Source organism: Acinetobacter sp. SAAs474, assembly GCF_032823475.1.
GTDB lineage: Bacteria > Pseudomonadota > Gammaproteobacteria > Pseudomonadales > Moraxellaceae > Acinetobacter.
Genome location: NZ_CP127915.1, coordinates 2,998,915 through 3,114,257 on the forward strand (window position 1 = coordinate 2,998,915; position 115,343 = coordinate 3,114,257).

Consider the following 115,343-nt stretch of genomic DNA (forward strand, 5'->3'; position numbering starts at 1 on the left):
TTTAAAAACCTATGTCAATGGATGGTTACGTCAACATCGTGATGTTTTAGCATTCGTCAGTGCGCCTGAAAAACAAGGGGGTACAGGTGCTGTACTGGTCTTGCTTAAGCGAGCAGAAAAAAATCCCAAGTTTAAACAGTAATCGTATTATTTTCTAAAAGACGCCATTCTGGTAGTTTTCTGCTACAATGCCGTCCTTGTTCAATCTCAGTGTACAGTGAACACGCCTTATGTCTATGCAGCAATCCTATGCAAATATCCTCACTTCCGTTGGCGAAGATCTGAATCGTCCTGGTCTTAAAGATACGCCTATGCGTGCTGCGAAAGCTTTTTCATATTTAACCTCTGGCTATACGCAATCCCTGACAGAAGTGACCAATAATGCGGTTTTCCCTTCCGATAATCGTGAAATGGTTTTAGTTAAAAATATTGAGTTTTACTCTCTTTGTGAACATCATTTATTGCCTTTCCATGGCCGTGTACACATTGCTTATTTACCTGAAGGACAAGTACTTGGACTGTCTAAATTCGCACGTATTACAGAAATGTTTGCACGTCGCTTACAAATTCAGGAAAACTTAACCCAACAGATTGCCGAAGCCGTTGCAGAAGTCACTGGCGCACGTGGTGTTGCAGTCATGATTGATTCCGCACATATGTGTATGATGATGCGTGGTGTGAGTAAACAAGAGTCTACCACCCGTACCGTATCTTTTATTGGTGATTTTAAGACCCATAAAGAAGAACGTCGTGAATTTTTAGCAGCCGTACCAGAACATTACTAAACCACTGCTCACTGGTGTTTACACATCTGATGTGAGCAGATTTCAATATGCTTAACACGCTCTGTGTTAAGCATCATTGAGTTTCCAAAATCCATTTGGCTTACGCTGTCCCAATATTGCCAATACCAAAACCAAACTCAGTAACAACAATAAATACCATGATCCTAACTTACCCCATCCCACCATATGCCATGCATCCACCTGACTCGGATACAACCAAATCTTGTTAAAAGTACTAATATTTTCTGCAATCCAAATAATAAATGCCAAAATAAACAGTACTGGCAACATGGGTAGTTTCAGTTGAGTATGCTTTAACTTAAATGTGATCTTGGTGTTCCAAAAAATGACAATACTCCAAATAAATAAAAAATTACGTATATCTGGAATAAAAAATTTTGACATAAAGTTAATATAAGAACAGCATGCCAATGCCATCATATTGGCAAAACTAGGTAGATATTGAATCGATACATGATAAAGACGTAATGTCCGTGCTAAAAAACTTCCCACCGCAGAATACATAAATCCGGCAAATAAAGGCACAGTATAAATTTTAAAAATGGCAGGCTGTGGATAATGCCAAGAACCAATAGCAGGACTGGTTAGAAAAATTTCCATAACCATTGCCATCACATGAAATAGGGCAATGACTTTGGCTTCAGCCCAAGATTCTAACTTGCTATACAATAAACATGCTTGAATAATCAGTGCATAAAACAATAAATAATCATAGCGGAAGAAACCATAATACAGATGATCTCCCATAGGAGATGTCAATATAAATGCCGCCAAGAGCAATATTCCAAATAAGGCAGCCGAAACTGCCTTATATGAAAACTCAAATAAAGATGAGAAAAATACCGACATATAGCAACCTTAAAGATATTTGGCACTATATTCATGAACAGTATCAATAAAGATTTTTGGCTTCTCTGGATCGACCCACTGTGTAATTCCATGTCCTAGATTAGCAATATAACCTGTTTTTTCGCCTTGAGCATATGCATCATCCAACATGGCGGTGGTCGCTGTAATAATACGCTCAGACGAACCATATAAAGTTGCAGGATCTAAATTACCTTGCAAAGCTGTACGCCCATCAACAGTTTGACGAGCAATATTTAATGGTGTCGTCCAATCCAATCCTAAAGCATCCGCACCAGTTGCCACCATCGCATCCAACCATTGGCCCCCACCTTTAGTAAACAAAATAACAGGGATTTTGCGACCTTCTTTTTCACGCTGCAAACCAGCAACAATTTTTTGCATGTAGTGTAAAGAAAACTCAAGATATTCGCGATGTGCCAACGCACCGCCCCAACTATCAAAAATCTGTACGGCTTGTGCACCTGCGTCAATCTGTGCATTTAAATAATCAATCACGGCATCTGCTAAACGTGCCAATAAAGCATGTAAAACTTCTGGCTGTGCATACATCATTTGCTTGGTAAAACGAAAATCTTTACTGGAGCCCCCTTCAATCATATAGGTTGCCAAGGTCCAAGGACTACCAGAAAAACCAATCAGAGGGACTTGCCCTGCCAGTGCTGAACGAATGGTACTCACGGCATTCATCACATAAGCCAAATCAGATTTGGCATTAAACTGAGGCAAATTGGCAACATCCGCCTCGCTACGAATGGTTTTATGAAATTTAGGACCTTCGCCTGCTTCAAAATATAATCCCAACCCCAAAGCATCAGGAACAGTTAAAATATCTGAAAATAAAATTGCGGCATCTAAATCATAACGGCGTAAAGGCTGTAGCGTCACTTCACAAGCAAAATCAGTATTTTTACATAATGATAAAAAATCACCTGCTTGAGCACGTGTCTCTCGATATTCTGGTAAATAACGGCCTGCTTGTCGCATCATCCATACTGGCGTAGTGTCTACAGGTTCGCGCAACAAAGCACGTAGAAAACGATCATTTTTTAAGGTCGTCATTTACCTATCCTAATGTTAATTTTAATCTTAAAAGCATCATAACAAAAAGCAACGACTTTGAATAATCACATCAGAGGCTATTGATATTTCATCAATCGTTGACATGATCAGATCAAATAGAATCATCATCACTCAAAGCGATTATTTTATCAGCCATCATATAACATGGCTTCATCATGATTGCTGATCAATATACCCATTTATTGGTATCAAAATACTCGGCATACCCACTAATAATACAACCTTTTTATAATTTATTTAGATGATATCAAATGAAAAATAACCGATATATTCAGGTTAATATGCTCTAAATCATGATCATGTGTTATTTCTTAATCGAAGAAAATTACTGTAACAACAATATGATTTAATAGTAATTTTATCTATTTTTAACCACCAATATTATTCATCTGTATGCACAGATTTTTTGTAGTGAAATCATAAAACTGATTTTTATACAAACATTTACTGCAACTGTGATTTTTTTCTGTAATAATTATATGGTTTTTAAAATTTTAATGCATAATTCTTAAGGCTGAATTACATGTTCGTTCGCACATTACTCGCAATGAGTTTAAGCTGCATTTTTGCAGGTACAGTATTTGCTGCACCTAATGCTGAACAACCTTTAAATCCTAAAAAAATGACTGATATTGCTGTAGAAGATCCAATCGATCCTTTAGCAGTTGAAGCCTCAGCCACACAAAGTGCTTCAGAGGCAAAAATTACCTTACAAGAACAAAAGGATTTAGATCAGGCTTCCCGAACACTCGATCAATTACAAAGAAGTGAAGATAGCACTGCAGATAGCGGCATCGCTCCAGCAAGTGAAGCAAAAACAGAGAAAACTTCGACATCAACAAGCAACAGCAGCAACCCTGCCAGTACCAAAGCAACTTGGACTTTAGAAGGTCTCAATAATGCCCAGTGGTACGACAATATTGGTAAAGGTCAACTGCCTGTTTATGCTCGTGCACACGTCATGCTCAATAATGCTCATGCATCACCTGGTGCAATTGATGGTTCTAGTGGTCAAAATACCCTCAAGGCAATTTCAGCATTTCAACAAATGAATGGTCTTGCACCGACAGGTATCTTAACTAAAGAAACATGGGATAAACTGATTGAAAAACAGGCAGCAAAGCCTGCATTTGTGGAATACATCATTACTGATGCTGATTTAAAAGGGCCTTATGCCAAATCTATTCCACGTGACTATGCCTTACAAGCAAAAATGCCTGGACTATATTATACCCGCGTGTCAGAAATGCTGGGGGAAAAATTCCATATGGATGAAGATTTTCTTAAAAAATTAAATCCAAATGCTAATTTTAATAAAGTGGGCGAAAAAATTATTGTTACCAATGTCCGTAATAACTTGCCTGAAGACATTCATTTGATTGTGGCACATAAAGGTGCAAGACAACTGTATCTGTTTAACAGCAAAAATCAAATGATTGCATCATTCCCTGCAACGATTGGTAGTTCGGATACACCATCACCAACGGGTACCTATAAAGTTACAGGTGTTGCACCAAATCCTTGGTATAGTTATTCACCAAGCAACTTCGTACAAGGTAAAAACCTTAAACCACTGTCATTACCACCAGGTCCAAATGGTCCTGTAGGTAATATCTGGATTGGCTTAAGTAAAAGATCATTTGGTATCCATGGTACACCAAATCCATCTGCGATTTCAAAAACAGCTTCACACGGCTGTATTCGTTTAACCAACTGGGATGCCAATGATTTAGGCCGCAAAGTTAAATCGGGCGTGACTGTCAAATTTTTAGAATAAAGCATAGATTTTGAATCAATATCTGGATCACTTAATTATCAGTGCTGTTAGAAATGATTGATCAAAATCGACCTTATTTACCAAACCGATCAGCATGCACTCATCAGGCATGCTGATTTTTAATCCACATCCTCCAAATCAAATTGTTGCAAAAAAAGAACACAGCCTTGCCAAGCTGGCATGTATTGCACAACAATAAAACAATAAAATAGCAATCATGTTAAAACAACGATAGATATTCCATCATGAACGCATATTTACATCGTAATGAAGAACGTGGTCATGTCCAAATAGATTGGTTAGACTCAAAACACAGCTTTTCATTTGGTCAATGGTATAACCCTAAATACATGGGAGTAAGTGTATTACGTGTCATTAATGATGACACCATTGCTGCACATCGTGGCTTTGGCACTCATCCTCATGACAATATGGAGATTTTAACCTGTGTGCTTGAAGGTAGCCTGACCCACAAAGACAGTATGGGTAATGAAGGACAAATCAAAGCTGGTGAATGGCAATTAATGAGTGCAGGGACTGGTATTCAGCATAGTGAAATAAATCATGGTGATATACCTGTTCATCTGTTACAGATTTGGATTCATCCTGATGTTAAAAATGCTGAGCCTAGTTATCAACAAATCCAACTTGATCCTCATCATCAACCCAATCAATGGCATGTGATTGCAGGTCCGAATGACAATGCAGCTATGCATATTCGCCAGCAAACGGAAGTCAAAACAGCTGTATTACAGGATCATCAACACTTGGATGTAGCATCACAATTTGGTTTAAATTATATTCATGTAATCCGTGGTGTGATTGAAATAGGGGATTACATTATCCGTGCTGGCGATGCGCTGGTATTGAGTGACGTAACATCGATCTATGCATTAGAAGAAAGCCAATTGATCTGGTTTGATCTACCTGCACGATAACATGAATAAATCCTCTCTAAATTCATTGCTCTATCAAGCATAAAATTTTAATGCAACATCAGTAATTCATTCTGATGTTGCAGTATTCCAATTATTGTTTAATCAATATGGCAGTTTCCGTTTGTTGGGCATAAATAGCTTTCCATTGCTGCCATCCTATTATTGCTAAAATGACAAACGCAGCATATAGCCCAGCAGTTAAATATAATTCCTGATAGATAAACATCATCACATAGATCACATCGACAATAATCCACAATGACCATGTCTTAATATATTTTTGTGTACTCCAATAGGTTGCCAGCAAGCTAAATGCAGCAAGTTGTGCATCCAACCAAGGTACTGCTGCATCAGTCCAATATGCCAATATCGCACCAAACAGACCGCCTAAAATTATGGTGATCAAGATCTGATAACTACTATTTAGGATAGTTAAGTTACTCACCAGCACCTGATGTTGTTGCTGTAAGCCTTTTTTCCAAGTGATATAGCCATAGATCGCCATCAACATGAAAAATAATTGTAAGATGGTTTCAGCGTATAATTTAAACTCAAAAAATAAAATGGCATATAACACATAAGACAGAAAGTTAAAAAACCAACAGTAAAGATGTCTTTTTATGGTCAAAAAAACCGCAATAACACTAATAATAACTGCAATAATTTCAAATAATGACATTGATTAAGTTCAAAAAAGAAAACTGAATTATGGAAATTTATCAAAAAAAGACAAGCACAAATGATAAAAATGTTGTCATTACGATTATCTTGATCTATCCATGACGATAATAGTCTCCTGCTCTTGATTGACCATATAATCTGCTATTATATGGTCAATGCTGAATCGCACTAATCTCGTGTTTTTACATCAAACAGCTCAATTTCAAATATAAGATTAGAATTGGCTGGGATAACATTGCCCATTTTACGATTACCGTAAGCCAAATGTGCTGGAACAATTAATTTACGTTTACCACCAACTTTCATCCCCATAATGCCTTGATCCCAGCCTTTAATTACACGACCAGTCCCAATAACACATTCAAAATAATTACCGCGATCAATTGAAGAGTCAAACTTTGTACCATCTTCTAACCAACCGGTATAATGGGTGGTAATTAAAGCTCCTTTAACAGCCGCCTTACCCTCACCTACTTTTAAATCAATAATCTCTAATTCATTACTCATCATTTACTCTCTTACTTACTGTAACTGAATCCACTCCACTGCAGCTTGACCATGATCACTCAGCAAAGTCCATTCACCATCCATCACATTAAGCTGTAGTTGCATGGTGCGTTGACACAATACTTGTATCGCTGCTGTTGTCTCTGGCGTTAATTGCCAAACCTCAACATTACGCAATGTTTTAAGCTTACTATTACGTTTATACCATTCGTCTACACTACTGCCATAAGTCACAATACTCACTTGCTGACAACGTGCAGCAGCTTTTTTGACTTTATCCTCATCTGGCATACCGACTTCAATCCATTTTACCAATTGACCGGTGAGGTCTTTTTCCCACAAGGCAGGTTCATTGGTTTCAAATAAATCTTTCGTAAACTCTAATCCATCATCAACATATTTAGCATATGCCAAGATGCGTACCATTAAACGTTCAATCGTTTCAGATGGGTGAAGTGCCATAGTAAATTGGTAATCACCATATTGATGACTGTCCATATTTGCAATATTTAAATCTACTTTATAAATCGTGGCTTTTAGTGCCATACATAAATCCTCAAATTAGGCACTTAGCATACTCGATTTCATGCGTAAAATGCGGATTGAGTACCATATCTCGAACAAACCGATCATTATGATCAGTAAAGTATGATCATTTTTTAATAGCAAACGTGATTCATCCATACAGGATTAACCCCACATCATCATACTATTTACCATTATCATGATATATCGATATGTTATGAGATATCCGATCTCTACTCTACTTTTCACAACATGGGGTGATCTGCTCGACAGCAAGATAATAGCTGTGTTTCAAAATCATTCCAGTGACGCTCTGATTGATAGATAATTTCTAGTCGATTATCAATATTTTCTATCGTATCTTGATAATTAAATTGCTCTGCATTGAAGTTAAACGCCTTCCACCCCTGATCTGTATACAATATTGCTTTAATACGAAGCCAGTCTTTTTGTTCACATAATAGATCCAAAACATCATGAAAATTAAACATCCATCGTTTAGGAAATTTCCACCCTGCCACACTATAATGTTGTGCTGTTTCAACGTAATGATAAGGTAGTTTTTTAATTTCGACTGGCTGCTGTGTGATCGATGCTGCTTTTTGTAGCTGCAATAGTGGCTGTATTTGACGCTGTGCTGCGACGTAATCAAGATCAAGCTGTGATAACAAAATTTGATCATACTGCTGTGCTAACCATGTCTTTGCATAAGCCTTGAACTCTTGCTTAAGTTGATTTAATGCAACGAAGTCACTCGGTTGCATTCGATCTAAATGGGAAACGACGATCATCTGTGCTGCTTTTAATTGCTCAGTATATAAGGGATGTTTCATCCATTCATCATGCTGTATTTTTGAACCATCAATCACGGTTATTGGGCTTTTTAAACACAGATATTGCTGCCAATGTGGTTCTGTCAATTGCTCAATCAGCTGTGCTGGATGACCCAAACCCGTGGGTTCAATAAACAAACGATCAGGTTGAACCTCACTTAATAGTCGAGAGAGTGCAATTTGCATAGGCAATTGACTACTACAACATAAACACCCGCCTAATAATTCTTTAATGGCATAACCAGACTGATCCGGTAATAAACATTGATCAATACCAATCTGGCCAAACTCATTGATGAGTATAGCCCACGTTTCTGTTGCTGGTTTCTGACGCAATAATGTATTTAAAAAAGTGGTTTTTCCAGCACCTAAAAAACCAGCGATAATATGTGTCGGGGTATGTTTAATTACAGATAATTTCACAGAAATTCTTATAAAAACTAAATATTTTCTATGCTAACAAGTTTTTATCATTATTTAATAGTCATCTTTTTTGAAATATTTTATTACATTTTTCATGATGATAAAAAACTGTCTGATGATTTAAATCAGCATCTTAATGTAACAATAAGTATCTAAATATGTAGAAAAAACATTCGTTTATCATATTTTCATACAAAAAAAATTTTTCAACATCGTTATATATTACAAAAATAAAACACAAATAAATACTATGTGTATTATATGTAAATGAAACTGTTTTGCTTTGTGAGTTTTATTGCTCTAAATACATTTGGCTCTTAGGATGACTCAGTCCATGTTTAGTGATGATAAATATGGATACTTGTTTTGTTATTTAAGGATGCTCATATGAAATTAACTCAAATTTTACTTGCAACACTCGTGACTGCCACTGCTGCCACTACATTTGCTGCTACAAATGAAAAAATGGCATCATCAGCACCAACAACTGAAAGCATGGTTGTTGTTGAAGAAGACGCTTCTGCCCCAACAACTGCAGGCTCTGAAGCAACACCTAATGCAACATCTACTGAGACTCCAGCTCAGTAACTTTTGAGATAATGTCTATATCTCAAAATTGGTTCCGTTGAGAACATTGCTGAATTACTTTGGTAATTCAGCTTTTTTTATTTTACTTTACTATAGAAATTAATGATCATTATATCTAATTTTAAAATAGTTAATTTTTTAATTTTATCTATAAAAATTAAATATTTACATATTTGAAATTACTTTTATGTGCTCACTTGAATCATCTGTTTCCACTATCGAATAGCTTGATGAATTAGGTTACTTAACCGTTAATAGTCATCACTTGTGAATTGATAAATGGACATTCGCTATGACTAACACAACAGATTATTCAACTGAAGTTGCTATTTTAGGTGCAGGACCAGTTGGCTTAACAATTGCGAACTATTTAAGCAAACAAGGAATTCAAGTCACAGTGATTGAACAATTGGATCAACTGATTGATTATCCTCGTGCAATTGGTATTGATGATGAATCATTAAGAACTATTCAATCAGTTGGCCTTGTTGAACAGGTTCTTCCTCATACGACACCGAACCATGCGATGCGATTCCTCACTCCCAAAGGACGCTGCTTTGCAGATATTCAACCCATGACACGTGAATTTGGTTTTCCACGTCGTAATGCATTTATTCAACCACAAGTAGACAATGTATTACTCAATGGGCTTAAACAATATAAAGATACTCGCGTACTTTTTTCACGCCAACTGACTGAGTTTAGTCAAGATGCGCAAGGCGTTACACTTAAGCTGGAAGATAAGGCACAAAAACAAGAAATTATTCATGCACAGTATCTGATTGCTTGTGATGGCGGTAACTCTATTGTCAGACGTAGCCTAAATATTGGCTTTGATGGTAAAACAGCACCAAATCAATGGATCGTGATTGATATTGAAAATGATCCACTCGCAACACCACATATTTATTTATGCTGTGACCCAATTCGTCCTTATGTATCTGCTGCATTACCACATGGTATTCGTCGTTTTGAATTTATGGTGATGCCTGGGGAAACACAGGAAGAACTCAGTAAACCAGAAAATATTGCTCAATTACTGTCGAAAGTTTTACCAACAACCGATGGTATTGAAGTAATTCGTCAACGTGTCTATACCCATAATGCACGTATTGCAGATAAATTTCGGGTAGATCGTATTTTATTGGCTGGTGATGCTGCACATATTATGCCCGTATGGCAAGGTCAAGGCTATAACAGTGGTATGCGTGATGCCTTTAACTTGGCTTGGAAAGTTGCTTTAGTCGTACAACATAAAGCAACACCTGAACTATTAGATAGTTATCAAATTGAACGTAAAGATCATGCCAAAGCCATGATTGATCTTTCAGTAATGGCAGGTCACGTCCTTGCACCACCAAAAAAATGGCAAGGTTTTGTCCGTGATGGTATTGCTTATGCTTTAAATTACATTAAACCGATTAAACAATACTTGCTTGAAATGCGCTTTAAACCCATGCCTAAATATCATGATGGGGCTTTGGTTGCGACAACCCAAAAAGATTCTCCTGTAGGTAAAATGTTTATTCAGCCTGAAGTAAAATTACCATCAGGACAAACAATTTTACTGGATGAAGTCATTGGCAATAACTTTGCTATTATTGCGTGGGGGGTTAATCCAAAGTGGGGCTTAACTGCTGAAAATTTGGCAAAATGGCAAAAATTAGGCATTAAGTTTATTAACGTCATTCCAGCAGTCCAATTACAAAATCCACAGCGTCAAGAGATAGAAAATGTCATTACCGTTGGTGATTTAGGTACGGATATTCGTAGCTGGTTTGGTAAAACCAATGAGTCAATTGTAATTCTACGTCCAGACCGCTTTGTTGCCGCAATAGCAATCCCGCAGACCTTAAACAGTATAAGCAATCAACTATTTGCTAAACTGCATGTAAAATAACAGAAAGAATCTCCAGCCTAGACCACACAATCGGTGTGGTCTTTTTTGCTCAAAATTTTATGATGCGCTATCGATCTTACGCTGTATTTAAGCCAATCATCACGACATAGATCCTCAGTCAACCTTAGCCTATAGCTGCATCCAAGCTTTTAATAAATACTGTATAATATTCAGACTTAACAATGACATTTCATGATATCTACTCCAGAAACGCATCATCAGCGTTGATTATAAGCCAATTGATTGAGGATAGGGACCGTATCATGATGGTGACTTTTTATTGAAATATAGGCTAAAATTTTATCTATAATTTGGCTGAGCTAAAATTGATCATAACGCCCTATAACACCTGCAGTTGAACCAAAAAAAAATCATTATTCATATACAATATCAATAATGATTTAAAAAATTAAAAGCTTAACAATATTTATTCCATTAAAAAAAGCCCATATAAAATTGCTCTTTTAACAGCTTTAAAATCAAGTCAATTGTTTCTGTTTTTTGATCTTTACGATAACTGGCATATAATCCAATCATAGGTAAAGGCTCAATCGTATTTTTGACAATAATTTTATCTCCCAGTAGTGGAATAACATAAGCAGGTACAATACTCCAGCCGACACCCATTCCAACCCAATTTACATTGGATAAAATATTGGTTGAGTACTGAACTACATTTAAATTCAACTTATATTGTTTGAAAAAATCTTGAATCAGTTTATACAATTGTGGTGAAGCCAATTCATCACTAATCACAAATTTATGCTGAGAAAATGATTTAATGCTGATATGACTTAAATGTGCTTCAGATGAGTCTTTGGGTACAATTAAAGTTAATGGTTCATCAAATACCTGAACATATTCAAGCTCAGGATCTTGATCAATATAACGGGTAAAGGCAATATCAATTTCACCTTTTTTTAAGCGTTTAAATTGTTCTGCATCCGTTAAACTATGAAAACTAATTTTAATATCTGCAAAATATGCCCGTATTTTCGGCATAATATATGGAAAAACTTTCATTTCTGCGACAGGCACAAAACCAATATTTAAATGACTACTATTGGTTTGAGCCACCAATCTGGCATCATTAATGGCTTTTTCTGCATATTCAAGACATAAACGTGCTTGTTTTAAAAATGCTTGCCCTTCCATCGTCAGTTCCACTTTACGATTAGAGCGTATCAACAATTGCACACCAATTTCTTGCTCTAGATCTTTAATCTGTTGACTTAAAGAAGGCTGAACAGTACACATACGTTGAGCAGCTTTGGTAAAATTCAATTCTTCTGCAACAGCAATAAAATAACGTAAATGACGTAATTCCATAAGTTTCACCTCAACTGCTGTACTTTTTTGTCAATGTCGGTACAACCATAATTTTATAAATAAATAATGTCATTAATGCAATTACCGCACATAGAATATAGGTATTTTGGAATCCAACCCAAGCAATACAAATGCCCATAATCACAGAGCCTACAGCTAAACCTAAATCAAATAAGGTAAAAAATGTAGAAATTGCATGCCCCATTCTTTCTTTATCGACAGATTGAATCGCGATCGTCTGCAAACATGGAAATAATGTGCCATACCCCATACCAATAAATACTGCTGAAATCCAAAGTACCCATTGATTGGTTAAAAAACTAACGATGATTAATCCGATTGCAAATAAAATAAAAGAAGGATAAATCACCGAACTTGGACCTTTTTGATCATACATTCGTCCGACTAAAGGCCTAACAATGATCATTGAACAGGCAAAAACAATAAAGAAAATACTGGTATAGGCAAGTAGATGCTTGACTTCACTATATGCTGTAATAAAGCTCATAACACTCGAATACGCCAATGCCGTGAGTAGTGCAACCAAACCTACAGGAACGACTTTTGTTTCGATAATATCATGTAAATTTAATTGATGATTGGGTTTAGATCTGGCCAAAATCGTACCATGTTCTTTGATACGTACACATAAACAGAAAATGAAACCCAATGCCATGAGCACAGCCAAAATCATAAATAAAGTACGAAAACTGGTGAATTGTATCGTGGTCAAGGCCAGTAAAGGACCAAACACGACACCTAAATTGGTCGACATCACATAATAACCCATTCCCTCGCCCTTACGATTTTCAGGAATAAAATCGTTCACAACAGGAACAGCGACTGTGGTTAATATACTAAACCAAATTCCATGTAAAAATCTTACAATTAATAATGACCACATGCTATCAATCCAAAGATAGCTTAAGGCAAATAACATAAAAAAGAATTCAGAACCGCGAAAACTAATTTTTTTTCCAATCTTTTCAATAATTAGACCTGAAAATGGACGAACGGCAATTGAGGAGACTAAAAATAAAGTTAAAGCTAACCCTGCCTGCTCAACTGTTCCTGCTAAATCCTTCATAATATAAATAGGCAGCACGGCCAATAATGCGAAGTAATATGTGAATAAAAATAAATTATTAAATAAACATAAAATAAATGTTCTATTCCATAATCTTTCTGATGTGTTGATTAACATAGTGATTTACTTTACTCAAAATTTTAGGCAGGAATCACAATAGGATCTAAGACCAGATCAACCAATTGCTCAATATATGCTGTATCTGGAATACGATTAAAAAAGATAATTTGATAATGAATCGGTGCATATAAGGTATCTAGCATCAGTTCAAAACAATAACGCGCTTTAATCTCTTTTTTTTCAATCGCAATATCAATTAACTTCCGCATCTGTTCACGGCGAGGCAATAAATATTGTTGAAAAAAAGCACCCGCTGCTTCGCGACATTCTACAATCGCAGCCAATAGTGCTCGGCCCACACCTTGTTGTAAGGCTTGACTTAATTTCGACAATTGTTGCACTAAATTAACTTTTAAACTTTGCGTAAAATCTAATTCAAAAACACATGCTGTTGATTGCTTAAACGCATCAAAAACCAATTGAGCTTTATGCGTCCACCATCGATAAATTGTTGATTTTCCAACACCAGCACGATGAGCAATTTCCTCAATGGTCAGCTTACTATATTCAGTGCTTTCTAAAACCTCGATAACCGTCGCTAAAATAATTGCTTTACGGCGTGAACATTTTTCTGTCATAAGTTAAAAAATAAAACGATACGTATCGTTTCATTTTAAATTAATTTCAAATTCTTGCAGCATTTAATAAGATTAGACATAAGTCTTATATAGGCTAAATAACGACACAATGACTATGGTATACAAGCAGAGTTTGCTTTAATCACAAAAAATGCCAATCTATTGATTGGCATAATTAGACACAAAATACGATGAAAATTTAACGTGCTTTCTTATAAATACTACAAGATGGGTGATGATTTTCTTGTAATCGCGCAACCTTACGTTGCTCCGCTGCTTCAAAACGGCAACGTTTCCAATCATTATCTAACGCCAAAGGAGGGATTTGTTTTGGCTTACTGTTTTCATCCACAGCAACCATTGTAAAATAACAACTATTGGTGTGTCGAACAGTACGTTTTTGAATATTTTGTGCTTCTACACGGATACCAATTTCCATAGAAGTACGTCCAACATGATTAACACTGGCTAAGAATGTCACCAATTCACCGACATAGATCGGCTCTTTAAATGTCACCTTATCCACAGATAGTGTAACCACATAGCTACCAGAATATCTGCTTGCACATGCATACGCAACCTGATCTAATAATTTCAAAATGGTACCACCATGAACATTACCTGAAAAATTTGCCATGTCTGGGGTCATTAAAACGCTCATGGTTAATTCAGATTGATCTTCTAAAATAGGGGTAATTTGATCTAATGGAGACATTACGCTGACTAGACTCTATAAAGAAAATGATATATAGCATTATTATAACTATTTTTCAGGGCGTTGAGTTCCAGAATTAATAAAAAACACATCATTATTTTTTATAATGATTTAACCATCATCAATAGAAATATATAGTCACCCATATCCATTAGACAGTAACGCTTTATTTCGATATTAATAAATAAAATATCTTTAACAATATCAATTTTTTATTTGTACCTAATTGATTTAATCTTAAATATCTCAATCATCAAATCTATTTGATTTTTCAATTTAATGTGCATCATTGATCGGTACGCATTCAATTTTAAATAGAGTATCATGCATGTTTAATGAATCAGTTGTAACATTTCCTTAGAAATATTACCGTATCTTAATACTTGTATATCGCTTAATTTAACTTCTATTTCAAAACTACCATCTGGATTTTCCCCAACCACCTCAAAAATCATATTTTCAACGCTAGCCAAAAGTACTTTGTTGCCTAATTCAATTTTTTTCATATGTAATCCAAATGCTAAATCAGTTTATCTATAAATATGCAGTCTATTGAGTATTGATGAATGTATATACACACTAGAGATATTTATCATGTCAATCATAAATATGGTAAAAGAGCCAATCGCATCATTTTATATCCATCTTATCGTTATATAATATTCAAATATGACTGTAATCAATATAGGACCTAAGATAGGTTTAAACTCAATCATGACATAAAAACTCACTTCACCGTCTATGCCATTTTTTATTTCTCACATCAATTCCTATCATCAAAACAACCAATATCATCATATTCAGTTGAGCGATAAGCCAATTGAGTATAAATACAATTTCAGCAATGATAAATATGGAAAGTTCAGTTTAGTAAGAGTTTATATCTATACTGTTATTCATAAAACTAGGGCGATTAAAATATAATTTATTATTGATCTATAGCGATGACAAAATCTCTATTGTTGAATATATTCAACAAAGAAAACTCATCCTATTATTAGAAATGCGATTATAGGAAGTACAACTATAAAGTCTATAATCAATCTATAACAACAAAAAAATCATTTATTAACGTAATATTTTAAATTATCTTGTTCTTGATTTTTTTCGATTTTTTTACAATTAGATGCATAAATCTGCCCAATCAAAGGTAATTGAGCTAAGGCAGCTTCAGCACCCGCATCAATAATTTTTTCACGATCTTTAACATCAAAAATATGATTTTTTTCTCGTAAATCTGGGCGAATAATAATATCAGCATATTGTAATTCATTATCAGCAATATTTTTTTGCATAATATTAATATTCTGGTTAAATAATCCCCAAATATTTGTTGTAGAGGTATATTCTGGCTGCGCTAAAATATCCACTGCAATAATAATATCCGCACCTAAACGACGTGCCACATCTACAGGAACTGGACTAACCAAGCCCCCATCCACATATTCCTCATGACCAATCTGAGTAGGAATAAACATGCTCGGAATAGAAATAGAAGCACGTACAGCCTGTCCTGTATTGCCATAATTAAATACTGTTTTACGCCCTTCTTTTAATTCAGTTGCCACAACATACATCGGGATTTTTAGCTCTTGTAACTGTTGATGGTTCACTTTTTGATTAATATAGTTTTCAACTTTACGTCCCTCAAAGAAGCCTTTTAAATTAAATGTTAAATCTCGAACATCGTTTACTTTCATCGCTAAAGCAATGTCTTTAAGTTGTTGGGCCGATTTGCCACTGGCATACAGTGACCCCACAATACTACCTGCGCTAGTTCCCACAATAAAATCAGGTTGAATACCACTTTTTTCTAAAATATCAATCACGCCAATATGCGCATAACCTCGTGCTCCACCACTGCCTAACACCAATGCCACGATGGGACGTTGAGTCTGTTGTTTCAGCTGATAGAATTTTTTTAAATCTAAACGCTCTTGTGCCTCATGATTGCGTTTGGCATGTTGTAAAGGCAATTGCGCTGCAGTAGACACAGAAGGAACACTTTGACAGCCACCTAAACTTAATAATATCCAAGTCAATAGAAGAAAAGTATGAGGAAACTTTGCCATATTGTTGAATAACCTATTTAATAATATTGCAAAATGAAGAAGAGTCTTCAAAAATCAAAGCGAAAATCGCACACCTTATGTCGCTATAAATCATACTGCGTCTAAACAAAAATTTATATGTATTCTTCTTTAAAATCCTGAGTAAATAAAATACTAACGCATTATTTTGAATAAAAAATAATAAAAATCAAAAGTTAATATAAATCAAATCAGAAAAAATTATGTTTAAATTTTGTTGCAAATGTTCATCATAAAAGAAAGACCGTAATATCCTGCCAACATGACTTATATTACGGCCATTTTAATCAATATCTGTACCATCAAGATTTTTTCAATATCTTTTACCAAATATCAGATTTTATTTTCTTTTGATAGTGAGGATATTGATCTAATTTAAATATGGGATCTTTCGTCCCCTGCCGTAATTGCATGCTATAGTCCTTTAATAACATCAATAAAAATGGCATCAATAATACAATCGCAAATAAGTTAATACTGGCCATAATTCCCATCAATAAGTCAGCAATTGACCATACCAACGGAATACTGCCAATAGCACCTAAATACACCACGATTAAAACAAGAAAACGAAAAAACAGCATAACTTTTGGATTATTATTAATAAATTGTACATTACCTTCAGCATATGCATAATTGCCAATAATGGTAGAATAAGCAAATAAAAATAAAATAATAGCTAAAAAATCGCTCCCTAAAGGACCAATCTGACTGACCAAAGCTTTTTGTGTTAGCGCCACACCTTCAAAACCTGCACCTTGATATAAACCAGAAACTAAAATAATCATCGCTGTACATGTACATACCACAAAGGTATCAACAAATACTCCTAACATTTGTACTAAGCCTTGATTCACAGGATGCTTTACATCTGAAGCTGCTGCTGCATTCGGTGCCGATCCCATTCCTGCTTCATTGGAAAACAAGCCTCTTTTAATACCCTGCATCATGGCAATAGAAATCATACCACCGAAAAAACCGCCTGCTGCTGCATTCATTTCAAAGGCATGATCAAAAATTAAATTAAAAATCGACGGGAGTAGAGGCCAGTTAAGAATCATAATATAAACGGCAACGGCTAAATATAATAATGCCATCAATGGTACGATCCCTTCTGCAATATAGGCAATCCGTCTAATACCACCAAAAATCACCAATCCCGTGATCAGTACCAAAAAAAGACCAACCCATGAAACTTCCAAGTTAAGTCTTCCTAAATGCAAGATAGGATTATAATCATTCCACCCCCAAGCCTCTGATGTCGCAACCGTGACTGCATTGGCCTGAACGGCATTAAAGGCAAAACCGTAGGTTAAAATCAGTGTAATTGCAAAAACAATCCCTAACCACTTTTGTTTAAGACCTTGGGTAATATAGTATGCAGGACCTCCACGAAAACGTTGATTATGATGATCTTTTATTTTAAATAGTTGCGCTAATGATGATTCTACAAAAGCTGAACTCATCCCCAAAAATGCCGTTAGCCACATCCAAAATATGGCACCCGGACCACCAATTGCAATCGCAATTGCGACCCCAGCAATATTACCGACCCCGACTCGACTTGCCAGCCCCGTTACAAATGCTTGAAATGGCGTAATACCATGAGGATCTTGTCCTTTTTTACGGCTAATTGTCATCACTTTAATACTTTGCAGAAAAAGTCTTAACTGCACTGCCCCAGTGATTAAGGTATAAAAAATACCAACTGCCAATAAAAATACAATGAGAAAATTCCAAAGCAAGCCATTTAATACTTGCACCCAATTCATTAATATTTCATTTAATTGTTCATTCATTTTAGTACTCACTACTATGATGATGATAAAAACAAGAAAAAGCCTTACGATAAGGCTTTTTCTCTGGTTTCTATCACGATTTCTAGCTATTTATGCATATATTTTTTTTAAGATTTCACATCAATAGCCAGATCAAAATACTGTAGATAGCCCGTTATTAATCATTAGACTATCTACATAATAATCGCATTTTTTAAACTTAATTTTACTTATAGCATCAATATACCATCACAATTGTTTTATTTTACTTAAATTACGTTATGGTCACGATGCTATATCAATGTACGCTACTCTTGACTTTAAATAAAGAATTTTAAAATCACCTGAATAATAGTGGCATTAATCAAATCTACAAAAAATGCACCACACAAAGGAACGATTAAGAATGCTTTATGTGAAGGTCCATACATATTGGTAATGGCTTGCATATTTGCAACTGCTGTTGGTGTTGCCCCCATCCCAAAACCACAATGACCAGCAGCAAGTACCGAGGCATCATAATCTTTACCCATAACTCTAAAGGTAATAAATCCAGCATAAAGTGCCATGGTAATCGTTTGTGCACCCAAGATAACCACTAAAGGACCAGCAAGATCTGCCAATTGCCATAATTTTAATGACAATAAAGCCATGGCAAGATACATCGATAATGAAGCATTACCAAAAACATCAATGGCGCGGTCAAAAATTTGGATTTTGAGTACACTTTCAAGAATATTACGAATAATCACACCACCAGCAAGTGCCCAAACAAATGTCGGTAGTTCAAACATGGTTCCTTTGGAGTAACCGCTCATAATTTCAGCAAAAGCCAAACAGCCAGCAAAAAGACCAATCGTCGTGATGGCATTATCAGGCGTAATTAAACGGACACGATGTGGATATTCAAATGGTACATATTCGGTATTATTAATATCTTCAGGTGTACTGTCTTCTTTTTCAATTTGTTCATTGGTCCGTGGCGTAGACAATGAATAGCGATTAATCAGTAGTTTTGCCAATGGCCCACCAATAATACCACCAATAATCAAACCAAAAGTGGCACTTGCCATTCCCAGTGCCAGTGCACCTTGAATACCGTGTTTTACTTCTAGAATTTCACCCCAAGCACCCGCAGTACCATGTCCACCCGTCAGTGTAATTGAACCTGCGATCAAACCAATTAAAGGATCTAGTCCTAATAAGGTCGCCAAACTGATACCGACAAAGTTTTGTACCACAATAAACGCGGAGATCACAATCAAGAAAATTACCAATGCCATGCCACCTTCTTTAAGCTTGGCAAAATTGGCACTTAAACCAATCGAAGCAAAGAAAATTAGCATAAAGCTGGTTTGTAATTCACTACTGGTTGAAATACTATAACCCCAAAAATTGTGAACAATTAATGAGATCACTGCTGCAACAAGACCACCAGCAACCGGTTCCGGAATATTATAACGCTTTAAAAACTCAATATGATTTACTAAAAATCGACCAAGCAACAAAACAATTACTGCTGCAATCAATGTATAGTAAGCATTAAAAGTAAATTCCATAGAAACTTTCCCTATTAAAGCTAAAACGATATCTGTGCTATCGCCATTACGCTAGGATATTGGCAATAAAACAAGTGTAATTTAACAATAATTTAGTAAAACATACTCTTTCACACAAATATGAAGATCGCACCATCTTAAAAATTAATAATATAAAACATAATGTTAAATATATAATTTATATTATCATCACTTAATGATGCCGATTAAAAGGGGCACATTATGCGGATTTTTAAAAAAATTTGCGTTATTTTTTACAAAAAAGTTTAATTTAATACGATTTTTATGAGAAATATTTATTTGCTGTGATGACATCGGGTATATCATCATGAGCGCTATTTATCATTGATCTAGATCTGTCACTGTATATATTTCAATCAGGTACAATCATAAAATATAAAGTCCAACGACAAAAGCGCATCTATTAAGCTGCCCCGAATATTTAAATATTTTCATCAAAATCTCCTTGTTAAAGGTTATTCGATTTTCTATTTTTAAACCTATTTAATTTTTGGGAGCATTCACGATAGATAGCGATTGACGAAATAGTCATTAAAAAATGGATCATCTTTTTAAAAGCCTCATTGTTCTCGTCCTCGCATCAACAGGATGGATTCAAGATCCTACTCCATCTGAAAAAATATCGATGAAAAAATAATCTGTTTTTTATTGCAGTTTTAGATAAAATTTTAGCTTAAAAAATATATAAGCAACACAGAGACCAATGCTTATTTATGCTGTATCAATCCATTAACCATGTGGCAAAATACTACATGATCAGTCATGATAGAGAGTGTGCTATAAATCTCATTATCAATGAGCAGCATATTTATATAACATAAAATCAAAATGGCTTTAAGTCAGATCCGAAATCTCACTTAAAGCCAACATAACAATGCGAATTGTTAAAGATTAAAAGCTATATTTCGCCATTAAACCAACACGATCATCATCATATTTTTTGCCATTAAAACTTTTACGTTGGCCATTGATATATTCAATACCCAATTCAAGTGGCTTAACTGGTGAATACACCATGTTAATCCATGCTTGCTGTACTTCTTTGTTAAAATCAGAAGCATTCGATAAAGTATTGGCAAATTTCGCATAATCACTGTTTTTATCTGCAAACAGTGCACCATAACCAATGGTCGTGGTTAAATTATCCAAAATGGCATAAGTCGCGCCAGTTTGTACTGCCCAAATTTCATTTTGTGCAATTTTATCATCTACGATTGCATAAGTCGCAGTAGCGTCTGTACCGTAAAGATATTTATTATCCCCTTTAACATAAGATACATCTGCAGTTAGTTTTAAAGGTTCAAGTACCTGATAAGTTACACCACCTGCAAGCCCCCAACCAGCTTTACTTTTATCAACTTTATCAGATTTATAATATTCAACCAAAGCACGTGCAGATGCACTACCTTTATTATCAGCAAAAGAATGTGCCAGTTTTGCAGTCAGGACTGGTACACGATATTTAATTTCTGAACCAGTACTATCACCTTCTTCTGCTGCCAAGAATAACTTGGTTGTTGGTGCTAAATTAATACCATAACGGACCAATGGTATACGTGCAACACCACCTCCCACGTTGGTATTAAAGTCAATCATAAATGGTGCATGATTAGATAAAAAGTTAGAGGTGGTTTGACCAATCAACCAGTTATCATAGGTTAAATAAGCATGACGGATACGGAAATTATCGGTATTACCTGAACCGCCAGCAAAATCGGCTTCAATTTTACCACCAACATCTGAACCATTGACTTTGGTTTTAAAGTCTACACCAATACGTGTTGTTTTCGCTGTTGCACGTAATTTGTCTTTAACTTGTTTATTATCACCAACACCAGTTTTTGCTACACTGTTAAAATCATTATCAGCACCATTGATAATATAATTGGCATCACCACGAACAAAACCATACAGTTTAACTTCAGCACCGCCTTTGGTTAATGCTGCCAAACCAGAATCTGATTTTGCTACTGCGACAGGTTGTGCTTTCACTTGCTGAATTTGAATAGCCTGATTATTCTGTACCTGCTGTTGCTGCTGTACTAACGTTTTTAACGCTTCAATCTCTTTACGTAACTCTTGAATTTGTTGCTGTTCAGCTGTTGCTGCATGAACAGTATTCAACATCAGTGCTGAAATTGTCACTGCCAAGCCTTGTGCTAAAAATTTCCCATTAAGCAATTGATGCATTAAATTCTCCAAAAATTATTAATATACATTGGTATATGTTAGTCCCTTAAGCTAATTTTTTTAAATACAAAATAGCCTATCCTTACCCATTTATGCTAAATAGCAAAATTTAAAACAGGTTCAACATACGAAATAAGATCGCCATGATAAGACAATTAAACTTATACATGCAATCTCATTCGCATAATCTACCAAGTTATGCATAATATTAAAATCACTTTTACTAAATATTTTATAATAATTTATTAATTTTATTTATTCTGATTTATTTATCTCTATTTTTCATAAATTTAATCTTGTTAAAATATCTAACTATTTATCATCATGATGGTTAGTTGTTAATTCATATTATTTTTAATCAAAATACATGACAATAAATAAACCATCAATTCAAAAATCGCGATCCACGAATTAGCAAAATATTTATCAAACAAGAATGTATTAATTTATAATATTCATAATCTTACAATAGGTTGTTTGACTCTCTGGCGATATTCATCTAAGTCTATAAATATCATTCTTAATGCGCTATATACGTATTATTGTTGCTAAAGCTAATAGTGTAGGCTTTAGCTTAATAGTTATTTATAAAATTAAAATATATTATTAAATATAAATATTTTGCTTAAAATAAGTACCAAAATTGAATATTTATTCTACAGCAACAGTAGCATTGCTTAAATTACATGCATTAAGTTAGTCAATATCATTCATATTGATTTAAATCATTATTGCAATATCGCTTTAGATATCAACTAAAGTAATATTGCAATACGCTATATTTTAAGATGATCTGATCACATTATATTAATAATGATATTTGTCATGGCAGAATGACTCATTTATTCATTTAGAATGCAACCATATTATGGTGCATTCAATTGATATTATGAGCAAATACGATTTAGTATGGAAAATAGCAAAGCATCCATTCATCAGACCATTTCATTACAGCTCAACAGGCACCCTAATCCAGCCTTCCATAAGGACACGTGCACTACGACTCATCACGACACGTTTGACTTGCCATTGTCCATGTTCTTGTTCGGCTTGAGCACCGACTTTTAATGTCCCCGATGGGTGGCCAAAAGTAACAATTTTTTGACCTGATGCCCCTGCAGCGTTATACACTAAAGTACCAGGTATTACAGCAGCTGTGGCAATGGCAACCGCGGCTGTTCCCATCATGGCATGATGTAATTTACCCATCGATAAAGCACGCACCAATAAATCAATTTGCTGCGCTGAAACCTCTTTACCACTCGATGCCATATACGTTTTAGGTTGTGCAACAAAAGCGATTTTAGGTGTATGTTGGCGATCTTTTGCTTCAGCAATATCTTGAATGAGTCCCATTTGTTTTGCACCATAGGCACGAATGGTTTCAAACTTGGCTAAGACTTGCTCATTATTATTAATATCATCCTGTAACTCTGTGCCAGAGTAACCTAAATCCTCAGCATTTAAAAAAATAGTTGGAATCCCAGCATTAATAAAAGTAACTTGAAATGATCCCACACCTGGCACATCTAGAGTATCTATCACATTACCCGTCGGTAGCATTGCTCCACCATCTTCACCATCATCTGCTGGATCAAGAAACTCAATTTGAATTTCTGCTGCTGGAAAAGTCACGCCATCTAATTCAAAATCACCTGTTTCTTGAACTTGTCCATGACGTACAGGAATATGTGCTAAAATCGTTTTGGCAATATTTTTTTGCCAAATATGCACAGTACAAATACCATTTTCAGGGATTTTACTGGCATCAACCAGACCCTGCTGAATAGCAAATGCGCCCACAGCAGCCGTTAAATTGCCACAATTACCACTCCAGTCGACAAATGGTTTATCCAGTGAAACTTGTCCAAATAAATAATCTACATCATGATTAGGCTGGGTACTTTTTGCCACAATCACAGTTTTACTGGTACTGGATGTTGCTCCACCCATTCCATCAATTTGTTTTAAATAAGGGTCTGGACTTCCCATGGCACGTAATAAAATTTGATCGCGAATTGGACCGGGTTGTTGTGCAGCAAGTGGCAAATCATCTAATTTAAAAAATAATCCCTTACTTGTACCACCACGCATATAAGTTGCTGGAATTCTTATTTGTGCTGGAAAACTCATTGATTTAAATCCTTGTCTTGATTTTGTAGTTAAAATTTTCAGTGATTTAGCATACTGCTTTTTTAAGCCGATAGCGAAGATACTGGACTTAAGTATAAAAAAGAAACGAACGATGCGATGATCATTTTTTTATTTCTGAATAAAATTTCATCAGATAAAATTAATACTTTGATAAATTTATAATTAATACAACTTTAAGCATAATCTAATAGCATATATCATATAAATTTATTTTATGATTGATGCGCTACTAGGCGAATTGTATTCAATCTATTACAATCTTGTTACTTATTCATTGTCGGGCTGAAAACTTGAATAACAATTCTACTGAACTTCAGCGTGGCTTAAAGAACCGTCATATCCAATTAATTGCCATGGGTGGTGCAATTGGTACAGGCTTATTCTTAGGTTCCGCTCATGTTATCCAATCTGCTGGGCCATCGATTATCTTAGGATATGCGATTGGTGGCTTTATTGTATTTTTAATTATGCGTCAATTAGGCGAAATGATTGTGCATGAACCTGTTGCTGGTTCATTTAGTTATTTTGCGTATAAATATTGGGGTAAATTTTCAGGCTTCCTCACAGGTTGGAATTATTGGATTCTTTATATTTTAGTGGCCATGACAGAACTAACGGCCGTCGCAAAATATATTAATTATTGGTGGCCACATATTCCCGCTTGGGCATCGGTACTGTGCTTTTTCATCATTATTACGCTTGTGAACTTGGGTAATGTGAAATTCTATGGTGAATCTGAATTTTGGTTATCGATTATTAAAGTATCTGCCGTCATTGCCATGATTGTGTTTGGACTTTATTTAATTTTTACAGCCAATGCTGAATCTAGTGTTTCTTTTAGTAACCTCTGGATTCATGGTGGATTTTTTCCTAACGGTTTTGATGGACTATTTTTTATGCTGGCCTTTTTAATGTTTGCCTTTGGCGGCATTGAACTGATTGGCATGGCTGCAGCTGAAGCTGACAATCCACAAAAGACTATTCCTAAAGCCATTAATCAGGTGGTATTTCGGGTATTGTTATTCTATGTGGGATCAATGGCGGTGTTATTGTCTTTAGTGCCATGGAATCAACTGCAGTTAGGTGACTTAGATAAAAGTCCATTTGTGATGATTTTTAGTCAATTAGGGATTAACTGGGCCGCACATTTACTCAATTTTATTATTCTGACAGCAGCTTTATCAGTCTATAACAGTGGCATGTATGCCAATAGCCGCATGCTCTATAGTTTGGCAAAACAAGGGAATGCCCCTAAAATATTTGCCAAGACCAATCAACAAGGCGTACCTGTCCCTGCTGTACTACTCTCAGCCTTGCTTATTTTTGGTTGTGTATTACTCAACTACTTTGTACCAGAAGAAGCGTTAAGTCATTTAATTTATATTGTTGTGGGTGCTTTAGTCCTTAACTGGGCCATGATTACCTTAACGCATTTACAATTTAAACGTGCACAGCGGAAACTAAAATTTAAAACCTCTTATCCTGCTTTATGGGCACCACTGGGTAATTACTTAGTTTTAGTATTTATTGCTGTTGTACTGTTTATTATGTGGAGTCAAGGCTTTATGGAATCAGTGATCATGATTCCGATTTGGATTGTTGCCATGTATTTGTTATATCAGGCACTCAATCTTAAAGATAAATAAAGTCAAGAAAACCCATGTTAACCTCAAGCCGTAAAAAAGTTATTATTTCGATAATAACTTTTTTATGCTAAGTTATATCCGCCGCGCCCTTAGCTTAACTGGATAGAGCAGTTGCCTCCTAAGCGACCGATGTGGGTTCAATTCCCGCAGGGCGCACCAATATAAAGTTCAGCATAGTATAAGATAGTCTACGAATAGCACTGAATACATTGAAAAACCGTTAAATTTATAATCTAATAGTATAAGATAGTCTAAGATAATCTAGTGTTTATAACGGTATTCATAACGGTATCGTATAAATACCGCTAAATGTGATACCGCTAAAATGGCCAGAACTGTTGTACCGCTTAACGATACGAAGATAAAAAAAGCTAAATCAGAAGGTAGTAATGTAAAGCTGTCGGATGGTGGTGGCCTGTATCTTTTGATTGATAAGAAGAATAATAAGTTTTGGAGATTTGACTACTATCGCCCTTATTCCAAAAAAAGAAATACCATCAGCTTTGGATCTTATCCCGAAGTATCGCTTGCAGATGCTAGATCACGACGAGACGAAGCAAGATCGTTGCTTGCACAAAATATAGATCCACGAGAAGAAAAATTACGTATTAATAACGAGATTACGAATTCGCTTGAAAACACATTTAAGAAAATTGCTGAAGAATGGAAAACTAAACAGAATTTCGCTGAATCAACAATTCAAAAGTCAAATAGTCTTCTTGAAGTGATTTATGAAAACATTGGCAATAAACCGATTGATAAAATTACACCTGTTGATGTTTTAAATGTGTGTCGCATATATGAGCGACAAGGAAAGCTTGAAACAGCAAAAAAAGTAAAAGTCAGGTGTGGTCAGGTTTTTAGATATGGTGTTGCCACTGGTCGTTGTGAACGCGATGTTACGCAAGATTTGCGCGGAGCAATCAAGACCCCAGTTGTTAGACATATGCCAGCAATTACAGACATAAAAGAGTTTGCTAGGCTTTTAGATGCTATTGACCAATACGATGGTACGATTATCACCAAAATTGCTTTTAAAATTGCACCACTGGTTTTTGTTAGACCAGGAGAGCTACGCAAGGCAAAATGGGCTGATATTGATTTAGATGGGGCGATCTGGGCATATACACCACCAAAAACACGTATCAAGACTGGTGTTGAGCTTATTGTGCCGCTTGCAACTCAAGTTGTTACTTTGCTAAAAGAGATACATCCAATTACATCAAATTGTAGTGAATATGTATTCCCTGCTGTGACTAGTAGTAAACGCCCAATGTCTGATAACACTATAAATCAGGCATTTAGAAGGCTTGGTTATGAACGAGAGGCTGTTAGTGCACATGGATTTAGAGCATCAGCCAGAACAATTCTCGAAGAACAGCTTGAATTTCCTGTTGAGATCATTGAGATGCAGTTAGGTCATCAAGTTCGGGATATGCATGGTCGAGCATACAATAGAACCAAGCATTTAGAAAAACGAAAAATAATGATGCAAGCTTGGGCTGATTACTGCGACAAAATTAAAAGCGAGTATATTGAGAGTTTAAGTTGATGCTTGATATTGAGTTAAGAATTCAATTTGAAAATGATATGCAAGATTGGATCATGGCTTTTGGTCGCCCAACTTGGGATGAAGATCAAGAGTTATATGAAGAGAAAGAATGGCAATTCGCCTGGATTGCATATTGCAGAGCGAAAACCCTTATTTGAGGGCTTTCCCGACTTCAATCCAAGCATCAACCTGCATTGCACACTGATTATATTTATCAACCGTATCCACTCCCCACTTTATCAATTCTTTACCGGCGGTACCTGATAATTCCTGAAGCTGTGGACATGACTGCATTAAATTAGCTGGAATCTCGACTTTTGATAAGCGAATTGAGCTGCTGCATGCCGTCGTCATCAATACACTGATTATAATAAATGGGACGCTCAACGATTTTATCGATGTATTTCGTGACTGTTTCGACTTTAATTCGCTGTTCTGATTTTGCTGTTTCATAGTCTGCGCTCAGTTTGTTGATTGTAGATCGCTGCTTTTGAATTGCTTGTTGATGTTGCTGCTCTAGTTTTAATATTTGTGCATTGCACTTTTCTTGAGCTTTACGAAGTTGGCCAGATAAGTGATTTGTATAAGCCAGTTGCCCAAAGCAGATAAAACAAAGGATCGCAATTGCGATCCATGTTTTGTATTTCCAGATTGTTGTCATGCTTCAGTCACCTTCGTTGCTGTAACACCAGTGATAGTCGGTAAATCATAACGATGATCGGCAGGTTTGCTTGTTTTGCCGTACCACATGAATGTGAAGTCTGATTCGTTATAAAGTGCATAACACACTGAATCTGATTGATTTCCACCAAGGCAAACTAATTTCCCTGTCTTTTTATCACGACCAACAACAAAGCAAACATGGCCACCGCCTGCACGTGTTTTTACAGCAATACAGCCATAAGCTGGCTTTGTTAGTCTTGTTCCACTGTTTAGATAATCGAGCGCTCTATACCAATGCTTCGGATATTTAACACCGGCAGATTGTAAGCAATGTGCAGTAAATACACCACACCACGCAGTTTCATCATCTCGCCACCATGCCTTCAGGTCTTCAAGCCACTTAATGATAGTCTTATTGTGTTGAATGCCTTTGATTTCTCGAAGACCAACATGCTTTCGAGCTTCTGCAATCCAGTCTAATTCAGGTTTTACGGACATTCATTTTCTCCAGACGTAAAAAACCGCCAATATGGCGGTGCGATATTTGATTCGGGTATTAACTACCCCACTTTTTAGCGTTTTTCTTTAAATATTCTTCAATGAATGTTGACCCCAAGATGCCGAGAGCACTAGCAATTCCAATCAATGCAAGTGGTGAGATAGTCGGCAATTGAAGCAACACTAAACCCGCAATTAATGATGATGCTGAACCCAAAATGGTTCGTCCAATCAGTAATCTAAATGTGATTTTTTCATTTGAAACTAAGAGCTTACTCATACCGATTAATCCCCCGATAAAAATAAGTGTTAAAAATGTTTTTTCATGATCGTGCATATGTTTTCCTAAATTTGGGTAATAAAAAACCCCACTTCAATTGTGAAGTGAGGTTAGTAGCGGTTTGTTGGGTGATTAACTTACTTATTTTTAATCACAAATCTCTAAGAAATGCCGACATTTTCTTTGCGATACGCTCCATTGCAACGGCACTAGGATGCAAACCATCTGGTGCGGTACTTGCAATATTACTTGTCATAATATTGACGTTTTTCTCGTTGATTCCTGACTGCTTGTAAAGATCAAGATACGGAATTGAATAGTACTCACAAACATCGCGTACAGCTTGACAGTATTGTTCAAGCCTAAATCCTTTCTTATTTGCTGAGCGCATACCCATTGCATTAGAGACTGGCGGGGTAATAATAAAAGCTATTTTTGCAAGTGGATATTTTGTGATAAGACCTTCAATTATTGTTGCCAATGCACCATAAACTGTATCAATTGATGTATCACCAATTGCCCCAAGTATGGTTCCGCCATTCGATCCATAAGAATAACCAAAGTCGTTTACACCACCCCAAACCGTTATTAAATCTGCTGTAGCGTCCATATCTACATATCTCACAGACATCGCTGTTGTATCTGATGTTGTTTTTCTAGCAAGACATGTCCCACCAACACCGAAATTAACGAATGAATCTAAACCAAGCTCAGATACAACGTGTGGCTGATACCAACCACGTGCTGTAATACTATCCCCTAAAGATAGCCATTTTTTGCCAAACCATTGGGTTACTACGCCCTCGCCACCTTGCCCAATCAACTCAAGCGTTTCAGCAGACAAATGATTTGGTTTAATAATTTTATCACCAACATCAACTGAACTTTTTACAAAAGCACCTTCTGTTCTTGTTAATTTTATCCAATTTATATTGGGTAAATCATTTATCTCAGCACCATTGTTCGCTTGTTTCGTTGTAAATTTAACGTATCCAGCTTGTGTCACAGTAATAGATGCAGAAGTCCATGTTCCTGTTGATGATATAAAGTTTTTATTTTCGTCGTACAAAAATGGGCAATATACGTATGCTGAATTTGTGATACTAAAAATATCACCAGCTTCAACTTTAATAAAATCTGTTCGATGTACATTTGTTGAAGTTGCAGTACCATTTGCACCCGTTGTTGAATCAATATTACCGACAAACTTCTCAAACTCATTTAATTCTATGTTTCGATTAATCAATCGATCTGATATATCTTCAGATAAGTGATTTAAAGATATTAACTGATTAGCAATATGTTTATTTTGCTTCACAAAAGTTACATCATCAAACTGCACAACAGCAAAATCACAAACTGTTTGATTAATTAAACCTCCATCGACACGTTTAAATGCAAATCTTACAAAACCATTTTGCGACGCTGTGAATTTCGATGATGATGTTAGCCAAGAATCAGGCGATGATATAAATTTTTTGTTTTCATTATAAAAAGCATGATTATAAAGATATTCATTGCTTCTTAGCTCAATCGTATGTCCTGCGTTAACAACAATATAGTCAGTTCGTTTATGTGTATCTGTGTTAGTAGATGTGCTTGCATCAACACCATTACTTGCGATATACCCTCTTGTTAGAGGGAAATTGCTCAATTCACCAGTCAACTGATCATATTTAATTTTTGCATCATGAACATATTTTTTAGACTGCTCGACAGCATCATAAGCACTCTTAGTTAAGCTTGTCGCATTAGCAGTTGCCTTGTAATACGTGCCACCAATTTCAGCTTCACCAACATCAACTTTGTCCTTCATTGTAATATTTGCAATATCTGCGTTCGCAAGAGCTAAAGTTGCATAAAACTTGGATGCACCGTTTGTAAAATTGGTTAAAGCATCATCAACGTAAGTTTGATCTGCTTTTGGAGTAATAAGCTGCTTTGTTTCATTTTCAGATAAAATACTAAGTCGTTGACGTGCCAAAAGTGCTGTTAAATTATTACCATCCCCCAAAAAATTATAAACTTCAGCAATATTCTGTTGTGTTGCATCAAACGCATTTCGCAGTTTATCACCAGTACCGTCATTTGCAATAATTCCGGTATTTAATATCTTTCTAGCCATAATATTCACGCATAAAAAAAGCACCCAATTGGGTGCTGTGTGGATTTAATTAATTAGAGTTGAATTTGATTTATTTGCTCATGTGTTTCAGCATCATAAATTAACTGTCGAGCAATACGACCACGCTCATGCACACTTGCAACATGCGCTTGTAATGTTTGATACAATTTTCTAAGTTGAGCAGTTGTGAGATATTTTATTGAATTGTTAGCAAGAGTCCATGCCTGATCAATAGCTGCATTTGCAGCACCCGAAATACGTACTTGCGACACTTGATCTGAATCATAAATATCCCCTTCGAACTCAAAACCACCGAACTCTAATGCATCACGCTGATGACGTAATTCAAGCCATTTTTGTTCTTTGATCTGATCAATAGAACGAGGATCAAACCATTGCTTTAATTCATAGTTAAATTCGTGATAAATGCTTGGCTTTTCAGATAAAAAAACCAGCTTATCATCTTGAAAATAATCACCAATATTTACTTGCTGCCCTTCTTTTAAATCATAAAATTTTAAATCTGCTATTGTATTAACATCAATATCAACATCACTGCCACAAATAATACTGATAACTTTACCAAACTCGTTAACAAAAACTCGCTTAATCACTTTTTTACCTCCATTATGCGCATTGTTATATTCTCTGGTTTAACCCATGTATTGATATTTGGTGTTAAAAATTCAGTAGATGTGGGATTATTTGCAACTTCAATTGTGTACATGTTTACACCTGCCGATGGGTAATCAGTGACCGGACTAAGTGATCCAGAGTAATTAAATACTACATATTCAGTAGTTACCGATGTTGCATAAATCTCAAATGACTTAATTAGAACCCCGTTTCTCTTTAAGTGTACTCTCCCAAACGTTGATATATCTTGAAGCTGTGTCTCATACAAATAGTTAAGCGTTAGCCCAATATCAATCATAACGCGACCACCATTTGTGATAATTGATAGTGCCGCAACACCAGTTCCTGACACACCAGTTGTAATTGAGTTGTTAACGATCTGATTTTCAGCAATTTGATTATCTAGAAGATTCAGAACACTACTTGAATCTGATGATGTTACCCCTTCCACCCATTCAGACCATGTGCCAACATTGCCAATACGGTCAATTAAACGTCCTCTATATTTCTGCGTTAAATTGCCCTGCAAGCCTTGAATGGTATGTGTTGTAGTTGGATAAGCAAATAGACCTAGACGAGCGATATTTGATATACCATCTGGCGAAACTTCAATTTCGGTATAAGCGGTATCAAGAGCACCAGTGGTTGGAAAACCCCAATTAATTTGCATACCAAATAACACACCTGTTGCTCGAATAAATGCTAATTCAGGTGGAAATCCTTGCTTGTTTGTTAACTGTGTTAATTCTGAATAAGTTGACAGTGATACAGCATCAAATGCATTAATTGCTGTAACACGCGCTTGATATTTACCAGCATAAATTCCGGATACTTCAATTGAGTTATTCCCAGTTTGCGGTAATTTTAACCAAGAACCATCATCTTTGCGCCATTCAACCTGGTACTTTGTGGCACCATTAGCCTGTGGCCATGCAATAATCATTGTTTCAACAGACAAGCCCTGCTGTACCATTGTTTCAGATCTAATCGTTACAAATTCAACAGGATTTTGAAAATTAGGATTAATAATTGTGATTGATCGATCTTTGATAAATGCAGATTTATCAATCAAATCATGTTTAGATTCTTCATATTGAAGCGCAGTAACAGTGAATTGATGCTGTTCATTCTGCACAATACTCATTACACGAAATTTCATCGTCTTTAAGTCTTGAGCATCAACAATCCATACGTTTTGTGCTGCAACACTGTCAAATGCTGTCGTCACAGTAATAGCACGACCGTTAACAGATGACACAATGCGTGCCTGAGCTTTACCATCCTCACCATTCACAACTAAACGATCACCAGCACGGCAAACCACATTGTCACGATCGATCGTAATAGTTCTTAGATTTGCTGAAACAGCAGAAATACGACCACCATTGGCACGACCAGCAAATAACTCATCTGCGATTTCAATCACTTTACCTGGCTGTGGGATATGACCATCTAAGCCGACGTTAAAGCTCACAGTACGAGTTTCAAGTTGCTCTGATTTTAATGCCCAATTTCCTGCACGTTGTGCTTGTCCTTCAGAGGTACAGCCCCATGCCTCTATCTCAATAATACGAATACCGAGTTGAGCAATTGCATCCTCATCACGTACAAAAACATATTCGGTTTTATAGTGGTTTTTTGGGTTATCCCAAGCCACTTTCGCAACAGTATGTCGATCCCGTGCACGGGTACCAGTGTATTCAAATTGTCCTTCAAGCACATTAGCGCGTGTATAAGTAAAATAGGTATCTTGCGGAATATCAGCATCACAAATGATTGAATTGCCATCCCAATAGCTAATCGCACGAAATACACCAGCAAGCTTGGTTAAAATGGCATAAGCATCTTCCGTGCTTTGCAAGTACACATTACAAGTAAAGCGAGGCTCTTTACCGCCTTTACCATCATCAACTTCTTGATCACAATATTGTGCAAGGCGATACAAGGACCATTTATCAATCATCGCCTGCGTTAATCGATCACCCAGTGCGTAACGTTTTGATGTGCAAATATCATAATAAATCCATGCCGGATTATTTGTATAAGCACGTTTCCAAGTACCATCCCAAAGCCCAACATATTTTCGTGAAACAGGATCATAGTTGCTCGGTACTTTGATCTTAACCCCTTTCAGATCAACCGCTATTTTTGCAACATTAGAAAATGTCTCAGCGTCATAATGCAGACCGAGTAATGCTGTGTTCGGGTAATTCAGCTTAAGATCAATAATTTCCGTGAATGCTTCGACATACATTTTATCGCTAATGTATTCTGATTCTGAATTCTGTGTTAAACGACGTACTCGAATAGTCCAACCGACATTAGCTTTCGGCAATTCAATACGATGTGAGCGCTCATAGTTTGCAGATGTTTTATCTGAAAGCTGTGTATTTAAGACTTCTTTCCAAGCCCCACCATCGGTTTGCAAATCGATTGCGTACTTAATTGTGTAGCCATTTACATCCCCATTATCGGGGTTAGTTTGTCTAATTGGTCCCCACTTTAAACGTATAGATACAGCGTCCAAGTCAGTATTTGAGACAGCTTTAACCCATGGATTTTCAGACTTTAGCTCAACACTAATAGCAGTCTCAGATGAAATATCGGGAAAGCCTTCGATGTGTTCTTGATCATTTGTGCCATGACGAAAAAATGAAGTGATATTCTCAAAATTTTTACCACCGTTTGGATTCTCTAGCGGTGTTTCTTCTAAATAAACAGACTTTAAACCATTTGCTAAGCCTTCAATTTCACCCTCTGACAATCCGTATAAAATTTTAATATAAGTTTTAGATTGTGCTGAGTCGGTTGCGACTACTGGTTTACGAGTATCCCCACTACCACCTTTTGCGCCTTTAATTACTGCATTCATGCTTTTTTCCAGACAATAAAAAAGACGCACTTGGCGTCTATATATTCAATTTAGATTTAGTTAAATTTGATCTTCGGGATACTGGGCAGCACTGACAATAAAACCACCAACTTCACGTTGTCCATAAAGAATGGGGACAGGGTTGCCTTGTGCGATTGTTGTGACTGCTCCACCAAAGCCTTTGTTAGCTCTGTTCCCATCTTCATTCGCATTATCTGTATCAACTTTAGGCATTAGCATTTGAGCAATACCCCCCACAGCCATTCCAATACCAGCACCAATCAATGCTGCACCATAAGCCGTTGTTGCTCCAAAAGTGAAATAACCAACAACAACCAAAACAACACCAAGCACAATATTAAAAATACCATTATCACCACCAGCACCAATCACCTTCGGCACAATCTTGATCACACTAGCTTCAGTATGCATATCAAGCTGCTGTTCTGTAATATTTTCATCATCTTGCCAAATTGCAAAAGCTAGACCACGTTCGTGAGCATTTAGCATGAATTGTTCAAAACCCGGTATTTGTACCGACAATGCTTTTACAGCTTCACGCGTATTTGCGACATCAAGCTTGAATTCTTTACCAAATTTTTTAGCTAAAATGCCGTATAACTTAATTGTTTTTAACATGACGCACGACCTTTATTGTTCGCTCTTGCCACTGTGGACCATAAATTTCACGTACTGATTTACGACAATAAGGATGATGTAAAATGAATGGACCACCCACTAAAGCTGTAGATTCTTCTGATCTCAGTTCAGGATTGTTTCCAAGATAAATCACAGCATGATTTACGTGCTCAGTACGACCTACTTTGCAAAGCAATACGTCACCATATTGCAAGCTGTTAACTTCGACAAAGCCTGCTTGTTCAAAACCATCAAGATATAAAGATTTACTCTCTTTAGATTCCCACCACCGATCCTGACGTTCAAAATCAATTAGTTTTAAACCAAACTCACGCTCATAAAAATCACGTACGATTGAATAACAGTCTTGCCATCCGTGATGGTAATCACGACCCACAAGTGGTGCTCTATAACCAAATGGCTTGTGGATCTGAAATTCAACATCAGGATAAGCGCAAATTACCCAAGGCTTTTGATGCAATTCAATCTGATGTAAATCTAACTCAGAGGCTCTTGCCGTGGCATTCGGATGTGAATGAACATAAGCTTCAATTTCTCCCCATTCTTCAGCATCCGCTAAATCTTTAGGATCAATTTCAAACTGATCATCATGTGTTGAGATATTTCGACAAGCAATATATTGCCCAGAAACAATCACACCACAGCACTCATTCGGGTAACATTGTTCTGCATGCTTTAAAATTGCAGCTTTTAGTTTTTTATTTAGTTTCATAACAATGAGCTCGCAGGAAATGCGCCAAAGCGCAACACATTGCCTTTTCCGAATCGGCATTCACAACCTGATAAGCGTCTAGAGCATTGATCAAAAGCAGGGTTATCGATTGGCTCATCTTTATTGGTAAATAAATTTGCACCAGTCCAACCACATTCTTCAGACCGATATTCCCATTGGCAGTAATTTGATATTTGCCGTACTGGAATTTTTAAGCCTTCGAAATCAATCGGGTTTGATAGTTCAAACGTAACTTGCTGAGCATTTTCAGAAGTCTTTTGCTCGATGTACCAGAGTTGTTCTTTTGCTTCATTCTGTGCAGATGGATTGCCAGCACTAAAATTTTCAGCATCAAGATATTTTGCAAGTGTTGTAATAACTTTAAGCTTTACACCAGCAAAGTCTTTAAATTGCAAACAATAAGCAGAAATAGCACCCTGAATGCCACGAAAGTTATTAGCGAGCGATAATGTTGGTGCTGATGCTTTGCCGTCAGATCGCATTTCAAGACCATTACACTGTAGTGCAATCGGCTCAAATACTTCACCTTGCCAAATTACATCTCGATACCATTTTTTTTCACCAGTAACAATATTTGACTGATCAATCAAATATTCGGTTTGATCAATTCTATATTTGGTTGTATCAATTGCAATTTTTTCATTATCAATAGTTAAAGGTCCATAAGCACGGTTCATTAACTCAGTTTGGTCAATTGTAAACTTTTCGCTATCAATTGAAATATTTGCATTGTCAATTGTAAGATAAATCTTTTCCCAATCTTGATAAGAAATATGTCCATGAAAACGTAAAATTCCAGCTCCAAGTGAACTGGCATCCAATTCAAATAATTGAATTAATCCATCAGCATAGAGTTTTTGAAAGTCGCTATTTAAAGACATTTAAAAACCTCACGGATAAAAAACTTGAGTGAATGTTGTTGAAATTCGCCAAACGTCACCACCCAAACAAACCGGGTTATAGCTACCTGTTTTAACCCGAACTTCACCATCTAGAGGTGAATCCCAAAGAAATGAATCTGAACCTTTGTGAGCATCAAAAAAGGCCTTGATCTGTAAAATCTCGGCCTTATATGCTGTTCGTTGGTATGCCCATTCACCTTTTCTATTGTTGATTCCTACCGAAATATTTTGCTCGTAACCATCACCGAATTTGGAGTTTAAGACTGTAAAGTTCTGGGTGTTTGAGTTGCCGTCTAAGTCGGATGGGAATGTGAATTTTTGGTTGCTCATCCTAATAGTCCGCGGTGCCGTTTTTCATTTTTAATTACTTCTCGAAGTGCATTGGTTAATTCATCATGATTACCTGTAAAGTCCCCTGTTTTTTTAAATTGAATTGCTTTCATTTTTTCTCCAAATAATAAAAACCCACTACAATGAGTGGGTTGGGTGTTAGTATTGACTTGCTTAGAACAAACTAACAAAGGAATTATAGCATGACAATAAATCCACCATTAGAGCCAAATTACCAAAAATGGCCTTATCGCAAAGATACTGAAAATGGTCGTACCAACATAGGGGCTATTGATCTCACTCTTCAACCAGATCGAATAAGTGAAATCCATGAGCTTAATTCAACACCAAAATTGAAAGAGGCTATTTATAACCTAAACAAAGAAAAAACAGCGGTTATGACGCTTGGGTGCCTAATTGAAGAAAGTAAAACAGATAAAGGGGCATGGTATTCCTATGTAGATTTCTGCTTTAGGCCACATATAGATACAAGCGAAGTTAATATGGAGTCTCTAGATGATCAATTCCTAAAATATATAGAAAACAAATACTCTATAGACTTTGTAAATGCTTTAAAACCTCATGTGATATGGGAGTCTTTCCATGCATCACTTTACGACAATAAGCCAAGTCGCGTGTATTCTGTATTTCTGTTAGCTGATTCTGCTGAATCAACTGAGCAGCTTTACCTTTTGCTTGTTGATTGGTTTCATCATGAATTTCTACATTTAGCATAATTTCTCCTAAAAGGATTGTTGACTACTTCGCCAACAATCCCCCTTGTCTCTGTTCCTGTCGAATCACAGCGCGTACGGCATTACCGATCATATCGCCAAGAACTTTTTTATCACCGTTTGATGATTGAGTTGAAACACCTGAATCGGTGACTGTGACTTGGATTGAGATTTTATCCTCAGTGTTGCTCGTGGTTTTACTTGTAAAGCTAGCCACTTTTGGCAACCCAACTACACCACCATCGGAATACCCTTTCTGCCCCTTACGCATCGACTCAACCACACCAACACCACCTAGTCGTGCAATATCAGCCTGAGAAAAGACAACTTCACCTTTATGGACAATGCCTGCTGGGTCATATTTACCACCGTGACCAGTGTAGCCGCCTTCGGAGAAGCCGGCGATTGTTTGAGCTGCAATCAATCCGGCATTTGCATACCCCATCCCAAGAATCATTTGTGAATACATGGTTTTTTGAGCTAGTGTTAATGCAGATGGATCAGCCATTACTTGAGCTGCCGCCAAATGTGTTGAAACCAATGTTGATGCTATCGAAAATGCTTGTTGAGCAGCCAGTGCAACCTTGTATGCTGATGACTGTTCTCCACTTGCATCTTTAATCGACTGTGTTAACTGAGACCATGTGGTTTGTCCTTGGGATAATAAATTACCCCAGATTTGTAGCTGACCTTGATATTGATTTCGCTGTAACTCTTGATACTTTTCAGAATATTCAGCCTGAATAGCAGCCTTGTTTTCCTCATGGGCACGAACAGCATTTTCCAACAAAAGATTGTATTGTTGCTGTGTTATCAATCTCTGCCTAAGCTCATCTTCATAAGCTCTATTTTTATTTAAAAGATTTTGAGTATTAGCGTCATAGGCAGATCTCTCATCAATACTTAATGAGTAACCCTGTCTTTGGGATGAGTCTAATGAATAAAGCATTGCTTTTTGCTTAGCTTGATTCATTTCGCTTGCATTAGTTAGATCAAACTCTCGCAATTTTAAAGCTTGAGTCCTTTTAAACTGATCAATCTCATACCGAGTTTGTGTATCTAATGCTTTTTTTCTCAAAGCAATTTCAGCTTCAGAATATTGACCCTCTGCAGTTAAACGCTGAATATTAATATCACGCGTGTTTTGAAGCTTTTGCTCTTCAGTCCACTTGTATGCATTTAATTCAGCATCTAATTGCAGTTTAGCAATCTGATCTTGAGCATCATAACGAGCATTGATTTGGGGAATTAAAGCTTGTTGGCCAAGAATAGTCGCTCTATTGATTTCTTCATCACGAAGCTTAGAACGCTTAACGGCATCAGTGTCATATTGAATTTGAAGCTGTTTGACTTCTTCCTCAGTTTTGGCACGGGCCTTATAAGCCTCATCCTGAAACTTAGACAAGTCTTTAATTGCACTCATTATATTTTCAGGATCTTTACCCAAGATTTCACTAATCTTATTGTAGTAGCTATCTTGCTTTGAGAGATGACTGGCAGCCTTAGTTTTACCTAATTTCCCCTTACCATCATAATCCCAGCCAATACCATTTTTACCAACAATCTTTTCGATGGTACGGTAATCAAGATTATCATTAGTTAATGCCTTTCTTGATGATGCATAACTCTTTCCTGACATGACCTCCTGTACAAAAAACTTTGCCATTGCATCTAGTGAATCTTGGGTTTGCTGAATCTTCCCCTTGCTATCCAAAAGGCCTTGACCTTGGAGAGATTGCATTAACTGAGTTGATCTTACTTTTTGCCACGAAAGAAAGCCTGTATTGGTGTAACCATTATTACTATCCTTGTGACTCCCAAACATAGCATCTGCTCTATAATCATTTTCACGGCCAACCTGTGCAGTCATCACACGAGCTTGTTTATCACCTAAACCAGCATTTCTAAATGCCTGATAAACTCGAAGCATATTCCGTACTTTTTCATCATTACCAGCTAAAAGAGCAGCTTGTTTTTCGGATAGCTTTAAATGCTTTTCTTTCTCCTTGGTTGCTTCACGCTCTGCATTATTTCTATCGTCAATAATTTTTTTATTGGCTTGCTCAATCGCATTAACACGTAATGCCTCTTGGGCCAACTCTGTAGTGAACTTAACATTGTTCTTTCTAGCCCACTGTGATGCCTCGAGTATTGCCTTGATTTGATCTTCAGATAAACCTTTTGCGAGTAATTGCTGAGTAAAAACAGCTTCAAACTCTTTATTGTACAGAGATGATTTATAGTCTTTTTGTGCTTTTGCTGCCTTTTGTGCTGCAATTTCATTAGCACTTAAGCTCTTTGTATTTTCATCAACACCGACGGCACTTGTTTGTGCATCACGCCCTGCCAATACAACTTCTCGGCCAAAAAGATGTAGCTTTTCCTTAGAATTTTTGGACTCCTCAGTGTGTTTAACAAATTGAAAGATATTTTCTTTTAATGCGGTGTAAATATCTTTACTGATCCGCAGTTCATTAAACTTTTTCAAAGCGGTAGTCATGCTGATAGTGCCATTCTGAGCATCGTCAACAACCTTAACTATATCTTTGTTACCAGAGTATAGTCGCTTAATTGCAGTCAACTGAATGTTAACCTGACTACTAGATTCAGCTAATGCTTTATTTTGGCGCTCGAAAGCCTCTGCCATATCATTAATGGCATCATCTTTCTCAAGCCCCTTAAGTGCAAGTAGCTCATTCTTAGCTTTTTTGGCAACACTGGCTTGTTCTTCTAGTTTTTTATTAGCCTCTGATGCTTTACCTTGCATATAAATATAACCAGCAGCCAAGGCGGTTACACTCCATGTCAATGCGCCCACTGGACCACCAACCAGGGCTAGCATACGAGATCCAGCCAATTGGCTAGCATTCAGTGCATTTTGTGCGGCAGTTTGAGCAGTAGTTGCAATGGTTGATTGCTTTGAAGCTAAATTATAGGCAATCTCCGCTTGTGTTAATCGCATGGTTGCGGCTGCTCTAGCTGTTCGTGAAGCTGCCGAATTGTATTCAACACGAGCTAAATTTACCTCTGTTGCGGCTAATGCTGTTACTTGACGAGTTCTTTGTACCTCAGCTGCAGCTAAAGTGACTTGGCTCTGCAACTCAGCAGTCAAAGCAGCTCTTTTTGCTAGAGAGGTTGCAACTGATGTTTTGACAGCTATTGTTTGTGTCACAATCGCTTTTGTTAAAAATGCCACACCGCCAAGCATGGCTATATTGGCAATATTGCTAAGATTCTCACCTAGAAATTGAATTGATGATGCTAGTGTTTTTGATGCGCCAGATGCCTGACCAGCACCGCCAACAAATTTAGATACTTCGTTATTTAGAAGTGTGAGCGACTGGCCAATCGTTATATCTGTTTTAGCAAATAATTCATCAACAGAACCCTTGGCTTTGGTTAATGCTTTTACAAGTACATCACCAGTGATTTTTCCTTCTGCAGCAACTGATCTTAATTGACCTTTGGTAATACCCATACCTTCAGCAATCGCATCAGCTAAACCTGGTGTTTGCTCCATTACTGAGTTTAACTCTTCACCACGAAGCACACCGGATGCTAAGGCTTGCCCGAATTGGGTTAGCGCTGCCTCTGCTGCCTGAGTGCTGGCACCTGAAATTGCTACAGCTTTTGATACTGTTTCAGTCAATGCGGCAGTCTGTGTCATATCAATTTTTAGGCGTTTCGCATTATCACTAAAACGCTGATAAACCTGGACAACTGAATCCCACGAAGCATAAGACTTTTGAGCAATCAAAAACGTATCATTCATTGCCCGGTTTAATTCTGTTTGCGAAGTTGTAACTAGCTTTAAACGGTTCTGTAAATTGGTGTATGCATCCATTTTGTTGATTGCAGTACCAACGGTCACAATCCTTGCCATATTTGCAGCTAGGCTACGTGCAGCGACCGACATACTATCCATTGATTTGGTGGCATATGTGCCATTCTTTTCAATACTTTTTAGCTCTCGGTTTATTACTTCCGCATTTCTTCTTGCGTGCTCTGTGCTAATTTCAATTACCAGACGGCTTCTTTGCTCTGTCATTTTACTTTCCTCTAGGCGTAAAAAAACGCCTTTAAGGCGCTACTGATTCATTTTAGGCTTTAATTGCTGTGATAATTTCAGGTAGTTTCCATATTAAAATTAGTATGAAAAACAATATTAAAAAGGCGAGTATAGTCACCATAACCCATATTTTTCCATTTTATTTTATACCTATGTAGAATTTTGCACATTGAATCAAGAATGTAACTAGCATGATGAATGCTGCAATTAGTGCTAAATGCCAAAATATCTTTATAAAACTATCAGGGCTTAGATTCACTTCTTATCTCCTTTTCTATATTCAAGATACGCTTTTAGAAGATGTGGTGATTGCCAAGCAAGTATGCAAACAATGATGGCTAGTAACAAAAATACTAATCGCCAAATAGAAATATCTGCTGTCATTTTTAGTATTCCATTTAAACCTATGATAAAATCATTCATGCAATATATTTTCCTCTTGTTCTTGCTGTTCGACTGGAAACAAAAAAGCCCATGACTGCGAATCACGGGCTTTTTGCCATTTATGGGTATTAAAAAACCTCCCGAAGGAGGTTTTAGTTATTTATTTCTCTAGGTACCAATGAATTGTGTGCACTGGCTGATTTCCAACATGGTTTAAATTGGTCATGCCACCCTCAATAGCTCGTCTATTTAATAGATTTGCATAACCAACAATTTCATGAGTTAAACCGATAAGTTGACCAGCATAAGCACTTTGTATTGTTTGAAGTGCTGGATATATTTCATTCTTTACATATTTAGCAAGTATTGGAACATACCACATTAGGAATTGCACATTCTTATCTTCATAAGGCTGCATGGCAATTAACTTAACTTCTTGTTTAGCTTTAACTTCCATTTCTAATAGATATTTAACAGCATCTTCAAAATGAATAGCCAATAATTCATGATAAGAGTTAATTTTAAAATGTCGGTTATGACGAGTCCAAACTTGTGCACGTAACCCATTATTACCATCAACCTTATGATCCACAATTTTTTGAAGCGTATCTTTTTGTTCAGGTGAAATGGTTTGGCGATCGTTTATTTTCCATTGCATCACCATGGCATCATAAGCACGAATAACTGTTAAATGAAATTTTGCAGAAATCCACATTGCGTATGAATATATCAACTCTTTAACCGCATATGTACCTTGCTCTCGACCTTTACCACGAATGATATTTATAGCCTTTTTGCATGATGTCGGATTTCCGACATCATAATATTCATCCTCAATAACACCAATTAACTCTTGAGTTTTTTCATTCTCAATGAAGTAGCTTGGTCTATCTTTTCTCTGGTCACCGCTCGCCTTATGCAAATCATTCAGACAATAACGCCCTTCATCATCTTGGCGAATAGAAAACTCACCAATAACTAAGGGTTGATTGTTTGGGTTTACGAAATTTTGTGTTAAATTAGTCATGTGTTTTACATCCTTTGTGATGGCAACTAAACCTTGCGTTTGATTGGTAGTCTGGCAAGGTTTTTTTGTGCCTATTGATTTCATGCTTTCGCACTCTCTACTTCATTTTTCATTTGCTTAACTGCATGGTTAATCAAATAATTCACAGGTCTTTCATATTCCTGACCTAGTTTTTTAAGCCACTCTAGCAATTCAGGCTCAATTCGCAGATTGTATTGAACCTTTGTGCGTGTGCTCTTTGGCTTAGTTGGTAGCTCCATTATTCAACTCCTATTTAATATACCCATCGGCTACTTTTTTATAATCGTATATGCATCGGCTACCATTGTCAATATACACTGGCTACTTTTATTATATAAAGTAAGTACAATCCAACTAAAGTGATTTTCTTATGAGTAGCGGTCATCTTCACCCTCAGTACAACCTTCGTTGGCCTAAAGAATTAAAAGAAAAAATTGCACAATCAGCTAAAAAGCATAATCGCTCAATGAATGCAGATATTGTCGCTCGCCTAGAGCAATCTTTAGCGAACGAAGAACTACCAACTATCACTCAAGCAGATAAAGACTATTTGACTAAAATTCAATCAATTGAAGAAAAGCTGGATATGATTATTAATAGCACTGACGGTTTGCTGGGTAATAAAAAAGCACCTTAGGGTGCTTTTATCTACCAGTTATCATTTAAACTGCTTGATGTGATAGCAGTCCTATACTGATCAATGACATTTTTTAATTTAACCTCAATTTTTTGTTGATGCTCAATCAAATTAATAGGAGCTTCCTTACCCATATTTGCATTATATCCACCTTGTACATAAGTTAGATTTGTGCGAGTAATATCGGAAATAGCTACTCTAGCCTTATTATCCTTACTATCTATTTTGATAGTGAAATTAACTTTATCGTTACCAAATGCACCACAATCAATAAAGCCGTCGCACGGATACTGAATATTACCCTTTCCAATTATTGATCCACTATCTTTATCTGCATACTGGATAACATTGTTAGCAGACTTAAAAGATTGTGCTATCCAAATTTTTGAACCTTCAAAAATCTGATCTTTTGTTTTATTTGGAACCTCAATAACCTCAACTAAATCATTCATTTTTTTATCTGTTGGTGTTGGCATTGTCACACACCCACCTAACCCCAACCCCACAACCAAACACAACCCTAATATTTTTTTCATGAAATCATCCTCTTGAATGGTATCACGATACTAAATATTAGGTGGAAAGGGAATAAAAAACCACCGTGAGGTGGTTAATTAATCATGTAATGATTAGCCTGTAGACTCGGTATTTGCAGCAGGTAGTTTTTATATTTTAGTTTTTTCCTTCGGGCTTTTCTGTATTTATAAAAAATAAACTGTTCTGATTATTTGACTTACTGTCATCTTGTTTAGGCCTAATATCTTGATCCTTGTGGGTATAAGCAATACAAATTGCACTAGCAATTACAGTTACTAAAAAACAACTAATACTTTTAGTATAAAAATCTATTTTTTTCTTACTAGGCTCTTTTCCATCATCAGAATCCTCATCTCTAGATCTTATGGAGGTAATCCATGATATTAATAATTTAAGCAATGTTAGTAAACAAATCATTAGAAAGGAAATAACAAAGACCAAGTAGACTAATTTATTGTTACCTTCTAATAGCTTTACTGTTGAACTAACAATATTAATGCCACCAAAAACAGTAATAATAATTGTAGCAAAAACACCTAGAATAGTAACAAAGTTAGTTACCATATTATTGGACATGTCTTTTGCTTTTTTTGCTTGTTTTTTTGCAAATTCAGCTTGTTTTTGAGCAAGGTTAGCTACCCTATGCGCCTCTTTAGCGGCATCTAGCATAAATTTTTTTTGAATTAGCGCAAGCTCAATATGAGAGGCAAATTTTTCATAACAAGCAATTACATGATCCCTACTTACGCTTACCTCATATATGTCAAACGTATCACTAATTTCCTCTATTACCGTAGTAATAAAACCATCAAAGGAATCTGATTTTACCTCTATGGATTTATCATTAAATACTAAATTAGAAATATCTTTATACGGTAAATTGTAAAATGTTTCCCTATCAGCTTTTATAATATAATTTTCATACTCTACCAAAACAAAAAACATTGAGGCTGTTTCTACAACAACCTCTCTATTGTTAAAATTTTCCGGATTTAAATGATTCTTTATAAAAGCATCCTGAGCAACATTCATACGCATTAAACATTAACCGATTTAGCAGATAATAGCTCATTATCAGAATATGTTAATTCAATACCTTTCATAATATCGGACTCAAAGTCTTTCCATGCTTCTTCTGTATGTGTGAGCTCAACAAGATCAAAAGCTTTCCATGGCGCATAGGTGCTTATAATCTTATTAGCAATATTGGTAAATTCATTGTCACCACTCAGCTCAAGTGGATCATACTCTTTTCGAGAAATACTGAATGTACCACTATCACATATTGTTAAAGATGCTTTAGGTTTAGAAATATGATGGAACCCAAATCCTTTGAATTCGTGATAGACCTCTTTAACAACGGGACCATACTGCCACTTTTGAATATGTTCACTGAACAATCGAGTACCGGTTTTCTTAAAGTAAGTACTAGCGATATAGTAAAGAATTTTTTGAAGCTTTAAAGGAGTTAATTCGCACAATGGATTTTCGGCATTTCTATTAACATACCAAACTATATAGTTAGCAATATCCATAGCTGTATATTTTTTATTATCCATATTGCACCTCACTTAAAACACTTAAATCAACAGAACTTAGAATTACAAAACTAAGACTCAACATTGTCGAAAAATAGTGACTGTGTGCATTTCACATTTCCTTAATTTAGATACAACAAAAGACAAGATCTATTCTTGTCCATCTCCAAATTATAGCATTTGCGATAAATATGCAATACGTGGAACATAAAAATGTTTCACAAAAGTTTACACTAAAAAGAAACCAATTACTTATTGGCTTCTTTTAAAAACTCACCATCCAAAGCGTAAATACATTCAATAAATAGCCCTTTATCAAAGTCGCAGCCAAACAACTCAAAGTAAGCTTGAATATCATGAAGTGAAATTTCTTGATAAATCGCGCTTACTTGAGTTGCTATGACTCGTCTGCACTTAGAAATATACGAGAATGCTTTAATCATATAGTTAGCAGTAAAACTATATTCAAGCTTTGACGGTGGTTCTATTCCAAGTTTTTTGTAAACTTCTTCGGTTTTTTCTGGTGCCCATCGGATACTTCGCTGTTTGTAGTGTTCGACGACTTTCCCACCTCATCAGCAACCGTTTTATTTTTTTCATCATGCAGTAGATAGGCTTTACTCAAACAGAAGTTTATAAGGTCTAAAGACTGCTCTGTACTTGTGCACAGCAATTCAGCATTTTGATGATTGTATTCAAAAGGCTGGCCATCCTTTTCAATACCTTCCCAGTCGAGAATTAAATAAGCTACTGCCCGATTAAATGCTAAATTTGACGCAAGTGCAGACTCATCGGTAATCGGTTGAAATCCGCGTAATTCACGCTCGGCTTGCATGCCATTTAATTCTAAAGCTCGGTTAAAAGCTGGTCTACCTTTGTCTGCGATTAATAGCTTTGCGCCATCTTCAAAGTCAAACCAGCGTTGAGCATATTCGGCAACTTCACGTTTTTTAATTTCAATTTTCATTATAACTCCAAGCCACAAGGGCCATTAATTAAGGCCCAGCAACGACAGGGACACGGGTTAAAGTTGGCGCTTGATCAGCAACAGTGAATGTGAACTGGGTGTTTAGAATGTCGCCCATGCTGCCACTAGGTAATGGTGCTGTTATTTTTAGGTTTGGTAGTTTTAGTGTGTACTTATTACCATCACTATCTTTAATTGAATACTGAAGACTGATCGACTCATTCAAGAACTGTTTTTCATAAAATTCAGCAGTATTTTTAGACCATGCAACTGTAAAGGTACCCGTGCCCTTCATGATAGTTTCGAGAATTGCGCTGATATTATTTTCGTAATTTAGGCATTTTTGCATTTGCATTGAGTTATCAATGGTTAGATCCAGTTGTGTGATACACATGCCAGCTTTAACTTCACCATCAATTAAAATATCGCCAGTAGATAATGATGTAAATTGAGTTGCATCTTCTGCGGGTGTAACCGTTGTTGCCGGTGAGACCATATAAGCAGTGCGCTTCATTCCCATAATTGAGAATTTAGAAGTGACGATACCACCATCAGGAATAGATAAAGTCCACTGATTGATGTGGCAACCAGTAAACACTTGATAGTTTTCAATGTCTTTGAAGCCGCGAATGATTGAGAATGTTTTACGTGTATCACCGCCAAAAGTTAATACATTATTCACCCACTGATTGAATGCAACACCTTCAAGTAAGCTATCTTGAATATCGTAAGCAAACTCCGTTTCCACATCACCAGTAACTTCTACACCAGTAACTAAAGTTCCAGCAGCAATACGGCTATCTTTGATCGTTTGTGATTCTGTGGTTTGTGCAGCAGCATCTAAGCTATTTGTTGTAAATGGAAGTGTTTTCCAAGTTGTGGCAATTACACCAGGTGCCGATTCCACACCATATGCACTTGTCTGTTTAGCGCCTGAACTCATGGAGTCCTCCTTAATTTAGGCATAAAAAAACCTCCTTTAAGGAGGTGGATTTGAATTAATACTTTGCGGCTAACAATGCCCTGCTTGCCGTGCTACATCTTGTTTATCTTCCCAATTGAACGCATCTACAATTCGGCCTTCAGGTTTATTACTAATTAGATCTCCATCTGAGATCATAGCTGCTTCTAATTGCTCTAATTTTGCTAAAGTTTCAATAAGATTGAATAACGGACGATGTGTAATTAGTATTTTGTGTTTCGGAAACTTTGCCTCAAGTGCTGTCTGCTTTTCTTCAAGATTGTATAAATTGGCCTTTGATGCGGCATGAATAACAAACTTTTCATCATTAATAATGAAGTCCACCTCAGTGTCGCTTTGATTTGCATTTCTGCATGCAAACACTAAATAAATATCATCATAAAAAACATTCACACTACACACTCCTGCTCAACCATCACTAAGCGTAATTGACCTTTTGCCTGTGGAAAGGCTTGATAACAACGAGCTGTAAAGTCTTGGTAATCAGTTGAACTATTTGCAATAACCTCAATAGAGTTAATCTGTTTTGATAGCATCTGTTCACCACCATTGGTAAGCCATTGATGCATCTTTTCACCATCGCGCTTATTAGCTCGAATCTCTAAGAGAACTTCTTTTGGCATGATGATTCGATATATCCATTTATTAGTGATATCACCAAATATGGCAGGACTACCACCAACATGATTATTAAATTTAGTGTTAGTTATTTTTGCTAATGCTTTGTAGTAAGAATCTGGAAAGCGTTTTTCCCAAGTTGATGCTGAAGGCAACAACATCAAGCGAATCATGTCTTGTACGGATGGTGGGGCTTGGTTTGCACGAATAAGGTTATCTATCTGTAAATCACACCAAACACCAAAGTGAACATTTAACCATCGTGCAAATGCGACTGCCAATTTAGGATGTAACCAAGTACCACCACCATTCTCAGAAGATCCATTTTTTACCTTAACTAGCCCTGTTTGCTTAGCTAAAGATAATAATTTTCTTTGTGATTTTGCGGAATCCCCATCCAACTCAATGATTTTATTGAAGTGTTCCAGAAAAGCGTATTTGTTATTTAATGAATGAGCTATTGCACAAAGATACTCTACAGTATCTCGCTGTCTTAGCCACATTAACGGCTTTTTTTCATATCTCTTTGCTGCCTCAGTAGCATTAAACCAACCTGAGTTATCAAAGGATTGATCTATATTTTCATACTTAATCTTTACTATTGTATTCATTGCTTTACTCCAACTATTCATTAAAAAAAGAAAAGCCGACAAGAAGATGCAATGAATAGTCGAAACGACCATCTTCTCTTTCAGGAGCTACCCTAGTCGGCTTGATTGCCATATCTCAGGCATAAAAAAACCGCCCAATAAGGACGGTTTAATTAAGTGGTTAAGCTAGTTCACTCGAAACTCAGCTCTAATAATTTTTCCATAGAAATTATCATCATCGATATTTTGTGGTGCATGGACCAGATAGATCTCAAGACTATCTACACTATGCGCTTCAAGCAAGTCACGCCACTCCTGGCAAATTTTCATTAAAGTTAAGGTACCTGAGTTTTTTGGCACAAAACATTGAATCGAAATAAGGCCAAAATCTCTAAATTTAGGCTTATCAGCGAATCCAGCAAATTGAGTATCAGCATATTGAATTGAAACACGGCACCATGGTTTATCCTTGGGTGCGACAAATGGTTTACCGTTAGAATTCGGCTTATTTTCATACTGAATATATTGTTTTTCTACTGTGCCTTTATATTGAGAAATTAAACTTACAATCGCTGTTTCGGCTTGGACTAGGTTCATTTGTATTTACTCGATACTGACTGGAATGCCAACGCATAAACACCTTCAGGGGTTTGATCAGAATGACCATTTTCTATCTTTACTGAATAAGGCAAGGCATTGGTTAAATAAACACTGTCACCTAGTTTTATTTTTAGGATTTCCTTAGTGCCACGATCAAATGCTTTCTGATCTAGTGTGCCCCTTGGCGCTCTATTACCCTCACCTTCAATATAATGATAAGTGGGCTGATTAATGGTAATTAAATTTGAATTACGAAATGAACCATCCATCACAGGACTACCAGTAATTACTGTTTGAAGCATATCAGCACTGATTTTCTTCACATGCTGCTCAGTATCACTAATCACAGTATTTATAAAATCAGTCGGCCTGTTTTGCCATGACATTTGATCACCACCTCCAACCTTGTTTATGGTACCGAATTGAAAACGGTACTATGGTTCAACAATCTTTCTAAGCTGAATTGAATAAATCGAATCCGTCGGATCAGCACCGACATTCACCACTTTAAAATCACCTTTTTCAGTGGTCCAAACATCATCTATTTGTGGTTTTGCTGTCACTTCGTTTTGTAATAATGTGGCTTTGGCATCTTCTACCTGATAATCAACCGGCTTTACAAAATCACGCTTATACGAGCCAAATAAAACACCACGACCTGAGTAAGAGCCATCTATTTGTTCGGGATAGGTTTCTGTAACCGGATCATATTCGCCTGAATAGATGACTTTGGCGCACGTAAAGGCATGAACTGCATCGGATAATTTTTTATCAAATGCCTTGGCTAATTTTGATTGAATCTTATCTTTGATCATGACCGAAAAACCTCAAAGCCAAAACCTTTCTTTTTTAAATCTAAAGAACTGATATATGCTCTTGCAATCTGCTCATATTCAGACACTTCAACACTGCCAGCAGCAAATGATTCTTCGGTTTCTACCGTATCACCCTTAACCCTTTCGCTAAGTGTTTGCCGTGCAATACCAGAATAAACAACACCAGCTTTAATGCCCTGGATAATTTCACAAGCAGCATCTTTTAATAGTGGGTCAATTGGATCAGGAACAAAGCTTACTTCATTCTTCATCCATGTATTAGCTAAGCGAATAAAACGAGCCTTATCACTATCACTGGCAAAGTCTGCCCCAAGGATAGATTCAGCTTCTTCAATAGTGATAAAACTCATAAATTACCTATTCAGTTGATTGTGTGGGCTTACGCGTTGCTGCTTTCTTTGGTTCCTCAACCTTTTCTTGCTTTGGGTACCAGTCTGGAACATCACCACCATACTCATCTGCCTGTTCAACAAATGAATCAGATTTCGCCAACTGTGCATTACGGATAATCCAACCTTCATCCTGTAATTTTTTTACATTTTCAGGACTAAAATCATTGGTGAAATACAGTTTTTTTGACTTTTCTTTCATAATTTTTCCAAAAATAAAGCCCCAATCAAGGGGTTGTAATTTATTTTGATTTCACCAAAACACCGGCAGTATCTTTTACTGAAGTAGCAATTTTATCCCAGTTAGTTGATGTGCCAATTGCGGCATCTGTTGGAGACTTGCCACCAGCAGCAATATCCCAAGCAAAACCTTTAACACCTACGCCATAGGTCCATTCAGCTTGATATTCATATTCAATGTTTTCACCACCAGTAATGGCGTTAAGTTCAGCATTAAAGTCATTGTTATCATTAACAACAACAGCACCTTCGACAAGGCCAAGTGTGTTGTAGATGGTACCAGTTGAAGTAACTGCCAATGCTGGCGCATCAGTCACCACAAACAAGCGACCAAACGGATCACGAATAACATTTACACCATCGTAGCGGAATAAGTTTTCTGTATTCGCTAAGGCATTATCAAATAGATTATGCATAGTAGTTGAATGCATCACCCAAGCACGAATTGCACCTGAACGATCCCCCATTCGTGAAGCACCTTTGTTAAGTAGCCGGAATGTTGCATCACCAGTGCCATCACCTTCAACCAGATCAACCACACTACCAATTGCAGCAGAACCACACAAGATACCTGCATTTAACATATCAGCAACTTTGGCTTTACCAAGTTGTTCACCAATAGTTAATGCAGCTAATTCTGGGTTTTGTTGGATCCAAAGATATTGTTGTTTTTCATAGCGAATAGGCGGTGTGCCTGCTGCTACTTTTACTGCAACATCCAACATTTGTTGTAAGCGTTTTGCTGCAACAGCGCCTGAGCCATGAGCATTACGACGACGTACTAAACCATCAATCGCTTTAAATGATGCCTCAATGTCGAAGTCACCTGAAAATGGCTTGCTGATTAACTGGATGGTACCTTGCGATGCTTCGTTAAACTTATCTACCGCCTGATCCATATATTCAGTCATGGCGAAGTAAGTCTGTTTATTAAAAATCTGTAAATCAAAAGCCATAAGGCCTCCTAAATTATTAAATTATTTATTGAACTGTTTTTAAGAGTTCAATCTTTTCTTCACGCGTTTTACAGTCAGCAAGCGTTTTCTTGGTGCCGCCACCCTGACCACCACCCTGGAATCCACCGCCACCAGCCTGAGAGCCTTTCAAAATAGAATTTTTGTGTTGATATCCACCAACCAAGGTTTCTAAAGCTTCATCAAAATCGGCAACTTCACCCGGTCGAGAGCGTGAAAAGATTTTTTGACCATCTGCACCGTAAGCAACAACCTTTCCATCTTCGATCTTGAAGTTTTGACCAAAGGTGGCTTGGACCATATCTACTGGCACAGCAATGTTGTCTTGAATAAACTTAGAACGAGAGAATCCACCGCCAATAAGCTCTTTATGCAGTTGTGCTTGATAGGTATCACGCTCCTGAACAATAGGTGCGTATTTCTCTTCCACCGCCTTAATTGCTTCGGCTTTGACTTTTTCGACTTCACCAGCATCCACTAGTTTTTTATCATCAAAGTTTTTTAATGTTTCTAAAGCTTTTTTAGCAGCGACAGGATCTTCAATACCTTCAAATGTTTTAAGTGTAGATTCAGCTTTTTCTTTTGCTTCACGATGATTTTTAGCTTCCGCATTTAGTGAGCTGATTTTCTGTAATGCTGAACCAGCATCAAAACCAACTTCTTTTCCATCGTCATGCACATAGACAGGAAGCCCTTGGTCATCTACTTCCGCATAAGTTTTACCGTCGATTGTTTGTGTTTTAAGTTTCATAGGTTTCCACCATTTTTGAGAGAGCATCCGCTCGTTGCGCCTTATTCATCCGAATTACAGGCAATAAAAAAGCACCCGAAGGTGCTGTGATTTAAATTAATTAAAGTCCTAATTCTCTAAAAGTCTTTTCATCCAAAAGCTTTAACTCTGCCAATGTATACTGACGGCCCATTGGATCAACAAACTTGTCTATTGAATAATGACCCTCTTTATAGAGTTTGTACCGAGTTGGCCCAAGCCATTCTTCCTGAAAAAAATCATCTGCTTTTTTAAAGAAGTCCTTGAATGAAGTGTTTGCATTCAATTGGCCAATAATACCGTCACGCTGATCTTTTGGAATGTCTTTAATCTTGCGCTCATCCATCACAAAAGGACGTTTACCGGGTAATTCACCATCGGCATTTACTCCAAGCAGGACACTGCGGCAATGCGGATGCAAAGGTGGCCGTCTAATCATTGGATCGTTAATGGCCCATATCGCCTGATCATACGAGGCGCATGTTTTGGAAGTTCTGCCGTCCAAAGTTGCCAAAAACTTAAGATGAGTAAATCCTAAAGCTTTGTAAGTTTCTTCATAAGCCACATTAGCAACATGACTTCGTGCAGTTCTAACTTGCCTCTCAATTGATTCTCTAGATGACTTTAAAATCCCATCTTTATAATCTAAAGACTTTTTACCTTTGATTTTTTGAATAATTTGCTGATTAGTTAGGCCCTGTGAAATACCATCACGAATAATGTATTCGACTTTTTTTCTCAATGATTCAGATAAATCAGAAAAAAGGGAGTCAACCAATTGCCCACCGGCATATGGTGTATTTTTTACAGCTTGATATATTTCAGTGCCTGAGATAGCAATAACTTCACCGACCAATCTAGCTGTATAAGTTGCTTCATAAATCGCTAAATCTAAAGCTGATTTATTAAATTTTTCAGATAGATCGATATCAATAGAAGCAAACCAATCATTCAGCAAAGTTTTAATTTCTTCAATTCGTTTAGATGACTTAGCTTTACTGCCAAAATTAAGCGATTTAAGCGCATTTAATTCAGAACTGGTTAGTTCATCTAGAAGATCACTTAATCGGCTTAATTTAGCGTTTGAAATACTATTAAATTGCTTAGTTAACTCATTTACAGACTGCGATGATACGCGATACAAATATGCTTGATGCTGAGTCAACGCATCAAGTAAGACTTTTTGCGCTGACTTATCCATTATTCATCCTCTGTACCATCTTCACGCTTTTCTATCAGTTTTACGATGTCATCCCACTTGTTTTCAGGGAATGTACCTGTTTGCTCATAGTGGTACCAAATAAATTCAGGCAGGCTCCCATTTAAGCATGCCTCATAAATCAACTTAGATCGAGCTGAATCATATTTTGGTTTATTAAAATCCTGAGCAATCGTAAAACTAAGTTCTTCGACCTTTAAATCGTGATTAGGCATTGCAAACTTTGCACACCACCGCAAGGCATTAGTCAAGGCTTCAGAAACATTGGCCACAACCAGTGATAAAACAGAATGCTGAATTGAACTATCATTATCTGCCTGAGTTGCTGTTTTGTTTGCAGATCCCACTTCAATAAGTCGTGCACCAAGTTCTTTCATTTGGTCCCATTTGTCATTCATACGATCATAAGCAAGATTATTACTATCTGCCTGGACCATCTTGGCATCTGTTGGAATACCTGATCGACTCCCTACACTCGCCCCACTCTCCTTGACCATTTTGTACTGATCTTCGGTGATTGATGGGAAACAAAGTGTAGGCTGACCAACAATAAAAGCAGACTCTTCAACATCAGCCGTACTTGCATAATATGAAAGCTCCATGGACCCCAATTCATAGAGCGGTGCGGTACCTATTTCTTCTGAATTATCAACCGCACCACAAAACGTAAAAGGAATATAATCCCAAGTCTGCCCCTGGTAATCTGTTGGTATCTTTTCGCCTTCAGATAACCATTCACCATTTTCATTTCGCTTATAAATGTTCACCGTATAGATAAAGCCACTATCACTTTCTTTCAGCTGTAGAATGCGATACTGTTCCTCTGACTTAACGCTAAACCCGTCACGGACCTTTATTGTTTCCAGAATTTTGACAAAGCTTAGTTTCTTTTGATTACCAACAATAATGTAATCCCAATCTTTAATCGCAGACGCTTTGATGATATGAATCATCGGAAAAGCACCTTTGGACTTTTCTTCTGCTTTATTTCGACTAGGGCCTATATCTGGATAATCAACATAGACACCACAACGATAATTTCGGTTAATCAAACGTGTAGCACGCTGGGCTACCTGATAGATCGATCTTCCTGCGCCATCTGCATTACGCTCTAAATATTCAAGTTCATTCGGCCGATTAAAGACCGGTGTTTTGCCAAATGCTAAACCAATATGGCTTGCTAGAGTACGAGAAGTTACACCTGGAAAGATTGCACGATGTAAATACTCTAAATAACGCAATTTTCCTGTTTCATCATTTTTCGATTTAAATAAAAAAGGAAGCTTTAAATAAACCTCCCCTTTTTGCTTGATAACTTCCTGACCAGCACAAACATCATCTAACTTATTCCAGGTATTTATGTGCTTATCATATTCAGCATGTGTTGCGGTAATACTCATAATTAAAATCCAAAAATTGGGATATCGACTTTGGTGACTTGAGGTTTCTTACTCATCGCTACCGCAAAATACCTAAATCCATCTGCTCCATGGGAAGTGTGGTCATGTAGTGGTTTATCTTTCCAAAAACCTTTGTCATCCCACTCTTTACGATAGTTTTCCAGATGCGAAATACCTTGTTCACATTTATTTTCGTCAAATTCACAGTACGGCAGAATTTCGCGAACTTGCTCAATACCATCCATAATTCCAATATTTGGAACTACATTAAATTTAACTGAATAGATTTGACCATCAATTTCATAACCTTCCTTCGCAATATCAAGGCGAGATTTACCGTCATTCATCAATGATCTATTTTGAATATCGTGTGGTGCATAATGCTCTGAATACTGATAACCACGATCTTTAAGCACTTTAAAATAATGCCTCATGCCTTCGCCTGAGTTTTCATAGTAATCAATCACCTGGTAATAGCTTTCACCAATCTTTCTAACAAACCAGATGGCTGTTGAGTCGGATACCCCTAGATCCCAAAAGGTCATTACTGGTAAGTGGCTATTATCTGGCAATTCACCAATACGACCTTTTAAATACAACTCCTTGAACTGCTTTGAATAGTAAGCGCCTTCGACTGACTGTTGAAATGCTTCTTCTGGTATAGATGGATATTCACGCTTAATATCATCACCCAGCGTTTTTTCTTTAGATGCATACCAGGCTTGTTGTTCTGGTGTGGTCTTAATCCCGTACTTTGATTCTAATTTTTCAAAGTATTCTTTTAATCGGTCACTTAGTTTTTCAGTAACAGGGATTGAATATTCTTGATTCTTCCACCACGAAAAAAAGAAGAATTTCCATTCTAGGATATTCAGTGTTCTGCCTTGCAAACTCAGCTTTTCAGCTTCTTGACAATAATCATAAAAATATCCTGCTCGACCCTCAGCAGTAGACTCAAGCGTAATTACCCCACCAAGAGGTACGGCTTCAAATGCACCTGTGACAATTTCTCTAGCCTTATCAGGGAACTTTGCACAAATCTTACCAAATTCAGATACATGAAGGCTTTTAAGCGTACCACCACGAAATGAAGTTGATACCGATACCGAGCCACCTTTGGAAAATACAATTTCCTCAGTGGTCATCTTCTCTAGTGGATTGGCTTTCTTTATGATTTGTGGCAAGCAATCGTATGCAAATTTAACTTTTTCACGGAATAACCGTTGTGCGTCACTTAGCTTGTGAGCAATCATGGCACATTGTTTATTTTCAAAGATTGCTGTATCTAGCTGCATAATGCATTTTTCAGTAGTGAATCCAAGCTGACGAGCCTTTAAAATAACATTACGACTATGCATGCCTTCGTAATACTCCAGCTGCTCTTGTGTCATCTTGAACTTAACTTTTTTACCGTGCTTATCTTTAATGTAGTAGAGATGATTTAAACGCCAAAACTTGTCTTTGAGTTTTTCTTTAAGTTCCGCAAAAGTCATTTTGGCCATTGCGACTCCTTAAATTATTCCTCGCTCAATTCGTCAATAAGTTCTGACATAAGATCAACTTCAACATTGATCTTCTTCTTTTCAACAAACATGCCGATATGCTTACCAATCAATTCATTGGCTTTAGTTGCACCTTGTTCTTTAAAAACATAAGCTGGCTGAATTTGACCATCTGGGCCTTCAATATATACAGGATTACCTTCACGATCTGTGACTGCTTCTGCTTGCATACAGCGTTCAGCAATAGACTTAAGATTTTTCAGTACATAATATGCATCTAAACCAAGCTCATTCATGCGAATTTCTTTGAGATAAGCAATCCGTTCCTGAATCTCAGGCTTTGCAAACAACTTGCTGCAATGCTGTTTAGCTGATTTTGTGCTATACCCTGCACGTATACCAGCTTGAGTAATGTTTAAATCTTTTAAGTATTCCTGGCAAAACAGTTCATGACGATCATCTTTTAAACTGTCCGCCCCTGCGTGTTTTGTCATAATTTTTCCTTGGTTAATAAAAAACCTCCCGAAGGAGGTTTTAGCTATCTGAGAACTGATAAGGGGATTTTTAATTCCTTGCGTTTAAATTCAGGAGTATCACCAAAAGACACATAAGGTGTCATTTTAATCATGGGCTTTTCAATCACAATATAACCATCAATAATATTGTGCATATTTCGTTTAGCTTCATCAATATCACTAAATCTAAGAACAACAAATTCGCATTCCATATCATTAATCACCATGACATCCATACCGCAAAGCTTCTTATCCCATCTAATATCTGGGCGTTCTTGCTGTATAGCTTCACTCAAACCTAGATTAATAAATACAACATTAGGTGAAATAGAGAAATCTTGTTCGTATTGAATCTTAGCTTTATTTAGTTTTCTGATTAAAGACATTATTTGATCTCAGTATACTTTGGTCAAAATATATCATTATTTTAATTATTTAACGATTGCTTGGTATTATTTATTACTTCTATTCCATCAACTATTTAATGCCTTTCTTTAGATATGAAAAAAGCCACATCTTGGGGAAAATGTGGCAAAGCGGATATGCGTCATATTGTATTGTCCGCATATTTATCTTGAATAATTTCATGTGAAATATCAGTGAATTTTTATATCAATTTATAAATAAAGAATATCGTAATTATGACTATAAATAATCACACTAAGTTAGTGCTGCTTTAGTCTAAAAAGTTTGACAATATCTCAAATCCTAATAATATCAATTGAACAATAAAAATACAAACCACTATAAATCCAGAGGGTTTAATTAGGCCTACATCTCTAAAAAGATGTAGGTTTTTTTAAATATTTTACCAACAAAAAAAGCCACGTCTTGGGGAAGACATGGCTATGAATCAGGGTGTACTTAACAAGTAAATTGACTATCTAAATATATCCTATCTTCCATAAAAAATTAGTAGAGTTATGTAAATTTTAGGAATTAAACTGTAACAATCAATCAATTTATAAAACAATCTGGTTACTTAAAAGAAGTATTTGAAATACAAAATCTTTAAAATTTAAGTTATATGCTTACTGCATAAAAACGATAAAGACTTCACTCCAATGATCAACTGCAAACTTCCCTATTTGCAGTTTTTTTTTCAAAAAAAAACCCCGAGAATATCAGGGTATTTACTCAGTTGAGCAAGGCCACTCCCGTGGCAGAGGTGTTCTACAATATTAATAAAAAAAAATACCCACAAATGAGTAGAAGTGGGTATATAAAGCTTAAATCTAGTGGTGCATAAATTAATCACTTTTAAAATAAAATTCAAGTACTTTAATAAAAAAAACCACACCTTGGGGAGTGTGGTGAGAAATCAAAAGTGTGCTATACACTTCATGGAAGTCCTATAGTAGCATTCGGTTATGTGAAATTTGGGTGAATAGTCTACCCAATATCATTGATCGTCTGCCCTGTTGCCGCTTCGAATAAATGTATGTGTTTAGATATTGATTGATAAAGATCGCGTTTAAGTTGATCCAGGTTATCTGTCATATAATCACCTTATCCAACCGAGGAAACGTAGACTTATCTAAGCTACTTAATTCCTAAAATACTTACAGGGCAATTATTTCGGCTTGAAATCTCTTGCTCAATGCCTTTTGGGTGCTCACCATGCAATGCCAACATCGATTCAGCAATTTGGTCATCAGTGTTGTGACCTAATTCCCATGAAGTACCAGAGCCGCGAATATTCTTTTCAACATCGATAATGGTGTAATAACCTTTACCAAATATGCTTTGTGTACAGATAACAAAAGGATGGCGTACAACACGAACCAACCACCAAGATTTATCTAACTTAACTTTTTGACCAACTTTAAGATCCTTTGCTTCCATATCAAGCCACCATCATTGCTTCACGCAATTCACTAAGTTTGTAATGTGTATGTGGATTGTGAATACCGATAATCATTTTGTCTGTGCAATACCCATGAATACCACCAAAGTTATCCGTCCACTCATCGACGTAATAGACTGCTTCTTCATGGGCTTCATCGAGAATATCTTGGACTTTCTCAGCCCCAAGCTTCTCTATTAGTTTTTGAGCTTTCATTTTCTCTATTCCTAAAAAAGAAACCCCGAACAATGTCGGGGTATTTAATTACGCTTTTTTTACTTCAAATAAACAGTAAGCAAAATCAAATTATCTTTGACTTCCTCAACTTTGCTTTTGTACCCATGTTGTTTGCAATATTCTAAAAATTTACCTAAAGCATCACCCGCCAATGAAGAAACAACTATTTCTGTCTCCATGATGCCATCTTTTGGTGGATTCCATCTCCTAAAAGTGGAACCAAATAAATCATTAAAAGTTGTGGTGAATGTAGTGATCATATTGAAGTCCTTATGCCTAGGTTAATAAACACAAACATAAGCTTAAACAAACAACCAATTCAATCTTAAAAATCAACATAAATCATTGATAATATTATTTTTATATGATTTTAAGACAGCAACCAAATGAATTGATTAGGGTTTTAAATAAAGCATTTTAACTTGAGAATTGGTAACTAAATGTGTGCTTATGATTTAAGGGTTTAATTATGGCGAATTCGACCTAATTAGAATTAACGACGATTCTTACAGAACGCATTACTCGCAGCACCACATTTCTTTGATGTAATAAACGCTGCGCTAGTTACAACTGGCATAGTTAAAATTAAAATCAATGCAATATATTTCATGAGTCACCTATAAAACTGGTGGGCCTTATCAGATTTGAACTGATTATCTTCCTGTTATGAGCAGGGTGCTTATACCACTTAAGCTTAAGGCCCATTGGCACGCCATACAGGATTCGAACCTGTGACCATCTACTTAGAAGGCAGATGCTCTATCCAACTGAGCTAATGGCGTATGATCACCACAGAAGATCTATGCTGTGGCCCATAGCTACTCCTTACTTTGATTGCCACCTAATAGGCACGGTACTAATCAATTTTCAGTTTCGATATCATATGTTTTGTCGGGGCATCACTCCCAATTCTGATTTCACTTTCCTGCATATCCTATTCATGCTCGATGAACTGCATGGGTTGTACCCTCTTTCGTAGGGTCTAAACGCTGCCAATCAAAGCCGATTAGCACAAAGTTAAAACTTCATGACTTTTCTCCTGACAACAAAAAAGCCCACCATTTGGCGAGCTTTTTAGTCTTGGTCTCGGATAACCGTAATACGACCAGTATAGTAAAACTATACCTTAGTCTTCGCTAAAACGAAATAGCTATACTCGTATTTCTTTGTAAGTATTTTTTTTATACTTTTCAATTGCCTTGGATGCCTCATCGATTGCAGACTCCAAAGCCAAAAACATTAAGTTTTCGTAGCGCTTCCAAGTTACACGATACGCATCAACATTAATAATATGACTACCAATCCCGGCATAATATAAACGGCCCTTAGCTGTGTAGTTTTCTTCTAATTCAGGATTTAAAGAAAAATCAATGACCATACGTGCAATCAAATAAGCCAAGTGATACATGCCAATATTTTCAGGCTCTCGCTTCTTATCACTAGTCGCATTTAAAATCATAATGTTGGCCAAATGATTACGCACATACTCATAATCACTTTGACATTTACCACCAAATACAATTAGCGCTGTTACTGATTTTGCCAATTGAGTTTCCATACTTGCAATGGCACCCAAGCGATCCTGATAGTCCAATGGTTTTTCTCCCGTGCCATGTGCTTGTGGTTCAAAATTAGGTGACTTTGCAGTAATGCCATGAGTCAACCATTCAAATTGTTCAAACTTTTCCGATGCTACATTTACTGCAATATTCATCCCACCACCTCAAACCTTCTTAACTGAAATAATCAACTTCCCATTTTTATGAACTGGCAGTCGTTCGACCACCAGCTTATCCACTTGTCTATCATCTAAAATCAGACCGCATTTTGATAAAGCATCAAAGATAGGCTTCACTATGTTGTCTATATCCCTCACTTTCGCATCAGGTGGCGCAAATTGGACGTTTACCGACACCTTCCCATCGTACCTACACGGATTAATGAAACGCTCCATAACAGCTTTAAAATGCTTTGCACGTAGGCTTAATCTTTTTCGTGCTTTTCCTGAATCTAACCAGTAGTTATTGACTGACGGTGGCACTATTTCGATTTCGCATAACAGCAAGTCATCTTCAAACAATCCATCACTTGCAAAGCCTTTGATTAGGTGTGCTGGTATCTTTGGCGCTGGATCAGGATTGCGTTTCTTCTTCGGTGCAGGCTTACCCACACCTTGAAGTTGTCGGAGTTGTGATACGGTTAGGCGAGTCATTCACACCCCTTAACCTTGTCAATACTTCCCACATCGTGAAATCTATATTTTTTAGATAGACGACCAATAACCTGATTTCTTGTTAGAGGTTTTTCAGACTTGATACTTATTGTCTGCCACACCAACCCTAATCTGATTCGAGCCTCATACCTGCACGATGCATTAACTTGAGTGGATAACACCAATAAAAATATGATTAACAGGAATTTCAAGACTCACCTCGCAAAGAGTTTTCCAGCTGCTCAATTTGCGCTTCTATAGCATCAAATCCCTCACCGTCATCAGCCCAAAGATCAAATTCATTTCTCAATCCTTTGGTAAATTTTTTAATCAATGCAATTTGAAGTTCTGCATCATGTATTTGTTCATGAAGCTTATCGCTGTAATTTCGAGAATTAGTCAGCTCAACTTCTAATGCTTTTGCTCTATGACGCTCAAGTGATAATAGGTTTTCTAACTGCTCGATTTTGGATTGTTGATGAGTCCATACTTCAAACTGATCTTGAACATCCTTACATGCATAAAACATAGTGCCATCAACATCTTCAAGCTTATGAGTTAAAACCTTTGCTGATCTATTCGGATATTTCGCCACAATGTATTTTTCAAAACCAGAAGCACTTCCTTCATGTTCAGTAATAGCAGTACGAAGGTCATCAAGTGAAATAAACCCATTATCAGCAAGAAGTAATTCCCAGTTTTGATATGAACTAAGGCCCCAGTAAGAATTATCACCATCATCTATCCATAAGCCAGCTTGATGTGATTCATCGTTTGATGAATTAAAGTAGTAACCCACAGAACCAAGTAAAACTTTTGAATGCGTCGCATCATTAGGTGCACCATCTAAAATCTGGTGCATTTGCTCAATTGTTAAATCACCCACCGCACACCTCCACCACAGTCTGAATTGCCTTTAGCGTCAATTCCTTGTCGCTTGGATCACGAAGCAAGTCAGCAATTTGCTGCACCTTCCAACCATATTTTTTAGCTAATTTCTCAGCTTCCTTCTGTTTACGATCTAGCACAGTATTGAAAGCGATTAGCTCTGCATGTTCGCGCTGCAACTCAGCAAGATTCATATGCAAAAAGTGGCCATGCTTTAAAAGCACTTCAACTTCTTTTGGATCACCCATTTCAATCTTCATTCGTTTCCCACCCCTGTTCCAGCAACAATTCTTCTTCCAAGTCGTGATTTGTCATGCAGCCATTCCTTGACTTCTAAGCAGCTTTGCTTGTCTGAAGTAGAGATAGTCCTCTGTGTTATTAAAACGCGTCTCAACGCGAAGCAGTGCATCACTACGCACACGCTCAAAGCCAACCGGAACTTCTGATAATAGAATTTCATTCAACTCATCATTAATCCCTTTCCAGCGAGTTTTTAAGCCATGACCCCGATCAACCTTCAGATCAGAACCAAAGCGAAATTCTTCAAAGCTCATTTTTGGCATTTGGAATTGAGTTGGTACTGTGAGTACCTCATCTGTTTCAGCATTGTAATAATGCGAATCAACACCTAAGAACCACTCTTGCTCTAGCGGAATTAGCAAGTTTTTAAGACAGATAATCAGATCACCGTGATACACCTCATAAACCACATGCTTTGGCGTCAACTCCTTATCAGCCAAATTGTTTTCTTCACGCCACTGATCAATATTTTCATTTACATCATCAATATTGAACGTCATCTCGAGCACATGATTTTGATTGGCTTGTGCTTGGTACAAATTGCCGATTTTCTTCGGGTTATATTTTTTATTGCGTTTTTTCATGACTTAGCTCCACAACGAACACAAGTTCCATCTTTTACTTTAAATTGCCCAATTCCGTGCTTATCACACCAATAACTAAAGGTTTTGCGCTTATTTTTAATCGCTACTTTTTGAAGTTCTTTTAGCGACTTATCAAAGCAAGGACTTCTAAACGTTTGGTACTGAGAACGATCCAATGTTTTAATCTTTCCACCGGTAGCAAGGAATTTTTTAACATCGGTTTCAAGCTGCTCACGAATCACATTCTTTTCAACAGTTCTTGAATAGCTCATGTGAGCCAATAATTCTGGATTTCTCATGCTTCACCACCATCGTAACAACCACACGGAATATCAAAATTCGTATACTCAGCCATAAATGCATCCTCGTGCTGTTGAATAGACTTCCAAGAAAACTTACGACCCAACCCAACAACTTTCGTGAGATCTGCCTGCTTCTCAATAAGCAATGCTCTCTCCAATAATTCAGGGTGGAATTTTTCTAACCATTTGATTTCGCTTGGTCGTGAGTTCGGACAAAAGTAACAAGCAGACTTACCTGGTAAAGCTAGCCCAGCATCTCGAATAGATTGGATACATTCATCACGGCCCATTCCCCACTCAATTAATGGATAAACTCTTGTGAATTTATCGTCATAAGTTCTGCTTGCACGTTGTGGTTCATCTGCGTCATAACCAATAACTTTGACAATTCGACCAGCAACAAACACTGTGTTATTTACTGCCTTATCTTGCGGTGCAATCTTAAAACGCTGACTACACGTTTTAAGTCCGTATGCCAAACTTGGTAATGCCTTGCGATCCAAACAATCTTGCTCTAGCGATTTATTTGCTTTAACCACCTTGATTGCCGGATAACCTTTTGACTCAAGCCACTGAGAGAAATACTCAACGTATTTATATGTATGTGGTTTTTCCGCACCAGTATCAGCAAACATAATCAAATCAACACGCATTCCTCGATTTACATATTCAATCAATAGAGCTGTTGAATTAGTTCCTCCACCATAACTAACCACTACAAAATCAGAAGTGAGCACTTGAACTTGCGTTGTTAAAATTTTGTTATATGCATTCACACCCCACCCCACTTGACCAAAGCCGCACCGAGCAACATGAAAGAAAATAAGAGAACTTTGTTCATGCGACATCCTCCTGGATTCCCATAAAGCGGCAAATATCTAAACGCTCCACAACCCTTGCTATGCCTTTTTTACCGTGACGATTTTTCCCAACAATAATTTCAGTAATACCTGTCGACTCCTCATTAGGATCAACAACCGGATTAACAAGTAGAATTTGATCGGCATCTTGCTCAATCTGGCCTGATTCTTTTAAATCACTTGGTTTAGGACGTTTACCCTTTTCTGACTCACGGTTAAGCTGTGCAAGTGCAATCACCGGGCAATCAAACTCTTTCGCTAATGCCTTTAAATCACGACTAATAGAACTAACCTCTTGATAGCGGTCTTTCTTTGTTGGGTCCCTTACAAGCTGAAGGTAATCAACAATAATGCAGCCGAGCTTTTTATAATTCCGCTTTGCTTTTCGTGCATAAGCGTGTATTTCTGCAATAGTTGGTTTTTGCTTATCTTCAATATGAATAGGCAATTTACTAAAGCGACTCTGAGCCTCAACAAATGTATGCAACATCCCTTCAATCTCAGCGTTGTGGATATTCTCAAAAGGAATATGCGTGAGTGCTGATATGCATCGATTGGTAAATGTCTCAACATCCATTTCAGCAGACACAACCAGTACAGCTTCACCAAATTGCATAGCTGTTTGAATTGCAACCATTTGAGCCAGGGTGGACTTTCCGGAACCAGGGCGACCACCGATCACACAAAAATGGCCTTTTTGAATCGTGCCAATCAAGTTATCTAAGTGTGGAAGGTTAAATTTAACGCCTGTATATTTCTTGGCTGCCTTAGCTTCTGCTTTTTGAATCAACTGATCGCCAGCACGTTTTAAAGCTTCCTCAAAAGTAAAACTGGTTTTCTCAGATTTATCAGTTGATGCCGATTGGCTTAATATATTTTCAGCAGCGTTATGAATATCGGTAATTGATAAATCTTTTGCAGTCTCCTGGATGCTACGCCCCATTGCCTCAACTTCACGATGGTTTTTAAACTTCACCAGCTCAGCAACATAGCTTTCAAGATTGTAAAAACTTGATGGGGCCTCAGTCATCATCGTCATAAGATATTCAGTTGCATCAAATACTGATTTGCTTTGATTAAGTTGTTGCTCAACCATGATGATGTCATAAGGCTTATTGTTTTCAGCAAGTGTAGCAATTGCTTTAAAAATCTCTTGATGCTTTGTTGAATGGAAGCAATCAACGGTTAAATCACCCATCACTGTTTCATATGAGTTCTGAACTGTCATCAGCGCTGCGAGTGTGCATTGCTCAATTGAGATATTGTGAATATTGCTCATTACCAATCCCCTTGTACTTCAGTGAAGTTTTGAGGGATGATTGGTTGGGTGTCTGATTTCAGTAAACTGTAAGCATGTTGCCAGTTGTATCTACTTGCAAAACCTTGCCAAGATTCACTTAGCACAATTTTTGCAGAATCATTCGTGGATATGCCAGCATTGCAAGTTTCATGATAATGCTTAATCACAGCATCTAAAGTTAATGGTTTTTTAATTGATTTTCGATATTCATTAAATCTTTTTGCCACATCTTCATTCAAACCAATAAGCATTAATGCTTGAACTGGCTTTTTCCCTTTCAGTATTTTTTCAAGGTCAGCGCGGCTTAGTTTTATATCTGTAGTAATCTCTTGTGTATTCTCTGTATTAGTATGTTGGTTTTCCACATCACTGTTTGATGGTTCTTCACAATCTAGTATGTTGGAATCCCACATACTAGAATGATGGATTTCCGCATACTGAATAAGAGCTTGATATAGAGCATCATGATTGACTTTAAAATGTATTTTACAAGGTACGCCTCGCTTGATTTCGGAAACAAAACCAAGCTTGCGTAAAGTCTTTCTAGCTGTCTCTTGTTCATAGCGAGTAAGACCAGTTTCTTCCTCCCAGTCTTCTTGGGTTTTATAAAAAACACCATCTCTATCTTTAGTTCGTTTTGACCAATAAACCATTTGAGATAACATTAATGCGCCATTGATCCCACAGCCCAAACGAACATAATGACGATTAAAAGCAATCGGCTTATCATTCATTGCATCTATTAACGCTATAAGTTGAATTTGTGAACTCATGCATCACCTCGCATGAAAACAAGTAAGTCGTGCTTTGCTTTCGCAACATTCGACAGATTTTTCAAAGTTTGGTTTTGGATATTTGCTTTAAGTGCCATTTTCAAAAGTTGGATTTTTTGATCAAGCAGTTTTTCACGGTAAGTTACCGTTTTACCCGACATAACTTGTCGCTCTTGTTTTGGAAATAAAACCACTTCGCCTTGTGGCATTGGTGGTTTATGTGCTAAATTTGATTTCATATTTGATCCTAGATGATTGAATTACCGAAGCCTGATCTGATACATCAGGCTTTTTTATTGCCTACAACCTGTAACGGGAACTTGACCTGACTATCCCCGTCACTCCCATCACCGACCACAATTCCCCTCATCCGCTCATTTCTTTTGATGCGCTCAAGCCCTAAATTAACGATATGCCACTCACCAACAATGGCTTTTTCAAAAAGGATTGCAGCTTGTCTACTCATCTCCATACCGTAATAAGCAGAAATATCACGGAGCTTATCCATGATTTCAGGATCATGCTTTGTGCGAAGATCTTCTTTTTCGAGACTCATAATTTTTCCTATGCACTTAAGGCTTGTAGATCAGCCTTAACTTTTCCTTTGGTTTTTAGTTGCAATAAGGCCTGTGTTTCTAGGGAGATACCTTTACTGCGCCACTTACTGATAGCACCTTTGGTGTATCCAATCTTTTTAGCCAAATCAGTGTCATTTTTAGCTCTGTAATAGAGTTTTAGCTCATCTACAGTCATGGTTTACCCTTGTCAACTAATAGTTTCCATTAGTAAACCATAAGTTTATTCATAAATCAATAGAGCTGTTTACTATAGGAAACATTAGAGAGGATTTTTTTATGGCCACAATTAGCGACCGAATTATTCAAAGAATGAAAGAGCTTAAGGTTCGCCAAGTTAATATTGTTGAAGCGACAGGAGCGACCAAAGGTGCTGTTTCTAAGTGGGTTGCAGGAACAAATGTGCCAAAAGCTGAATTTTTACCAGCATTAGCTAGTGTTCTAAAAACATCTCAAAACTGGCTACTAACTGGCGAACAGGAAAAGCCTTTTAATAATTTCAATATGCAAGAATTCATAGATAAGCATGGATTAAATACAAAATTAGATGCTTCTTTTGATGTTAATGAGATGCACAAGCCTACTGTTGTTGATTATGAAACTGAAAACGGATTTATTTGGATTGATGTTGTGGAAGCTAATTTTTCTTGTGGTACCGGCGAAGCTATAGAATTTCACTTTGATGTTATTAACGGGAAGTTCCCCTTTCCTCCATCATTTTTTCAAAGAAAACATGTAGACCCAACTAATATGCGCATCATTAAAGCTAAGGGCGATAGTATGTCTGACTTCATTCATGATGGAGATATGGTTGGAATTGATGTGTCTCAAACAGAAATTATAGATGGCGAAATTTATGCTGTTTATTTTGAAGGTGAAGGCATGATTAAGCAGATATTTAAAGAAGAAGGCGGAAAACTAACACTACATAGTCTTAATCCCAAATATCGTGATCGAGAAGTATCAGAACAAAATGGCTTAAATTTTAGAGTTATGGGTCGTCAATTTTGGCGAGCTGGATAATAAAAAAGGAATCCAAAATGATCGCAACACTTAATAAATCCAAAACCGCACTAACAATTAATCGTCAAGAATTTAAATTGGCCTTGGATAAAATTGGCGTAGGAATTGATAAGCAAATTGCTTCACTCAAGAAAGCCAAGCAGAGCTATGACGCTTCAGAAATAGCAAATGAAACTATCAATGAATTGAATATCTTTGAAGCAATCATTGAAGGCTTTAACGAAGCGGAAGGCACTAATCTAAAACTGTCAGACATAACCAACCTTGAAACTGCTCAAGGATGGATAGATGAGTTTTTAGAAAAGTATTCGAAGTGATAAACATTCGAGATCAAGTTTATTGACTAAACAAATATCACCTCATTTTGTGCAGGGAAAGTTAATAAAAGTACAATCCCGATTAATTATTTACATCAAGATCGGGCACACTTAAAAGGTTAAAGAAATGAGTATATCTGTTTTACCAGACACATCTTATATAACAACTCATGAACTAATTAGTGGTGGTCAAATGGGGGCTACACGCAAAGCAAGTATAGAGTGGGATGATGGATCAATACGTAAATGTTATGTCAAAGTTTACCCAAAGCAAGAGCGTATAAGAAAAATTTTCAATGAAGTTACAGGCTTTTTATTAGGTAATGCTATTGGGATACTACAACCTGGCAGTGCTGCATTAATGCCATTGAATGAGTTGTTTTTCGAAGACTATGGGATTAAAAAAAATCAAGAAAATACAGATGTTTGGGTTTGGGTAACTTCCGAATGTGGTGATAGTGTTGCTGGTATTTTTCAGCTTAACAAATCAATTGAATCTCTTGAGAAAGATATCGATAATACAAACAAAAAGTACATAAATGCCATATCCTTAATTTGCACGCAAAATAATATACCTCAAATCATAGCATTTGATGATTTTATCGCAAATGATGATCGTAATATTGGTAATATTGTTATGACTGGGGATGGGAATATGGGGATCATTGATCATGGTGAAATTTTAGGAAGGATTGATTGGTTATCTAATTTAAATGATTTAGATAAAAATCAATTTTTCTTCAACAAACTACTTGTGATGCTTGATCAATACTCAGCTTTAAAAAAGTTAACAAGCTTTACAGTTAAAAGCCAAGCTGTTGATGCTATAACAAAACATGAACAAGCTTTCATATCTATACAACAACAATTACAAGTTTGGTGGAAAAATATTTTAGAAATATCTAATATACCCGAAAAAGATCACTCAATTTATTTAAAATATTTAGATGAATTTCTTCATCATCGTTGCAAACAACCTAGTGTGGTATTTGCTAATCGAATAGGACTGGTGGCTTAAATGTCTTTAATTGAACGTTTATCTAAAAATAAAACAACCACTTTACTTACTGGTGAGTGGATGACTATTAAGTGGACCCCTGATTTAACTTCACAAGAGTTTTTTAATATCGGTGTTGTATTAAAAACAGACACTGAAGTTTTTATTCGCACAATTGATGGTGATAATTTTAATCGATTCTCATGCATGTTTGGGGAGGAAATGAAATTTCATGCTCAACGTATTACAAAACTAGCAGAATCATTAGCTAATGATGAGTGCTTAGAACTATCAGACCAATTAGTGTTTGATAATCGTGGATTCATTCGTGGTAAAAGCGGTAGTCAATTAATTGACCATCTATTTGAAATAGCTGTACCTCTTGGTCGCCCAATTATCTCAAAAAAAAGAAATAATACCGGATTTAATTCATTTAACTTTCAACAATTAAGTAACAGTTTACTAGATGAGTTAAAACGTCAAGATCATGATGGTCTAAGTTTTGATAAACTTATTCCTACATCTAGATTCATAGAGATTAATCAACAAAATATTCACATACCATTGCGACCGAACAACTCAAATGTTGTAGGTAATTGGGCCAGTGTTGTTTTTTCAGATCCTGCTAGGATTAAAATGGACTATCTCCAAGCTATTAATGATTTACGAACAGCGTCTGATCATTTAAAAAGAGAACCTTATCTATTCATATTAAAGCCAAATGAAGAAAATTTAAAAAATTTAAAATCTCACCGTATTGATCAAATTGATGAAATTATTGATAAATTGGATAGGACATTAAGACCACAAGGAATTGAACTATATAGCTCAACATCACTAGAAGGTCTAGCTAGTGGAATTTATGAATGGGATAAGGCAGTAGCATAATCTAATCACATCTACATCAATTTATCTAACCCACCCAGTGTGGGTTTTCTTTTGTCTGTTAAAACATAAAAGTTTCCATAATTAAAAATAAGTTTCCTTTTGTTGACTTTCTTATTGACAATAAAGTTTCCTTTGGTAAACTAAACCTCGTAAACAACAAAAAAGCACCTAACTTTTCGACGGACAGGTGCTTTGCTAAATAGCGAGATCATTATGAAGCAATTCCCTATTCAGAGTCAAATCTCCATCCCTGCGGATAAAGGCATGACCTCTCAAATCCTTTATCGTGAACCAACTCACGAAGAAATGTACGGTAAAAAAGGTACGGCTACAGGCAATTTATTTGCGTGGATTTTTCTTATTGCTGTGTTTTTTGGTCTTGGCTTAATGCTTATCAAAACTGCTGAGCGCGAATCAGCAAATCAAGTCCAAGCGATTGTAAAAGCTGTGGAGGTGGCGAAGTGAATAATTCTACTGTCGTCATGCCATTCGGTAAGTATGCTGGCACTCCAATTTCAGAACTAAAACCAAGCTATGTGAGCTGGTTACTTACTCTCGAAAACTTGAAATCTGACTTACGTTTAAGTCTAGAGAAAATTGTTTCTGATCGTGAAAAACAATTTCAGCGTCGTAAAAAATTAGCAATAGGTCTTCAACAATCACACATCGCATCTTATGAGCGTCGAGCTTATAAACATAATCGTGGGCGTGGTTGGAATAACTCTACTGGTTGGAATTGAGGGGAATCATCATGGCTTTAAATATTATTACTCCTGCTCAAATTATTACTGTAAATGCAATCAAGCTTTATTTTTATGGTGATCCAGGTATGTATAAAACAACTCTTGGTATGACTGCTAATAAAGCACTCGTTATTGATGCTGACAAAGGTGCATATCGAACTGGTGCTAATCGTCGTGCGGATGTTGTGGTTGCAGAATGTTGGAATGATATTGCAAATATTACTACAGCAGATTTAGAGGGTTATCAAACTGTTGTTTTTGATACCATCGGACGTGTACTTGACTTAATTAAAGCTCACCTTGCAAATGATCGAAAAAATACAAAAGGTGATGGCTCTCTAAAACTTAATGTACAGGGTGTAGCTAACACAATGTTTAGCACCTTCGTAAACAAAATCATTACAAGTGGTCGTGATGTAGTTTTTATCGCACATGCAACAGAGGATAAAAACGATAATCTTACTCTAATTAGACCTGATTTGGGCGGTAAAAATCGTCAGGAGATTTATCGTTTATGTGATGCTATGGCTTATCTATGTTTAGAAACAAATAAGCAAGGTATTCAAGAGCGTGTTTTAAAATTTGAATCACAAGAAGGTTATCACTCTAAGGATGCTGGCAGTTTGGGAAATGTTCCTGTACCAGACTTAAGACAAAGTCAAAATAGTCACTTTCTTGGGGACCTCATTGAAAAAGTCAAAACAACATTAAATACAATGACACCTGAACAACAGGAAGCTCAAAAATTAAAACTTGAATGGGAACAGTGGGAAAAATCATGTGTGGAGGCTAAATATCCTAGTGACTTTAATGCCCTTATGTCTGAACTCAAACAAGAACATCCAAACTTTAAGAATATGTGGGAATGCATGAAGCATTTTGCTTACCAGTTAGGCTTTACCTACAACAAACAAAGCACTAAATGGATTGAAATTGAGATTGTTCAGTCAAAAATCACAGATGCTCAACGTGACGAACTTCAGGACCTATTAAATCAAGCTGGTATCGATGTAATGACGTTCTGTGAAAACAACGGAATTGACAGTCTTATAAGTATTGAAGCTCAACATTTTGAAGCTGTTAAAGCAAGCATTATTAACAAAGGAAAAGCTGTTGCATGAACGCAGTAATTTTAGACACGGAAACTCATGCTTTAAACGGGTACCCGATTGAAATTGCTTACATGCCTTGCTCATTTGAGCAGGGTATGTTGGTTGCTGATATTAACCAGGCATTTGATGAGTTCTTTTCTTGCCCTGAACCAATTTCATTAGGTGCTAAAGCAACTCATCATATTCTTGAAAGTGATATTGCTCAAAAGCCTAGTTATGAAGTGTTTCGTTTACCAAACACTGTGCAGTACATGATTGGTCATAACATTGATTATGACATTCAGGCAGTAAAGCTATGTGATCCGTCAATCGATGTGAAAAGCATCTGCACTTTGGCACTTGCTCGAATGGCTTGGAAAAATCTTGATAGCCATACGTTGGGTGCTCTGTACTACAACGTTATGAAAGATCAAGAGAAAGCGCGTAAACACTTACAACATGCACATAATGCAAAAGCTGATATCTATTTTACAGGTGTGATTTTAAAAGCATTGGTTGAATGTCTTGGTATTAAGGATATGAATTCATTACATCTTATATCTGAAACAGCAAGAATTCCTAAAGAAATAAGTTTCGGTAAACATAAAGGCACAGCACTAAAAGACTTAGAGAAGAGTTATGTGTCTTGGTTACTCAAACAACCTGAACTTGATAAATATTTACGCAAAGCGTTGGAGGCACTATGAATACTCCTAAATTATATATCTGGGCTTATAAGGCAAAAGTACAAGGTGGTCGTGGTTTTATCCGTGGTCGTGTTGAAGCACCTACTGGCTCTCATGCAGAACAAGCAATTAAGCGTAATAACTTGATGGTTGACTCTATCGATAAGATCAAAATTGACCGTTCTGTAAATGCTCGTATTTTACCTTATGAAAAGTGGGAAGGTGCAGCATGAAAAAAATTACTCTACCCGACTCTTTATCGTCGCCATTCATCGAATGGTTAGATCGTGGTGGTCACGGCATTAAAGTGAAACGCAACCGGGTAACTGCTACAAAAGGTGATAAGGTCGGCATTATCTATTGTGAAAATGGCAAGACTCAAAGCCATTACAACATGAATGAATATCTAGTTGAGCGTTACCAAGTATTTTTAAAACAGTGGCTTAACCATGATAAGCAGTTCATTTTGAATCTAAGATCAGCAATGGTTGGTAGGTATTTGGCTTGTCAGCATCAACATAATTTATTAAAGATGGCGAAGGTGGCGTGATGGAAGATAACAAATTGTGGTGCGTAGGAATCTGCCCTGAAGATGATAGTCCTCATGAGCAGTCACCTGCTGCATCAAAAGAAATTGCTGAACGTGCTTTGGCTCGCTACAGAACTATGACTAAGGCTGAAGGCAATCAGTTCATGATTGAGTCATTTGATGAATACTTTCAGGTTCAAGAATGGGAAGGCACAGCCAAAGACCACCAGGAACAAATGTTTTATACAGAAGACTGGTTTAAAGAGCCGATGTATCAGTGCAAAAACATGCAGCAAGCCGAACAAGTTTTTAAGTACGGTGAAATCGTGCACTGCTACAAAGATAGTGCTGAGTTAATTACTTCTGATTTTGAAGAAGCTAAGCACTTCTATGAGGTGGCGTGATGGATATTCAAGAAAAACAAGCTCGGTGGGCTTTAGAAAAACCGCTATTTGAAGCTGAGTTTATTCACTCTCACCTTCTGCAATTTTTCAATTTCAATGAAAACACTGGCGATTATGAAATCAAAAGTGAGTTTTCAGAAGATGAAGACAAAGAGCTCGCTTTTGAAGTTTTAAATACTGGTGGGGTTATGTGGTTACGTGCAAAACGTGATGCCAAAGCCCAAGCGGTGTCGGAAGGTTTTGTTTTGGTTAAGCGCGAAAGTTTAGCAATGATTTTTGAAACAGCAACAAATGCGCTCGTTTATCATGCAGCAGCGCCCAAGCATGATGCACTCAGTATCATTCAAGGAATTGCACGAAAAGCCATGATCGAAGCACAGGAGCAAGTGGGATGAAAATGAATGCACCAATTCAAATTGAAATGAAAGTTTATGCTGTTGAAGAAAAAACTGAACAGCAAGCTGTAGTAACTATGTCGCTTCCAGTTGGTCAATACCCTACTCGCTCTACACTTGAAGCCATATTTAAGAAAGCGGAAGAAGCTTTACCAGATGGATTTCGTGTGATGAATAAATCTGAATTTTTTAATGCATATTTACAAGAGGAATATGGCACGACTGAAAAATTCGCTACTCCTGGTTCTCGTGATTTTACAGATGATGTAATTGAAATGGAGCAAGTGGGATGAAATCAATTTTCTACGTTGTTCCAGATCATTGTGATGCTAGTAGGTATTCGATCAAGCTTAAACACGACACTGATGTTGAATATATTTCAAGAAATGCTTTTGTTTTTGCAGATGATTGTGCTGAAGATTATTACGATAACCATGATGGCTGGGAATCTACATGGCCTTTGGAATTTCATTTATATGAATCTGAAGATGCTGATAAACCTTTCCATAAATGTTTAATTTCAATACAAATAAACCCCAGCTTTAGTTGCAAGGATTTACCCAATGAATGAAATTAAACAAGCTATGCATTGGCTACTAAACGGGAATACAGGCATGTCAAGCGAGTGCCTAATGGCAACAATACTTAATGGTGGTCCTGTAAGTGGTAATGGGTGGGCGACTTATTTTCATCCCAGAGATCCAAGTGATTTTAAGCGTTGTATTGGACTTCTTGAAGCTGTGCCAACGTTTCGATCACACTTATCTTTAATGAAAAATGTTTCTAAGGAGTGGTCTGTACTAGTCGAGCATTGGGATGAGTTGGAAGTGTTATTAAAAGAAGAAATTCCGCAACGTTCAGCACCAAGAACATACGCTCGAATGAAAGAATTATTTAACTCTGTGGAACCAACCCATGACTAATAATTTCCAGTGCCATAAATGCAATATTAAAGTTGAAGTGCGTGACTGCCCTGTTTGTAAAACAGATGCTCACATGCTGGATCTAAATAATCCGATGGATGCATTTATCGCTAATGGCGGTTTTGATCAGGCAATGACTAAAGCAGCGGAAAGTTTGCCTGAAGGTGTGGTTGAGAGTTTGAAGGAGATTAGTTGAATGAGTTTAAGACTCTTGAATATTGAGCAAGTTGTCGAAAAAGTTAATATTTCAAAGCCGACTATATATAACTGGATCAAAAGTGGCTACTTCCCTTCTTCTGTATTATTTGGCAATGGGAAAAGACAGCTTGCTAGATGGAATGAAGAAGAAATTGACGATTGGATTAAACAACATTACACTCAACCTAGAGCCTCTTAATTGAGGCTTTAATTTTATTAGGACTTATTCTTTTAGCGGTATATATAACGGTATCATTATTTTTTACTTAAAAATAAACGATATAATACAGTAACTTAAATTCATGTTTCTAGTCCCGCAGGGCGCACCATCCTGATCACAAAATGATGATTTATCTTAAACGCTCTGGTAAATATGGTGAGCTTTTAGTCATCGATTGGCCTTTAAATCCTAAAAATTAAATCGATCATCAATCATATTTCGCCATTAGACTCAGTACCTCATCCTCTATTTTGATCATCAATCTGATCAATGCATATTATATTTTAGGCAAGACAAACTATCATTCAGTCAATCAATAACAGATCATCCTTTGTAAATTAATTCTGCTACGATCTGGTGAACATAACAGTCAATTTACTGTCATTTTGCAATGATTTGGTCAAAATAAAAAAAAATACTGTTTAAGCAAAAAATTTATCTTTTTTTTTATTTCCTTACATCAATTAAATAAGCATTTGAAATTTAAGCTTTCATTGAGAATTTTCAATTTATCAGATCGCCTTTATATGCCATTTGCCTGTTTTTTAAACTAAGCATTCACCTTTAGAGCATTTACTCTTATTGCAATTATGGTATTTTGAGCACATGGAGCATACGATAATTTCAAGTAACGAAATAATATCTCCAAATCACACATAAAAGTAATAGCACAAAGTGATGATAACTTTGCATCTCAAGGGAACATGAAGAATGAAACTAACAACTCTTAGCACCGCAATGATTCTAGCGACAATACCCATGACGGGTGCTTTTGCAGCAGCCATGGATCGTTCTGGTCAACCAATTTCTGCTTTTTTACAGCCAGGTAATTATTTTGAAGCAGGGATTTCTGTTTTAGATCCAACCGTGACCGGACAAGAAATCTCCGCTTTGGGTGGTGACAATATTGACAATATGGGTAGTGATTACTATTTCCCTGGGGCAGCATTAAAATTTCAAGTTAATGATCAATTTTCTGTTGGTTTTCTTTATGACCAACCTTTTGGTGCCAAAGCACAATATAAAGGTGAAAATGCTTTTGTAGCATCAAACCAAGATATTATTTTAAGTTCACTCCCCTCTATAACCACAGATTTATTAGAAAAGAAGGGACTACCAATTCCTGAAGGTGCAACATCCGTTAAGGTAGATACCCAAAGCTTTTCATTTTTAATGGGTTATCAACCGAACGCAAATTGGAATTTTTATGCAGGCCCAGTCTACCAAACCATTAAAGCAGATGTCAGTTTACGTGGTTCAGCTTATAGTGCCTATAATGGCTATGATGCCCATATTAAAGAAAATGGCGATTGGGGTTGGCTCGCAGGTTTAGCATACCAAATTCCTGAAATTGCCCTTAAAGCCTCATTAACCTATCGTTCAAAAATCGATTATAGCTTTAACGCAGATGAAAATTTAGCATTAGCAGATTCATTACTTGCCGCTTTACCTGAATTATCAAATAAAATTGGAAATTTACCTCCCGCAGAACAACTTAAAATAGCTAATGCTATCAAAGGTTTAGCTGCTGCAAACAATGCATCAGGAACAACAAAATTATCAACACCACAATCGGTAAACTTTGATTTCCAAACTGGAATTATGGAAGATACCGTTGCTTTTGCTAATATACGCTGGGTACATTGGAAAGACTTTGCGATTCAACCATATAAATTTGGTGCTGCGTCTCAAATCGTTGGTTCCTTGGTCGGCAAGCCAAATGGTTTTAATCTAGTTGAATACTCTAAAGATCAATGGTCTATTTCCACAGGTCTTGGTCGTAAATTTACCGATCAATGGGCCGGTAATTTCTCGATTGGCTGGGATTCTGGCGCAGGGAATCCAGTCACCACCCTTGGACCAACCAAAGGCTATTGGAGCTTAGGTTTAGGGGGACAGTATAGTCCGGCGAAAGATTACTTTATTCAAGCTGGGGTACGTTACTTCTGGCTAGGTGATGCCAAAGCACAAACCGGCGCACAAGCAGGAACCTCTAATTACGTGGCAACCTTCGATAAAAACCATGCTTTGGGTTATATGATGAAAATTGGCTATCGCTTCTAATCACTTCATACCCACAACGTAACAAAATGCCAATGATGCCAATCATTGGCATTTTTTCTATCTACGCTGAACACCTCATGATTTCTTATCCCGATCGTGCCATAAGACCACTGACCATTGCTGTTTTTTTCAGCAATCAGATCATGCTTTCCATTTCACTTTTATAAAGTAAAAACTCTAATTAACTTATTCATTTTAAAATAGTAATTTTATTTTTTTAGATTTTTTACTCTATTTTTTGCTAAATTTGTGATCTAAATCGTGTTTTAAAAGCAAAACAGAGTATTTACTCTTTTTTTATTTATGTTAGCTTTCCAGCACATTTTGGTTAAAAATAGCATCAGGGACACCATGAAGCTGAAAAATTTATCAATTGTGCTGTGTTTAAGCACTCTTCCACTCTCTGCCATTGCGGCAGGTTTAGACCGTTCTGGTCAATCTATTGCGGCATTTTTACAACCAGGTAATTATGCTGAAGCCAGTTATCATGTATTAGATCCAAACGTTCAAGGACAAGATAAGAGCAATAATGCGGTTGGTGACATGGGAAAAAGTTATAGCTTTCCGACTGCAGCCATTAAAGTTCAAGCCACAGATCAAATTTCTGTCGGTCTTTTATATGATCAACCTTATGGTGCTGATGCTCAATATGCAGTAGATGGTTCAGATTTTGCGACTGCAACAGAAGGGACCCGTGTTAAAGTTCGTACCAATAATTTAACTGCTTTAATTGGTTATCAACCGACTGAAAACTGGAATGTCTATGCAGGACCCGTCTGGCAAACAGTTAAAGCTGATATTGCTTTACGTGGTGATGCCTATAGTAGCCTGAGTGGTTATAATATTGATGTTAAGGAAAAAGAAGCTTATGGTTGGGTGGCTGGTGCGGCCTACCAAATTCCGGAAATTGCCCTTAAAGCGTCTATAACATATCGCTCTGAAATTAAACATAACGCTCAGTCTACAGAAAGTCATCCTAGGTTTGGTTCATTTGTAACATCTTTACAAGCAGTCACTCCACAATCGGTTAATATTGATTTACAAACAGGAATTACACAAAACACGTTGGCCTTTGCCAATATGCGCTGGGTACATTGGGATCAATTTGTTGTTAGTCCACAAATATTAGGTGATACCACTGAAAAATTAACTAAAATACGCCAAGATCTCATCTCATATAGTAAAGACCAATATTCAATTAGTACCGGTCTTGCACATAAATTTAATGACCAATGGGCAGGTACTGCTTTAGTTGGCTGGGATTCTGGTGCAGGTAATCCTGTGACTGTTCTTGGTCCAACAGAAGGTTACTGGAGTGTAGGCCTAGGTGGGCAATATAGTCCAGCACCAGATTATTTTATTCAAGCGGGAATGAAATATTTTTGGCTCGGTGATGCAGAGGGTCAAACCGGTGGAACCGTCAAAGGTTATTTTGAAAATAACCACGCCCTTGGTTATAGCGTCAAGATCGGTTATCGCTTCTAAGCTTTAAATACGTTTAATGCGTTGGCTTTGTTCATGTTTCATAAAATAAGTCTGCAATATGTAAACTTATTTCAGAACAGGACAGAAACAAAAATTAAAAAGGCGCCCTATTCCAGAGCGCCTTTTTGATTTTAAAAGCAATCGATTATGCAGGAATATCGCGTACCGAAGCTTGGCGAATAGCTTCTTTTAATGCAGCATAACCATGAATGGCTGGGAACTGTGGAAATTCTGCAATCACATTGTCTGGTGCATCAAACAAGAAACCTGCATCAGCTTCACCCAACATAGTGGTATCATTATATGAATCACCAGCAGCAATCACACGGAAGTTTAAACCATGCAATGCTTGTACGGCTTTACGCTTTTGGTCTGGCTGACGTAATTTATAAGCTTTGATCATGCCTTGATCATCTGTTTCTAATTTATGACAGAAAATAGTTGGCCAACCCAACTGTTGCATTAATGGATGTGCAAATTCATAAAAAGTATCAGAAAGAATAATCAGTTGAAAATGAGTACGAACCCATTCAACAAACTCTTTTGCCCCTTCAAATGGCCCCATATCAGCAATAACCGCTTGAATATCATTTAATCCTAAGCCATGTTGCTTTAAGATATTTAAACGCTGAGTCATCAATACATCATAGTCAGGAATATCACGCGTGGTTGCTTCTAACTCTTTAATTCCTGTTTTTTTTGCAAAATTAATCCAAATTTCTGGAACCAATACACCTTCTAAGTCAAGACAAACAATTTCCATGGATACTCCCAAATATCACAATTAAAAAACTGTCCTATCATATCTGAAGAATAGTGATTTGCATTGCTATTTTTTTAAATCTATTTTTTTCATATCGTTTTATTTTTTAATGCTAAGTACTATTTAGCAATTCTATTAAAATAGTCAGCAAACTATTTAATATAGGTTTTTATTGCCAAGCCTATTTGCCAGGACTCTCATGACCACTATTCCAACCATTGATATGATTGATGCACTCGCTGCTGAGTATGCAACAAAATCGCCAAACGAAATCTTACAACTTGCACTCAATCAAACAGGTGAAATTGCTATTTCATTTTCGGGGGCTGAAGATGTTGTACTGATTGATATGGCATCTCATTTAGGAAAACCTTTCCGCGTTTTTAGTCTAGATACTGGACGCCTACATCAAGAAACCTATCAATTTATAGAAAAAGTCCGCCAACACTACAATATTGAAATTGAAATCTGTTTTCCAGAAACAACCGCAGTAGAAAAACTGGTAACAGAAAAAGGTTTATTTAGCTTTTATCAAGATAATCATCAAGAGTGCTGTGGAATTCGTAAAGTACAACCTTTACGTAAAAAATTAGCCACCTTAGATGGCTGGATTACTGGTCAACGTAAAGATCAAAGCCCAGGTACACGTCATGAAATTCCAGTGATTCAACTTGATCAGGGTTTTTCAGGACCAAATCGCCAATTGATCAAATATAATCCTTTGGCAAACTGGTCAAGTGCTGATGTATGGAACTATATTCGTATGATGGAAATTCCCTTTAATCCCTTACATGAAAAAGGTTTTATTTCCATTGGCTGTGAACCTTGTACACGCCCAGTATTACCCAATCAACATGAACGTGAAGGACGCTGGTGGTGGGAAGAAGCAACCCATAAAGAATGTGGCTTACATGCAGGTAATTTAAAATAATCGATCAGTATTATCGTGACACAACAATTTGACATTCTCACCGCCTTAAAAAACTGCGTGTTATGCTCAATATAATCAATAGTATAGAATTAATCTCTATACTATTGATCTGTTTGATAGATTATAACAACGCCATCTGCACTGCATAGTTAAAGCCAACTGATCAACCACATATTCCTAGTCCCCTTACTTTTAAATCAACAATAAGGCATTCAAAGCTAATCGATAATTTTATGAATAAAAAGTTGAAGAATTTAACTTTATCCTGTTATGAGCAACAAATATTTTTATAAATCTGGATCATCCGCTATATTTGATCAGGAAAGTGTTTATAATTTAGCAGCAACCCTTAACTTTTATCTCAATATGGCCACTCATAATGGAGTAGCAAATTTTTGCAATGAGGCAATAAAGATTATGCGTCCATTACATCCAATTGACTTTATTTTTCTTTCATTGGAAAAAAGACAGCAACCTATGCATGTAGGTGGACTTTTTTTATTTCAAATTCCAGCTCATGCACCTGCTTCATTTATTCAAGATCTCGTGAGTGAAATTAGACAAAGCAAATCAATTCCTGTCCCTCCTTTTAACAATAAATTAAATGGACTATTTTGGGATGAAGATGAGGAGTTTGATTTAGATCATCATTTTCGCCATATTGCGCTACCTAAACCCGGTCGTATTCGTGAATTATTTACTTATATTTCACAAGAACATAGCTCATTACTTGATCGTGCCAAGCCGCTATGGACCTGTAATTTAATTGAAGGGATTGAAGGGCATCGTTTTGCATTATACTTTAAAATTCATCATGCAATGGTCGATGGTATTGCCGGTATGCGTTTGGTTGAAAAATCACTTGCACATGACCCACATCGTAAAAGTATTGTACCACCGTGGTGTGTGCAAACTCATTCTGCACCACATCCTAAAAAACATCGTTTACATAACATGATGACAGGGATTAAAAGTCAGTTGGCATCCACGCCTCGCGCACTGTATGAATTATCACAAACCATGATTAAAGATATGGGGCGTAATCCTGATTATGTTTCCAGCTTCCAAGCACCTGTCACCCTTTTAAATCAACGAGTAAGTTCATCTCGTCGCTTTGCTGCACAATCTTTTGAGTTAGCACGACTAAAAAAAATTGCTAAAAATTTTAATGTCACACTCAATGATGTCATTTTGGCCATTTGTTCTGGAGCACTACGTCAATATCTGATCCTGCATGATGCTTTACCGGAAAAACCTTTAATTGCAATGATTCCAGCATCAATACGTGAGGATGATTCGGATGTCTCCAACCGTATTACTATGATTCTGGCCAATTTAGCCACCAATCAGACTGACCCATTAGCACGTTTGATGACGATTCATCGTAGTGTATTAAATGCAAAACAAAAATTTAGGCGTATGAGTGCCAATCAGATTCTCAGTTATAGTGCTTTTGTGTACAGTTTGGCCGGCCTGAATATTCTTTCTGGTTTAATGCCACAACGACAAGCATTTAATCTGGTGATTTCTAACGTACCTGGTCCACGTGAACCCTTATATTGGAATGGTGCCAAACTCGACGCCTTATACCCTGCTTCGATTGTACTTGATGGTCAAGCATTGAATATCACGATGACCAGTTATCTCGATAAACTTGAAGTTGGCTTGATCGCCTGTCGCGATATATTGCCTAAAATGCAGAACCTGCTTATTTACTTAGAAGATGAAATTCAACAATTTGAAACGATTATGACCACGGCTGAATCATCATCACTCTAGCTTATTAAGATTGAAACTAAAGGGCTGAATTCAGCCCTTTAGTTTTTAATATTACGACATTGCTTGAGCAGTTGATGACACACTGTCGTCACCATTGCTGTTGTGATTTGCACTTCTTTACCTTCAGCATTGACCAAATAAGCCTGATGGGTATTCTGGCCTTCTAATGCTTTTACGCTATCTTGAATTACAACATTACTTACATTCATCTTTGCACCTCTTGGCTTAGACATCTAACACGTGTCCTTCATTAGCTAGTCAATGTAGTATTGTAAATTTCAGAATAAAAGTAAAATTTCAGTTGTAACAACTGGTTAACGATATTCTGTTACAATTTCAACTTAAAATGATATCGTATTGCTCTTGCGTGTATAAATTTTCTACTTGAAATTTAATTACACGGTTAAGAAAATGTTCTAAATCAGCAACAGAACTGGCCTCTACGGTGAGCAACCGATCAATCACTTGCGGATGTGCAACAACAGTAAAGCCGCTCTGTGACTCATATGCACGTGCATATCGCATAATTTCACGAAAGATTTCGTAACATATTGACTCTGCTGTTTTTACAAAACCACGCCCTTGACATGTTTGGCAAGATTCACACAATAAATGCTCTAAAGATTCACGTGTTCTTTTTCGTGTCATTTCAACCAAACCAAGTTCAGAAACTTGCGTAATCTTAGTTTTTGCATGATCACGTTCTAGCATACGTTCAAATTGTGTTAACACCTCTTCACGATGATGTGATTCTTGCATATCAATAAAATCAATAATAATAATACCACCTAAGTTTCTTAATCTGAGTTGGCGTGCAATTACCTTAGTGGCTTCCATATTGGTTTTAAAAACTGTATCTTCCAAGGAGCGGCCACCGACATAAGAGCCAGTATTCACATCAATGGTTGCCATGGCCTCAGTTTGATCAATCATCAAATAGCCACCAGATTTTAATGCAACCCGCGTTTGTAATGCTTTTTGAATATCCTCTTCAACATTATATAAATCAAAAATTGGCCGCTCACCTGGATAATGTATCAGCCGATCTTGCATCATGGGTACAAATTCTTTAACAAATTCTTTTAATTTGCCATAAATTTCACGTGAATCGACTAAAATTTTTGCTGTATCTTCACTGGCAAGATCACGAATAATGCGCTGTGGTAATGGTAATTCTTCAAAAACAAGTGCTGGAGCAGTAATCAATTGCTGGGTACGTTGAATATATTCCCATAGCTTGACCAGATAGGTCATATCTTGTGCTAATGCATCTTCATCCACACCATCTGCGGCTGTTCTAACAATTACTGATCCGGGTAACTTATGCTGCGTTTGAATCTTTTCAATAATCTTACGTAAACGTTCTCGTTCTTCTTCAGATTCAATTCGCTGTGAAACACCCAAATGATTACCAAAGGGCATTAACACCAAATAACGCGAAGGAATGGAAAGATCTGTACTTAAACGGGCACCTTTCGTACCCAGCATATCTTTCATCACCTGAACACTGAGAATTTGTCCCGGTTGTAAAAGATCAAAGACATTCGGTGTAGGCTGATGGCGTGGCCAAACCATATCATTGATATGTAGGAAAGCAGTACGTGATAGACCAATATCAACAAATGCAGCTTGCATCCCCGGTAAAACCCGTACGACCTTACCTTTGTAAATATTACCTACCAAACCACGTTTTGCAGTACGTTCAACAAATAACTCATTGACTGTACCATTTTGGATTAATGCAACCCGACACTCCATAGGTGTCACATTAATCAATAATTCGTCAGACATAATAAAACTCAAAACATTATAAAAATTCTGTTCAGCAGTTAATTTAATGCCTTAACTGTCTGTAATAACTGTACTGTTTCAAAAAGTGGTAATCCAACAACATTACTATAACTCCCCTGAATTCGAGGAATATAACGTGCTGCTATGCCTTGAATAGCGTAAGCCCCTGCTTTACCGATTGGCTCACCTGTTGCCCAATAATCTTCCATATCATTGGCAGTCATCTTTTGAAATTCAACCGCAGTTGAAACGACTATACTGTGCTTTTGTTGTTTTGTCCGCACACATACACCAGAATATACATGATGCTGACGTCCAGAAAGTAAAGACCACATTGCAAATGCATGTTGCTTTGATTCTGGTTTTGCTAAAATATGTTGCTCTATCGCTACACTGGTATCCGCAGCAAGTACAATGGCATTTGGAAACTGTTTAAGTACAGCCTCTGCTTTTTGAGATGCCAAACGTTCAACATAATGCTCAACTTGCTCATTGGGATGTAATGTTTCATCAATATCAGGACTACAGATTTCAAACTGCAGGCCTAATTGTGATAAAAGCTCACGACGACGTGGTGAGCTTGAAGCAAGAATTATATGCGCCATTTTTTTAACAAATAATACATTACAGGCCAAACCAGAATACTACTAAGCAAGGGTTGCCCATGTCGGGTATAAACAAAAGCAATTCCTCCCATGACTTGCATTAAAAATGTCAGCATTAAATAAGCAATTAAGGCCAAAATGGTAATGACCCATAAGTTGTTAAAGGTCATTATATAGCGTTCTCGTGTTAAATAACGTGCTATAAATGTAATAACAACAAAACTTAAGGCATTCATTCCTAATGGAGCATCAATTAATAAATCTGTAAATAATCCTGTGGTAAATGCAAACCATACACCACACCATGTTGGCTGCCCCATAATCCAAAATAATACCACCATGAACATAAAACATGGTCGCCATCCAGAAATCGCATAAGAGAGCGGATAAACCGTCAAAACCGAAGCAATTACAACTGAAATAATAATCGGAAATAACGGATCTCTATTGGGTGTAGCACCTAAACGATTACCCAATTTAGCGATCAGCATAAGGTTGCTCCTTCGCTAAAGAATTGGAATACAACACCACAACATGATGCCCACTCGCGAGTTTTGCAGCAGGAATAACATCAATTTGAGCAAATTCGCCAGAATTATGACGACGAACTTTTGCTACCGTTCCCACAAGATAACCCGCAGGGAAATGCTCACCTAAGCCAGAACTATAAACTTTTTCACCGACTTTAATATCTGCACTGGTTGGGACATATTCCATTTTTAATAGACCTAAATCGCCAGTTCCAGAAACAATTGCACGCATACCACTACGCTCTAGATAGACAGATAATGCATGTTCTTTGTCTGATAACAGCATCACCCGACTACTTCTTGGTGAAACTGAAATAATTTGACCGACAATCCCTTTATCATCCAGTACGGTTTGACCCACTTTTAATTGATTTAAGGCACCACGGTTAATCACAATAATATGTCGTAATGGATCGGGATCCGTACCAATCACTTCAGCGATTTCCATACGACCATCAATAATTAAAGGTGTATCCAATAAACCACGTAAACGCGTATTTTCTGCAGAAAGTTCTGACAACTTTTGCAGTCGAACATTCGCTTGAGATAATTCTGCACGCATAGCGGTATTTTCACGTCTGAGTTGTGCTTCAGACTTACTTTGTTGACTTAACCATTCTCTCGAAAGTACGGGATAGCTTGCAACGGTATAAATTGGATTATAAGCCGTATACAAGACATCTCTTGCGGGTTGAATCACATGTGGCATACGGTAGTTAAAAAACAATATGACCAAACATGTAATCACCGCAATAACAAATGAGCGAAAAGATGGCGGTTGTCTGGAAAACAGATTTGCTTGCACCCATCTTTTCCTTTAGTTACCCAACGAACAGCATATCGTGATTTGGATTGTCAAAGAATTCTAGTACTTTACCACCACCACGTGTTACACAAGTCAGAGGCTCTTCTGCAACCACAACAGGCAAACCTGTTTCTTGTGATAACAGTTTGTCTAAATTACGTAATAATGCACCACCACCGGTAATAACAATACCGCGTTCTGCAATATCTGAAGATAATTCAGGCGGTGTTTGTTCTAAAGCTGATTTTACGGCTTGTACAATACTTTGTAATGGATCTGAAATCGCCTGAGCAATTTCATCTGAAGTTACAGTAATTGAACGTGGTACACCCTCAGCCAAATTACGCCCACGTACTTCAATCTCTAGTGGCGTTTGACCTTCTTCAACCAAAGCCATACCCACTTCTTTTTTAATGTTCTCTGCAGTTGTTTCACCAATTACACAACCATGTGCTTTACGCACATAATTAATAATTTGCTCATCAAATACATCTCCACCAATACGTAGAGAATCTGCATAAACACAGCCTTGTAAGGAAATAATGGCGATTTCCGTGGTACCACCACCGACATCGACCACCATTGAACCACAAGCTTGCTCAACGGGCATGCCAGCACCAATAGCTGCTGCCATAGGCTCTTCAATTAAACGTACATCTCGTGCACCTGCATTATAGACAGCTTCACGAATCGCACGGCGCTCAACCAGTGTTGATTTACACGGCACACATACCACAACACGAGGTGCAGGTGGGAATAAACGTTTTTCATGTACTTTACCAATAAATTGGTTCAACATGGTTTCAGTTACTTCAAAATCTGCAATAACACCATCTTTCATTGGACGGATTGCAGAAATATTCGCTGGGGTACGGCCTAACATCTGCTTTGCGTCAAGGCCTACAGCGACAACGATTTTTTGAGAACCACTGTGTCTGATTGCCACAACGGTAGGTTCATTTAATATAATACCTCTTCCTGGCGCATAAATAAGTGTATTTGCTGTACCTAAGTCAATGGCTAAATCAGGTGAAAACAAGCCAATTAGTCGTTTTAGAATCACGGAATCGTTCTCTATTAATCTTTGTGTAGACGCAAACGGTAACTTTAACTAAATGTGATGATTTGAACAAGTCAATCGCTTATTATAACGTACGATATTTTAATTTTTTTTTATATTGAATTTAGGTGATGTTATGTCTTTATCAGATACAGAGCAATCTGAAGGTCTAAATGCACAAACTGTAACACAAATTGCACATCTTGCTCGTTTGTCATTAAATGATACTCAATCTACTGAATATGCTCAAAGTCTCAACAAAATTTTAGGCATGATGGAAACTTTAAAAGCGATCAATACCGATGATGTTGAACCGTTAAAAAGTCCATTCGACCATCCTCAACCCTTACGTCAAGATCGTGTGACTGAACAGAACCATCGTGAAGAATATCAAGCCATTGCTCCTGCTGTTCAAGATGGCTTATATCTGGTTCCACGTGTAATTGAATAATTTTTACTCCGTTCAGACTATTTATCTTCAGTTATAGGCAAAGAATCTTTAATTATGTCCGATTTACACCATTTATCTATTCGTGAACTCTCAGAAGGTTTAGCACAAGCTAAATTTTCATCACGAGAACTTACACAACATTACTTAAAACGTATCGAAACACTCGATACACAAATTAAATCGTATGTCACTGTGACTGCCGAGCAAGCACTGGCTGAAGCAGATGCAGCAGATGCAGCACTAAAAGCAGGTCATGCCACTGCATTAACAGGCATTCCAATTGCACATAAAGATATTTTTTGTACTCAAGGAATAAAAACCACTGCGGGTTCAAAAATATTAGACAATTTTATTGCACCATATGATGCAACTGTTGTAGCAAAAGCCAAAGCTGCAGGTTTGGTGACTTTAGGTAAAGTTAACATGGATGAGTTCGCCATGGGCTCAACCTCTGAATCATCTTATTTTGGTGCAACCAAAAACCCTTGGGCACTTGATCATGTTCCAGGAGGATCTTCTGGTGGTTCTGCTGCGGCTGTTGCTGCAAATTTAGCACCTTTTGCAACAGGTACAGATACCGGTGGTTCTATTCGTCAACCAGCCTCATTCTGTGGACTGACCGGTTTAAAACCAACCTATGGACGTGTTTCTCGTTTTGGTATGATTGCCTATGCATCATCTTTAGATCAAGGTGGTCCAATGGCGCGTTCTGCAGCAGACTGTGCTTATCTCATGAATGTTATGGCTGGTCACGATGCTCAGGATTCAACCTCAGTACAACAGCCTGTTGATGATTATGTGGCGCAACTCAATGCAACTGCGCTCAAAGGTTTACGTATTGGTATTCCAAAACAATATTTTAATGTGACCGGATTAAATGCAGAAGTTAAGGCGCGTACTGAAGAAGCATTAAAACAATTGGAGCAACTGGGCGCAATCTTGGTAGAAATAGATCTACACATGACTGAAGCTTATGTGCCAACTTATTATTTAATCGCACCAGCAGAGGCATCCTCTAACTTGTCACGTTTTGATGGTGTACGCTATGGCTATCGCTGTGAAAATCCAGTGGATCTGATGGATTTATACAAGCGTTCACGCTCAGAAGGCTTTGGTACAGAAGTACAACGTCGTATTCTTATCGGTACCTATGCGCTATCTGCTGGCTATTACGATGCATACTACGTAAAAGCACAAAAAGTACGTCGCTTAATTCAACAAGACTTTTTAGCTGCATTTAAGCAAGTCGATGTCATTGCAGCACCATCTGCACCAACGACTGCCTATAAAATCGGAGCAAATTTAACTCCAGTTGAAATGTATTTAGGCGATATTTATACCATTGCTGTGAACCTTGCAGGTTTACCTGCCATTAATGCACCGGTTGGTTTTGATCAAAACCAATTACCGATTGGTTTACAACTGATTGGCCAATATTGGTCTGAGGCACAATTATTGTCTGTGATACATCAGTATCAACAAAGCACAAATTGGCATACAAAACGTGCTGCAATCGCTGAGGAGAATGCATAATGGCTCAAGCACAAAAAAATCCAACAGCAACATCTAACCTGATTGATGGTTGGGAAGTGGTCATTGGCATTGAAATTCATACCCAACTTGCGACACGTTCTAAAATTTTCTCTGGTGCATCAACTGAATTTGGTCAAGATCCAAATACACAGGCATGTCTTGTTGATTTGGCTATGCCTGGCGTATTACCTGTCTTAAATCAGGAGGTGGTTGATCTTGCCATCCGCTTTGGTTTAGGTGTCGATGCTTATATTGATCAAGCGTCTGTGTTTGCACGTAAAAATTACTTTTATCCAGATTCGCCTAAAGGTTATCAAATTAGTCAAATGGACAATCCTATTGTCGGTTTAGGTCATATTGATATTCAACTAGAAGATGGCTCGGTAAAACGTATTGGTATTACACGTGCACACCTCGAAGAGGATGCGGGTAAATCCATTCATGATCAATTTGAGGGTATGTCTGGTATTGACTTAAACCGTGCTGGAACACCATTACTTGAGATTGTGTCTGAACCCGATATGCGCTCTGTTGCTGAAGCTGTAGCATATATTAAAGCAATTCATAGCTTAGTACGCTGGTTAGGCATTTCTGACGGGAATATGGCGGAAGGTTCTTTCCGTGCCGACTGTAATGTTTCTTTGCGTCGACCTGGTCAACCTTTTGGTACACGCTGTGAATTAAAAAATCTCAACTCATTCCGTTTTATTGAACAAGCCATTAATGTTGAAATTGAACGTCAAATGGAAATTTTAGAGTGGGATGGTAGCATTGATCAGGAAACACGTTTATTCGATCCGATCAAAATGGAAACACGTTCCATGCGCTCTAAGGAAGAAGCAAATGATTATCGCTATTTTCCTGATCCAGATCTATTACCGGTCATCATTTCAGATCTACAAATTGATGCCATCAAAGCGACTATGCCAGAACTCCCTGCTGCACGCCGCGCACGTTTTGTAAATGATTTTACCATTACCGAATATGATGCTCATGTTTTAACACTGACGCGTGAAATGTCAGAGTTTTATGAAGCAGTTGTTCATGCTGCTGGTGGTGCAGCACAAGCTAAAATTGCAGCCAACTGGGTTATGGGTGAATTTTCTGGCGCACTCAATAAGGCAGGACTTGAATTAAATCAATCCCCTGTTCAAGCAGAACAACTAGGTGCAATGATTGCGCGTATTGTCGACAATACCATTAGCGGTAAAATCGCAAAACAAGTATTTGGTTTTATGTGGGAAGAAGGTAAAACTGCAGACGAAATTATTGCAGAAAAAGGCCTTAAACAGGAAACAGATACTGCTGCAATTGAGGCAATCATTAAGGAAGTACTCGCAGCCAATGAAAAAATGGTTGAAGAATACAAAGCTGGTAAAGATAAAGCCTTTAATGGTCTCGTTGGTCAGGTCATGAAAGCTTCTCGTGGCAAAGCCAATCCAGCACAAGTCAACGCGTTAATGAAACAATTAATTGGTTAATTTAATCAATTAAACTGCCCTGCTTGATTGACAACTGGCAATAGATGCTGGCATTAAATCAAGCAGGTTTTTTTGAGCTACTTACTGTATAAAAATAGCTAAATTTGTTCTGATTTAAAATTATATTTGGCGTTATACTAAAGTATCTTATCCTTGCATCCCGCACACATGACCAAAAATATTGCCACATTAATTGGTTTTAGCGCCATTTTACAATGGTCATCCATTGTGGGATTACTGAAAAAAGTCAGCTTTAGTATTGGTGCAGACTTGGCCGTATTATTTATGTATAGCCTCAGTACAATTTTACTCTTATTACTCTTTCGTATTCCTCATTTAAAACAAATGCCACGTCACTATCTGTATGGGGCAACGTTAATTTTTCTCGTCTACGAAATTTGTTTTTCTTATGCTATTGCCTTGGCACAAACAGCACAACAAGCAATTGAAATCAGCTTGGTGAATTATCTATGGCCAAGCATGACCATTGTATTATTAATTGTGTTTAAAGAACTCAAATTTAATTTTTTAGTGATTATTGGTTTATTGATTAGTCTATCTGGGGTGTTTTATATTCAAACTGGCAATGGACAAATAAGTCTATCGACAGTTATTGCCAATATTCAAACCAATCCAGCCAGTTATCTATTGTCTTTTATTGGTGCGATTTTATGGTCTATTTATTGTGTAATCACTAAAAAATATAGTGCAGGCCATAATCCGATTGCTTTTTTCTTTATAGTCATCACTGTAATGCTATGGCTTAAAATGTGGTTATTACATCCAGAACAATTTAGTAAAATTCCACATATTGATCCACATATCATGATCTATATGCTGATGGTTTCAATCGTGACTGGCTTGGGCTATGCCGCATGGAATATTGGTATTAATCAAGGCAATATTACCCTTTTAGTCACCTTATCCTATTTTAGTCCAATTTTCTCTTCTGTACTTTCTATGTGGATTTTACAGTCAACATTATCGTCTACCTTTTGGATTGGTGCGATAATGGTCACGTTAGGCTCATTTGTCTGCTGGATTTCCACCAATTGGCAAGTCATATATTACAAGCTCAGACAGCTTAGACGAATGATATAAATGCCAATCCGCAACCGTAACATCATCGCTATACCGGTATTATCGTAATCAATGTAACGCAACTATCTAGTTATACAATACTCATCATCAGCGCTGATCATGGGCAGTGATTTAAACTCTATCATGAGCCTATGATCAATTTGATCATTAATTTCATCAGTCTGTCACTATAAATACTTTATTTTATTTAATCTTTGATAGTATTTATTTGTATAAAAAATCAGCATATAAATAAGAAAGTTTTTTAACTCCCGTTCAGCTGATGATTTATGCTGCATTTTTTTTGCACTGCCCATTTAACTTTTACACAATATATTGTTACATTTACTATTAGGTTAAAATCAACATGAAATTTAAAGCAGTTATCGTGATGACGCTCTTTGCGTCACAAGCAATTTTTGCTGGCGCTAATTTAGATTGGGGCTATAGCGGTCAACAGGCACCGACGCATTGGGCTGAGATTAATCCCAAATATGCAGCATGTTCAGGACTTAACCAATCCCCAATTAATATCGATCAAACAGTTGATGCAAAATTGCCTCCATTGAAATTTAATTATTCTACCTCCAGTAAAAGCATTATCAACAATGCGCGCACGGTACAAATTAATTTCAACGAAGGCAATTTTTTATCTTTAGACCATAAACAGTTTGAACTTAAACAATTTCATTTACATAGCCCAAGCGAAAATCTGCTGCATGGCCAATCTTATCCGATGGAAATGCACTTGGTACATGCAAGCAAAGACGGTGAGTTAACCGTTGTTGCAGTCATGTTTAAAGAAGGTCAAGAAAATAAAAAACTGAAACAACTTTGGCAACAACTCCCTAAAACAGCAGGAGATGTCACTGCACTTAAACAGACAGATCTTGCAAGTGCATTTCTGCCTAAAACACTCGACTACTATCGTTTTAATGGTTCTTTAACCACACCACCATGTTCTGAAGGTGTACGCTGGATTGTCCTTAAAGAAATACAACAGGCGTCTCCTGAGCAAATTAAAGCTTTTTCTAGTCTAATGGAACACCCTAACAACCGTCCTGTTCAAGCACAAAATGCACGTCTAGTTTTAGAATAAGATTAAAGATCATTACTTTCCATAAAAAAAGACCTTAATTTAAGGTCTTTTTTTAGAATAATTTTAACGATTGCGTCACCTAAAGAGAGCGCCATGCCTCATTGGATTCAGGCAAGGAGCTGTATATAAGTGACTCGTCGTCTCGATCTAACACTGCGCATATTAGCGAATAATACCTATTTTTTGGAATAACTGCGGTGTTAAAAACGTGGTGGTTAATTTACCCCAATCCAGATAACGTAATACGCCTTTATATTGTTCTTTAATTTCAGGTGTTTTTAAAATTTGCGCACCCGTCTCCTGCCCTAGTGCCTGAAAACTACTGCCTACTGCCTGTATGCCATCATTTTGAATGACGGTCTTGGTTTCATTCGCACATTGCTCTAATAAAATACGTTGCAAAACTTGAGCAAGATTTTGATCCAAACGATCACGCTGTTCAGTTGTCACCTGACTATACGCCTGTAAATCTGGATGTGCTGACAATGCAACAAAAGTCCATTGTAATACAATACTTTTATCTGCTGCTGTTGTTGACGTTAATAGACACTGACTTAATTGATCTACACTGTCACTGGCGCGTGTCAACTGACTGGTCAATAACAATAACGATATCACCATCCATAACATCATACAAAAACGCTTATAGGGCTGTTGACCTAAACGCAACGCTGATATTATTGCTTCTTTCACCTTGTACACCCATTACCCACATACATTCTATAGACTAAAAAATAGCATGTATTGCGCGATAACGTTGATCTATTTTTATACTACTTATCATCTAAAATAGATTCAAATGCTTTTAAACGTTTATAAATCGATAATAATTCAATAATCGTGGTCCATGATGAAATCAGATATTGAAATGATTCTCGAACTTTACCAAAGACATTCAAAATTTGCATCATTAAACCCAAAGTAATGGTTCCAGCTGCAATACTTGGAAAAAGCATAAATAAGCCAAATAAGTTATCGAGCTGCATATACCAAATACGCACTAAATTAAAATAAGCATAATGAAAATATAATCTAAAATAATTCACACGAACTTGAGCAAATAATTCCTGTAGTTTTAATGGTTCAGCACGTGTCTCATAATCCTCACCATAAACCAGTTCTTTACGATAAGCCGCTTCTACTTTTTGATTATTAAACTCCAATCCAGGGAGTTTATAACCAACCGTCATTAATACGACTGTACCCAAAATGGCCCAGACAACTGCTGCCCAGACTAACGCATACGACAATTCTCCCACGACAGGTAAACGCTGAACATGAACTGATAATTGAACTAAAACAGGTAGAAAGGCAATTAATACCATAAGTGCTTCTACTAAATTCACGCCCAATCCTTCTACTGTTCTGGCAAAACGCATCGTATCTTCCTGAATACGTTGTGATGCACCTTCAATATGACGTAATTTTGCCCATCGTGCAGTATAAAAATCATTCATTGCCGTACGCCAACGAAAGATATAATGACTGACAAAAAATAAATTAAATACCGCAATGGTCACGGCAATCATGGCAATATAAAGAAAGGTTAATGTTTCAGCATAAAGTAAATGAACATTTCCACCACCATTACTGAGCATTTTTTGAATTAAGTCATAAAATGGGTTGTACCATGCATTAATCACCACATTGACTTGCACGCCAAACCAAATATTAAATAAAATAAAAGCAGAACCCCAAATCGACCAATTTTGCCAAGGATGATTGGTTTTTAATCGCCAGCCAAGTGCAAAAATCGTAGTCGCCATCAAAAACCATAGATAAAACCATAAAAAGTTAGGTGACCAGAAACGTGTTACATTAATGGGCAACTGCTCACTACTTACTGCGGTTAAACCAATATATGCGCCCCAATTGTGTCCACCGGAATACCACAGTGCCATATTTAAGCAACACCATAATAATAATGAGCTAAAAAACCATTTAGGATTGGGAAAGAACGATTTAAACACACTTATTCCTCAGTATTTTTTAAAAAAAAATAATTCCACATCAACATCATATATCCCCTATAACGTAAATTATTCGATGGGTCAATTGATGAGTTAATCTAACATATAACCGCTAGATTAATCTTTTCTTAACGTTATACCACCAGCTAAAATCAAATAGATTTAAGGCGATCGAAATGCACATTAAACTTGCTGATATTCTGTAAAATATTGGCTGAAGAAAATAGCGTTTTTTCGTGCTTATTTATTTTCAATTAGTCAAAAAAATTCTGCAAAGCATAGCCAGCGCTGTATAGTGTACTCTGTTTTCGATAAATTTTAATTTATGATTTGATTCATAATTATAATCTTCTTAAATTTATCATTTAAATTAAAAATAGATTTTTTTTCAAAATTGCAAGTCATTTATCTTACATATTTAACACAAACTTCGTGGACTTTTTATGCTTATATGCGTATAATGCAATGTTAAGTTCAAGCGAGCAGACACAAGGAGGGTGGGTTTAAATAATAACCTTCCTTTTTTTTCGTCTTCTCGCTTTTTTACAGCCTAAATTTCAGGAGCTTTGGTTTGAGCACCCCAGCAATTTTAGCCCTTGCCGATGGTACGATCTTTAAAGGAACGTCTATTGGTGCATCGGGTAGTACGACTGGTGAAGTCGTTTTTAATACTGCCATGACTGGCTATCAAGAAATTTTGACTGATCCGAGTTATGCACAACAACTGGTGACATTAACTTACCCACATATTGGGAATACGGGTTGTAATGATGAAGACGCGGAATCTGGTCGAATTCATAAAGTATGGGCGAACGGTTTAATTATTCGTGATCTCCCGCTATTACACAGTAATTTCCGATCCACACAATCCTTAGCTGAATACTTAAAACATCATAATGTTGTGGCAATTGCTGACATTGATACGCGTAAATTAACCCGAATTTTACGCGACAAAGGTGCACAAAATGGTTGTATCCTTGCTGGCGAAAATATTACTGAAGAACAAGCATTAGAAAAAGCACGTGCATTCGGTGGCTTAAACGGTTTAGATCTGGCAAAAGAATGCTGTGATCCAACTGGTTTCGAATGGACAGAAGGTTCATGGGCGCTGGGTAAAGGCTTTTCTCAACCTGAACTTAAATACCATGTTGTTGCATACGATTACGGTGTCAAAACCAACATCTTACGTATGCTTGCAGACCGCGGTTGTAAATTGACTGTCGTTCCTGCACAAACACCAGCAGAAAAAGTATTGGCTTTAAATCCAGATGGTGTGTTCTTATCTAATGGTCCTGGCGATCCTGCTGCATGTGACTATGCGATTGAAGCAGTCAAAACTATTGTAGAAGATGCACGTAATATTCCTGTGTTTGGTATCTGTTTAGGTCATCAAATTCTTGCCCTTGCATCTGGTGCTAAAACTGTGAAAATGCCGCATGGTCATCATGGTGCCAACCATCCTGTACAAAATCTTGAAGATGGTACAGTGATGATTACTTCACAAAACCACGGTTTCGCAGTTGATGCAGAGACATTGCCTGCACATCTCAAAGCGACTCACACATCATTATTCGATCAAACCTTGCAAGGGATTCATCGTACTGATAAACCAGCATTTAGCTTCCAGGGCCATCCTGAAGCCAGTCCTGGTCCACATGATTGTGCGCCGTTGTTCGATCATTTTATCGAACTTATTGAAGCAGCTAAGAAGTAATTAAGGAGCAAAAATGCCAAAACGTACGGATATTAAAAGCATCTTAATTATTGGTGCTGGTCCTATTGTTATCGGTCAAGCCTGTGAGTTTGACTACTCTGGTGCTCAAGCATGTAAAGCACTTCGTGAAGAAGGTTATCGTGTTATTTTGGTCAACTCTAATCCAGCGACCATCATGACTGATCCGGCAATGGCTGATGCAACCTATATCGAGCCAATTACTTGGCAAACTGTTGCACAAATCATTGAAAAAGAACGTCCAGATGCTGTGTTACCAACCATGGGTGGTCAAACAGCGCTGAACTGTGCGCTTGCACTGGATGCCAATGGTATTTTAAAAAAATACAATGTTGAGCTGATTGGTGCGACCAAAGACGCCATTGAAAAAGCAGAAGATCGTAAACTATTCGATATTGCGATGCGCAAAATTGGTCTTGAATGTCCAAAAGCAGATATTGCCGAGAGCATGGAACAAGCGCTTGAAATTCAAGCACGCTTTGGTTTCCCTGTCATTATCCGCCCGTCATTTACTATGGGTGGTTCAGGCGGTGGTATTGCCTATAATAAAGAAGAATTTATTGAAATCTGTGAACGCGGTTTTGATCTTTCTCCAACCCACCAATTATTGATTGATGAATCTTTAATTGGTTGGAAAGAATACGAAATGGAAGTTGTACGTGATAAAAACGACAACTGTATTATCGTATGTGCGATTGAAAACTTTGATCCAATGGGTGTACATACCGGTGACTCTATCACAGTGGCACCAGCACAAACATTGACAGACAAAGAATATCAGTTAATGCGTAACGCTTCTTTAGCAGTATTACGTGAAATTGGTGTTGAAACTGGTGGATCTAACGTACAGTTTGGTATTTGTCCAAATACAGGCCGTATGGTTGTGATCGAAATGAATCCTCGTGTTTCTCGTTCATCAGCATTGGCATCAAAAGCAACAGGATTCCCAATTGCTAAAGTTGCAGCCAAACTCGCTGTAGGTTATACCCTTGATGAATTAAAAAATGACATCACTGGTGGTGTAACCCCTGCTTCTTTTGAACCGTCAATCGACTATGTCGTGACTAAAATTCCACGTTTCAACTTTGAAAAATTCCCACAAGCAGATGCTGTATTAACCACACAGATGAAATCTGTTGGTGAGGTGATGGCGATTGGTCGTAACTTCCAAGAGTCTGTAAATAAAGCACTACGTGGTCTTGAAGTTGGTGCATGTGGTTTTGATGAAAAGATTGCAATCGGTACTGAAGGCGCAAAAGAAAAGATCTTGGTTGAACTTAAAGTTCCTGGTCCTGAGCGTATTTGGTATGTCGCTGATGCATTCCGTCATGGCTTTAGTCTAGAAGAAGTTTTTCAAGCCACTAAAATTGATCGCTGGTTCCTGATTCAAATTGAAGATATCGTTAAGACTGAAAACCAAATTAAGACCTTAGGTTTTGGTGATTTAAATGCCGATAATATTCGTACATTTAAACGCAAAGGTTTATCTGATCTTCGTATTGCCAATTTAATGGGCATTTCACAAAAGCAATTCCGTAAACATCGTTGGAACTTAGGCGTTACACCTGTTTATAAACGTGTTGATACGTGTGCAGCAGAGTTTGAATCTGATACTGCGTATATGTATTCAACCTATGATGAAGAGTGTGAATCGAATCCATCTAATCGTGACAAAATCATGGTCATTGGTGGTGGTCCTAACCGTATTGGTCAAGGTATCGAGTTTGATTATTGCTGTGTACACGCTGCTCTTGCAATGCGTGAGGACGGTTATGAAACCATCATGGTTAACTGTAACCCTGAAACTGTTTCAACTGACTATGACACTTCCGATCGTTTATACTTCGAGCCAATTACTCTTGAAGATGTATTAGAAATCGTACGTACAGAAAAACCAAAAGGTATTATTGTACAATACGGCGGTCAAACACCACTTAAATTGGCACGTGCTTTAGAAGAAGCAGGCGCACCAATTATCGGTACATCTCCTGATGCGATTGACCGTGCAGAAGACCGTGAACGTTTCCAGCAAATGATTCAACGCTTACAACTTCGCCAACCAAACAACAGCATTGTTAAATCTGCTGAAGAAGGCATGGCTGAAGCAGCTAAAGTGGGTTATCCATTGGTAGTACGTCCATCTTATGTTCTTGGTGGTCGTGCGATGGAAATCGTGTATAACGATGACGAACTCAAACGCTATTTACGTGATGCTGTTCAAGCATCAAATGAAGCACCAGTACTACTTGATCACTTCCTTGATGATGCGATTGAAGTTGATGTTGACTGTGTTTCTGATGGTAAAGATGTGGTGATTGGCGGTATTATGCAACACATCGAACAAGCAGGTATTCACTCTGGTGACTCTGCATGTTCAATTCCGCCTTATTCTTTATCTAAAGACATTCAAGACGAAATGCGTCGTCAAACTGTTGCGATGGCAAAAGAGCTCGGTGTTGTTGGTTTAATGAATGTACAATTTGCTGTAAAAGGCAATGACGTCTATATTCTAGAAGTGAACCCACGTGCATCGCGTACCGTACCATTTGTTTCTAAATGTATTGGTGAGTCGTTAGCTAAAGTTGCTGCACGTTGTATGGCAGGCCAATCTCTTGAATCACAAGGCTTTACTCAAGAAATTATTCCTGAGCATTTCTCTGTCAAAGAAGCGGTCTTCCCATTCAATAAATTCCCTGGTGTTGATCCAATCCTTGGCCCTGAGATGAAATCTACAGGTGAAGTCATGGGTGTTGGCAAAACTTTTGGTGAGGCATTCTATAAAGCTGTGTTAGGCTCAAATGATCGCTTGCCAGGTAAACCAACCGAAGGCGAAGTCAAACATGCCTTTATTTCCGTACGTCACTCAGATAAACCACGTGCCGTCGGTATTGCTAAGCAACTTGTTGATTTAGGCTTTAAAGTGATCGCGACTGGCGGTACTTATGATGTGATTAAAGATGCTGGTATTGAATGTGAGCGTGTCAATAAAGTGACAGAAGGTCGTCCAAATATTGTTGACCGCTTGAAAAATGGTGAAGTTCACCTCATTATCAATACAACTGAAGGCAAACAGGCACAAGAGGATTCATTCTCTATTCGCCGCTCAGCACTACAAGGTAAAGTGTATTACACCACAACCTTAAATGGTGCAGATGCTGTATGCCAAGCTTTAACGATTAAATTACCAATGGATGTATACCGCTTGCAAGATCTTAGCAAAGGTTAATTCACATTCCGATAGGTCCCGTCACCTGATCGGTGGCGGGATTTTTTCATTTTATAAACCTTGTATTTTTATACGCAACGAGAGGGACAACAATGCAACGTTATCCTATGACACCTGAAGGCAAATTAGCCTTAGAGAAAGAATTACAACAGCTTAAGTCTGTGGATCGTCCACGTATTATTGCAGCTATTGCAGAAGCACGTGAACATGGGGATTTAAAAGAAAATGCAGAATACCATGCAGCACGTGAGCAACAGGGTTTCTGTGAAGGACGTATCCAAGATATTGAAGGTAAACTAGGCGCATGCCAAGTTATCGAAGTTAAAAAACTGGAACAAAATGGTCGTGTGGTTTTTGGTGTGACCGTCACCATTGAAAACTTGGATAGTGAAGAACGTAAAACCTATAAAATCGTTGGTGATGATGAAGCTGACTTTAAAATCAATAAAATTTCTGTTAACTCACCGATTGCCCGTGGGTTATTAGGTAAAAGTGAAGGTGATGAAGTCAAAATTACTACACCTCAAGGTGAAGTAGAATACGAAATCGTCAGTGTTGAATATTTATAATACAATTAATATCATGACTGTCATACATCAATATAAAACTGGTGTGCGATGATCATTTGTATCATCTTCCATATGCTGATGTCAGACCAAAATCTGATCACCTGTTAAATTCAATAAAGATGATGAGTGTTAATAGAACACTCATCATTAACATGAGATTAAAAACATGGCATTAAAATTACAGTATCCATCCATGATTTAAAACTTACCTCTCCTGCTTAATGTAACTCGATTTGCCTCTCAATATAAATTAAAAATCAACCCTAGTTGCAAATTACTGGATAAGTCGGCCACTTAAATTAAAAAAAAATAAGCTTTTATTTTTGAGAAAAGATTTTCTCTCTGTACGACCGGCCTAAAATCTCAAGCTCATAAGATCTATGTAAAATCCGATCCATGACTGCATCTGCAATGATAGGATCTTAAAACTGCTCAAACCATAATTTTTTAGGAACTTGGCTTGTAATTAAAAGTCCACCGCTCTGAGATTGCTTATCAATAATTTCAAGAAAAGCTGGTGCTAATGCTTGATTAAATCCACCCAAACCAAAATCATCAATAATAAGTAATTTTGCAGTACGTACTTTTTTTTGAAGTCTTTGATTTCACCTAAAGTGATTGCATTGGCAATTTCATCAAATAAGCTAATCGCATTAAAATACATGGTGCTATAACTGCAATGACAAACCTCCGCTCCGAAAGCTTTATGTTCATCCTTTATCCATTCTTCGTACTGTTCAAACCTCATTCTGGTGGGAGGAAATTTGGAAAAAACAGCCAAGCACACATATGGCGCATTTATATAAAGAACAATCGCCAGATTGGATATCAACAGCACATGTGGCAAGTGAAGGCCCTGTCCAAAATATAGATAAAGATTAGGTTATAATAAAATCACACGGTAAATTTTATTAATTACTAAAAATCAATAACTTAAATTTTTTATTTTTTCTTTAAATGGCTTTGTTGCACAAAGCTGTTCTTAGGGGCTTCTTCAGCAATATAATTTCTAAATGAAGAAGCCTATACACAAAATTTAGAACAGTCTCTGCTCCTTTCCTGTGATTTAGAATCGTAAAGTATCAATCACCAATTTTAAAGCCGAGGATTGCTGTCTGCGATGTGGGTAATAAAGGTGATAACCTGAAAACTGGATACTATATTCTTCTAAAACCTGAATTAAGTCACCTTGTTGAATTTCTTTTTCGACCATATCCTTTGGAATATATGCTAATCCCATACCCGATTTAACAGCGTGGACAATATCAAAGCTCTCATTAAATACCCATTTAGCATTTATCTTAACTTTAAACCCCTGATTATCTTTTTCAAATTCCCATGCGTAAATCCCCCCCTGAGTCATTAACCTGAATCCAATACAGGGATATTGATCTAAATCTTTTGGAGCATTGGGGATACCATAATGTTGGAAATAATCAGGTGTTGCCACAACTGCCATTTTTACATCTTCGCCAATTCTCACAGCGACCATACCATCCGCGACTCGGCTACCAAACCTGACTCCTGCATCAAAATGCTCAGCAACAATATCAACCATGCCACTGTTGGCACTAAACTCCACTTCGACATCAGGATAAAGGTGGGCAATTTTTGTCAGTTTAGGAATTAGGATATGTTGTATGGCATGACTACTGGCATTGATTTTTATCTTACCTGCTGGCGTATCCCGAAAGGTATTAAGTAAGGTCAGTTCATTATCAATTTGGTCAAAACTGGCACTAATTGTTTGTCTTAGTCGTTCACCTGCTTCGGTGGGTGATACGCTACGAGTAGTACGATTCAGTAATAATATCCCTAGACGTTCTTCCAGACCACGAATGCTATGACTCAAGGCAGATTGTGAAACTCCAAGTTTACCTGCTGCCTTGGTAAAACTACCTTCTCTTGTGACCATGAGAAAAGCATGTAAATCATTATAATTTTCTCTGCTAATCAAGGTATTCACTCCTGTCAATGATTGACGATTTAATCTGGATCATGATCTGTTATTAATGAAGTGTATTCATAACTCTATTCTATTTTAAGACCTTATTCTTCTTTTTTATTATTTCTATACTGATCAAGACATAAATTACTGGATAGATTTTAATGAAAAAGGTCATCGTGATTGGTGCAAGTGGTCATACATCCCAACAGATTATTCCTAGACTACTTGAGCAAGCTGATGTACAACTAACACTATTCTCTCGCAATATCAAAGAATTAAAAACATTAGAAGATAAATGTGTCCGTTTGATTGAAGGAAATGCAAATAATTTAGAGAGCTTAACAGATGCAATTCAAGGCCAAGATATTGTTATTAGTACAATGGGTGATATGGACTTAGATGTTAAAACTGAAAATATTGTTCAAGTAATGCAGAAATTACGAGTACAACACTTAATCGCCATTAGTGCTGGTGGTATTTATGATGAGTTGCCAGAAGCATTTAATGATTGGGATAAACACATGGTTGGCTATACTCGTCCAATTAACCTAAGAACAGCAGAAGTGATTGAACAATCTTCACTGCAATATACGATTTTACGTCCTGTCTGGCTTACAGATAAGAATATGAACTGACACAAAAAGGGGAAATTTTTAAGGGTACAGAAACCTCCCGTGCAAGTCTTGGACGTTTTATTGCTACGATTGTAGAAAATCCACAACTACATATTGGTGAGAATTTAGGGATTAGCCAACCAAATACCGAGGGTGATAAACCTGCTGTATATCGCTAACTATTATTAACTCATATCAAGGCTGCCTTTATAGGCAGCCTTGATTATTAATGAATGTTATTCATAACACTATTCATATTTTTCCTCTTATTCAGCCTATATATAGCTTCTATAATCAAAAGAACTCAACTACTTTGGGGCAACTCAAATGACTTATGCTTATGGTGCAACGGCTGCCACGAATCCTTTAGAAAAACTGACCATTCAACGTCGTCATGTTGGGCATCACGATGTAAAAATTGATATTGCTTATTGTGGTGTCTGCCACTCTGATATTCACCAAGTCCGTTCTGAATGGGATGGTACGCAGTATCCTTGTGTGCCAGGCCATGAAATTGTTGGACGAGTGACCGAAGTTGGAAAGCATGTATCTAAGTTTCATGTTGGTGATTTAGTTGGTGTTGGCTGTATTGTAGATAGCTGTCGTCACTGTACTGATTGTGAAGAAGGTCTTGAAAACTACTGTGACAATATGGTCGGTACATATAACTTTCCCACACCTGATGCACCTGGTTATACATTAGGTGGTTATTCTCAACATATCGTAGTAGATGAAAACTATGTATTAAAGATTAAGCACGATGAACAGCAACTCGCTGCTGTCGCTCCGTTACTGTGTGCAGGGATTACGACTTACTCGCCATTACGTCACTGGAATATAGGGAAAGGCAAAAAAGTAGGTGTCGTGGGTATTGGTGGCTTGGGACACATGGGTATTAAACTGGCTCATGCAATGGAGGCATATGTTGTAGCCTTTACGACATCTGAATCAAAAAAACAGGAAGCTCTCTCTTTAGGTGCAGATGAAGTAGTCATTTCTAAAGATGCAACTGCAATGGCAGCTCACCAAAAAAGTTTTGATCTGATCATTAATACGGTAGCTTCATCTCACAATCTTGATCCATTTTTAACCTTGCTCAAACGTGATGGAACATTAACTTTAGTCGGTGTGCCTGAAACACCACACCAATCACCTAATGTATTTAATCTCGTTGGTAAGCGTCGTTCGATTGCAGGTTCAATGATCGGCAGCATTGCCGAGACACAGGAAATGTTAGACTTCTGTGCCGAGCATAACATTGTGGCTGATATTGAGTTAATCCGTGCTGATGAAATTAATACAGCCTATGAACGTATGCTTAAAGGTGATGTGAAATATCGTTTTGTGATTGATAGCAAAACTTTAAAAGATTAATTTAAGAACACATAAAAAAACAGCCTGTTAGAAACTTTAACAGGCTGTTTTTATTTACCAAGCATAAGCTTGTGGTGCTTCTCCACAAGGCGGCCAAATCTCATCAAGTTTTGCCAGTGTTTCTAGTGAAAGCTGTATATCCAATGCTTTGATATTTTCCTGCAATTGTTCTACGGTACGAACACCACTAATCACAGAAGTTACAGCAGGATTATGAAGTAACCATGCCAATGCAACTAAAGCTGGTCTTTGACCCAATTCAGCACACAGTTTTTCATAGGCTTCAAGTTGTGGGCGAAGTGCTTGGATTCGCTGTTGTAGTCCTGCAGTTGCTCTACGGCTACCTTGTGGAAGCTCATCAAATACACCACCTAATGTACCCATACCAATTGGACTCCACGGAATTAAACCAATACCAAAATGACGTAATGCAGGGATGACTTCCAGCTCAATACTACGTTGGGTCAGGTTATATAGGCTTTGTTCTGATACCAAACCAAGTTGATGGCGAGCATTTGCACTACATTGAGCGGTGGCAATATCCCAACCTGCAAAATTACTACTACCCACATAAGTAATTTTGCCCTCACGAATCAACTGCTCCATTGCTTGCCAGATTTCTTCCCAAGGAGTCTGACGATCAATATGGTGCATTTGATAAATATCAATATGATCTGTTTTTAAACGCTTTAAACTGGCTTCACAGGCACGTTTGATGTGATACGCAGATAATCTAAGATCATTCACACCAGTATCCATTGGTTGATAAACTTTAGTGGCGAGAATAATTTTATCCCTGCGACCACCTTGTGCTAACCAGCGACCAATGATCTCTTCTGATGTCCCAAAACCTTTTTCCATATCAGGTGATTGTGGGCCACCATACACATCTGCGGTATCAAAGAAATTAATTCCTTGATCTATAGCTTCATCCATAATTTTGAAACTATCAGCTTCATTGGTCAACTCACCAAAATTCATTGTACCCAGTGTAATACGGCTGACTTGTAATCCTGTACGTCCCAAATATGTATATTGCATAAATTACTCCTTATATCATCATGTATTAGGCTACTTTCAGTCGGGAAACCCATAAGGTAAATACCGCTGAAATAATTAACAAAACTGCACTTACAAAAAATGTTGCCTGATAACCATGATGGTCAAATAACAAACCGCCAAGCATTGAACCTAATGCGATACAAAGCTGTACAATTGCCACAAATAAACCACCGCCAGCTTCGGCATTGTTTGGGAATGTTTGAGCAATCCAACTCCACCATCCCACAGGTGCAGCCGTTCCGAGTAATCCCCACAAACCAAGCATGATAATGACTAAAATTGTCCATGTACCAAAGCCAATCAGTGTGAATGCAATCGCTGCCATAAGTAGTGGAATTGCAATTAAAGTGCCGTAAAAATGACGTTTTAAAACAATACTAATCAGTAATGTGCCAACAAAACCCATGATACCAATGACGAATAAAGTAAAAGATAAAGTGGAAACATTGATCTGTGTTACTTTTTCTAAAAATGGACGAATATAGGTATAGAGTGAGAATTGCCCCATAAAGAGCAAGCCTGTTGCCAACATCCCAATTAGTACAATACGCTGACTTAATAACTGGAATATGCCACCTGATGAGTTAGATACAGACCTTTGATTTTTTAATGACGGCAAACTAATCCATTGCCAAATAAAAGCTAAAATTGCAATGGGGACTAAACAAAAAAAAGCTCCACGCCAGCCAATCATTGCACCTAAATAACTTCCTAGAGGTAGTGCAACCACAGTCGCTAAAGCATTCCCACTATTAAAAATAGCTAAGGCTTTAGGAACAGATGTGGTCGGTACAAGACGAATTGCGGTTGCTGCGGACATTGACCAAAAACCACCGACAACAACACCAATCAACACCCGACCAAATATATAGACCCAGTAATTTGGAGCAAGTGCCACCACTGCACTAGAAATCGCCATTAAGGCGGTTAACCAAAGCAGTAAGGTTTTACGGTTCATATCGCCTGCCAGACGAGAAATCGACAGACTGGTCATAACGGCAAATACACCTGAAATCGCAATACCATATCCTGCCAGCCCCTCAGTGACACTTAAATCACTGGCAATGGGTGTCAATAAACTCATAGGCATAAATTCAGAAGCAATCAGAGCAAATACACATAAAGTCATGGCAAATACACCACTCCAATATGCAGGCTGCTGTTCGATCTCAGAAGATTGATGTGCAGGTGTCATAGATTTTCTCTACAAAAATAAGATGGCTATGATAAAAGCATCACACCTCCTGAATAAGTACCTTTTTATGAACAGAGTTATGAGATGAATTCATTAATTAGGATTGTATAAAGCGATTTATGCCAATTAAAAATTATTTTTGCTTTGCATTCATGAATGAAACTCATAGGACTATGCGGTTTTTAGGGGCTAATCCTTAACCACCATCACCTTTATACTGAACATCAAACCATCTCAACGAACAAGTGTGGATTCAGAGGGATATTTAAAATCAACTGTCCACCTGATCGGGATAACAACATGATGCAAAAAATTAAATATGGCTTTTCGGGTATTAGTCGTTTAGCTCTACTTGTCTTAACCTTTGGACTCAGTGCATGTACAGAGGCTAAAACCAATACAGAACAACATTCTTCGCAAGAGGTTTCCAGCATGAATATTCGTTTTGATATTGAAGGCTCAAATCAACCTGTTTTTGTTACTCTGAAAAATTCGCCTACCACACAGGATTTTCTTAAACAGCTTCCATTAACATTAGAACTAACAGATTATGCATCATCTGAAAAAATTGCATATCTACCTGAAAAACTTACCTCTCAAGATGCACCAAAAGGTCATCCAGCTAAAGCAGGTGATATTACCTATTATGCTCCTTGGGGCAATCTCGCTATTTTTTATAAAGACTTTAATGGCGTTGCCAATAGTCTGATTTATCTTGGCAAATTTGATGATTTACCACCACAGTTTCGTCAAAAAAATGCCGTTAAAGTCACTATTTCAAATGCCTCAGAATCACAGGAGTGAACAAAATGACACATCACGTACTTGCAACACCACCCAGTTTTCTTAAAAAAATCTTTGCTATTTTGGCACTAAGTCTCGGAACATTGAGTATGAGCCAAATCGCATTGGCAGATCAGAACTTAAAGCTCACCACCAAATGGGACAAGACTTTTACTCAAAGTGATAAAGTTGAACATAAAAAAGTGACCTTTAAAAATCGCTACGGCATTACCTTGGCTGCTGACTTATATATCCCTAAAAATGCCAAAGGTAAACTGGCTGCAATCGTGATCAGTGGGCCGTTTGGTGCAGTGAAAGAACAATCATCAGGACTCTATGCTCAAACGATGGCAGAACGTGGTTTTATCACTTTAGCATTTGATCCGTCTTATACAGGTGAAAGTGGCGGTGAACCTCGTAATGTTGCTTCACCAGATATTAATACCGAAGATTTTAGTGCAGCAGTCGATTTTGTTGGTCTTTTGCCAAATGTGGATCAGAACAAAATCGGAATTATTGGAATCTGTGGTTGGGGCGGTATGGCATTAAATGCAACTGCAATCGACAAACGAGTAAAAGCAGTTGTGACCACAACCATGTACGATATGACCCGTGTAATGTCTAAAGGTTACAATGATAGTGTTACACCTGAACAGCGTACTGCAACACTGGAACAACTCAGCCAGCAACGCTGGAAAGATGCCAAAAATGGAACTCCAGCTTATCAACCATCTTACAATAAGTTAAATGGTGGTGAAGCACAGTTTCAGGTGGACTACCATGATTACTATATGACACCACGAGGCTATCACCCTCGTGCAGTAAACTCTGGTAATGCGTGGACAGTGACTACACCAATCTCTTTTATGAATATGCCGATTTTGACCTATATCAAGGAAATTTCGCCTAGACCGATTCTATTTATTCATGGTGAAAAAGCCCATTCACGTTATTTTAGTGAAACCGCTTATGAAGCAGCAGCCGAACCCAAAGAGTTGATGATTATTCCTAATGCCAATCACACTGACCTATATGACAAAGTAGATGTGATTTCATTTGATAAAATGACTGCATTTTTTCAGGAAAATTTAAAGTGATCTTATTATTTAATGATATTGAGGTGATTGTCCAATCATCATGAAAAGAAGGTATTAGAGTTGCACTGACTGTGCTTGTAATGGGCATCGTTCAATTATATCAATGATGAGTTTGCTTATCCCGAACCAATACCGATGCTACGTGAGGGAGAAAGTACGCTTAAAATTTTTAGAATAATTTTTGGGCTGAAAAACAACAGACTAAACCCCATCAGTAAATTCCAAGTGTAAAAACAGATTTGTATGCGTTGAATAAAGATCAGGATGTATTGATCTGGCTTGGACATTCGGCCTAGTATATCCAGTTGGTAGGTAAACGGATTCTCATTGACCCTGTATTCAGTGATCATACAGCACCATTTTCATTTTTAATTAAAGCCTTTGATGGAACGACTATCTATCAAGCAAAGGATATTCTAGTCATGGTGTCAAACTGTGCTTTTCCTTGTCCTGTATAACATCTACGACGTTGAACTGATGTAATACTTCAATACATTCCATAAACACTCCTTAACTCTAGGTGTATTCCTAGGTCTTAAATTTGAGTGTTCGTTTTAATTGGGAGGTGAATACTGAAATCTCAACAGATCCTAAAATTAATATTTTATGCAACAAAACCCTCTAGAAGACTAAATTCAACAAAAGTAGTAGAGACAGCAGGCATATATTGCATATTTCTTTAACCCTCTAATCAATTGACAATTTGATTAGTTTTTTATGTTCGTTTACTCGATGTTTTATGCTTCGTCATTTTATTACGGACTAGCCGACTCGGAATAAGAATGAGTGGTAGGATACGAATAGGAATAGGTGGTAGATTTACGCAGGAATATGCACCCTAGTCTTGCCTTATGAGAAAAAGAGCTGAATTTATATCAAATCAATATCCAATCTCCATCAAAAATTCATAAAGCAATAATATTCTACAACTGTCCCTTATCAAGATAGATTAAAATGATGAAAAAAATAGTTTCAGGTTTAATAATGGGTTTAATCAGCGCAACTGTTGCGATGAGTACAATGGCTGCACCTGCTCAAGAGCCTATCAAACATGACAACAAAAAGGAGCATCAAGCACCTGCAAAAGCAGACCTTAAAAAAGACCATAAAGCACCAATAAAAGCGGATCTAAAAAAAGACCATCAAGCACCAGCAAAAGCAGGTATTAAAAAAGATCATCAGACATCAGCACAGCATGATCTAAAAAAAGATCATAAAGCGCCAGTAAAACCATAATAAAAAAAGCCAGTTCAAAATGTGAACTGGCTTTTTTTATTCATACAATATGTGTAATGAAGCATTTAGTGTTAATCTGTTATTTGGCACCAAAAATTAATTTTAAGCCCAATAGCGTCATTACAGCCCCTGCTGTGCGATCAAAAACAGCTTTAAACTGTAAATAAATACGACGTGGCTTTTCTGCTGATAATGCAACAGCCAGTAAAGAACACCAACCCGCATCAATAAAAAAACATAATAACGGCAAAACAAAATAATAATATAATGGAATATCTTGAGGAAGTAATGCTGTAAAAATACTGGCAAGTACAATCGCAATTTTAGGATTAGATAGCTGTGTGACTAATCCCGTACCAAATGCACGGCTTAATGACATTTGTGAGCCACTCAAACCTGCATCATCAATTGGTGCCTTAGCATGCTTAATAATTTTATAAGCCAGCCATAATAAATAAATTCCACCACAAATTTTTAATAATAAATAGGCTGAAGGTACTGCCAATAATAATGCTTGTAATCCTAAAACAGCCAATAAAGCAAAAACTGCCGCGCCAGTTCCCGTACCTAAAGCAGTAAATAGACCATGTTGACGCGAAATTGCAATCGCATTTTTTGCCACATAAATTGAAGTTGGCCCAGGGCTCATCGCACCCAACATGAGTGCAAATGCAATTGAGCATAAAATCCAAAATGATTCCACAGTCATCGTCTCAGTTTAGTTATCTCAAGTACATCCAGAGATATCAATTAATATCATCAGTTATTCATCATAACTGGGCATAAAATAAATGATAGCGGGTATTTTTTTACCTTAAATGTTAGCCTATTATAAATCGGTAACATTCAGCTTGATCTATCGCTGTGGTTGCGATACTAGCAATTTCATTTTATGACTGCAATATTTAAAATCATGCTGGTGCAGCAAAGCATTGAATACTCACCAGCATAGTAAAATAATCAATAAAAATGCCAATAATTTTAAAATTACTGGCAGTTATTTTATGGCAATGATGATTGATTAAGGCAGCGCAGGATTGATTTTAAAATCCCGATCATGTACAGGAACACCCCCAATAATCATGGTTCGCATCGTTTCTGTACGAGGTTGGTTAAAGTTTTGCTTTGAATCACATGCAGTTAAGCTGGTAAATACCAACATACTCAATATGAAGGATATTTTATAATTCATGACACCCCTCCTTTGCATCTTTTCATTTTAGCGATCATGTATATTTAGCACATGATCTACAGTTGATCCGCAATTCTTTTTGCTTATTTTCAGCATAGCAATATCGATCAAATATTCAACTATTACTTTAGCAATTTTATAACATTTTGCTATCATCAACTGAGTATCTATTTAGTCAACAGCAATAAGGCTTAGGCATAACCGAATGATTTCTTTGAATAGCGAACAAGACTTTAATCATATTGCTCACGATATACCGTATCAGCAGATTGAATATCGTGATGTACAATTAAGCATAAAACGCCTAGATCTCATTCATCCATATATTTCAGGGAACAAATTTTTTAAACTTAAATATAATATTATTCACGCAAAAAAATTAGGCTATAAAGGTATACTGAGCTTTGGAGGAGCATACTCCAACCATATTGCAGCAATCGCTTATACAGCACAGTTATTTGGTCTTAAAAGTCTAGGCATGATTCGTGGCGAAGAACTTGCACAGCGCCCACTGAATCCCACCTTACAACAAGCATCTAGACAAGGAATGGCACTCTGTTTTATTTCAAGAGCACAGTATCGACAAAAAGATCACCATCTTTTTCTACAACAATTACAACAACAGTATCCTGATTTTTATATTATTCCTGAAGGCGGTTGTAATACATTAGCAATACAAGGATGTCAGGAAATTCTTACTGATACAGATCGACAACAGTTTAAAACCATTTGCTGTGCCGTCGGCACAGGAGGAACGATGACAGGCTTGATCAAAGCTACACAGGCCCAGCACTATATTTTAGGATTTTCAGCACTAAAAGGATGTTTTCTAAATCAAGATATACAACAATATACCCAAGCAACCCACTGGCGTATTACAGATGCGTATTGCTGTGGTGGATATGGTAAAACGACACCTCAGCTATTTAAGTTTATTCGAGAATTTGAAGACAAATATACCATCCCGCTTGAACAGGTCTATACTGGAAAAATGCTGATGGGTGTATTTGATTTAATTGAACAAGGACAGCTTAACAATGATGATCAGCTGTTAATTATTCATAGTGGCGGTCTGCAAGGACGTAGCCCACAGCTCAACCTCCCTGACGCATTTTCAGTTTAATTTAATCCAAATCCTAGTGAAGAAAAAATATTTCTAATTTTAATTTAATTCACTATTTTAGTACTGACAACGCTATTTATTGATCTGATCATCATTCAAATCAGCTTATTGCAGAATCTAAAAAGATTGATTGGTGATTAATCAGCTATTTTTTCACCTGCCAGTACGCCATATGGAACTTATTCGACACCAATAGGTTGACCCGCATTCAGTTTATTTAAACCCATCACCAAACGATAAATTTGCCAGACCATAACCACAAAAATAATCAGATAACCAATCAACACAAAAATCAGTAAGCTACCAATAATGTAGCCCAATAAACACCACCAAAACGTTTTGATTTGCCATTCGACATGACTTTCTAACCATGTACCACGCATGTCATTGCGTTTAACATAATTCATAATCAGTGCAATCAAACCGGTGATTCCAACTAAAAATCCAACCAGATATAAAACATAAGTAATTAAATTATAATTTTTCAGTTTTTCTTCATCTACAGCCTGCATGGTTATCCTCATTTTATAGATCATTATTTTATATTGAATTATAAATAAAAAATAATATGTGAAACATTATAAATATGTAGTTTACTGCCAAGGTGTAATCTCTGCACCTATAGATAAAATTCGCTATAATGCCTCGATTTAAATGTGGAAGCGTGTAAATGTCTTTAACTCAGTACGATGTTTTAATTATTGGCGCAGGCGCTTCAGGTTTAATGACAGCCTATATGGCTGCACAGCGCGGACGTCGCGTAATCGTACTTGAGAAAGCCAATAAAGTGGGTAAGAAAATTCTCATGTCTGGTGGCGGTAAATGTAATTTTACCAATTTATATGTTGAAGCAGATCACTATATTTCACATAATCCACATTTTGTTATCTCTGCACTTAGTCGCTATAGTAATTGGGACTTTATCGGTTTGGTTGGTCAGTATGGGATTGAGTATGAAGAACGTAAGCATGGCCAATTGTTTACCTTAAATGGTGCCAAAGAAATTTTAGCCATGCTGCTGAATGAATGCAAAAAAACCGGCCGAGTTGACATTAAAACTGATTGTGAAGTCAAAAGCGTTAATGCACTGCAAAAAGGTGGCTTCCATATTGCGACCAATTTAATCGATTTTCAGGCAGAATCAGTGGTCGTGGCCTCTGGAGGATTATCGATTCCAACCCTAGGTGGATCAGGTATTGGTTATGAAATTGCCAAACAGTTTGGTCATCATATTTATCCTACTCGTGCAGGCTTAGTTCCTTTTACCTTTTCAGATCACTTTAAAGAGACCACCAGTAAACTCAGTGGTAATGCCATCGATGTCACCCTATCTCACCCAAATGCAACATTTACTGAGGCGCTTTTATTTACCCATCGTGGTTTAAGTGGACCAAGTGCTTTACAGTTATCGAATTACTGGCAGAATGGAGAAAATTTTCAGATTAACTTTTTTCCAAACTTAGAGTTATATACATATTTAAAAGATAAAAAAAATAGTCAACCTAAAGTATTGCTACGTACTGTTCTTAGCGAATTACTTCCCAAAAGCATTGTGATTGAACTACAAAGTTTAATCTGGTCAGAAATGGCTGAAACTGCAATTGGCCAAATCAGTGATGAAAAATTGCTGCTACTCAGCGAAAAATTACATGCATTCTCAGTAAAACCTTCTGGTACTGAAGGTTATCGAACTGCTGAAGTGACACTAGGCGGGGTGGATACCACTGAAGTTTCTTCAAAAACCATGGAGAGTCAAAAGCAACAAGGACTCTATTTCGTTGGTGAAGTCTTAGATGTAACAGGTCATTTGGGCGGATTTAATTTCCAGTGGGCATGGTCGTCTGCATATGCTGCATCACAATATGTTTAAGTCTATTTCTGATCACGGTAAGTTTAAACATCATCAACCATTATTTCACTGTACTTTTGAATAAAAAAATCGACCCAGATTGGGTCGATTTAATAAATTAACAGTTAGTGATTAGGATTATCATCATGATTCGATTGATCCTGCTGTGCAGGATTTAGCGCGATTGGAGCAGATGATTGTGTTGGCGTTGTTGGCTGACTGGAATCAGCTTTAGTTTTATGAATTAAATCATTCAATACACGCTCTGCAGGTTGGCGTCCACCGAGACCAAATGCTAATGCAAATGCAACAGCAACAGATCCTAAAGTTAAACCAAATGCTAAATTGACAATTGAATCGGCAATTCCCATCGCTTTTAAGCCCATGGCAATCACTAAGCCCATAATGAGCACACGAACCAGATTTCCTAACCAGCGTGAACGCTGATATTCTCCACGTTGAATTGCATTGGCAACAAGATTAGCCAACCAAAAACCAACCACCAAAATAATGGCACCCAAAATAATATTGCCACCAAATTGAATAAACATGGCAATTAAGCCACTGATTTGTTCAAAACCTAAACGATGTGCTGCTTCTGAAACAGCAAATAACATAGTAAAGAATACAA

The 115,343-nt window shown here is 37.1% G+C and carries 126 protein-coding genes, 3 tRNA genes and 4 pseudogenes (2 of these 133 only partly in view); 48 read left to right on the forward strand and 85 right to left on the reverse strand.

Going from position 1 to position 115,343, the window contains the following annotated elements:
• Together QSG86_RS14940 and folE are read left to right on the forward strand one after the other, a co-directional pair.
• A pseudogene (locus tag QSG86_RS14940) lies at positions 1 to 142 on the forward strand (Smr/MutS family protein); its annotated part reaches 254 nt to the left of the window's first position; the annotation flags it as partial.
• 94 nt (positions 143 to 236) lie between these two features.
• Positions 237 to 785, forward strand: coding sequence for a GTP cyclohydrolase I FolE (folE, locus tag QSG86_RS14945; RefSeq protein WP_317032603.1), 549 nt, complete (start codon positions 237 to 239; stop codon positions 783 to 785).
• Positions 786 to 851: 66 nt separating this feature from the next.
• On the opposite strand, the gene QSG86_RS14950 is transcribed toward folE, so the two are convergent.
• Both QSG86_RS14950 and hemE read right to left on the reverse strand, forming a co-directional pair.
• On the reverse strand, positions 852 to 1,655 hold the full coding sequence (locus QSG86_RS14950) for a DUF817 family protein (RefSeq protein ID WP_317032221.1): 804 nt from the start codon (positions 1,653 to 1,655) through the stop codon (positions 852 to 854).
• Positions 1,656 to 1,664: 9 nt separating this feature from the next.
• Entirely contained in the window at positions 1,665 to 2,735 is a 1,071-nt protein-coding gene (hemE, locus tag QSG86_RS14955) for a uroporphyrinogen decarboxylase (RefSeq protein ID WP_317032222.1), read from the reverse strand.
• Between the two features lie 544 nt (positions 2,736 to 3,279).
• Here hemE and QSG86_RS14960 point away from each other — a divergent pair.
• Complete coding sequence (locus QSG86_RS14960) at positions 3,280 to 4,533, forward strand: L,D-transpeptidase (RefSeq protein ID WP_317032223.1); 1,254 nt, start codon at positions 3,280 to 3,282, stop codon at positions 4,531 to 4,533.
• Positions 4,534 to 4,778: 245 nt separating this feature from the next.
• Positions 4,779 to 5,471, forward strand: coding sequence for a pirin family protein (locus QSG86_RS14965; protein ID WP_317032224.1), 693 nt, complete (start codon positions 4,779 to 4,781; stop codon positions 5,469 to 5,471).
• 91 nt (positions 5,472 to 5,562) lie between these two features.
• Here QSG86_RS14965 and pnuC read toward each other — a convergent pair whose 3' ends face one another.
• The 4 genes from pnuC to QSG86_RS14985 form a co-directional block, all read right to left on the reverse strand.
• Positions 5,563 to 6,150 (reverse strand): nicotinamide riboside transporter PnuC, encoded by a 588-nt coding sequence (gene pnuC / locus QSG86_RS14970; RefSeq protein WP_317032225.1) that lies wholly within the window; start codon positions 6,148 to 6,150, stop codon positions 5,563 to 5,565.
• 170 nt (positions 6,151 to 6,320) lie between these two features.
• A complete protein-coding gene (locus QSG86_RS14975; RefSeq protein WP_317032604.1) occupies positions 6,321 to 6,659 on the reverse strand; it encodes an FKBP-type peptidyl-prolyl cis-trans isomerase in 339 nt (112 codons plus the stop codon).
• 15 nt (positions 6,660 to 6,674) lie between these two features.
• Complete coding sequence (locus tag QSG86_RS14980; protein WP_317032226.1) at positions 6,675 to 7,205, reverse strand: YaeQ family protein; 531 nt, start codon at positions 7,203 to 7,205, stop codon at positions 6,675 to 6,677.
• A 224-nt stretch (positions 7,206 to 7,429) separates the two neighbouring features.
• Positions 7,430 to 8,440, reverse strand: a complete 1,011-nt coding sequence (locus tag QSG86_RS14985; RefSeq protein ID WP_317032227.1) for a CobW family GTP-binding protein — start codon at positions 8,438 to 8,440, stop codon at positions 7,430 to 7,432.
• A 387-nt stretch (positions 8,441 to 8,827) separates the two neighbouring features.
• Between QSG86_RS14985 and QSG86_RS14990 the strand changes: the two genes are divergently transcribed.
• The gene (locus QSG86_RS14990; RefSeq protein ID WP_317032228.1) at positions 8,828 to 9,028 is read left to right on the forward strand and encodes a hypothetical protein; all 201 of its coding nucleotides are present in this window, start codon (positions 8,828 to 8,830) and stop codon (positions 9,026 to 9,028) included.
• Between the two features lie 292 nt (positions 9,029 to 9,320).
• A complete protein-coding gene (locus tag QSG86_RS14995; protein ID WP_317032229.1) occupies positions 9,321 to 10,928 on the forward strand; it encodes a bifunctional 3-(3-hydroxy-phenyl)propionate/3-hydroxycinnamic acid hydroxylase in 1,608 nt (535 codons plus the stop codon).
• Between the two features lie 435 nt (positions 10,929 to 11,363).
• On the opposite strand, the gene QSG86_RS15000 is transcribed toward QSG86_RS14995, so the two are convergent.
• From QSG86_RS15000 to prpF, 10 genes are all read right to left on the reverse strand, one after another.
• A complete protein-coding gene (locus QSG86_RS15000) occupies positions 11,364 to 12,257 on the reverse strand; it encodes a LysR substrate-binding domain-containing protein (RefSeq protein ID WP_317032230.1) in 894 nt (297 codons plus the stop codon).
• Positions 12,258 to 12,267: 10 nt separating this feature from the next.
• A complete protein-coding gene (locus tag QSG86_RS15005; RefSeq protein ID WP_317032231.1) occupies positions 12,268 to 13,461 on the reverse strand; it encodes an MFS transporter in 1,194 nt (397 codons plus the stop codon).
• Positions 13,462 to 13,484: 23 nt separating this feature from the next.
• The gene (locus QSG86_RS15010; protein WP_317032232.1) at positions 13,485 to 14,042 is read right to left on the reverse strand and encodes a TetR/AcrR family transcriptional regulator; all 558 of its coding nucleotides are present in this window, start codon (positions 14,040 to 14,042) and stop codon (positions 13,485 to 13,487) included.
• Between the two features lie 199 nt (positions 14,043 to 14,241).
• Positions 14,242 to 14,757: an acyl-CoA thioesterase gene (locus tag QSG86_RS15015; protein WP_317032233.1), complete on the reverse strand. Its 516-nt coding sequence runs from the start codon at positions 14,755 to 14,757 to the stop codon at positions 14,242 to 14,244.
• A gap of 332 nt (positions 14,758 to 15,089) precedes the next feature.
• Complete coding sequence (locus QSG86_RS15020) at positions 15,090 to 15,263, reverse strand: hypothetical protein (protein ID WP_317032234.1); 174 nt, start codon at positions 15,261 to 15,263, stop codon at positions 15,090 to 15,092.
• A gap of 555 nt (positions 15,264 to 15,818) precedes the next feature.
• A complete protein-coding gene (locus tag QSG86_RS15025) occupies positions 15,819 to 16,829 on the reverse strand; it encodes a patatin-like phospholipase family protein (protein ID WP_317032235.1) in 1,011 nt (336 codons plus the stop codon).
• Positions 16,830 to 17,170: 341 nt separating this feature from the next.
• Positions 17,171 to 18,646, reverse strand: a complete 1,476-nt coding sequence (locus tag QSG86_RS15030; RefSeq protein ID WP_317032236.1) for an alanine/glycine:cation symporter family protein — start codon at positions 18,644 to 18,646, stop codon at positions 17,171 to 17,173.
• A 299-nt stretch (positions 18,647 to 18,945) separates the two neighbouring features.
• Entirely contained in the window at positions 18,946 to 20,184 is a 1,239-nt protein-coding gene (gltS, locus tag QSG86_RS15035) for a sodium/glutamate symporter (protein WP_317032237.1), read from the reverse strand.
• Positions 20,185 to 21,096: 912 nt separating this feature from the next.
• Entirely contained in the window at positions 21,097 to 22,395 is a 1,299-nt protein-coding gene (locus tag QSG86_RS15040) for a DcaP family trimeric outer membrane transporter (RefSeq protein ID WP_317032238.1), read from the reverse strand.
• Between the two features lie 948 nt (positions 22,396 to 23,343).
• Positions 23,344 to 24,528: a 2-methylaconitate cis-trans isomerase PrpF gene (gene prpF, locus QSG86_RS15045; RefSeq protein WP_317032239.1), complete on the reverse strand. Its 1,185-nt coding sequence runs from the start codon at positions 24,526 to 24,528 to the stop codon at positions 23,344 to 23,346.
• Between the two features lie 311 nt (positions 24,529 to 24,839).
• Here prpF and QSG86_RS15050 point away from each other — a divergent pair, with 311 nt between their 5' ends.
• The 4 genes from QSG86_RS15050 to QSG86_RS15065 all read left to right on the forward strand — a co-directional run bounded on the left by QSG86_RS15050 (position 24,840) and on the right by QSG86_RS15065 (position 27,905).
• A complete protein-coding gene (locus QSG86_RS15050) occupies positions 24,840 to 26,195 on the forward strand; it encodes an amino acid permease (protein ID WP_317032240.1) in 1,356 nt (451 codons plus the stop codon).
• Positions 26,196 to 26,278: 83 nt separating this feature from the next.
• Positions 26,279 to 26,354: transfer RNA gene (locus tag QSG86_RS15055), tRNA-Arg, on the forward strand.
• Positions 26,355 to 26,520: 166 nt separating this feature from the next.
• Complete coding sequence (locus QSG86_RS15060; protein ID WP_317032241.1) at positions 26,521 to 27,747, forward strand: tyrosine-type recombinase/integrase; 1,227 nt, start codon at positions 26,521 to 26,523, stop codon at positions 27,745 to 27,747.
• A complete protein-coding gene (locus QSG86_RS15065) occupies positions 27,747 to 27,905 on the forward strand; it encodes a hypothetical protein (protein WP_317032242.1) in 159 nt (52 codons plus the stop codon). Before QSG86_RS15060 ends, QSG86_RS15065 begins: the two co-directional genes overlap by 1 nt.
• Here the strand turns inward: QSG86_RS15065 and QSG86_RS15070 are convergent.
• From QSG86_RS15070 to QSG86_RS15120, 11 genes and pseudogenes are all read right to left on the reverse strand, one after another.
• Positions 27,898 to 28,041: a hypothetical protein gene (locus QSG86_RS15070; RefSeq protein ID WP_317032243.1), complete on the reverse strand. Its 144-nt coding sequence runs from the start codon at positions 28,039 to 28,041 to the stop codon at positions 27,898 to 27,900. The two genes, QSG86_RS15065 and QSG86_RS15070, sit on opposite strands and share 8 nt — an antisense overlap.
• A 4-nt stretch (positions 28,042 to 28,045) precedes the next feature.
• A complete protein-coding gene (locus tag QSG86_RS15075; RefSeq protein ID WP_317032244.1) occupies positions 28,046 to 28,408 on the reverse strand; it encodes a hypothetical protein in 363 nt (120 codons plus the stop codon).
• A pseudogene (locus QSG86_RS15080) lies at positions 28,405 to 28,893 on the reverse strand (TIGR02594 family protein); the annotation flags it as partial. The gene QSG86_RS15075 and the pseudogene QSG86_RS15080, both read right to left, overlap by 4 nt.
• A 73-nt stretch (positions 28,894 to 28,966) precedes the next feature.
• Complete coding sequence (locus tag QSG86_RS15085) at positions 28,967 to 29,188, reverse strand: holin (protein WP_410487478.1); 222 nt, start codon at positions 29,186 to 29,188, stop codon at positions 28,967 to 28,969.
• Between the two features lie 151 nt (positions 29,189 to 29,339).
• Positions 29,340 to 31,313 (reverse strand): SGNH/GDSL hydrolase family protein, encoded by a 1,974-nt coding sequence (locus QSG86_RS15090; protein WP_317032605.1) that lies wholly within the window; start codon positions 31,311 to 31,313, stop codon positions 29,340 to 29,342.
• A 53-nt stretch (positions 31,314 to 31,366) separates the two neighbouring features.
• Positions 31,367 to 31,927 (reverse strand): DUF4376 domain-containing protein, encoded by a 561-nt coding sequence (locus QSG86_RS15095; RefSeq protein ID WP_317032246.1) that lies wholly within the window; start codon positions 31,925 to 31,927, stop codon positions 31,367 to 31,369.
• A gap of 389 nt (positions 31,928 to 32,316) precedes the next feature.
• Positions 32,317 to 34,821 (reverse strand): annotated as a pseudogene (locus QSG86_RS15100) (phage tail protein); the annotation flags it as partial.
• A gap of 60 nt (positions 34,822 to 34,881) precedes the next feature.
• A complete protein-coding gene (locus tag QSG86_RS15105; RefSeq protein ID WP_317032247.1) occupies positions 34,882 to 35,460 on the reverse strand; it encodes a tail assembly protein in 579 nt (192 codons plus the stop codon).
• The gene (locus QSG86_RS15110) at positions 35,444 to 36,193 is read right to left on the reverse strand and encodes a C40 family peptidase (protein WP_317032248.1); all 750 of its coding nucleotides are present in this window, start codon (positions 36,191 to 36,193) and stop codon (positions 35,444 to 35,446) included. The genes QSG86_RS15105 and QSG86_RS15110 overlap by 17 nt, the downstream gene beginning before the upstream one ends.
• Positions 36,190 to 37,095 (reverse strand): phage minor tail protein L, encoded by a 906-nt coding sequence (locus tag QSG86_RS15115; RefSeq protein WP_317032249.1) that lies wholly within the window; start codon positions 37,093 to 37,095, stop codon positions 36,190 to 36,192. The genes QSG86_RS15110 and QSG86_RS15115 overlap by 4 nt, the downstream gene beginning before the upstream one ends.
• Positions 37,096 to 37,104: 9 nt before the next feature.
• The gene (locus QSG86_RS15120) at positions 37,105 to 37,446 is read right to left on the reverse strand and encodes a phage tail protein (protein WP_317032250.1); all 342 of its coding nucleotides are present in this window, start codon (positions 37,444 to 37,446) and stop codon (positions 37,105 to 37,107) included.
• 203 nt (positions 37,447 to 37,649) lie between these two features.
• Here QSG86_RS15120 and QSG86_RS15125 point away from each other — a divergent pair, with 203 nt between their 5' ends.
• Positions 37,650 to 38,183 carry a hypothetical protein gene (locus QSG86_RS15125; protein ID WP_317032251.1) on the forward strand — a complete coding sequence of 178 codons (534 nt, stop codon included), beginning with the start codon at positions 37,650 to 37,652 and terminating at the stop codon, positions 38,181 to 38,183.
• A 22-nt stretch (positions 38,184 to 38,205) separates the two neighbouring features.
• Here the strand turns inward: QSG86_RS15125 and QSG86_RS15130 are convergent, their stop codons facing one another.
• The 4 genes from QSG86_RS15130 to QSG86_RS15145 form a co-directional block, all read right to left on the reverse strand.
• The gene (locus QSG86_RS15130; RefSeq protein WP_317032252.1) at positions 38,206 to 42,228 is read right to left on the reverse strand and encodes a tape measure protein; all 4,023 of its coding nucleotides are present in this window, start codon (positions 42,226 to 42,228) and stop codon (positions 38,206 to 38,208) included.
• A gap of 276 nt (positions 42,229 to 42,504) precedes the next feature.
• On the reverse strand, positions 42,505 to 42,672 hold the full coding sequence (locus QSG86_RS15135) for a hypothetical protein (protein ID WP_317032253.1): 168 nt from the start codon (positions 42,670 to 42,672) through the stop codon (positions 42,505 to 42,507).
• A 121-nt stretch (positions 42,673 to 42,793) separates the two neighbouring features.
• Positions 42,794 to 43,744, reverse strand: a complete 951-nt coding sequence (locus tag QSG86_RS15140) for a KilA-N domain-containing protein (RefSeq protein ID WP_410487479.1) — start codon at positions 43,742 to 43,744, stop codon at positions 42,794 to 42,796.
• The gene (locus QSG86_RS15145; protein WP_317032254.1) at positions 43,741 to 43,920 is read right to left on the reverse strand and encodes a DNA-binding protein; all 180 of its coding nucleotides are present in this window, start codon (positions 43,918 to 43,920) and stop codon (positions 43,741 to 43,743) included. The genes QSG86_RS15140 and QSG86_RS15145 overlap by 4 nt, the downstream gene beginning before the upstream one ends.
• A gap of 131 nt (positions 43,921 to 44,051) precedes the next feature.
• On the opposite strand from QSG86_RS15145, the gene QSG86_RS15150 reads away from it, so the two are divergent.
• The gene (locus QSG86_RS15150; RefSeq protein WP_317032255.1) at positions 44,052 to 44,318 is read left to right on the forward strand and encodes an Arc family DNA-binding protein; all 267 of its coding nucleotides are present in this window, start codon (positions 44,052 to 44,054) and stop codon (positions 44,316 to 44,318) included.
• 11 nt (positions 44,319 to 44,329) lie between these two features.
• Here the strand turns inward: QSG86_RS15150 and QSG86_RS15155 are convergent, their stop codons facing one another.
• From QSG86_RS15155 to QSG86_RS15330, 36 genes are all read right to left on the reverse strand, one after another.
• Positions 44,330 to 44,854 (reverse strand): DUF4468 domain-containing protein, encoded by a 525-nt coding sequence (locus tag QSG86_RS15155; protein ID WP_317032256.1) that lies wholly within the window; start codon positions 44,852 to 44,854, stop codon positions 44,330 to 44,332.
• A gap of 136 nt (positions 44,855 to 44,990) precedes the next feature.
• Positions 44,991 to 45,893: a hypothetical protein gene (locus QSG86_RS15160; protein WP_317032257.1), complete on the reverse strand. Its 903-nt coding sequence runs from the start codon at positions 45,891 to 45,893 to the stop codon at positions 44,991 to 44,993.
• On the reverse strand, positions 45,893 to 46,414 hold the full coding sequence (locus QSG86_RS15165; RefSeq protein ID WP_317032258.1) for a Panacea domain-containing protein: 522 nt from the start codon (positions 46,412 to 46,414) through the stop codon (positions 45,893 to 45,895). The genes QSG86_RS15160 and QSG86_RS15165 overlap by 1 nt, the downstream gene beginning before the upstream one ends.
• Positions 46,415 to 46,877: 463 nt before the next feature.
• Entirely contained in the window at positions 46,878 to 47,360 is a 483-nt protein-coding gene (locus tag QSG86_RS15170; RefSeq protein ID WP_317032259.1) for a hypothetical protein, read from the reverse strand.
• A 28-nt stretch (positions 47,361 to 47,388) separates the two neighbouring features.
• Entirely contained in the window at positions 47,389 to 48,303 is a 915-nt protein-coding gene (locus tag QSG86_RS15175) for a phage tail tube protein (RefSeq protein ID WP_317032260.1), read from the reverse strand.
• Between the two features lie 69 nt (positions 48,304 to 48,372).
• Positions 48,373 to 48,735 (reverse strand): hypothetical protein, encoded by a 363-nt coding sequence (locus QSG86_RS15180; RefSeq protein WP_317032261.1) that lies wholly within the window; start codon positions 48,733 to 48,735, stop codon positions 48,373 to 48,375.
• Positions 48,732 to 49,571 (reverse strand): KilA-N domain-containing protein, encoded by an 840-nt coding sequence (locus QSG86_RS15185; protein WP_317032262.1) that lies wholly within the window; start codon positions 49,569 to 49,571, stop codon positions 48,732 to 48,734. The genes QSG86_RS15180 and QSG86_RS15185 overlap by 4 nt, the downstream gene beginning before the upstream one ends.
• 165 nt (positions 49,572 to 49,736) lie before the next feature.
• Positions 49,737 to 50,147 (reverse strand): hypothetical protein, encoded by a 411-nt coding sequence (locus QSG86_RS15190; protein WP_317032263.1) that lies wholly within the window; start codon positions 50,145 to 50,147, stop codon positions 49,737 to 49,739.
• A complete protein-coding gene (locus QSG86_RS15195; RefSeq protein ID WP_317032264.1) occupies positions 50,144 to 50,536 on the reverse strand; it encodes a hypothetical protein in 393 nt (130 codons plus the stop codon). Before QSG86_RS15195 ends, QSG86_RS15190 begins: the two co-directional genes overlap by 4 nt.
• Before the next feature lie 48 nt (positions 50,537 to 50,584).
• The gene (locus QSG86_RS15200) at positions 50,585 to 50,965 is read right to left on the reverse strand and encodes a glutamate 5-kinase (RefSeq protein WP_410487480.1); all 381 of its coding nucleotides are present in this window, start codon (positions 50,963 to 50,965) and stop codon (positions 50,585 to 50,587) included.
• Positions 50,962 to 51,336 (reverse strand): hypothetical protein, encoded by a 375-nt coding sequence (locus QSG86_RS15205; RefSeq protein ID WP_317032265.1) that lies wholly within the window; start codon positions 51,334 to 51,336, stop codon positions 50,962 to 50,964. The genes QSG86_RS15200 and QSG86_RS15205 overlap by 4 nt, the downstream gene beginning before the upstream one ends.
• Before the next feature lie 7 nt (positions 51,337 to 51,343).
• Positions 51,344 to 51,577 carry a hypothetical protein gene (locus QSG86_RS15210; RefSeq protein ID WP_317032266.1) on the reverse strand — a complete coding sequence of 78 codons (234 nt, stop codon included), beginning with the start codon at positions 51,575 to 51,577 and terminating at the stop codon, positions 51,344 to 51,346.
• A gap of 40 nt (positions 51,578 to 51,617) precedes the next feature.
• Positions 51,618 to 52,571 (reverse strand): major capsid protein, encoded by a 954-nt coding sequence (locus QSG86_RS15215; RefSeq protein ID WP_317032267.1) that lies wholly within the window; start codon positions 52,569 to 52,571, stop codon positions 51,618 to 51,620.
• Between the two features lie 25 nt (positions 52,572 to 52,596).
• Positions 52,597 to 53,340 (reverse strand): DUF6651 domain-containing protein, encoded by a 744-nt coding sequence (locus tag QSG86_RS15220; RefSeq protein ID WP_317032268.1) that lies wholly within the window; start codon positions 53,338 to 53,340, stop codon positions 52,597 to 52,599.
• A gap of 100 nt (positions 53,341 to 53,440) precedes the next feature.
• Complete coding sequence (locus QSG86_RS15225) at positions 53,441 to 54,559, reverse strand: minor capsid protein (RefSeq protein ID WP_317032269.1); 1,119 nt, start codon at positions 54,557 to 54,559, stop codon at positions 53,441 to 53,443.
• Complete coding sequence (locus tag QSG86_RS15230; RefSeq protein ID WP_317032270.1) at positions 54,559 to 55,977, reverse strand: DUF4055 domain-containing protein; 1,419 nt, start codon at positions 55,975 to 55,977, stop codon at positions 54,559 to 54,561. The genes QSG86_RS15225 and QSG86_RS15230 overlap by 1 nt, the downstream gene beginning before the upstream one ends.
• 2 nt (positions 55,978 to 55,979) lie before the next feature.
• On the reverse strand, positions 55,980 to 57,470 hold the full coding sequence (locus tag QSG86_RS15235; protein WP_317032608.1) for a terminase: 1,491 nt from the start codon (positions 57,468 to 57,470) through the stop codon (positions 55,980 to 55,982).
• 23 nt (positions 57,471 to 57,493) lie between these two features.
• Positions 57,494 to 57,973 carry a terminase small subunit gene (locus tag QSG86_RS15240; protein WP_317032271.1) on the reverse strand — a complete coding sequence of 160 codons (480 nt, stop codon included), beginning with the start codon at positions 57,971 to 57,973 and terminating at the stop codon, positions 57,494 to 57,496.
• A gap of 44 nt (positions 57,974 to 58,017) precedes the next feature.
• Complete coding sequence (locus QSG86_RS15245; RefSeq protein ID WP_317032272.1) at positions 58,018 to 58,380, reverse strand: hypothetical protein; 363 nt, start codon at positions 58,378 to 58,380, stop codon at positions 58,018 to 58,020.
• A 1,156-nt stretch (positions 58,381 to 59,536) separates the two neighbouring features.
• Positions 59,537 to 59,839 carry a hypothetical protein gene (locus QSG86_RS15250; protein WP_317032273.1) on the reverse strand — a complete coding sequence of 101 codons (303 nt, stop codon included), beginning with the start codon at positions 59,837 to 59,839 and terminating at the stop codon, positions 59,537 to 59,539.
• A gap of 1 nt (position 59,840) precedes the next feature.
• Complete coding sequence (locus QSG86_RS15255; RefSeq protein WP_317032274.1) at positions 59,841 to 60,056, reverse strand: hypothetical protein; 216 nt, start codon at positions 60,054 to 60,056, stop codon at positions 59,841 to 59,843.
• 59 nt (positions 60,057 to 60,115) lie between these two features.
• Positions 60,116 to 60,337 (reverse strand): hypothetical protein, encoded by a 222-nt coding sequence (locus tag QSG86_RS15260; RefSeq protein ID WP_317032275.1) that lies wholly within the window; start codon positions 60,335 to 60,337, stop codon positions 60,116 to 60,118.
• 366 nt (positions 60,338 to 60,703) lie between these two features.
• A tRNA-Ile gene (locus QSG86_RS15265) sits at positions 60,704 to 60,780 on the reverse strand.
• A 2-nt stretch (positions 60,781 to 60,782) separates the two neighbouring features.
• Positions 60,783 to 60,859: transfer RNA gene (locus QSG86_RS15270), tRNA-Arg, on the reverse strand.
• Positions 60,860 to 61,227: 368 nt separating this feature from the next.
• Positions 61,228 to 61,791: a hypothetical protein gene (locus tag QSG86_RS15275; RefSeq protein ID WP_317032276.1), complete on the reverse strand. Its 564-nt coding sequence runs from the start codon at positions 61,789 to 61,791 to the stop codon at positions 61,228 to 61,230.
• Positions 61,792 to 61,800: 9 nt separating this feature from the next.
• Entirely contained in the window at positions 61,801 to 62,289 is a 489-nt protein-coding gene (locus tag QSG86_RS15280; RefSeq protein WP_317032277.1) for a RusA family crossover junction endodeoxyribonuclease, read from the reverse strand.
• Between the two features lie 208 nt (positions 62,290 to 62,497).
• Complete coding sequence (locus QSG86_RS15285; RefSeq protein WP_317032278.1) at positions 62,498 to 63,175, reverse strand: hypothetical protein; 678 nt, start codon at positions 63,173 to 63,175, stop codon at positions 62,498 to 62,500.
• Positions 63,168 to 63,437, reverse strand: a complete 270-nt coding sequence (locus tag QSG86_RS15290) for a hypothetical protein (RefSeq protein ID WP_317032279.1) — start codon at positions 63,435 to 63,437, stop codon at positions 63,168 to 63,170. Before QSG86_RS15290 ends, QSG86_RS15285 begins: the two co-directional genes overlap by 8 nt.
• A gap of 51 nt (positions 63,438 to 63,488) precedes the next feature.
• Positions 63,489 to 64,061, reverse strand: coding sequence for a hypothetical protein (locus QSG86_RS15295; protein ID WP_317032280.1), 573 nt, complete (start codon positions 64,059 to 64,061; stop codon positions 63,489 to 63,491).
• Positions 64,058 to 64,360, reverse strand: a complete 303-nt coding sequence (locus QSG86_RS15300) for a hypothetical protein (protein WP_317032281.1) — start codon at positions 64,358 to 64,360, stop codon at positions 64,058 to 64,060. Before QSG86_RS15300 ends, QSG86_RS15295 begins: the two co-directional genes overlap by 4 nt.
• The gene (locus QSG86_RS15305; RefSeq protein ID WP_317032282.1) at positions 64,357 to 65,211 is read right to left on the reverse strand and encodes a phosphoadenosine phosphosulfate reductase family protein; all 855 of its coding nucleotides are present in this window, start codon (positions 65,209 to 65,211) and stop codon (positions 64,357 to 64,359) included. The genes QSG86_RS15300 and QSG86_RS15305 overlap by 4 nt, the downstream gene beginning before the upstream one ends.
• On the reverse strand, positions 65,201 to 66,502 hold the full coding sequence (locus QSG86_RS15310) for a replicative DNA helicase (RefSeq protein ID WP_317032283.1): 1,302 nt from the start codon (positions 66,500 to 66,502) through the stop codon (positions 65,201 to 65,203). Before QSG86_RS15310 ends, QSG86_RS15305 begins: the two co-directional genes overlap by 11 nt.
• A complete protein-coding gene (locus QSG86_RS15315; protein ID WP_317032284.1) occupies positions 66,502 to 67,296 on the reverse strand; it encodes a DNA-binding protein in 795 nt (264 codons plus the stop codon). Before QSG86_RS15315 ends, QSG86_RS15310 begins: the two co-directional genes overlap by 1 nt.
• A complete protein-coding gene (locus QSG86_RS15320) occupies positions 67,293 to 67,535 on the reverse strand; it encodes a hypothetical protein (protein ID WP_317032285.1) in 243 nt (80 codons plus the stop codon). The genes QSG86_RS15315 and QSG86_RS15320 overlap by 4 nt, the downstream gene beginning before the upstream one ends.
• Before the next feature lie 44 nt (positions 67,536 to 67,579).
• A complete protein-coding gene (locus QSG86_RS15325; protein ID WP_317032286.1) occupies positions 67,580 to 67,852 on the reverse strand; it encodes a hypothetical protein in 273 nt (90 codons plus the stop codon).
• A gap of 8 nt (positions 67,853 to 67,860) precedes the next feature.
• Positions 67,861 to 68,049 carry a hypothetical protein gene (locus QSG86_RS15330; protein WP_317032287.1) on the reverse strand — a complete coding sequence of 63 codons (189 nt, stop codon included), beginning with the start codon at positions 68,047 to 68,049 and terminating at the stop codon, positions 67,861 to 67,863.
• Between the two features lie 101 nt (positions 68,050 to 68,150).
• Between QSG86_RS15330 and QSG86_RS15335 the strand changes: the two genes are divergently transcribed.
• The 19 genes from QSG86_RS15335 to QSG86_RS15425 all read left to right on the forward strand — a co-directional run bounded on the left by QSG86_RS15335 (position 68,151) and on the right by QSG86_RS15425 (position 79,834).
• Positions 68,151 to 68,894 (forward strand): S24 family peptidase, encoded by a 744-nt coding sequence (locus QSG86_RS15335; RefSeq protein WP_317032288.1) that lies wholly within the window; start codon positions 68,151 to 68,153, stop codon positions 68,892 to 68,894.
• 17 nt (positions 68,895 to 68,911) lie between these two features.
• Positions 68,912 to 69,211, forward strand: coding sequence for a hypothetical protein (locus QSG86_RS15340; RefSeq protein ID WP_317032289.1), 300 nt, complete (start codon positions 68,912 to 68,914; stop codon positions 69,209 to 69,211).
• Between the two features lie 127 nt (positions 69,212 to 69,338).
• Complete coding sequence (locus QSG86_RS15345) at positions 69,339 to 70,229, forward strand: hypothetical protein (protein WP_317032290.1); 891 nt, start codon at positions 69,339 to 69,341, stop codon at positions 70,227 to 70,229.
• Positions 70,230 to 71,096, forward strand: a complete 867-nt coding sequence (locus QSG86_RS15350) for a hypothetical protein (protein ID WP_317032291.1) — start codon at positions 70,230 to 70,232, stop codon at positions 71,094 to 71,096.
• Between the two features lie 213 nt (positions 71,097 to 71,309).
• On the forward strand, positions 71,310 to 71,561 hold the full coding sequence (locus tag QSG86_RS15355; protein WP_317033353.1) for a hypothetical protein: 252 nt from the start codon (positions 71,310 to 71,312) through the stop codon (positions 71,559 to 71,561).
• Positions 71,558 to 71,836, forward strand: a complete 279-nt coding sequence (locus tag QSG86_RS15360; protein ID WP_317032293.1) for a putative quorum-sensing-regulated virulence factor — start codon at positions 71,558 to 71,560, stop codon at positions 71,834 to 71,836. The genes QSG86_RS15355 and QSG86_RS15360 overlap by 4 nt, the downstream gene beginning before the upstream one ends.
• Before the next feature lie 11 nt (positions 71,837 to 71,847).
• Complete coding sequence (locus QSG86_RS15365) at positions 71,848 to 72,960, forward strand: ATP-binding protein (protein ID WP_317032294.1); 1,113 nt, start codon at positions 71,848 to 71,850, stop codon at positions 72,958 to 72,960.
• Positions 72,957 to 73,637 (forward strand): 3'-5' exonuclease, encoded by a 681-nt coding sequence (locus QSG86_RS15370; protein WP_317032295.1) that lies wholly within the window; start codon positions 72,957 to 72,959, stop codon positions 73,635 to 73,637. Before QSG86_RS15365 ends, QSG86_RS15370 begins: the two co-directional genes overlap by 4 nt.
• Positions 73,634 to 73,849, forward strand: a complete 216-nt coding sequence (locus QSG86_RS15375) for a hypothetical protein (protein ID WP_317032296.1) — start codon at positions 73,634 to 73,636, stop codon at positions 73,847 to 73,849. The genes QSG86_RS15370 and QSG86_RS15375 overlap by 4 nt, the downstream gene beginning before the upstream one ends.
• A complete protein-coding gene (locus QSG86_RS15380; protein ID WP_317032297.1) occupies positions 73,846 to 74,166 on the forward strand; it encodes a hypothetical protein in 321 nt (106 codons plus the stop codon). The genes QSG86_RS15375 and QSG86_RS15380 overlap by 4 nt, the downstream gene beginning before the upstream one ends.
• Positions 74,166 to 74,549: a hypothetical protein gene (locus QSG86_RS15385; RefSeq protein ID WP_317032298.1), complete on the forward strand. Its 384-nt coding sequence runs from the start codon at positions 74,166 to 74,168 to the stop codon at positions 74,547 to 74,549. Before QSG86_RS15380 ends, QSG86_RS15385 begins: the two co-directional genes overlap by 1 nt.
• A complete protein-coding gene (locus tag QSG86_RS15390; protein ID WP_317032299.1) occupies positions 74,549 to 74,944 on the forward strand; it encodes a hypothetical protein in 396 nt (131 codons plus the stop codon). Before QSG86_RS15385 ends, QSG86_RS15390 begins: the two co-directional genes overlap by 1 nt.
• A 2-nt stretch (positions 74,945 to 74,946) precedes the next feature.
• Positions 74,947 to 75,237: a hypothetical protein gene (locus QSG86_RS15395; protein ID WP_317032300.1), complete on the forward strand. Its 291-nt coding sequence runs from the start codon at positions 74,947 to 74,949 to the stop codon at positions 75,235 to 75,237.
• On the forward strand, positions 75,234 to 75,515 hold the full coding sequence (locus QSG86_RS15400) for a hypothetical protein (RefSeq protein ID WP_317032301.1): 282 nt from the start codon (positions 75,234 to 75,236) through the stop codon (positions 75,513 to 75,515). Before QSG86_RS15395 ends, QSG86_RS15400 begins: the two co-directional genes overlap by 4 nt.
• Positions 75,516 to 75,558: 43 nt before the next feature.
• Positions 75,559 to 75,867 (forward strand): hypothetical protein, encoded by a 309-nt coding sequence (locus QSG86_RS15405; RefSeq protein ID WP_317032302.1) that lies wholly within the window; start codon positions 75,559 to 75,561, stop codon positions 75,865 to 75,867.
• Positions 75,860 to 76,063 carry a hypothetical protein gene (locus QSG86_RS15410; RefSeq protein WP_317032303.1) on the forward strand — a complete coding sequence of 68 codons (204 nt, stop codon included), beginning with the start codon at positions 75,860 to 75,862 and terminating at the stop codon, positions 76,061 to 76,063. Before QSG86_RS15405 ends, QSG86_RS15410 begins: the two co-directional genes overlap by 8 nt.
• Positions 76,064 to 76,264, forward strand: a complete 201-nt coding sequence (locus tag QSG86_RS15415; RefSeq protein ID WP_317032304.1) for a helix-turn-helix transcriptional regulator — start codon at positions 76,064 to 76,066, stop codon at positions 76,262 to 76,264.
• Positions 76,265 to 76,996: 732 nt separating this feature from the next.
• A complete protein-coding gene (locus QSG86_RS15420) occupies positions 76,997 to 78,349 on the forward strand; it encodes an OmpP1/FadL family transporter (protein ID WP_317032305.1) in 1,353 nt (450 codons plus the stop codon).
• A 351-nt stretch (positions 78,350 to 78,700) separates the two neighbouring features.
• Positions 78,701 to 79,834, forward strand: a complete 1,134-nt coding sequence (locus QSG86_RS15425) for an outer membrane protein transport protein (RefSeq protein ID WP_317032306.1) — start codon at positions 78,701 to 78,703, stop codon at positions 79,832 to 79,834.
• A gap of 145 nt (positions 79,835 to 79,979) precedes the next feature.
• Here QSG86_RS15425 and thrH read toward each other — a convergent pair whose 3' ends face one another.
• Complete coding sequence (gene thrH / locus QSG86_RS15430; RefSeq protein WP_317032307.1) at positions 79,980 to 80,597, reverse strand: bifunctional phosphoserine phosphatase/homoserine phosphotransferase ThrH; 618 nt, start codon at positions 80,595 to 80,597, stop codon at positions 79,980 to 79,982.
• 199 nt (positions 80,598 to 80,796) lie between these two features.
• Here thrH and QSG86_RS15435 point away from each other — a divergent pair, with 199 nt between their 5' ends.
• Both QSG86_RS15435 and QSG86_RS15440 read left to right on the forward strand, forming a co-directional pair.
• Entirely contained in the window at positions 80,797 to 81,528 is a 732-nt protein-coding gene (locus tag QSG86_RS15435) for a phosphoadenylyl-sulfate reductase (RefSeq protein WP_317032308.1), read from the forward strand.
• Between the two features lie 417 nt (positions 81,529 to 81,945).
• Positions 81,946 to 83,307, forward strand: a complete 1,362-nt coding sequence (locus tag QSG86_RS15440; protein WP_317032309.1) for a wax ester/triacylglycerol synthase family O-acyltransferase — start codon at positions 81,946 to 81,948, stop codon at positions 83,305 to 83,307.
• A 38-nt stretch (positions 83,308 to 83,345) separates the two neighbouring features.
• Here QSG86_RS15440 and QSG86_RS15445 read toward each other — a convergent pair whose 3' ends face one another.
• The 6 genes from QSG86_RS15445 to QSG86_RS15470 all read right to left on the reverse strand — a co-directional run bounded on the left by QSG86_RS15445 (position 83,346) and on the right by QSG86_RS15470 (position 88,101).
• Positions 83,346 to 83,516: a PA1571 family protein gene (locus QSG86_RS15445; protein ID WP_317032609.1), complete on the reverse strand. Its 171-nt coding sequence runs from the start codon at positions 83,514 to 83,516 to the stop codon at positions 83,346 to 83,348.
• Positions 83,517 to 83,643: 127 nt separating this feature from the next.
• Entirely contained in the window at positions 83,644 to 85,098 is a 1,455-nt protein-coding gene (rng, locus tag QSG86_RS15450) for a ribonuclease G (RefSeq protein ID WP_317032310.1), read from the reverse strand.
• Positions 85,099 to 85,136: 38 nt separating this feature from the next.
• Positions 85,137 to 85,703, reverse strand: a complete 567-nt coding sequence (locus QSG86_RS15455) for a Maf family nucleotide pyrophosphatase (RefSeq protein WP_317032311.1) — start codon at positions 85,701 to 85,703, stop codon at positions 85,137 to 85,139.
• Complete coding sequence (gene mreD, locus QSG86_RS15460) at positions 85,691 to 86,194, reverse strand: rod shape-determining protein MreD (RefSeq protein ID WP_317032312.1); 504 nt, start codon at positions 86,192 to 86,194, stop codon at positions 85,691 to 85,693. The genes QSG86_RS15455 and mreD overlap by 13 nt, the downstream gene beginning before the upstream one ends.
• Complete coding sequence (gene mreC / locus QSG86_RS15465) at positions 86,181 to 87,038, reverse strand: rod shape-determining protein MreC (protein ID WP_317032313.1); 858 nt, start codon at positions 87,036 to 87,038, stop codon at positions 86,181 to 86,183. Before mreC ends, mreD begins: the two co-directional genes overlap by 14 nt.
• Positions 87,039 to 87,054: 16 nt before the next feature.
• Positions 87,055 to 88,101, reverse strand: a complete 1,047-nt coding sequence (locus QSG86_RS15470; RefSeq protein ID WP_317032314.1) for a rod shape-determining protein — start codon at positions 88,099 to 88,101, stop codon at positions 87,055 to 87,057.
• 133 nt (positions 88,102 to 88,234) lie between these two features.
• On the opposite strand from QSG86_RS15470, the gene gatC reads away from it, so the two are divergent.
• From gatC to QSG86_RS15495, 5 genes are all read left to right on the forward strand, one after another.
• Complete coding sequence (gene gatC / locus QSG86_RS15475; RefSeq protein ID WP_317032315.1) at positions 88,235 to 88,549, forward strand: Asp-tRNA(Asn)/Glu-tRNA(Gln) amidotransferase subunit GatC; 315 nt, start codon at positions 88,235 to 88,237, stop codon at positions 88,547 to 88,549.
• Positions 88,550 to 88,603: 54 nt separating this feature from the next.
• Positions 88,604 to 90,082 (forward strand): Asp-tRNA(Asn)/Glu-tRNA(Gln) amidotransferase subunit GatA, encoded by a 1,479-nt coding sequence (gene gatA, locus QSG86_RS15480; protein WP_317032316.1) that lies wholly within the window; start codon positions 88,604 to 88,606, stop codon positions 90,080 to 90,082.
• Positions 90,082 to 91,563: an Asp-tRNA(Asn)/Glu-tRNA(Gln) amidotransferase subunit GatB gene (gatB, locus tag QSG86_RS15485; RefSeq protein ID WP_317032317.1), complete on the forward strand. Its 1,482-nt coding sequence runs from the start codon at positions 90,082 to 90,084 to the stop codon at positions 91,561 to 91,563. Before gatA ends, gatB begins: the two co-directional genes overlap by 1 nt.
• A 168-nt stretch (positions 91,564 to 91,731) precedes the next feature.
• A complete protein-coding gene (yddG, locus tag QSG86_RS15490) occupies positions 91,732 to 92,664 on the forward strand; it encodes an aromatic amino acid DMT transporter YddG (RefSeq protein WP_317032318.1) in 933 nt (310 codons plus the stop codon).
• Positions 92,665 to 93,010: 346 nt separating this feature from the next.
• Entirely contained in the window at positions 93,011 to 93,742 is a 732-nt protein-coding gene (locus tag QSG86_RS15495; RefSeq protein WP_317032319.1) for a carbonic anhydrase family protein, read from the forward strand.
• Between the two features lie 162 nt (positions 93,743 to 93,904).
• On the opposite strand, the gene QSG86_RS15500 is transcribed toward QSG86_RS15495, so the two are convergent.
• Together QSG86_RS15500 and sbmA are read right to left on the reverse strand one after the other, a co-directional pair.
• Positions 93,905 to 94,375 carry a hypothetical protein gene (locus QSG86_RS15500; RefSeq protein WP_410487502.1) on the reverse strand — a complete coding sequence of 157 codons (471 nt, stop codon included), beginning with the start codon at positions 94,373 to 94,375 and terminating at the stop codon, positions 93,905 to 93,907.
• A 140-nt stretch (positions 94,376 to 94,515) separates the two neighbouring features.
• Positions 94,516 to 95,712: a peptide antibiotic transporter SbmA gene (gene sbmA, locus QSG86_RS15505; protein WP_317032320.1), complete on the reverse strand. Its 1,197-nt coding sequence runs from the start codon at positions 95,710 to 95,712 to the stop codon at positions 94,516 to 94,518.
• 571 nt (positions 95,713 to 96,283) lie between these two features.
• Here sbmA and carA point away from each other — a divergent pair.
• The 3 genes from carA (at position 96,284) to greA (ending at position 101,239) form a co-directional block, all read left to right on the forward strand.
• Positions 96,284 to 97,426: a glutamine-hydrolyzing carbamoyl-phosphate synthase small subunit gene (gene carA, locus QSG86_RS15510; protein ID WP_317032321.1), complete on the forward strand. Its 1,143-nt coding sequence runs from the start codon at positions 96,284 to 96,286 to the stop codon at positions 97,424 to 97,426.
• Positions 97,427 to 97,439: 13 nt separating this feature from the next.
• The gene (gene carB, locus QSG86_RS15515; RefSeq protein ID WP_317032322.1) at positions 97,440 to 100,670 is read left to right on the forward strand and encodes a carbamoyl-phosphate synthase large subunit; all 3,231 of its coding nucleotides are present in this window, start codon (positions 97,440 to 97,442) and stop codon (positions 100,668 to 100,670) included.
• A gap of 92 nt (positions 100,671 to 100,762) precedes the next feature.
• On the forward strand, positions 100,763 to 101,239 hold the full coding sequence (gene greA / locus QSG86_RS15520; RefSeq protein ID WP_317032323.1) for a transcription elongation factor GreA: 477 nt from the start codon (positions 100,763 to 100,765) through the stop codon (positions 101,237 to 101,239).
• Between the two features lie 317 nt (positions 101,240 to 101,556).
• Here the strand turns inward: greA and QSG86_RS15525 are convergent.
• From QSG86_RS15525 to QSG86_RS15535, 3 genes and pseudogenes are all read right to left on the reverse strand, one after another.
• Positions 101,557 to 101,784: pseudogene (locus QSG86_RS15525) on the reverse strand (ATP-binding protein).
• On the reverse strand, positions 101,760 to 102,086 hold the full coding sequence (locus tag QSG86_RS15530) for a hypothetical protein (protein WP_317032324.1): 327 nt from the start codon (positions 102,084 to 102,086) through the stop codon (positions 101,760 to 101,762). The pseudogene QSG86_RS15525 and the gene QSG86_RS15530 overlap by 25 nt, the downstream one beginning before the upstream one ends.
• A gap of 219 nt (positions 102,087 to 102,305) precedes the next feature.
• Positions 102,306 to 103,196 carry a LysR family transcriptional regulator gene (locus QSG86_RS15535; protein WP_317032325.1) on the reverse strand — a complete coding sequence of 297 codons (891 nt, stop codon included), beginning with the start codon at positions 103,194 to 103,196 and terminating at the stop codon, positions 102,306 to 102,308.
• Positions 103,197 to 103,348: 152 nt separating this feature from the next.
• Here QSG86_RS15535 and QSG86_RS15540 point away from each other — a divergent pair, with 152 nt between their 5' ends.
• Positions 103,349 to 103,822 (forward strand): NAD(P)H-binding protein, encoded by a 474-nt coding sequence (locus QSG86_RS15540; protein WP_317032326.1) that lies wholly within the window; start codon positions 103,349 to 103,351, stop codon positions 103,820 to 103,822.
• A 306-nt stretch (positions 103,823 to 104,128) separates the two neighbouring features.
• Positions 104,129 to 105,175 (forward strand): NAD(P)-dependent alcohol dehydrogenase, encoded by a 1,047-nt coding sequence (locus QSG86_RS15545; RefSeq protein WP_317032327.1) that lies wholly within the window; start codon positions 104,129 to 104,131, stop codon positions 105,173 to 105,175.
• 54 nt (positions 105,176 to 105,229) lie between these two features.
• Here QSG86_RS15545 and QSG86_RS15550 read toward each other — a convergent pair whose 3' ends face one another.
• Positions 105,230 to 106,216, reverse strand: coding sequence for an aldo/keto reductase (locus QSG86_RS15550; RefSeq protein ID WP_317032328.1), 987 nt, complete (start codon positions 106,214 to 106,216; stop codon positions 105,230 to 105,232).
• 25 nt (positions 106,217 to 106,241) lie between these two features.
• Positions 106,242 to 107,432, reverse strand: a complete 1,191-nt coding sequence (locus QSG86_RS15555) for an MFS transporter (RefSeq protein ID WP_317032329.1) — start codon at positions 107,430 to 107,432, stop codon at positions 106,242 to 106,244.
• 300 nt (positions 107,433 to 107,732) lie between these two features.
• Here QSG86_RS15555 and QSG86_RS15560 point away from each other — a divergent pair, with 300 nt between their 5' ends.
• The 3 genes from QSG86_RS15560 (at position 107,733) to QSG86_RS15570 (ending at position 110,548) form a co-directional block, all read left to right on the forward strand.
• The gene (locus tag QSG86_RS15560; RefSeq protein ID WP_317032330.1) at positions 107,733 to 108,236 is read left to right on the forward strand and encodes a cyclophilin-like fold protein; all 504 of its coding nucleotides are present in this window, start codon (positions 107,733 to 107,735) and stop codon (positions 108,234 to 108,236) included.
• 5 nt (positions 108,237 to 108,241) lie between these two features.
• Positions 108,242 to 109,312: an alpha/beta hydrolase gene (locus QSG86_RS15565; protein ID WP_317032331.1), complete on the forward strand. Its 1,071-nt coding sequence runs from the start codon at positions 108,242 to 108,244 to the stop codon at positions 109,310 to 109,312.
• Positions 109,313 to 110,296: 984 nt separating this feature from the next.
• On the forward strand, positions 110,297 to 110,548 hold the full coding sequence (locus tag QSG86_RS15570; protein WP_317032332.1) for a hypothetical protein: 252 nt from the start codon (positions 110,297 to 110,299) through the stop codon (positions 110,546 to 110,548).
• 79 nt (positions 110,549 to 110,627) lie between these two features.
• Here the strand turns inward: QSG86_RS15570 and QSG86_RS15575 are convergent, their stop codons facing one another.
• Together QSG86_RS15575 and QSG86_RS15580 are read right to left on the reverse strand one after the other, a co-directional pair.
• On the reverse strand, positions 110,628 to 111,251 hold the full coding sequence (locus tag QSG86_RS15575; RefSeq protein ID WP_317032333.1) for a LysE family translocator: 624 nt from the start codon (positions 111,249 to 111,251) through the stop codon (positions 110,628 to 110,630).
• Between the two features lie 318 nt (positions 111,252 to 111,569).
• Positions 111,570 to 111,740, reverse strand: coding sequence for an NF038215 family lipoprotein (locus QSG86_RS15580; protein ID WP_317032334.1), 171 nt, complete (start codon positions 111,738 to 111,740; stop codon positions 111,570 to 111,572).
• A 205-nt stretch (positions 111,741 to 111,945) separates the two neighbouring features.
• On the opposite strand from QSG86_RS15580, the gene QSG86_RS15585 reads away from it, so the two are divergent.
• The gene (locus QSG86_RS15585) at positions 111,946 to 112,863 is read left to right on the forward strand and encodes a 1-aminocyclopropane-1-carboxylate deaminase/D-cysteine desulfhydrase (RefSeq protein WP_317032335.1); all 918 of its coding nucleotides are present in this window, start codon (positions 111,946 to 111,948) and stop codon (positions 112,861 to 112,863) included.
• Positions 112,864 to 113,042: 179 nt separating this feature from the next.
• On the opposite strand, the gene QSG86_RS15590 is transcribed toward QSG86_RS15585, so the two are convergent.
• The gene (locus QSG86_RS15590) at positions 113,043 to 113,387 is read right to left on the reverse strand and encodes a hypothetical protein (RefSeq protein ID WP_317033354.1); all 345 of its coding nucleotides are present in this window, start codon (positions 113,385 to 113,387) and stop codon (positions 113,043 to 113,045) included.
• Between the two features lie 146 nt (positions 113,388 to 113,533).
• On the opposite strand from QSG86_RS15590, the gene QSG86_RS15595 reads away from it, so the two are divergent.
• Positions 113,534 to 114,733 carry an NAD(P)/FAD-dependent oxidoreductase gene (locus tag QSG86_RS15595; RefSeq protein WP_317032337.1) on the forward strand — a complete coding sequence of 400 codons (1,200 nt, stop codon included), beginning with the start codon at positions 113,534 to 113,536 and terminating at the stop codon, positions 114,731 to 114,733.
• A gap of 104 nt (positions 114,734 to 114,837) precedes the next feature.
• On the opposite strand, the gene QSG86_RS15600 is transcribed toward QSG86_RS15595, so the two are convergent.
• On the reverse strand, positions 114,838 to 115,343 hold the end of the coding sequence (locus QSG86_RS15600; protein WP_317032338.1) for a mechanosensitive ion channel. It continues 1,060 nt past the right edge of the window; the window shows 506 of its 1,566 coding nt (coding positions 1,061–1,566); its start codon lies off the right edge, out of view; the stop codon is at positions 114,838 to 114,840.

Coding starts and splice junctions, on each gene's coding strand:
- QSG86_RS15215 (WP_317032267.1), bottom strand. CDS start 52,571: ATGGCTTTTGATTTACAGATTTTTAATAAACAGACTTACTTCGCCATG.
- QSG86_RS15040 (WP_317032238.1), bottom strand. CDS start 22,395: ATGCATCAATTGCTTAATGGGAAATTTTTAGCACAAGGCTTGGCAGTG.
- QSG86_RS14975 (WP_317032604.1), bottom strand. CDS start 6,659: ATGAGTAATGAATTAGAGATTATTGATTTAAAAGTAGGTGAGGGTAAG.
- QSG86_RS15225 (WP_317032269.1), bottom strand. CDS start 54,559: ATGGATAAGTCAGCGCAAAAAGTCTTACTTGATGCGTTGACTCAGCAT.
- thrH (WP_317032307.1), bottom strand. CDS start 80,597: ATGGAAATTGTTTGTCTTGACTTAGAAGGTGTATTGGTTCCAGAAATT.
- QSG86_RS15390 (WP_317032299.1), top strand. CDS start 74,549: ATGGATATTCAAGAAAAACAAGCTCGGTGGGCTTTAGAAAAACCGCTA.
- QSG86_RS15260 (WP_317032275.1), bottom strand. CDS start 60,337: ATGATCACTACATTCACCACAACTTTTAATGATTTATTTGGTTCCACT.
- QSG86_RS15395 (WP_317032300.1), top strand. CDS start 74,947: ATGAATGCACCAATTCAAATTGAAATGAAAGTTTATGCTGTTGAAGAA.
- QSG86_RS15150 (WP_317032255.1), top strand. CDS start 44,052: ATGAGTAGCGGTCATCTTCACCCTCAGTACAACCTTCGTTGGCCTAAA.
- QSG86_RS15315 (WP_317032284.1), bottom strand. CDS start 67,296: ATGAGTTCACAAATTCAACTTATAGCGTTAATAGATGCAATGAATGAT.
- QSG86_RS15120 (WP_317032250.1), bottom strand. CDS start 37,446: ATGAGCAACCAAAAATTCACATTCCCATCCGACTTAGACGGCAACTCA.
- QSG86_RS15075 (WP_317032244.1), bottom strand. CDS start 28,408: ATGACAACAATCTGGAAATACAAAACATGGATCGCAATTGCGATCCTT.
- QSG86_RS14995 (WP_317032229.1), top strand. CDS start 9,321: ATGACTAACACAACAGATTATTCAACTGAAGTTGCTATTTTAGGTGCA.
- QSG86_RS15570 (WP_317032332.1), top strand. CDS start 110,297: ATGGGTTTAATCAGCGCAACTGTTGCGATGAGTACAATGGCTGCACCT.
- greA (WP_317032323.1), top strand. CDS start 100,763: ATGCAACGTTATCCTATGACACCTGAAGGCAAATTAGCCTTAGAGAAA.
- gltS (WP_317032237.1), bottom strand. CDS start 20,184: ATGGAATTTACTTTTAATGCTTACTATACATTGATTGCAGCAGTAATT.
- QSG86_RS15130 (WP_317032252.1), bottom strand. CDS start 42,228: ATGACAGAGCAAAGAAGCCGTCTGGTAATTGAAATTAGCACAGAGCAC.
- gatB (WP_317032317.1), top strand. CDS start 90,082: ATGGCTCAAGCACAAAAAAATCCAACAGCAACATCTAACCTGATTGAT.
- QSG86_RS15030 (WP_317032236.1), bottom strand. CDS start 18,646: ATGAATGAACAATTAAATGAAATATTAATGAATTGGGTGCAAGTATTA.
- QSG86_RS14990 (WP_317032228.1), top strand. CDS start 8,828: ATGAAATTAACTCAAATTTTACTTGCAACACTCGTGACTGCCACTGCT.
- QSG86_RS15220 (WP_317032268.1), bottom strand. CDS start 53,340: ATGAAACTTAAAACACAAACAATCGACGGTAAAACTTATGCGGAAGTA.
- QSG86_RS15320 (WP_317032285.1), bottom strand. CDS start 67,535: ATGAAATCAAATTTAGCACATAAACCACCAATGCCACAAGGCGAAGTG.
- QSG86_RS15280 (WP_317032277.1), bottom strand. CDS start 62,289: ATGACTCGCCTAACCGTATCACAACTCCGACAACTTCAAGGTGTGGGT.
- QSG86_RS15005 (WP_317032231.1), bottom strand. CDS start 13,461: ATGTTAATCAACACATCAGAAAGATTATGGAATAGAACATTTATTTTA.
- QSG86_RS15135 (WP_317032253.1), bottom strand. CDS start 42,672: ATGAATGATTTTATCATAGGTTTAAATGGAATACTAAAAATGACAGCA.
- QSG86_RS15405 (WP_317032302.1), top strand. CDS start 75,559: ATGTCAAGCGAGTGCCTAATGGCAACAATACTTAATGGTGGTCCTGTA.
- QSG86_RS15425 (WP_317032306.1), top strand. CDS start 78,701: ATGAAGCTGAAAAATTTATCAATTGTGCTGTGTTTAAGCACTCTTCCA.
- pnuC (WP_317032225.1), bottom strand. CDS start 6,150: ATGTCATTATTTGAAATTATTGCAGTTATTATTAGTGTTATTGCGGTT.
- QSG86_RS15325 (WP_317032286.1), bottom strand. CDS start 67,852: ATGAGTCTCGAAAAAGAAGATCTTCGCACAAAGCATGATCCTGAAATC.
- QSG86_RS15190 (WP_317032263.1), bottom strand. CDS start 50,147: ATGAACCTAGTCCAAGCCGAAACAGCGATTGTAAGTTTAATTTCTCAA.
- folE (WP_317032603.1), top strand. CDS start 237: ATGCAGCAATCCTATGCAAATATCCTCACTTCCGTTGGCGAAGATCTG.
- QSG86_RS14960 (WP_317032223.1), top strand. CDS start 3,280: ATGTTCGTTCGCACATTACTCGCAATGAGTTTAAGCTGCATTTTTGCA.
- QSG86_RS15250 (WP_317032273.1), bottom strand. CDS start 59,839: ATGGAAGCAAAGGATCTTAAAGTTGGTCAAAAAGTTAAGTTAGATAAA.
- QSG86_RS15355 (WP_317033353.1), top strand. CDS start 71,310: ATGAAGCAATTCCCTATTCAGAGTCAAATCTCCATCCCTGCGGATAAA.
- QSG86_RS15595 (WP_317032337.1), top strand. CDS start 113,534: ATGTCTTTAACTCAGTACGATGTTTTAATTATTGGCGCAGGCGCTTCA.
- QSG86_RS15240 (WP_317032271.1), bottom strand. CDS start 57,973: ATGACAAAACACGCAGGGGCGGACAGTTTAAAAGATGATCGTCATGAA.
- QSG86_RS15365 (WP_317032294.1), top strand. CDS start 71,848: ATGGCTTTAAATATTATTACTCCTGCTCAAATTATTACTGTAAATGCA.
- QSG86_RS15255 (WP_317032274.1), bottom strand. CDS start 60,056: ATGAAAGCTCAAAAACTAATAGAGAAGCTTGGGGCTGAGAAAGTCCAA.
- QSG86_RS15375 (WP_317032296.1), top strand. CDS start 73,634: ATGAATACTCCTAAATTATATATCTGGGCTTATAAGGCAAAAGTACAA.
- QSG86_RS15415 (WP_317032304.1), top strand. CDS start 76,064: ATGAGTTTAAGACTCTTGAATATTGAGCAAGTTGTCGAAAAAGTTAAT.
- QSG86_RS15545 (WP_317032327.1), top strand. CDS start 104,129: ATGACTTATGCTTATGGTGCAACGGCTGCCACGAATCCTTTAGAAAAA.
- rng (WP_317032310.1), bottom strand. CDS start 85,098: ATGTCTGACGAATTATTGATTAATGTGACACCTATGGAGTGTCGGGTT.
- QSG86_RS15310 (WP_317032283.1), bottom strand. CDS start 66,502: ATGAGCAATATTCACAATATCTCAATTGAGCAATGCACACTCGCAGCG.
- QSG86_RS14965 (WP_317032224.1), top strand. CDS start 4,779: ATGAACGCATATTTACATCGTAATGAAGAACGTGGTCATGTCCAAATA.
- QSG86_RS15115 (WP_317032249.1), bottom strand. CDS start 37,095: ATGTCTTTAAATAGCGACTTTCAAAAACTCTATGCTGATGGATTAATT.
- QSG86_RS15590 (WP_317033354.1), bottom strand. CDS start 113,387: ATGAGGATAACCATGCAGGCTGTAGATGAAGAAAAACTGAAAAATTAT.
- yddG (WP_317032318.1), top strand. CDS start 91,732: ATGACCAAAAATATTGCCACATTAATTGGTTTTAGCGCCATTTTACAA.
- QSG86_RS15340 (WP_317032289.1), top strand. CDS start 68,912: ATGATCGCAACACTTAATAAATCCAAAACCGCACTAACAATTAATCGT.
- mreD (WP_317032312.1), bottom strand. CDS start 86,194: ATGCTGATCGCTAAATTGGGTAATCGTTTAGGTGCTACACCCAATAGA.
- QSG86_RS15330 (WP_317032287.1), bottom strand. CDS start 68,049: ATGACTGTAGATGAGCTAAAACTCTATTACAGAGCTAAAAATGACACT.
- gatA (WP_317032316.1), top strand. CDS start 88,604: ATGTCCGATTTACACCATTTATCTATTCGTGAACTCTCAGAAGGTTTA.
- QSG86_RS15500 (WP_410487502.1), bottom strand. CDS start 94,375: ATGATGTTATGGATGGTGATATCGTTATTGTTATTGACCAGTCAGTTG.
- QSG86_RS15295 (WP_317032280.1), bottom strand. CDS start 64,061: ATGAAAAAACGCAATAAAAAATATAACCCGAAGAAAATCGGCAATTTG.
- QSG86_RS15085 (WP_410487478.1), bottom strand. CDS start 29,188: ATGAGTAAGCTCTTAGTTTCAAATGAAAAAATCACATTTAGATTACTG.
- QSG86_RS15555 (WP_317032329.1), bottom strand. CDS start 107,432: ATGACACCTGCACATCAATCTTCTGAGATCGAACAGCAGCCTGCATAT.
- QSG86_RS14980 (WP_317032226.1), bottom strand. CDS start 7,205: ATGGCACTAAAAGCCACGATTTATAAAGTAGATTTAAATATTGCAAAT.
- QSG86_RS15380 (WP_317032297.1), top strand. CDS start 73,846: ATGAAAAAAATTACTCTACCCGACTCTTTATCGTCGCCATTCATCGAA.
- QSG86_RS15020 (WP_317032234.1), bottom strand. CDS start 15,263: ATGAAAAAAATTGAATTAGGCAACAAAGTACTTTTGGCTAGCGTTGAA.
- QSG86_RS15550 (WP_317032328.1), bottom strand. CDS start 106,216: ATGCAATATACATATTTGGGACGTACAGGATTACAAGTCAGCCGTATT.
- QSG86_RS15435 (WP_317032308.1), top strand. CDS start 80,797: ATGACCACTATTCCAACCATTGATATGATTGATGCACTCGCTGCTGAG.
- QSG86_RS15350 (WP_317032291.1), top strand. CDS start 70,230: ATGTCTTTAATTGAACGTTTATCTAAAAATAAAACAACCACTTTACTT.
- QSG86_RS15155 (WP_317032256.1), bottom strand. CDS start 44,854: ATGAAAAAAATATTAGGGTTGTGTTTGGTTGTGGGGTTGGGGTTAGGT.
- QSG86_RS15195 (WP_317032264.1), bottom strand. CDS start 50,536: ATGTCATGGCAAAACAGGCCGACTGATTTTATAAATACTGTGATTAGT.
- QSG86_RS15290 (WP_317032279.1), bottom strand. CDS start 63,437: ATGAAGATTGAAATGGGTGATCCAAAAGAAGTTGAAGTGCTTTTAAAG.
- QSG86_RS15210 (WP_317032266.1), bottom strand. CDS start 51,577: ATGAAAGAAAAGTCAAAAAAACTGTATTTCACCAATGATTTTAGTCCT.
- QSG86_RS15140 (WP_410487479.1), bottom strand. CDS start 43,744: ATGAAATCAATAGGCACAAAAAAACCTTGCCAGACTACCAATCAAACG.
- QSG86_RS15440 (WP_317032309.1), top strand. CDS start 81,946: ATGCGTCCATTACATCCAATTGACTTTATTTTTCTTTCATTGGAAAAA.
- QSG86_RS15175 (WP_317032260.1), bottom strand. CDS start 48,303: ATGAGTTCAGGCGCTAAACAGACAAGTGCATATGGTGTGGAATCGGCA.
- QSG86_RS15000 (WP_317032230.1), bottom strand. CDS start 12,257: ATGGAATTACGTCATTTACGTTATTTTATTGCTGTTGCAGAAGAATTG.
- QSG86_RS15445 (WP_317032609.1), bottom strand. CDS start 83,516: ATGAATGTAAGTAATGTTGTAATTCAAGATAGCGTAAAAGCATTAGAA.
- QSG86_RS15105 (WP_317032247.1), bottom strand. CDS start 35,460: ATGTTAAAAACAATTAAGTTATACGGCATTTTAGCTAAAAAATTTGGT.
- gatC (WP_317032315.1), top strand. CDS start 88,235: ATGTCTTTATCAGATACAGAGCAATCTGAAGGTCTAAATGCACAAACT.
- QSG86_RS15205 (WP_317032265.1), bottom strand. CDS start 51,336: ATGAGTTTTATCACTATTGAAGAAGCTGAATCTATCCTTGGGGCAGAC.
- QSG86_RS15345 (WP_317032290.1), top strand. CDS start 69,339: ATGAGTATATCTGTTTTACCAGACACATCTTATATAACAACTCATGAA.
- QSG86_RS15230 (WP_317032270.1), bottom strand. CDS start 55,977: ATGAGTATTACCGCAACACATGCTGAATATGATAAGCACATAAATACC.
- QSG86_RS15235 (WP_317032608.1), bottom strand. CDS start 57,470: ATGACTTTTGCGGAACTTAAAGAAAAACTCAAAGACAAGTTTTGGCGT.
- QSG86_RS15335 (WP_317032288.1), top strand. CDS start 68,151: ATGGCCACAATTAGCGACCGAATTATTCAAAGAATGAAAGAGCTTAAG.
- QSG86_RS15160 (WP_317032257.1), bottom strand. CDS start 45,893: ATGCGTATGAATGTTGCTCAGGATGCTTTTATAAAGAATCATTTAAAT.
- QSG86_RS15015 (WP_317032233.1), bottom strand. CDS start 14,757: ATGTCTCCATTAGATCAAATTACCCCTATTTTAGAAGATCAATCTGAA.
- QSG86_RS15305 (WP_317032282.1), bottom strand. CDS start 65,211: ATGTCGCATGAACAAAGTTCTCTTATTTTCTTTCATGTTGCTCGGTGC.
- QSG86_RS15110 (WP_317032248.1), bottom strand. CDS start 36,193: ATGAAACTAAATAAAAAACTAAAAGCTGCAATTTTAAAGCATGCAGAA.
- QSG86_RS15370 (WP_317032295.1), top strand. CDS start 72,957: ATGAACGCAGTAATTTTAGACACGGAAACTCATGCTTTAAACGGGTAC.
- QSG86_RS15245 (WP_317032272.1), bottom strand. CDS start 58,380: ATGTCTTTAATCAGAAAACTAAATAAAGCTAAGATTCAATACGAACAA.
- QSG86_RS15565 (WP_317032331.1), top strand. CDS start 108,242: ATGACACATCACGTACTTGCAACACCACCCAGTTTTCTTAAAAAAATC.
- QSG86_RS15090 (WP_317032605.1), bottom strand. CDS start 31,313: ATGGCTAGAAAGATATTAAATACCGGAATTATTGCAAATGACGGTACT.
- QSG86_RS15420 (WP_317032305.1), top strand. CDS start 76,997: ATGAAACTAACAACTCTTAGCACCGCAATGATTCTAGCGACAATACCC.
- QSG86_RS15070 (WP_317032243.1), bottom strand. CDS start 28,041: ATGCAGTCATGTCCACAGCTTCAGGAATTATCAGGTACCGCCGGTAAA.
- QSG86_RS15400 (WP_317032301.1), top strand. CDS start 75,234: ATGAAATCAATTTTCTACGTTGTTCCAGATCATTGTGATGCTAGTAGG.
- QSG86_RS15010 (WP_317032232.1), bottom strand. CDS start 14,042: ATGACAGAAAAATGTTCACGCCGTAAAGCAATTATTTTAGCGACGGTT.
- QSG86_RS15410 (WP_317032303.1), top strand. CDS start 75,860: ATGACTAATAATTTCCAGTGCCATAAATGCAATATTAAAGTTGAAGTG.
- QSG86_RS15185 (WP_317032262.1), bottom strand. CDS start 49,571: ATGAATACAATAGTAAAGATTAAGTATGAAAATATAGATCAATCCTTT.
- QSG86_RS15065 (WP_317032242.1), top strand. CDS start 27,747: ATGCTTGATATTGAGTTAAGAATTCAATTTGAAAATGATATGCAAGAT.
- prpF (WP_317032239.1), bottom strand. CDS start 24,528: ATGAGTTTTCCAGCACAAATAAGAATTCCAGCAACTTATATGCGTGGT.
- QSG86_RS15275 (WP_317032276.1), bottom strand. CDS start 61,791: ATGAATATTGCAGTAAATGTAGCATCGGAAAAGTTTGAACAATTTGAA.
- QSG86_RS14950 (WP_317032221.1), bottom strand. CDS start 1,655: ATGTCGGTATTTTTCTCATCTTTATTTGAGTTTTCATATAAGGCAGTT.
- QSG86_RS15165 (WP_317032258.1), bottom strand. CDS start 46,414: ATGGATAATAAAAAATATACAGCTATGGATATTGCTAACTATATAGTT.
- QSG86_RS15170 (WP_317032259.1), bottom strand. CDS start 47,360: ATGAAAATTGAAATTAAAAAACGTGAAGTTGCCGAATATGCTCAACGC.
- QSG86_RS15300 (WP_317032281.1), bottom strand. CDS start 64,360: ATGAGAAATCCAGAATTATTGGCTCACATGAGCTATTCAAGAACTGTT.
- QSG86_RS15145 (WP_317032254.1), bottom strand. CDS start 43,920: ATGGAGCTACCAACTAAGCCAAAGAGCACACGCACAAAGGTTCAATAC.
- QSG86_RS15455 (WP_317032311.1), bottom strand. CDS start 85,703: ATGGCGCATATAATTCTTGCTTCAAGCTCACCACGTCGTCGTGAGCTT.
- hemE (WP_317032222.1), bottom strand. CDS start 2,735: ATGACGACCTTAAAAAATGATCGTTTTCTACGTGCTTTGTTGCGCGAA.
- QSG86_RS15200 (WP_410487480.1), bottom strand. CDS start 50,965: ATGATCAAAGATAAGATTCAATCAAAATTAGCCAAGGCATTTGATAAA.
- QSG86_RS15125 (WP_317032251.1), top strand. CDS start 37,650: ATGACAATAAATCCACCATTAGAGCCAAATTACCAAAAATGGCCTTAT.
- carB (WP_317032322.1), top strand. CDS start 97,440: ATGCCAAAACGTACGGATATTAAAAGCATCTTAATTATTGGTGCTGGT.
- QSG86_RS15580 (WP_317032334.1), bottom strand. CDS start 111,740: ATGAATTATAAAATATCCTTCATATTGAGTATGTTGGTATTTACCAGC.
- QSG86_RS15560 (WP_317032330.1), top strand. CDS start 107,733: ATGATGCAAAAAATTAAATATGGCTTTTCGGGTATTAGTCGTTTAGCT.
- QSG86_RS15540 (WP_317032326.1), top strand. CDS start 103,349: ATGAAAAAGGTCATCGTGATTGGTGCAAGTGGTCATACATCCCAACAG.
- QSG86_RS15385 (WP_317032298.1), top strand. CDS start 74,166: ATGGAAGATAACAAATTGTGGTGCGTAGGAATCTGCCCTGAAGATGAT.
- QSG86_RS15495 (WP_317032319.1), top strand. CDS start 93,011: ATGAAATTTAAAGCAGTTATCGTGATGACGCTCTTTGCGTCACAAGCA.
- QSG86_RS15025 (WP_317032235.1), bottom strand. CDS start 16,829: ATGGCAAAGTTTCCTCATACTTTTCTTCTATTGACTTGGATATTATTA.
- QSG86_RS15585 (WP_317032335.1), top strand. CDS start 111,946: ATGATTTCTTTGAATAGCGAACAAGACTTTAATCATATTGCTCACGAT.
- QSG86_RS15060 (WP_317032241.1), top strand. CDS start 26,521: ATGGCCAGAACTGTTGTACCGCTTAACGATACGAAGATAAAAAAAGCT.